Source organism: Streptomyces sp. NPDC088706 (genome assembly GCF_044752765.1).
In the GTDB taxonomy this organism is placed as follows: domain Bacteria; phylum Actinomycetota; class Actinomycetes; order Streptomycetales; family Streptomycetaceae; genus Streptomyces.
On the sequence record NZ_JBIVLW010000009.1, the window covers coordinates 169,782 to 261,625 of the forward strand.

Sequence of the window (91,844 nt, forward strand, 5' to 3'; positions counted from 1 at the left end):
GCGCGTCGTGGGCGGCGGCGATGACCTCGGGGTGGTCGGCGAGGCCCAGGTAGTTGTTGGCGCAGAAGTTGAGGACCTCGCCGGCGCGGCCGCCGGAGGTGACGGCCACCGTCGCGGACTGCGGGGTGCCGATCACCCGCTCGGGCTTGTGCAGCCCGGCGGCGCGGATCTCGTCGAGGGTGGTGCGCAGATCGTCGCGTACGGAGTCGAACATGCTGGATTCCTTAGAGGGATGCGAGAAGAGGTTCGAGAGGAGGTTCGACGGGTCAGACGGTCCAGTCGAGGATGACCTTGCCGCCCTGGCCGCTCGCGGCGTCGTCGAAGGCCGCTTCGAAGTCGCGGAAGCCGTACCGGCCGGTGATCACGGGGGCGAGGTCGAGGCCGCCCTCCAGCAGGACGGACATGGCGTACCAGGTCTCGTACATCTCGCGGCCGTAGATCCCCTTGATGGTGATCATCGATGTGACGATCCGGGACCAGTCGACGGCGAACTCCTCGGCGGGCAGGCCGAGCATGGCGATGCGGCCGCCGTGGGTCATGTTCCCGACCATCTCGCGCATCGCCTCGGGGCGGCCGGACATCTCCAGGCCGATGTCGAAGCCTTCGCGCAGGCCGAGCTCCCGCTGCCCGTCCGCGATGGTGCGGTCCGCGACGTTGAGGGCGAGGCTGACGCCGACCTTGCGGGCGAGGGCGAGGCGGGCCTCGCTGACGTCGGTGATGACGACGTTGCGGGCGCCGGCGTGCTTGGCGACGGCGGCGGCCATGATGCCGATCGGTCCGGCGCCGGTGATCAGGACGTCCTCGCCGACGAGCGGGAAGGAGAGCGCGGTGTGCACGGCGTTGCCGAACGGGTCGAAGATCGCCGCGATGTCGAGGTCGACGGGGACCCGGTGCACCCACACGTTGGAGGCGGGCAGGACCACGTACTCAGCGAACGCCCCGTCCCGGCCGACGCCGAGGCCGACGGTGGAGCGGCAGAGGTGGCGGCGGCCGGCCAGACAGTTGCGGCACTTGCCGCAGACGAGATGGCCCTCGCCGCTGACCAGGTCGCCGACCGCGATGTCGGGGACGTCGGAGCCGAGGGCCGCGACCTCGCCGACGAACTCGTGGCCGAGGATCAGCGGGGTGGTGACCGCCTGCTGGGCCCAGCCGTCCCAGGCGCGGATGTGCAGGTCGGTGCCGCAGATCCCGGTACGCAGGACCTTGATCAGGACGTCCCCGGGGCCGTACTCCGGCTCCGGCACGTCCATCAGCCACAGTCCCGGTTCGGCCTTCTGCTTGACGAGTGCCTTCACGGCTGCGGCTCCCTGCACGTGGTACGCGGGTGGTGGACACCCCGGGCCTTGGGGCCTGTCGGAGGAGCCCTGCGGCCCGGGGTGGTCTTCGGGGGGTCACCCCCAGGGTGGGGGTCCGGCGAGGCGGGACGGAGCACGCCCGTGCGGCTCCACGCACCGTCCCCGGCCGTCACCCAGAAGGCTGCCGTACGACGGGGTGCCGGGTCCATCGAGGATTTCTTAAGCGCGGCCGCAGGAGATCTTCACACCTGGGCAGGGCGTCACCGACCGCTGCCGCCGTCGTCCCCGCGCTCCCTGTCCCCGGGCGCGGCCCGGCCCTCCGCCGGCAAGGCCGTGATGTGCTCGGCGAGAGCATCCGGCCGGTCCTCGGGAAGGTCGGGAAGGAGCGGGTAGCTTTCGGGGACCTCCACCAGCCGGCCCTGCGGGAGCAGTGCGGCGAGCCGTCGTCCGTGGTCGGGCGGCATGACCCGGTCCTCGGTGGCCCGGACGACGAGCGCGGGGTGGTCGAAGGTACGCAACTCCTCCGCCCACCGCAGCAGTTCGGCCCGGTCCGGCATTCCCAGCACATACGTCCGCGGGTCGCGGCGGATCTCCTTCGAGGACCGGACGGGACGGCACCAGCCGTCCATCACGTGGCGGTGGACGGCCCCACGGGCGGCGGGGCGGCCGAGGCCGCGACGGCGGGGCCGTCAGGCTCCAGGACCACGGCGGCAGGATCAGGTACCGGAACGTGTGGGTGGAGCCGCCGGCCCAGGGAGGTCGATCACCTGGGCGGGGCGGCGGCCATCCGGCTGTCGCCCCTTCGCCGTCCCGCTTCCCGTCCGGGATGCGGGAAACGGCATCGCGCGGGCCCCGGATCTGCTGGGATGGTCGGTGGGAGCATCAGGTGAGCACGGGGGCGCACGGTGGGGCTGGAGTTCGGGCACAATCTTGGGCTGCGTCGTGCCCTGCGGGGGATGCCGCTCGCCCCGCTCATCCCGGGGTACGGGCATCTCGTGGACCGGCAACAGGTCCTGGGGTTACGGCACATCGGTGACGCGCTGGTGGAGCGCGGGCGGGTGCTGCGGGTGCTCGACGGCCTCTTCGAGGAGCGCGCCGCGCGCCGCTGGCAGCACATCGGGGCGGACCGGATCCGTGCGGCGGGTGCCGCCCGCGGTGGGGCGTACGGCCCGCTCCTCGCCCAGCTGGAGGCGGTGCAGCTCCAGGACCCCGCCGCCCTGCGCCGCGTCCTGCTGTACCAGCTCACCGAACTCCTCCAGGCCCATCCGCGGGGCTCCGAGCCCCGCACCGCCGTCGCGCTCGGCGTCTGCCCCCAGGAGGCGGGCGCCCTCGCCCGCGCGGCCGCGGGACGTCACCGGCTGGACGGTCTGCAGCGCGGTGCGGCCGAGGGGTTGGAGGACGCCTGGAGCAGCGGCAAGGTACGGCGGGCCGCCCGGCTTGCGGTCCGGCTTCCGGCGGACGGCGGGGGCGACGCGCTGTTGCGCGGGCGACTGGCGGACATCGCGCTGCGGGTGGAGGAGGCCGACCGGGCGCTCGACGCGGCGCGGGAGGCCGAGCGGTCGGGTGACGCCCGCGCGGCCCAGGACGGCTTCCTCCAGGCCGCCCGCCTGGCCTCCGACTGCCCCCGCGCCGTGCTCGCCCTCGTGCGGGTGCGACCGGCGGACGACGGGGAGGCGGGGCCCGGTGAGGTGCTGGCGGTCCGCCCGGACCCCGAGACCGTGTCGCTCTCCCCCGCGCGCCCGGCGCCCGGCGCGGCGCCCGACCAGCGGGTCCTGCGGCTGACCCGGGTGCCCGGCGGCCCGACCGGGATCACCGAGATCGCGGACGTCTCCCCGGCGGGCGGCTGGGTGGACCAGCATCCGCCGTTCGGCCAGGAGGTCCGCTATGCCGCGTTCCCGCTGCGGGACGGCAGGATCGACGGCCCGCCCGCGGTCTCGGACGTGCTGCTCGTCGCCCCGGACGTGTCCGGACTGCGCTCCACCACCGGCCGGGGCCGTATCGACGCCGCGTGGACCGAGCCGTCGGGTGCGCTGGGCGTACGGGTCCGGCTCGACGGCCCCGACGGCCCGGTGGACGGGATCGACGTGCGTACGGGTGCGCTGACCGCGACCGGCCTGGACGTCGGGGCGTACGTGCTGCGCGTCCACTGCCGCTACCGGTCGCCGGACGGGGCCGTCATCGAGTCGGCGGGCGCGGAGCACCCCGTCTCCGTCGACCCCTGGCCCGCCCCCGTGCACCGGCTCGACGCGAGCGCCGGCCGGGGGGCCGTCCGGTTCTCCTGGAGCGGCGGCCAGGACGCGGACGTACGCCTGGTCTCCTGGCCCGCGGACCCGCCGGCGCAGGGGGCCGAGCTGACCTACGATCCGGCGCGGCCCTGGCCCGCCCCGCTGCCCTGGGAGGCCGGGACGGGCGGCCTGGTGCCGCCCCCGGGCTCGGTCACGCGGGTGTCCGCCCTGGCCGTGCTCGGCCTGCGCGCGGTGGCGGGGCCGTGGCTGGTCGTGGAGTGCCCGCCCCCGGTGGCCGGGGCGCGGGTGGAGCGGGAGGCCGGGGGCCGGGCCCGCGTAACGTTCGACTGGCCGGCGGAGACGGGCGAGGTGGTCGTCGCGGTGGACCAGGACGGCGGGAGCACCGTGCACCGGGTGACCCGCAGCACCTACGTACGGGAGGGGCTGTACGTGGACGTGGCGCCGTCAGCGTTCTCCCTGACCCTTTCCGCCGCCCCCCGGACGCCGGACGCGGTGGTCGTCCCTCCGCCGGGCGGCGAGACCCGGGGCCCGGCGGACATCGCCGTCAGCTACCGCATCGTCCCCGGTGCCCGCCGGGCGCTGCGCCGCGGGCCCGCGCTGCTCCGGGTCACCCTGTCCTGCCCGGGTGAGGTCCCCGCGGATCTGCCGGAGTTCGTCCTCGTGGCCCGGGCGGGCAACGGCCGCGACCCGATCCGGCCGCGCACCCACACGGACGGGACGACCCTGGTCCGGCTCGACGGCGGCACGTTGCGTGCCGGCAGTCCCGTCGAGCTGCCCGTGCCGTCCGCGCTCCGGCCCCCCTATGCCCTGCGCGGATTCCTCCTCGGAGGCCGGGCCGCCGACGTGCGCCTGGACGAGCCCTCTCCCACGACCCTGGTGGTGCGCTGACATGACGACCGTCATCTGTCCCTACTGCTTCGACCGCGCACCGGCCGCGCGCCTGCCCTACCGCTGTCTGACGATGGCCACCGGGGTACGCGGCGGGACCCCGTGCGACCCCGAACCCGACGATGTGTGGGCCGACTTCATGGGACCGGGCCTGCCGCCGTCGCGGCGGCTGCGCGGCCCGGTCTTCCCCGCGCCCCGCACCTTCGCGGCCTTGCGGGGCACCTCCGCCCGGCAGCCGTGTCCCCGGTGCGGGGTGGCCACATCGGTACGGGTCTGCCGGGGCTGCCACAACGACTTCCCCAGCGAGTACTGCGACCAGGAGAGCCGCATCATCGCTCTGGTGGGGGCCAAGGCCTCCGGCAAGAGCACCTATGTGTCGGTGCTCGTCAACGAACTGCGGGGCCGGGTGGGCCGGCAGTACAACATCTCGCTGCCCGCGATGGGGGCCGAGACCCAGCGCCGCGACCGGGAGATGGAGGAGGACCTGTACGAGCGGCTACGGCTCCCCGACACGACGCGCCCGGCGGCGATGGGCTTCAACGACCCGCTGCTCTACCGGTTGAGCGTGCCGCGCCGGGGGCGGTACGCCCAGGGCAGCAGGCACACCACGCTGGTGTTCTTCGACGCGGCGGGCGAGGACCTCAAGAGCGCGGAGGCGATGGCCCGTTACACCCAGTACCTGGCGGCCGCCGACGGGATCATCCTGCTCGTCGACCCGCTCCAGATGGGTTCGGTGCGCGACCGCGGCGCCTGTGCCGACGGGCCGCCGCTGCCCGTGGTCGAGACGTCCCCGCAGCAGATCGCCTCCGATCTGGCCGCGCAACTGCGTTCCCACGGACGGAGCGTGTCGCGGGGCCGGGTCACCACGCCGATGGCCGTCGCCGTGACGAAGACGGATGCGCTGAGGGCGCTGCTGGGGTCGCACTCGCCGCTGCTGCGCAACGCCACCCACACCGGCGGCGAACACGACGACGACGACCGGCTCGCCGTGCACGAGGAGCTGCGCTCCCTGCTGGGCGAGTGGGACTCCGGGATGCTCTCCCGCCAGTTGGAGAACGACTTCGCCGAACTGTCGTACTTCGGCCTCTCGGCACTGGGTGCGCCGCCGCCCGCCGACGCACCGGCCGACGCACCGAAATCGGGCCCGCAGCCGGTCCGGGTGGAGGACCCGCTGCTCTGGCTGCTGGGACGACGCGGCCTGATCCCGGTGCGCAAGAGCCAACGGGAGAGCCGGGACCGCACGGGGAAGGCCGACGCATGAGCCTGGGACAGCTGCACTACACCTCGGCGCCGCCCGGCCCGGACGGCTCGGGGTTCCGCTTCACCGCGCTCACCCCGGGGTTGCCGCCGTCGGTGCTCCGGGAGGCCGAGCAGCTCATCGGGTACGAGCCGCCCCGCAACGCGCCCTCCCGCCCCTCCGCGTCCGAACTCGAAGCGTTCCCCAAGGCGTTCAGCTACAGCGAGCTGTCCGACGGCAGCCGCCTGCTGGCCCGAACGGTCTACACGGGCGCCGACTACAGCGGCCGTTGGGGCAACTTCCATGCCCACGCCGTGCATCTGGCCCCGGGCCGGCAGCTGCCGGACGGGGCGTTGCCCGTCAGCGCCTGGGAGTCCCCCGGGTGGGCCACGGCCACCCCTGAGGGAGGCGCCCCGCCACCCCTGGCCGCGCTGCCGCCCTCCGGCGGACTGGACCGGGACGGTCTGATCGCCTTCGCCGCGTCCAGGGCGCCCTGGCTGGCCGCCGTGTTCACCGATCTCCAGCGCCAGGCCGAGGACGAGACGGCGCCGCAGATCGTCCTCGTCGAGCCGGACAGCGCCGATGTGGCCCGCTGGGTGGTCCTGGCCGGCACGGTGCTGCCCCGGGAGGCCGCCCACCGGCTGACGTTCACCACCTACACCCGGCGCCCGCACCTCGCCGGGCAGCGGATCATCGGCGTACTGCCGGACGACGCCCACGGGCTCGCCGGTTCCGGGCGCCGTTACCGGGTCCACGACTGTGCCGTCCCGCCCGCCCAGGACGGGCCGGAGCCGACGCCCTGGGCGGTGGCCGCCGCCCGGGTCTGGTCGGACGGCTCCTTCGAGCTGTTCCGCCGCGCCGCCCGGCTCCCGGGGGACCCGTTCGGCGCCGGGCCCGTCTCGGCGCTCGCCCTGTGCGCCGGGATCGACCTGCCGTCGCCCCACCGCACGGCGGCGGCCCTGTGGGCGTGCGAACACCCGGCCGCGCTCGGCGAGCAGGAGTTGGACGGGCTCGTACGGACGCTGGCGGCGTCCCGGCGGGAGGCGGTACCGGCGGCCGAGACCGCCGCCCTGGCCGAGCTGTCCGCCCGGCTCGGCGGCGACCTGCGGCCGGAGACCGCGGCCCCGCTGGCCGCGCGCCTGCTGGTCGCCGCCGTCCGCTCGGCCGAGCCCGTACGCCTGCCGGCGCGTGGCGTCCTGACCGACGAGGTGGTCCGGCAGCTGGCGGCCGAACTGGGTCCGGAGCTGCGGTCCGGGATCGGGGACGCGTCGGGCGGTCTCGCGCGCGCCCTGCGGCTGCTGCGGGTGGCCGGTCTCCTCGCGGTGGACTGCGGCGACCTGGTACGCCCTCTCGCCCGCCGCTCGGCCTCCGCGCTGCTGGCCGATCCGTCCGCGTACGGAGGTGAGCTCCACGAGACACTGACGGACCGGCCCGACCTGCACACCGCGCTGCTGCGGGAGCTGGACGTGGCGGCGCTGTCCGGTCCCGCCGCCGTCACCGTGCTGCTGGAACGCGCTCCGGTGCCGCTGGAGAGCCTGGAGGCGCTGCCGTATCTGCGGATGTGCGGCGTGACGGCGCGTCGCCCGGCCGGAAGCGGGAGTCGCGACCGGAACGGTGAACTGCGGGCCGTGCTGGAGGCGGCCGGAGTGTCCGTCTTCGCCCATCCGCCGCTCCTGCGCATCGCGTTCCGTCTGGTGTGGGGCTCCACCGCACCGACGCCGGAAGAGGCCCGGTACGTCCTCGCCGAGACCGGGGCCGATGTCCACCGTGCGGCGGAGACCTGGCCCTTCCTCGTCACGGCGGCGCTCAGCGGCCGGCCGGGAGACCCGCAGGCGGACGAGCTCGCGCACGAACTCCTCGCGGCCTTCGCCAAGGAGCTGCAACCCCACGACCGGGCGGCGCTCCTGCTGCTGGAGTTCGCCCGGGACCTGCGGGCGGGCGGCGCGTCACCGGGCTGGGTGGACCGGGTGCTCGGCCTGCGGAGCACGGCCGGACCGGTGAACCCCCCGGTGCTGGAACACGTCTTCGGCGAGCTCGCGCGGCGGCTGCTGACCGACCCCCGCGCGGGCCGCGAGCTGGACGAGCTGATCCGCAGCGGGGACGCCGCCCTCTGCGCGGCCTACGAGCGGGCCGCCCGCGAAGGCGGGGTGCGGAGCCGACTGCTGCGCGACCCGCACTACTTCGCGGACCGTTTCGTGGACTGGAACACCCAGGCCCCTGCGGGCGGAGCCTGGGGCGGGGTGCGGGGCGCCCTGCTGGACGGAGTGCTGCGGCCGGCGGCGCGGGAGCTCACCGCCGAGGATCTGGCCGCCGTCGAAGGAGCTCTCGCCAGGAGGGGTGCACGGCACGCGGAGGAGTTCCGTACCTGGAACCGGCCCGGTGCGCTGGGCAGGCTCGGGCTGCGGTTCGGCGGTCGGGACGGCCGCCAGGGCAAGGCCTCGCCCCGCCGCCGCCGCGGCTCCGGCTCCGGCTCCGGCTCCGGCTCCGGGGAGCGGTACCGGGACGGGGGCGCCTGATGGGCTGGCTGATCACCGCGGTGGTCTGGCTGACGGTGGCGGTCTGGGCGGGGGTGTGCCTGTTCCGCGCGTTCTGGGAGTTCCTCGCCCTGGCGCTCGGCGCCTCCGCGAAGCCGCTCGGCCCCCGGAAGCCCGGCACCCCGGACCGCCGCATCCCGTCCGTCGGGGCCGAGCCCACGCAGCGCGCGTACTGGTCGCAGCTGATGTGGGTGGACACGTACACCTCCACCCGGGCCGCCGCCTCGGCCGTCCGGTACCGGTTGCTGGGCCGCTGGATGGCGGTCACCGCCCGGCGCATGTTCACCGGACGCCAGCCTTCCACCGGCTACCGCTTCGACCACTGGATCGCCAACGTCGTCGTCCGGTTCCTGGCCCCCGGCACCGCGCTCGGCGCGATCACGGGGGCGCTCCTCGCGTCGGCGGTCATGGTGCTGGTCCACCTCGTGATGTGGGTGCTGGTGGCCCTGGTGTGGCTGGCGGTGGTGGCCTGGGTCGCACTCCTGCGCGGTGCGGACCGTGCCGGTGCGCTGGTGCGGCGGGTCCGGATGAAGTGCCCCTACCCGGGCTGCTATCGGGCCTTCCCGCTCGCGGTGCACCGCTGTCCGGGCTGTGGCACGGCACACCGGGAGCTGCGGCCGGGCCGGTTCGGTTCGCTGTGGCACATCTGCTCGTGCGGGCGCCGGCTCACCACCGTCTCGCTTGCCGGGCGCGACCGGCTCGCCGTCGAGTGCCCGCGCTGCGACCGGCCGCTCCCGGCCGGCATCGGGCGGCTGCGCACCGTGCACGTACCGGTGATCGGCGGGACCTCGTCGGGCAAGACGATGCTGATGGCGGCGGCGGTCGCCGGGCTGCACGCGGCGAACGGGCGGAGCGCGCTGAAGGTCACGTTCGCGACGGACGACGACCGGCGGGATGTCGTGGACCTCGAAGGGCAGCTCAAGCAGGACGGTTGGGTGCGCAAGACCCAGGGCGGCCAGCCCCGGGCCCTGATGCTCCGGGTCACCCGAGGCCGCAGGCACCGGCTGCTGTACCTCTACGACCCGATGGGCGAGTCCTTGTACGACGTGGACGTCACACGCCGCCAGGAGTATCTGGCCCACGCCGACGGGGTGGTCCTGGTCGTCGATGTCCTGGCCGAGCCCCCGGTGCGCCGGGCCCTTTCGACCGCCCAGGAGGAGCTGGCGCGCGCGGCCAACCCGTCGGAGCCGGGCCCCTGGCAGACGTATCAGACGTTCACCGGCGAGCTCTCGGCGCTGGCCGGGCGGCGACGGCGGGGCCGTCTGCCGCTGGCCGTGGTGGTCACCAAACGGGATGTGCTCGACCGGATCGAGCACCTGCGGGTCCCCACGACGGGGATCGGCCCGTGGCTGGCCACGATCGGCCTGGACCCGCTGGTACGGGACCTGGGGCACCGCTTCCGGACCCGGCGGTACTGGGCGCTCAGCGCTTACGCGGCCACCGGGACGGGTCCGCTGGTGAGCGAGCAGCAGCGGGCGGCGGAGGCGGTGCTGTGGATTCTGGCCCGCACGGGCCTGCGGGTCGGCAAGCTGCTCCCGAAGGACCCTCCGGCCGCCCCGAAGGCCCCCTCCGTGCCGGCACCGCGCACCGCCCCCGCACAAGATCGTTCAACCCGCTGACGGAGCCTGACGTGGTCGTTAAGGTCATCACGTCCGAGAAGAGAGGGACGGTACACGACTATGGCGGTCGTCACACCGAACATCGCGCGGGGGCGGCGGCTGCTCCTCACCCTGTTCGTCATCGCCGCCGTCCTCGTCCTCGGCGGGATCCTGGCCTGGGGGCTGGCACTCCTCGGTGAGCAGCTGACCGGGTGGCTGAGCGACAACGGCACCCCACCACGTTCCCGATGACACGACACACGACACACCACGACAAGGAGGGCTTCGAGTGAGTGACATTCCCGGCGGCCCCATGGCGAACCGGCCGGTCCACTTCATCTGGCTGCTGGACTGCTCCTACTCCATGCAGGGCGAGAAGATCGGACAGCTCAACTACGCGATCCGGGAAGCGGTTCCGGAGATGCGGTCGGTGGCCCACGACAACCCGGCGGCCCAACTCCTGCTGCGCACGCTGACGTTCTCCACGGAGGCGCGGTGGCACCACAAGGACCCGGTGCCGGTGGACGACTTCACCTGGCAGGACGTCCAGGTCGACGGCATGACCAACCTGGGTGAGGCGCTGGAGGTCGTCTCCCGGGAGCTCCAGACCCCGCCGATGCCGCAGCGGGCCCTGAAGCCGGTGCTGGCCCTGGTCTCCGACGGGGTGCCGACGGACGACTGGAAGTCCGGCCTGCGGGCGCTGGACGCCACTCCCTGGGGCAGGAAGGCCGTGCGGGTGGCCATCGCGATCGGGGCGGACGCCGATCGCGGTGTCCTCCAGGACTTCCTGGGCAACCCCGAGCTCCAGCCGCTGGACGCCAACAGCCCCAAGCAGCTGGCGGCGGCGATCCGCTGGGCGTCGACCGCCGCGGTCAAGGCGGCGTCGCAGCCGGTGGCGGCTCCCTCCGACGCCACGGTCAAGCAACCCCCGTACGCGCCGCCGCAGTTGGACGACGACGATGACGATGTCTGGTGAGCGCCTCCGAGCGGCCGCTGTGGGAGACGCTCGAACACAGCGTGCGGGGCGTCAACAAGCAGGTCAACCAGGACTGGTACGTCGCCGAGGGGTCGGGGGCGGACGGTGATCCGCTGATCCTCGCGGTGGCGGACGGCCATGGCTCGGCGGTACACGCCCGCAGCCATATCGGCGCGCGCTGCGCGATCGACCTGTTCGCGGCCCAGACCCGGACGTTCGCCGAACTGGCGCGCTCCGAGGGGCCGGACGGGGCGCACAGCCTGAGCTGGCTGATGAACTACGCGCGCAACGAGCTGCCCCGGCAGCTGGTGGCCGCCTGGCAGGAGAGCGTACTCGCCCACTGGGACCGCCACCCGGAGACGGTGGACCCGGCGGCCGAGCCGCCCCGCAAGGGCCAGAAGCTGCTGCTGTACGGGGCCACGCTGGTCGGCGCGGTGCTCACCCCGCGGATGTTCGCGGCCTGGCAACTGGGTGATGGCGAGCTGACGGTGATCGACGCCGACGGGGCGATCGCGCTGCCGCTGGCCCCGGTGGAGGCGGATCTCGGCGACGAGACGGAGTCCCTCTGCAGCCGTCAGGCCTGGAAGATGATCCGGGTGCACTGGGCGCCGGTCGTCGCGCGGGACCGCACCCCCCGGCTGATCGCGCTGTCCACCGACGGCCTGTCCAAGAGCTTCGCCTCGGACGAGGGCTTCACCCAGTTCATGACCGGACTGGACCAGCGCCTCTCGAAGGACGGCGGCCCCGACGACGTACGCGGCGCCCTGCCCGGGTGGCTGGCCGAGGCGGCCCGCTACTCCGGTGACGACACGACCCTGGTCGCCGCCCGGCGGCCCGGTCCCGACGCGGCGGACCACAGCCCCGCGGCAGAGAGACGACGGAGTGACGCATGACCGGCATGCTCGACGGAGGAACGCTCCTCACCGCTGACGACGGGGAGTCCGTCCGCGTCATCGACATGCTCGGCGCCGGTGGCCAGGGGGAGGTGTACCGGGTGGCGACCGCGTCCGGCGAGCGCGCCCTGAAGTGGTACTACCCGTCCTGTGCCACGCCCGAGCAGGACGCCATCGTGCGGGAGCTGGTGGCCCGGGACTTCGACGACGACCGCTTCCTGTGGCCGACGGCGTACGTGCCGTCCGGAACGGGGGCGTTCGGCTATCTGATGGATCTGCGGCCGGACCGGTTCAAGGGGCTGCCCGATCTCTTCCGCCGCCGGCTGCGGACCACGCCGCGCGCCCTGCTGGCCGCCGCGCTCTACACGGTGGAGGCGTATCAGGCACTCCACTCGCGGGGGATCGCCTACCGGGACATCTCCTGGGGCAACATCTTCTTCGACCCGGCCAGTGGTGACGTCCTGGTCTGCGACAACGACAACGCGGTGGTCGAGGGTGACAGCAGCGGCATCTCGGGCACCATGGAGTTCATGGCACCCGAGCTGGTGCGCGGCGACGCGGGGGCGAGGCCCGGCACCCAGTCCGATCTGCACTCGCTGTCCGTGCTGCTCTTCATGCTCCTGATGAACCATCACCCGCTGAAGGGCAAGCGGGAGTTGGAGATCCACTGTCTCGACGAGGCGGCGGAGAAGCGGCTGTACGGGAAGCAGCCGCTGTTCGTCTTCGATCCCGACGACCTGACGAACGAACCCGACCCCGTCGAGCAGTCCACCGTCCTGCACACCTGGGCGGCGGCTCCCCCGGCCCTCCAGGACCTCTTCACGCACAACTTCACCGTGGGTCTGCACCATCCCGCCGCCCGGGTGCGCGAGTCGCAGTGGCGTGACGTGCTGCGGGCCGTCCTGGACGCCATCGTGGACTGTGCCGACTGCGGCCGGCAGAACATGACGCAGCCAGCCGCGACCACGGCGGGAACGTGCTGGTCCTGCGGCAGCTCCCTGGTCCTGCCGCCCCGGCTGAGCATCGTCACGCCGCTGCCCCGGTCCGAGCGCCATGTCCGGCTGCGCCGGGACGCCCGGGTGCACGAGCACCACTTGGCGCCGGAGCCCTCGCGGCACGACTACAGCGATGCCACGATGGTGGCGGAGCTGACCGAACATCCCAGCAAACCGGGGAAGTTCGGGCTGGCGAACCGTTCGTCGACGAGTTGGACGGGGAGCCGTTCCGACGGCACATCGCAGGTGATCGCCCCGGGTCAGACCGTCCCGCTCCGGGCGGGCCTGCGGCTGGATCTCGGCGGGGCGCAAGCGGTGGTCCACGCGCGATGACGGGCGGGCGTGGCCGCCGGGCCACGCTCACCTGTCGGCCACCCGCGGGGACGGGCGGGCGTGGCCGCCGGGCCCGCTCCCCGGTCGGCCACGCCCGCAGGGCTCGTGGCGCAGTCCATCCCCCTCCCCGGTCAGAGCCCGACGAGGCGCCCGATCTCCTGCGCCAGGGCGATCCCGCCGCTGCCCGCCGCGAGCCCCACCGTCAGCGTCTCCAGCGCCTGCCGGATCCGCCCCTGGTCGGCGGGGCGCCCCTCCTCCCCCGCCCGGACCAGCTCACCGCGCACGATCTCCGCCTGAGCGGCGAGCTCCGGGCGCGCCGCCTCCCGGCGGACGAGCTGGACGAGGTCGGTGGCCAGTTTCAGTGCCTCGGCCGGGGGCGTGCCGTAGGCGACCTCGATCTTCCCGTGGTCACCGAAGTTGCTCGGGCCGGAGATGTCGCCGTGGAAGTTGTACGTGCTCATGTCTCTCCTGGTGGTCGGTGGGTGCGCGTCGGGCTCAGAGCTCAGGGAGTGCCGCCGGCGGCCGCCGGCGCCTGGGCCCCCTGGCCGTAGGCGGCGGAGATCTGTCCGTTGTTGCCGATGTTGGCCGGGCCGGTGATGTCGCCGGAGATGTTGTACGTCTGGGTGTTGATGACCTGCTGGGCCCGGTCGAAGGAGCTGGTGTCCACGTTGTGGTCCTTCAGGAACCGCTCGGTGGCGATGAGCACGCCCTGCTGGAGCCGGTGCAGGAAGTCCTGCGAATCGGTGCGCTCGGAGTGGCCCAGCTGGTCCCAGGAGGCGACCCGTTCGCGCAGGCTGTCCCTGGTGCCGTAGTCGTACAGCGCGTGCCGTTTGGTGATCTCCTTGCGCCACTTCTCCAGGTCGCGGGCGCGCCGCTTGCGCTCGGAGTTGCGCCGCCCGATCCGCCCGGGGGCGCCGGTCAGCGCGGACCAGGTGTGCGAGGTGGCGAACCGGACCAGGCTCCACCAGCCTTCGAACCCGCCGCGCGGAATGTAGTCCGCACCGTAGTAGCGGGCGTGCAGCGGCGGAATGCAGTAGGCCGCGACCTCCCAGGACAGGCTGGGGTGCTGGAGCCGGGCCCGCAGGTGCATCGATACGATGACCCGGCCGCCCTCGCCGACCCGCTCCAGGCTGAGGTAGGTCCGCGTCCCCGCGCCCGGCTTGAGCAGTCCCGCCTTGACCAACGGCGAGGGGATCTCGCTGTTGGGGGGCCGCAGCCGGTCGGGCAGCACGTCGTCACCGAGGTAGACGACCTGGGAGCCGAGCACGTAGAGCCGGTTCTGCGCCCGCAGCCCTTCGAGTCCGGCCAGGTGGCCCAGCTCCCGTGCCAGGTACGTGTGGAGATCGACGGCGTCGAAGGGGATCAGGGTCGCCTTGCCGCCGCCGGGGGCGTCGGCGGGGCGGCTGATGTCGATGGGCTGCCAGACCGTCTCCTTGATCTTGTCCCCGCTGCCGACGAAGGGGTTCTGCCGCTCCGCGCTCCTGGTGTACGGCACCATGTTCGGCCGCCGCAGCGCGCGCAACCGCCGTTCGGCCTCCTCGGCGACCTCGGGCGCGAGATCCTGGGGGCGCGTGGCGGAGTAGCGCGCTTCGAGGGCGTCGGCGCGGGCCTGCGCCTCGGCCCGGTGGACCAGCCACCAGGCGCAGCCGAGCACGAGCAGCAGAGCGACGACCGCACCGCCCCACACGGCGGACGAGCCGGCGACCAGGCCTCCGAGCACGGTCAGCACGGCGAGCCACCACACCGCGCAGAGCCGGGCCAACACGCGGTCGCGGAGGTCCATCCGCCCGGTCGCGCGGCTCGCGTGGCGCGCCAGGGCCAGCAGGTTCACGCCCAGCGGCAGGCCTATCGCGGTGAGGCGGTCCCCTGAGAGCTCCTGATGCGCGTACCGGGCGAACGCGTCGTCCAGATGCACCGACGAGCACAGCAGTCTGGTGGCCGCGTCCTTGTCGTACGTGGGCAGATCGGGCACATGCCGCATCGCTTCCCCCCTCCGGTGCGCCCGGGCCGGCGCACTCCCCCCAGTCTTCTACACGACGGCCCCCACACGCCGTGGAACACTCCTCGGGCCAGCACCTGACGCAGCGTAGGGACACGCCCGCCGTCCTTGATAACGTCGCCCCCGCGGCCGTGGACTTCTCCCCCGACCCGGTCGCGTATGGGTGGAGCGGGGACCCGGTCGCGGCAGGACGAAGAGGGCCGAGAATTGAGCCTTGCACAGGTGCACCACATATCCGCCGCGCCGGGGGGCGAGGGGGCGGCGGGCCGGTTCACGGCGGTCGGGCGCGGGGTGACGGGGGCGCTGCTCGCGGAGATCGAGCCGCTGGTCGGGTACGCACTCCCGGACGGAGTTCCGCACCGGCCGGCCGACGCCGAACTCCGCTCGCTGCCGCAGGCGTTCACGTACGCGGTCCTGTCCGACGGCAGCCGTCTCGTCGGCCGTACGGCTCCGGCGCGTGGCGCGGGTCCGGCGCCCGTACGGTTCCACACGCACGCGGTGCACCTGCCCCCGGGGGTCCCGTTGCCGGGCGACCGGCTGCCGGTGGAGGCATGGCGGTCGCCGCACTGGGTCTCCGCGACACCCGCCGGAGGCGCAGCGCCCGACCCGCTCGGCACGCTGCCGCCGGGCCCCGCGCCCGTACGGGAGGGGCTCGACGACTTCGCCGTCTCGCGCGGCCCCTGGCTGGCGACGGTCCTGACCGACCTGCGCCGGGCGAGCGAGGAGGAGGCCCCTGCGGACGGGCCGGTGGTGCTGGTGGAGAAGCAGAGTGCGGATGTGGCGCGCTGGCTGGGGCTGGCGGCGGTGACCCTGTCGAGGGAGAGCGTGGAGCGGCTGACGTTCACCACGTACACACGGCGGCCGGGCAGTTCGGCGCTGCGGGTGGTGGGGGCGCTGCCCGAGGACGCGGCGGCGGCGCGGGAGGCGGGGCTGCGGGTCCACGAGTGCGCGGACCGGCCCCCGGTGGACGGCGCGCCGGACGCGTGGGCCCGGACGGCGGCCCGGGTGTGGCGGAGCCGGGCGCCGGAGCTGTTCCAGAAGGCACGGGAGCTCCCCGGGGACCCGTTCGCCGCCGGGCCGCTGGCGGTGATCGCCCTGTGTGCCGGGGTCACGCTCGGGCCCGAGGAGCGTGCGGCGGCGGCCGGGTGGGCGGCGGAGCGGCCGTACGCGCTGGACGCGAAGCGGACCGGCCAGCTGGTGGAGGCGCTGACCTCGCCCGGGATCGATGACCGTACGGGTTCCGAATTCGACGCGGTGGGGCGGCTGTTCGGCGCCCTCGACGGGCGGTGCCCCACCCCGGTCACCGCCCCACTCGCCGCGATGCTGGTGACGGAGGCGGTGCGGGGCGGCAACGGTTCGCTGGAGCTGCCGCGCCGGGACGCGTTCGCGGGCCCGGACGGGGAGGCGATCGCCGGGGTGCTCGGCCCGGAGATCCTGGCCGAGCTGGAGAGCGGTGCGGGCGGGGCGCGCCCGGTGGCACGGACCGTACAACTGCTCCGCGTGGCCCGGCTGTTGGGTGTGAACGGCACAGAGGTGCTGCCGGAGGTCGTCGACCGGCTGGCCCGCACGATCCTGACGGAGGCGGACGGGTCCGAAGGGGCACCTGCCTTCGCCCCGGCGCTCCTGGAGCTGCTGGACGAGCAGTTCGACGTACGCACGGCGTTGCTCGGCGCGCTGGACCGGATCGCGCCGGAGGACCCCGGGGCGGTGGCCCGGTTCCTGGAGCGGGTCGCGCTGCCGTTCACCGGGACGCAGGCCCTGCCGCACCTGCGGATGTGCGCCGAGGCGCCCGGAGCGATGACGACGCTCGGCCGGGACCGGACGGCCATCTGGCACCGGGTCCTGCGGGCGGCCGGCCTCTCCCCCTTCGCCGAGCCCTTGGTCCTGCGGACGGCGGCGGGCCTGGTCTGGGAGGACCGGGCGCCCACGCTGGAGGAGGCCCGGCTGCTCCTGGACGCGGCGACCTCGGACGCGCACCGGGCGGCCGGTACGTGGGCCCGCCTGGTCGACGCGGCGCTCGGCGCCCCGGCGGACGCGGAGGAGGCCACCACGCTGGCCCACGACCTGCTGCGGGCCTTCCCGCAGGAGATCGGCGGTCGGCAGCGGGCCGCGCTCCAGCTCCTCGAACTCTGCCGCGACCTGCGCACGGGGGCACCGGAGCCAGGCTGGACGGAACAGGTCCGCACGCTGCGCGACCGGGCCGCCCCGCTCGAACCGGCGGTTCAGGAGCGGGCGTTCACCGCCTTGGTGGAACGCCTGCTGGCCCCGGACCGGCCGGGCGCGGAGCTGTACGCCTTCGTCCGGAGCGACGACGCGGAGCTCATCGCCGCCTACGACCGCGCGGCCCGCTCGGAGCCGACCCGCGCCCGCCTCCGTACCCACCCCGCCTACGCGGCCGACTGCTTCACCCACTGGACCGCCCACCCGCACGCGGGCACCGCCTGGACGACCACAGCCGCCGCCCTGCTGGACGAGGTGCTGCGCCCGGCGGTGCGCGGGATGACGGCGGAGGCCGTGGCGGAGGTGGAGGAGACGGTAGGCCGCACGGGCAGCAGCGGCCGGGCGAACGCCTTCCGCGACTGGAACCGGTCCCGCGCGCTGGGCCGGCTGGGGCGGCGGATCGCGGGGCGGGTACGGCGGGGCTGAGCGGGTGGCGGGCTGGGTGTCACGGGAGGGACCGCCGTCAGCGCTGTGACTCCTGCGTCCGCGCCGGTGGCGGCCGATTCGGCGAGTTCCGAGGACGCGCCGATCGGCACGGCACGGGACCGCGCAGCCGCGACAGGTGAACGCTACGAGGTCGAAGCCCTCCGGACCGCGAGCTCGACCACCTACGCCAATCTCGGCCTGGACCAGCCCCGTCCCGATCGCGGCGGGTTCCCCTGCCCTGCCGAACCCGGTGGCCCCTGGCTCCTCGGCCACTGTGCCGCTGAGCATCGCAGGGGCCTGCGTCGGGACGACCGGCTGCGTCGGGGTGACCGGCACGCCGCTCAAGGTCGGAAACGTCTCCGGCCGGGACTGGCGCGCGTACCTCAAGGCCGGCCTGTCCGGCGTTCCCGCCGGGACGCGAGTGACCAATTCCGTGCTCAAGCTCGACTCCCGGACCGCCTGCACGTCGCGGACGATCGTCAACGACCCCGTGGTGCCGAAGCTGGCGTCGGTCGACCTACGCTTCGCCGACGGAAGCCGGCAGAGGGTGGACCTCACCCAGGACGAAGGGGTGTGGTGGCTGGCACTGGGTGACGGCGACCCCGTGAAGCCGTAGACCGCCACGCGGACAGTCCGGACAGGGCCGCCGCCCACGGAACACCTTCCGTGGGCGGCGGCCTCGCCCATGACCGGATACCGAACCCTCCGGTCACCGTTCGGAGGACCGGTGACCGGACTCGGCGACTAGAATCGTGTTCATGTCGAAGCCTGATGAGTTGCTCGTCGATGTGGCCGCCCTGGTGGAGTCCGGAAACAGCAACCAGATGTCGCTGACTGTCGTCGCCGGGGGTGCCGTCATCACCGGCCGGCTGGCCCCCGAGGCCGTCTGGAGGCAGCGGGTCTCGGAGGTCCTGGCGGACTCGGCCCAGCTGAGCGAGTTCTCCGCCGCCTTCACCGCTGCGGCGCGCAAGGAGGGACCGCCCACGCATCTGCACTTCCATGTGGCGCGCATCCTCCAGGGCTCGGTGGGGATCCCCGAGACGGGCGGGATGTACCGCGTGGCGATCGAGGACGTCAGCGCCTGGACCATGGGCGACTTCAGCTACTCCGACCACTGACGGCGTCGGGGGCGGTGGTCAGTACAGCAGGTCCAGTTCCGCGCGTACTGTCTTGCCGGGCGGCTCACGGTCGATGACCGCCCAGCGGTCCGCCAGCGCGTCCACGATCAGCATGCCGCGCCCGCTGTCGTCAGCGTCGGCCGGTGCGGCGATCTCGCCGGGGCCGGGCGGTCGGCACTCGCCCCGGGTGTCGGACACCTCGATCCGCAGGACCCCGAGGATCTCCCGGTCGCCGGGCGTGTGCGTCAGGCACAGCTCGAAGTCGCGCCCGGGGACCCGCCCATGGGTCACGGCGTTGGCCGTCAGCTCTCCGATGATCAGGGCCGCCGACTCCGAGGCGTCACTGAGGTACGGGATGCCCCAGGTGTGCAGCTGGTAGAGGCCGACGCGGCGAGCGAGCCGGGCACCGCGTGGGTTCGGACTGAAACGACGCCTGAACACACGTACGGTTACGTCGGGTTGAGTCTGCGTAGGTGCTTCCATGCCCCCAGATTCCCGGGCCGGGGCACCCCTTCACCAGGTCAGCTACCCGTACGCTGAGTCAGCGTACGGGCGCGAAGGGTGGACAGTACGGATCACGTTCCGTGAGCATGGACGGGTTGCGAACCAGGACAGGCGCACGGGGAGGTGGCCGTACATGACGCACGGCACGGATGGCATCGACAGCACGTACGGGACCTTCGGCAACGGCCGCACGAGCCGCCCCGAACCCGAACCGCACTACAACCTTAAGATGTTCGGAGAGGTGGTCAAGACCTTCCGCAAGCGGGCCCGGCTGACCCAGGAGGAGCTCGCTCCGCTCGTCGGCTACTCGCTGGAGACCATCGCCTCCATCGAGCAGGGCCGCCGGCTTCCGCCCCCGGACTTCCCGGAGCGCGCGGACAGCGTGCTCGACGCGTTCGGTGTGATTCTGGCGGCGGCGAAGCACCTGACGCGGCGGAAGGGGCTGGCGAGCTGGTTCCGGCAGTGGGCGAACCTGGAACTCACGGCGCTGAGCCTGTACACGTACGAGTGCCGGTTGATTCCGGGGCTGTTGCAGACGCCTGCGTACGCGCGGACGCTGTTCACGGACCAGTTGCCGCCGCTCGCCGACGAGCAGATCGAGGCACAGCTCGTGGCTCGGTTGGAGCGCCAGGAACTCCTGCGGAACCGGCCGAACACCGCGTTCAGCTTCATCCTCGAAGCGCATCTGTTCCTAAGGCAGTTGGGCGGCGAGGAGGTCACTGTGGAACTGATCGACCACATCCTCGAACTGTCCGAGCTACGTAATGTAGACATCCAGATCATGCCGCTGGTGCGGAATCACCACGCGGGCCTGGGCGGTCCCGTGCAGCTACTGGAGACGCCGGATCACCAGTGGTTCGGCTATCTGGAGGGGCAGGCGCACGGACAGCTCGTCTCCGACCCCAAAGCGATCAGCGTGATCCAGATGCGGTGTGCCAGTATGCGTTCACAGGCTCTCTCGTTGGACGACTCCAAGAGCCTGATGCAGCGTATGCGAGGAGCGAGATGAGCACCACAGACCTGGCCTGGTTCAAGAGCACCTACAGCAGCGGCGACGGCGACTCGTGCGTGGAGGTCGCGCTGGAGTGGCACAAGTCGAGTTACAGCAGCGGCTCCGGGGATTCCTGCGTCGAGGTCGCCACCTGCCCCTCCACCGTCCACGTCCGCGACTCCAAGCTGGACGAGAGCCCGCAGCTCGCCCTCGCCTCGACCGCCTGGACGCACTTCCTGGCGTACGCGGTCCAGGGCTGAGCCCCGGGGCGGCTCGTGCGGCGCGCGGCGGGCACCCGCCGCTCCGACCGCCCGCCGTGTCCCGGCGCGCTGCCCCTCGGCCAGTGTGCCGGTCACGAAGAACGTCGCCCTGACGCGTCCGGCATCCCGCAGCGCCCTCAGATACTCGGCCGTGACGCCATCGCCACGGCCGCGCTGAACCCTATGCGCGTCCTGCCTCGCTTGCTCGTACGGGGGAATCCTCTCAGCGGGATGAACTGGTGAATCATCAAGGCACCGGAGCGGCACGAAGCACACGAAGCAGCGGCTCACTCACCCATATCCGCCCTGGGTATGGCTGAAGCCGGACGTCACACACGTTGCGCCGGACAGTCCTGTCACACAAAACGATTCGGCAAACGCGGGCAGGCGAAATACGGGTTCCCGACGGGGCCGCCCAGCGGGCACGTCAGTCCAGGTCCAGGTCTTCGCCCGGCTCCGCGACCACGCGGGCGTCCGGGTCCGCGACGAGCCGCTCCTGCCGCTACCCCGGCCGAAGTGCCCGCGAGCTCCAGGGGCGAAGGCCGCCCGGTCCGTGCGGCGGTGCCGGGCGGGTAACGTAAAGAGGTACTGATTGACTCATGGGCCTCCTGGCGGGCTGCGTGAACCCCAGGTGGAGGAGCCGACATGACGACCAACCGTGGACGCAAGGACGTCATCCGCGACCGGATGGCCGCCACCGGCGAGTCGTACAACGTCGCCGCCCGCAACCTCAAGGCCATGAAGGACATGGGCGCCACCCGCGAGGCCGTCCTCGTACAGCGCTGGAAGCCCGCCGACAGCTTCGACGTGCCGTGTCCGTGCGGCGGGACCTGTGAGCCGGGTGAGACCTGCGACCACTGTCACGCCCGCCACCGCCATGTGAAGCGCTACCCCGGCTCCACCACCCAGATCGAGACCTGGGCCGACCGCTACGAGTGCACCGGCTGCTCCTCCTCGTACACCCTGACCATCCACCTGGCCGGACGGCCCTGGGGTGTCGCGGAGACCGTCGTGCAGGGCGGCTCGGCCGAGGAGGTCGTGCGGGCCCGGGTCTTCCCCGGGGTCATCCATCCGCTGCTGCGGTCCGAGGCTGCCGAGGATCCCCGCCAGGAGTGAGGCACTCCTCGGTGAACGCGTCGTCACCGTGGCGTGCGGTCGGGCGTTTGCGGGGTAGGCGAGAGACAGGCCCCTCAAGGAGGAACCATGTCCCGCCTGATCGCTCGCATCACCCAGTTCACCCGCAGCCCTCAAGGCCGGCGGACCATCGAGTCGGCCCGGCGCGCCGCGGCCGATCCACGCAAGCGCGCCCAGGCCCGCAGCCTGCTCGGACGGCTGCGCGGACGCCGGTGACACCTGCGCTCCGGCGGACGGCCGGAGCCGTCGGGCGGCGTACGCGAAGATGCCCGCACGGGTCTTCCCGTGCGGGCATCTTCGCGTTCCGTGGGCGCCCGGCTCAGCTCTCGTCCGGTGCCAGGGTCAGCGAGATCGAGTTGATGCAGTAGCGCTGGTCGGTGGGGGTCGGGTAGCCCTCGCCCTCGAAGACGTGGCCCAGATGCGAGCCGCAGCGGGCGCAGCGCACCTCGGTGCGGACCATGCCGTGGGCCCGGTCCTCGATCAGCTCGACCGCGTCGGTGTCCTTCGGATCGTAGAAGGACGGCCAGCCGCAGTGCGACTCGAACTTGGTGTCGGAGCGGAACAGCTTCGCCCCGCAGGCCCGGCAGGAGTAGACGCCCGCCGTCTTGGTGTCGGTGTACTCACCCCGGAAGGCGGGTTCGGTGCCGGCCTGGCGCAGGACCTGGTACTCGGCGGGGGTCAGCTCCGCCCGCCACTGCTCGTCCGGCTTCTCGACGTCGTACGGCACGGCTAGCTCCTCAGCTCGACAGGTGGTCGCTCGCTCCGCTCGCCCCTCGGCTACCGGGCGCCCGACAGGTGGTCCAGGATGCGCGGGCCGAGGTCGGTGACATCGCCCGCTCCCATGGTGAGAACGAGATCACCGGGCTTGGCCATTCCCGCCACTGCGGCGGGGACGTCCGCCTGGTCGTGGACGGCGGTGACCTCGGCGCCCGCCGCCTTCGCCGCGTCGATGATCAGGGCGCTGGTGATGCCCGGGATCGGGTCCTCGCGAGCCGGGTAGATGTCCAGGACCACGGAGGCGTCGGCCAGCGCGAGGGCCTGGCCCATCTCGGTGCCCAGCTCCTGCGTACGGGAGAACAGGTGCGGCTGGAAGACGACCAGGATGCGGGCGTCGGCTGCGGCGCCGCGCATGGCCTCCAGATCGGCGGTCATCTCGGTGGGGTGGTGCGCGTACGAGTCGATGACCTGCACGCCCGCCGCCTCGCCCTTGAGCTGGAGGCGGCGCTTGACCCCGGTGTAGCTGCCGATCGCGGAGGCGAGGTTGTGGGCCGGGATGCCGAGGGCGACCCCGGCGGCGAGGGCGGCGACCGCGTTGTGGGCGTAGTGGCTGCCGGGAACGGAGACGGTGAAGGTGAGGAACCTGCCGTTGAGCAGGACCGTGACCTCGCTGGTCAGGCCGCGCGGGGTGACCTTGTGGACGCGGACGTCGGCGTTCTCGGCGGAGCCGTACGTGACGACCTTGAGGTCGGAGAGGTCGCGGACCCGGCGGGTCAGTTCGACGGCGCCGGGCTGGTCGGCGGAGATGACCAGGGCGCCGCCGGGGACGACCTTGCCGACGAACGTCTCGAAGGAGTCGTAGATCTCGTCCATCGAGGCGTAGTTCGCGTGGTGGTCCAGCTCCACGTTGAGGACGATCGCGACCTCGGGGTCGTACTTCTGGAAGCTGCGGTCGCTCTCGTCCGCCTCCGCGACGAAGATGTCGCCCTCGCCGTGGGTGGCGTTGGTACCGGGGCCCTCCAGGTCGCCGCCGATGGCGTACGAGGGGGCCAGGCTCAGCGAGGAGAGGGCGACGGCCAGCATCGACGTCGTCGTGGTCTTGCCGTGCGTGCCGGCCACCGCGATGGCGCGCAGGCCGTTCATCAGGGAGGCCAGCGCGTCGGAGCGGTGCACCACCGGGATGGCCAGCTCGTTCGCCCGCAGCAGCTCCGGGTTGTCGGCGCGGATGGCGCTGGAGACGACCACGCAGGACGCGTCCTCGGCCAGGTGCCGGGCCTCGTGCCCGATGTGCACGGTCACCCCCAGCGCCCGCAGCGACTCGGCGGTGGCGGACTCTTTGGCGTCGCTGCCCGCCACCTTCGCCCCGCGCTGGGCGAGGATCTTCGCGATGCCCGACATTCCGGCGCCGCCGATGCCGATGAAGTGGGGTCGTTCCATGGCGGCGGGAATGCCGGGTGCCATCTGTGCTCCTGGAGGATCGCTGCGGTTCGGACGGCGGCCGAGGGCCAGCCCGGACCGCGCGGCTTCAGCCTATTCGCTGTGCGCGAAGAGCTTGAGCACCGGGACGCCGACCTTGTGCCGGGCGCGGGAGGCCCAGTCGCGGTGGAAGAACTCCTCGACGTAGTGCGGGGCGGTCAGCACGATGACCTCGTCCGCGCCCGCCTCCTCGACGACGGACGTCAGTTTGTCCAGGGGGTGGTCCTCGATCACCTGTCCGACCGCTTCGGCGCCCGCCTCGCGCAGCGCCCGTAGGGAGTACTCCAGGCCGATCTCGGCGGGTTCGCGGGCTTCCTTGCCCTCCGGTTCCTCGCCCTCGCGGACGGCCTCCCGAAGCTCCCCCATCGCCACGTCGTCGATCGCGCGCAGCAGGACATCGGCCTGGTCGCCGCGCGGCTGCAACAGAACGACGAACGAGATCCGCTCCTCGCCGTGGAGGGTGGTGACGAAGTCCACGTCCTCGGGAGTGAGCGGCTTCTCGATCATCAAAACGCTTGTGAACACGACAGGCGCCCTTCCGCTTCTGCGTCTCGCCGACAGCCGGCTCGGCCGTCGGCGGTCGTTTGCTGAAACCATCCTTCCCCGTGCTTCCACGGGGACTGCAGAGGTAAGTGTGCCCAGCCGGAGCTAACCGGAACGGCAAATTCCGCTAAGTGTCCCTCCCTCGGTCACCGTGAGCCCCTCTACCGGTCACCACGCACCACTTCGCCCGTCAGCGCGCACTCCCCCGCCGGTACCGCCCGAAGAGGAACCCGTCCTCCTCCAGCAGCGACGCCAAGGCGAAACGTTCCGGCACGGTCACTCCGGGGCCTCCGGCGATCCGCTGCGCGTCCCCGGCCGTGAGCATCGGGGAGAGCGTCAGGCACAGCTCGTCCAGCGCCCCCGCCGCCACGAACTGGCCGAGCAGCCGGGGCCCGCCCTCGGTCAGCTGCCGCCGCAGCCCCCGGCCCGCCAGCTCGCGCACCGCACGGGCCGGGTCCACCCGGGTGCCCTCGCCCGCGATCACCACCTCCGCGCCCGCCCTCCGGGCCGCCGCGATCCGGTCGGCGGGAGCCCCGGCACCGGTCACCACGAGGGTCGGGACCAGTGGCTCGGTGAACAGCGGCAGCGAGAAGTCCAGGTCCAGCGAGCCGCTCACCACCGCGACGGCGGGCGCGGGGCCCTGGCCGGCCGCCGCCCGCCGCGCCGCGAAGGCCTCCCGGGCGCGGGCCGGGCGGTACCCCTCCAGGCGTACGGTCTCGGCTCCGGCGATCACCACATCGGCCAGCGCCCGCAGGGTGCCGAAGATCCGCATGTCGGCGGCGCAGGAGATGGGCTGCGAGCGGCCGTCGTGCTGGGCGGCGCCGTCCAGGGTGGAGACCATGTTGGCACGCAGCCAGGCGCTCCCGGGCCCTTCGGTCGGGAGGTCCGCGGGGTAGGCGTACGCGTCGGCCAACTCGTCGAGGCTCCACTCACGGCCTTCACGACCTTCACGGTCTCCGCGGCCTTCACGGCCTTCGCAGCCTTCACGATCTCCGCGGCCTTCGCGGTCTCCACGCCCTTCGTTTCGGCCTTCGCGGTCTCCGCGGGCGGTGAGCGGCCCGGACGGGTCCGGGGCGGTCGGCAGACCTGGGGCGGCGGCTGCCGTTGTCAGGTCCGTCACAGGGAACAGGCTTCGCATGCGTTGCAGTGTGGCACGGGCCTTAGGGTGGAGAGTTGTGTCGTCCTCCACCGCGTTTCCGGGGCAGAGCCCCCCTGCCGCAACGGCCCCGCTGTCCCTGTGCGCCCGCGAGCCGCGCGTCCCCGCCGACCGTCTGGTCGCGGAGATGGTGCCGCCGCCGCGCTTCGATTCGGTGCGCTTCGACACCTACGTACCCGACCCGAACCAGCCCAGCCAGAGCGAGGCCGTGACCGTCCTCGCGGGCTTCGCCGCCGGGCTCGGCGGGTCGCACGCGACGGGTACCGGACGCCGCAAGTGGTTCGGCGGCCGTAAGCCGGCCGCGCCGGCCGGGCCGCGCGGGGTGTATCTCGACGGCGGCTACGGCGTCGGCAAGACCCACCTGCTCGCCTCCCTCTGGCACGCCACGCCCGCCGAGCCCTCGCTGAAGGCGTTCGGCACCTTCGTGGAGCTGACCAACCTGGTCGGCGCGCTGGGCTTCCAGCAGACCGTGCGGACCCTGAGCGGGCACCGGCTGCTGTGCATCGACGAGTTCGAGCTCGACGACCCGGGCGACACCGTGCTGGTCTCCTCGCTGCTGAGCCGGCTGGTGGAGAACGGGGTGGCGCTGGCCGCGACCTCGAACACGCTGCCGGGCAAGCTCGGCGAGGGCCGGTTCGCCGCCGCCGACTTCCTGCGCGAGATCCAGGGCCTGTCCGCGCACTTCCGCCCGCTGCGCATCGACGGCGAGGACTACCGGCACCGGGGACTGCCCGAGGCCCCGCCGCCGTACAGCGACGAGCAGGTCACCCGTGCCGCGTACGCCACGCCGGGCGCGTCGCTGGACGACTTCCCGGGTCTCCTGGAGCACCTGGCTCGGGTGCACCCCAGCCGGTACGGGGCGCTGACCGACGAGCTCGGCGCGGTCTGCCTGACCGGGGTGAGCGCGGTGCCCGACCAGTCGACGGCGCTGCGCCTGGTGGTGCTGGCCGACCGGCTGTACGACCGCGAGGTGCCGGTGCTGGCGTCCGGGCTCCCGTTCGACCAGCTGTTCAGCGACGAGATGCTGAACGGCGGGTACCGGAAGAAATACTTCCGGGCGATCTCGCGGCTGACGGCACTGGCACGTGACGCGAAGGGCTTGGTGGCGCAGTAGGTTCGGGGCGTAACGCAACGGGGCACTGCGCACAGCGACGTGCCCCGAGTCGTCCCGTACAACCGCGCACACCGTTCCGTTCGAAGGGATCCAGTATGGCTACCACGCGTCAGGCGCACACGGTCTGGGAAGGCAACCTGATCGAGGGCAAGGGGGTCGTCACCTTCGACTCCTCCGGCATCGGTGAGTACGAGGTCTCCTGGCCGGCCCGCTCGGAGCAGCCGAACGGCAGGACGAGCCCCGAGGAGCTCATCGCGGCCGCGCACTCCAGCTGCTTCTCGATGGCGCTCTCCAACGGCCTCGCCAAGGCCGGCACCCCGCCGACCAAGCTGAACACCCAGGCCGAGGTGACCTTCCAGCCCGGCACCGGCATCACCGGCATCCACCTCACCGTCCAGGGCGAGGTCCCCGGCCTCGACGAGGACGGCTTCGTGAAGGCGGCCGAGGACGCCAAGGCCAACTGCCCGGTCAGCCAGGCGCTGACGGGTACGACGATCACCCTGTCGGCCTCGCTGGCCTGACCCGGCGGCACGGCCGGTCCACGGCCGTGCGGGACGGCGGCTCCGCCCGGGGCCGCCGAAGCCCGCTCGGCCGTCGCAGCGGCAACGGAGGCGCGAGGGCGCGCATGGTTCCCCCGCGCCTCTGTGCGTGCTACACACATGCGGGTCACGTCACCTGTCCGCCAACAGGGAGTTGCCTCATGTCATCCGCGTCCCGGAACACCGCAACACGACGACAGGTCCTGGCAGGCAGCGGCGCAGCGGCCGCGATCGCCTTCACCGGGGCTTTCTCCGAACTCTTCGCCGGTACGGCCGCCGCCCGCGGCCACGGCGGCTACGGCCCCCTCGTCCCGGACCCGGACGGTCTGCTCGATCTGCCGAAAGGTTTCCGCTACCGGGTGCTGTCCCGGGAGGGCGACCCGCTCCGCTCCGGTGAGGGCAAGGTGCCCGGCAACCACGACGGCATGGTCGCCCTCGCGGGCCGCCACGGCCGCGTCCACCTCATTCGCAACCACGAGAACCGGCACACGGCGAAGCTCGGCGTACCGACCGTCGCGGGCCTGACCTACGACCCGGCGGCCAAGGGCGGCTGCACGTCCCTGGAGCTCGACGGCCGGAACAGGGTCCTGGGCGAGCGGGTCGCCATCGCCGGTACGGCGGTGAACTGCGCGGGCGGACCCACCCCCTGGCGTACCTGGCTGACCTGCGAGGAGACCGAGGACAAGGCCGGCACCAACGGGTACACCAAGGACCACGGCTTCGTCTTCGAGGTGGACGGCGCCGACCCGCGCCGCACCGGCGCGGTCCCGCTGACCGCGATGGGCCGCTTCCAGCACGAGGCGATCGCGGTCGACCCGGGGAACGGGATCGTGTACGAGACGGAGGACGCGTTCGACCAGCCGTTCGGCCTCTTCTACCGCTTCCTCCCCGAGAAACCGCTCGGCGGCACCGGCTCGCTGCGGGCGGGCGGGGCGCTGGAGGCGATGCGGGTGCCGGGGCTGCGGGACCTCTCCGCGGTCCAGGAGACCGGCGCGAGCTTCGACCGGGTCGAGTGGGTGCCAGTACCGGACCCGCTGGCGGCCGGGACCCCGATCCGGCTCCAGGACTTCGGCCCGAAGGGCATCACGCACGCCCAGAAGCTGGAGGGCTGCTACTGGGGCGGCTCGTCCGTCTACTTCGTCTCCAGCTTCGCCCGCAGCGACGAGGGCTCGGCGGCCGACCACTACGGCCAGGTCTGGCGGTACGAGCCGGGGAAGCGCCGCCTCACCCTGGTCGTGGTCTTCGGCCCGGACACCGACATCCAGCTCCCCGGCGAGTCCCCGGACAACATCTGCCTGGCCGCGGACGGCGGGCTGATGGTCTGCGAGGACGGCGGCGGCGCGCAGCACGTGCTGGGGGTGACGCGGCGGGGCGAGGTGTACACCATGGCACGCGGGCGGCAGAACATCGGGACGCCCCAGGAGCCGGAGTGGGGCGAGTTCGCGGGGGTCACCTTCTCGCCGGACGGCTCGACGATGTACGTGAACTGCTACACGCCGGGGACGACGTTCGCGGTGACGGGGCCGTGGTGCTGAGCGGCTGACCCGGGCAACGGGGTGGCGCGGGCCGCCCCTGTGACGGCTGATTTCGGTTTTCGGCTTCGACGGAGAGGACGAACGATGACCATCAGCGCAAGTGGGGCACGCAGCAGTGCCGGCCCCACAAGCATCCAGCTGCCGGGGATCGTGCTGGGCGTGGGGCTGGGCGGGTTCCTGGACGGCATCCTGCTGCACCAGCTCCTCCAGTGGCACCACATGCTGACGAGCACGAACGACGACCGGATCGGGGTGAAGTACTACTCGCCGAACACGGTCTCCGGACTGGAGATGAACACGGTGTGGGACGGCGTCTTCCACACCGTCTGCTGGGTGTCGGTGCTGGTGGGGCTGGGCATCCTCTACTCGCGCGTGACATATGACCGGCGGCGGGTGTGGACCTCCCGCGTGCTGTGGGGCTGGATCCTGGTGGGCTGGGGCCTGTTCAACCTGGTCGAGGGCGTGCTGGACCACCACATCCTGGGCATCCACCACGTCCACGGCGGACCTCATCAGCTCTGGTGGGACCTGGGCTTCCTGCTCCTGGGGCTCCTCCTCGTGATCGGCGGCCACCTGCTGCGGCGCAGCGGCCGTCCCTTCGACCCCGACGCCCCCACGACCGTCGAGCGGCCGTCCTGATGGGCGGCGGCACACACCACCCGCACGGCGGGGGCGCGGAGGGCGGTCCGTGGGAGGTGCTGCTGCCCGCCGCGGCGGTCGCGCTGCTCGCGGGCGGCTACCTCCTGCTCGCCCACCGGGCCCGCGCACGCCGGCCGGCCCCGGGGTGGGGACGGTGGCGGACGGCGAGCTTCCTGGCCGGATGCGCGGTGCTGGCCGTGGCGCTGCTGCCGCCGGTCGCGCCGTTCGCTCATGAGGACTTCCGCGGGCACATGGTCCAGCACATGCTCATCGGCATGTACGCGCCCCTCGCCCTGGTGCTGGGTGCTCCCGTCACCCTTCTGCTGCGTACGCTGCCCGCCGGACGGGCCCGGCGCCTGACCGGCCTGCTCCACAGCCGCCCCCTGCGTGCGGTGGCCCGTCCGGTGCCGGCTCTGCTCCTGAGCACCGGCACGCTCCCGGTCCTGTACTTCACCCCGTTGTTCGACGCGACGATGGACCGGCCGTTCCTGCACTGGCTCATGCACGCTCACTTCCTGCTCTCCGGCTGCCTGTTCGCGTGGGTGATCGCCGGCCCCGACCCGGCACCGGCTCGCCCCGGAGTGCCCGCCCGCCTGGTGGTCCTGGGCGTCGCGGTGGCGGCGCACGCCACGGTCTCCCAGTTGCTGTACGGGGGCTTCCTGGTCGACGTACACGCCCCGATCCCTCAGGTGCGCGGCGGCGCGGAAATCATGTACTACGGCGGGGACATCGCCGAACTCCTGCTGGCGGCGGCCCTCGTCACGACCTGGCGGCCGGTTCGCCGCGGGCGGCGGGCCGCCGTTCGGCCCGCTCCGGCCACTTCGTGAGCAGGGCCGGACCGGGGCCGCCGGGGCGCCCCCGGAGAGCCGCGGCGGGCCTGCGGCCACGGTGTCCGATACTTTCCATAAATGATCAGATCAACAGACAAAATGACTACCGTGGTCGCCACGGGGGTGATGGCGCTCGCCGCCCTGACCGGATGCGATGCCCCCGCGAATGCCCCCTCCGCCGCCCCCGCTGTCGCGCCCTCCGCCGCCTCCACCCCTCCCGCTCCCCCGAAGAAGCCACCCACGATGGCCCCCGGCCCGGCGGGGCGCACCCCGGTCTTCGAGCGGCGGGCGGCGGGCGAGGGCGCGGCAAGCGGGTCGGGCCGGTCCGCGGAGAAGGTCGTGGCGCTCACCTTCGACGCGGACATGACCGCCGATCAGGGCCCTCGGGCCGAGGCGGGTGAGCGCTTCGACAACCCGGAGCTGATCGCGCTGCTGCGACGGCTGGAGGTGCCCTCGACCGTCTTCATGACCGGACGCTGGGCGGAGGAGTACCCGGCGCAGGCGAAGGACATCGGGACCGACGACCTGTTCGAGGTTGCCAACCACTCGTACAGCCACTACGCCTTCACCGACGACTGCTACGGCCTGCCGGTGGTGCCCGAGGACGCCATGGCGCGCGACGTGGAGCGGGCCTTCTCGGCGTTCCGCCAGGCAGGCGTACGGAACGTGGTGCCGTACTTCCGCTTCCCCGGCGGCTGCTACGACGACGCGGCCCTGCGTGCGCTGACCCCGGCGAGCGTGACGGCGGTGCAGTGGGACGTGGTGAGCGGCGACGCGTTCGCCACGGACGCGGGGGCGGTGGCCCAGCAGGTGCTGGAGGGGGTGCGGCCGGGGTCGCTGGTGGTGCTGCACTGCACGCGCAGCGCGGCGCCGGTCACCGGGGAGGCGGTCAGCAGAATCGTTCCGGAACTGCGGAAGCGGGGCTACCGGTTCGTGAAGGTGTCCGAGCTGATGGAGGGTTGAGCCGCTCCCCCGCGCTCCGGGCGGAGGTCTCAGCATCGCTGATGGTGCGCGAGCAGGCGGGTGAGCGGAAGGGTCAGGGTCTCGCGCTCCTCGGCCGAGAGCGGTTCCAGGCGCCCACCGTCTTCACCGACGACGTGACGGCGCATCCGCCGCTCGGCTCCTCGATCCACGGCATCGACCAGCTCACCGCTCTCATGCGCGGGAGGGAGGTGGCGGGGGAGTACACCCAGCACCTGACCACCGACCTGCCGGCGGAGGTCGACGGCGACCGGGCGGCCGTCACCGCCAACTCGCTCGTCCACTTCTTCCGCGACGGCCAGGCGCCCCACCGGACGAGTGGTCTGCGCCTGGTCGGCACCGCGGTGCGGACGCCGGCCGGCTGGCGGCTCCGCGAGTCGCGGACCGTCCTCGCCTGGATGCGGGAGCGGTGACCCCGCACCGGCCGCCCGCCGCCCCCTGGCGAGACGGCCGGGCGGAGGTCAGCCGGTCGCCTTCTCGGGCCTGGCCTCGCTCGGGCGCACGATGACGAACCCCTCGCCCTGGAGCATCAGCTGGACGGCCTCGCCCGAGCCGCCGCGCACCATCGAACCGACGCTCTGGGAGCGGTGCAGGGTGCTCGTGAGCTGCTGGCTCCAGCCGACGACCGCGTCCGTGTCCACGTACACCGGCTGAGCGGCCGTCACCGGGATCACGATGGGGGTGCCCTCACACATCAGGCCGAGCTTGCCGTACCCCGTGAAGACGCTGTTGAAGAGGCCGCCACCGGCCATGCCGGCGCCCTTCACCGTCTTGATCTCGTACGAGAGGGTGGCGTCGAAGCAGAGGACGTTGCGGCCGTTGATGGTGAGCTGGTCACCCTGGTCCATCTCCACGATGAAACAGCTGGCGGCCTCGTGCGCGAACCACGCCTCGCCCTGGCCCCGGACCGCCATGAGCGCGAGGCCCTCGCCGGTGACCGCGCGCTTGAGCATGCCGCCGAGGCCCTGCCCCTTGCGCTCGAACTGGAGATTGCCGCGGAACGCGATCATCGAGCCCTGGCGGGCGTGCATCTCCCCGTTGACCGCGTATTTGATCGACTTGGCGTTCTGCAGGGTCATACCGGGGGCGGTGGCCGGCTGGGCCATGTGCTCGCTGGAAAAGAGATCGCTCTTCATGTGGAGCATCCTCACCCGGACCGCCTCGTTCCGCCAAGCAGGTGACGTCGGCCGCCTGGCAGACTGGGACGGTGAGCAGCGACGACACCTCCCAGAGCCCCTTCCGCAGCGGTCCGACCGACCGGGACGAAGCCCCGCAGTACGTGCTCCCGCTCGTGGTGCACCTGGAGAAGACGGACCCGCCCGCCCGGACGGACGCCCTGCGCACCGCCGCCCGCGCGGTGCTCACGATCCTCTCCGACGAGCGGTCCACCGGCGAGGGCGAATGGGCCCGGGCGATGCGGGACTGGGAGGACGCCCGCATCCGCAAGGTGGTGCGCCGGGCGCGCGGCGCGGAGTGGCGCAAGGCGGCCGCGCTGCCCGGGATCACGGTGACGGGCGGGAGCGCGGAGGTACGGGTGTACCCGCCGATCCCGCTCGACGGCTGGCCCAAGGAGCTGTCCAAGCTCCAGGTGTCGGGCACCGACCTGGACGACCCCGAGCCGCCCGCCGCCCCCGGCCCGGAGGGTCCGGTGCTCTGGCTCAACCCCGAGCTGGAGATGTCGGCGGGCAAGACGATGGCGCAGGTCGGCCATGGCGCCCAGCTCGCCTGGTGGGAGCTGTCCGACACCGAGCGCAAGGCGTGGCGCGAGGCGGGGTTCCCGCTGTCCGTGGCCACCGCGGCCCCGGGGCGCTGGCGGGAGCTGATCACGAGCGGTCTGCCGGTGGTGCGTGACGCCGGGTTCACCGAGATCGCCCCGGGGCCGACGGTCGCGGTGGAGGGCGGCCTGCGCCTCTGCCCGCTCCCGGGCGCACGGACCCGCCTCTGACTCCCGTGATCCGTCAGCGGGTACGGAGCCTCTCACCGCGCCGGACCGGTTCGACCGGTACCGAGCATTCCCGCGCCCGTCACTGAGCATTCCCGCGCCCGTCTGCGTATCTCCCGATACTGCCCCATCGGCATGACCGCCAAGTAGCCTGCACGGCAGGTCGCTTGGCGGTTGATCGACGCCTGATCGACGCTGTCACGCCTCGTCCCGGGAGACACCTTGTTGCGACGCATCAACGGAACGGCCCTCATCATCGCGGCACTGGTCGCCACACTGGGCGCGCTCGCCTTCCCCGTCTGGTCCTACGCGGACCGCTCGGGCACCGGCGAGGCGAATCTGAACGCCTCCAGCGTCGCCACCCAGTGGGGCCCGCTCTCCGCGACCGACCGGGACTTCCTGGTCAAGGTGCGGCTCGCCGGGCTGTGGGAGCTGCCCGCCGGGCAGCAGGCGATCGAGCGGGCGCCCAGCGAGGCGACGAAGGCCGCCGGGGACCACCTGGTCGTCGGGCACACGGACCTGGACCGGCGGGCCCGGGACGTGGCCGCCAAGCTCGGGGTGGAACTGCCCAACCAGCCGACCGAGCAGCAGCAGGCCTGGCTGCGGGAGCTGACGGCGGCGAGCGGCGAGGAGTACGAGCGGAAGTTCGCCAATATCCTGCGGGCCGCCCACGGCAAGGTCTTCGGGCTGATCGGCCAGGTCCGGCACACCACCCGCAACACCCTGATCCGGCAGCTGGCGAGTGACGCGAACCAGACCGTGCTGGACCACATCACCATGCTGGAGGGCACCGGCTTCGTCGACTTCGACGCCCTGGCGCGCGAGGCGGCCGGCGGGTCCACGGCCAGTCCCTCGGGCCCGTCGATGCCGCAGGGCGGGCAGGCGCCGCAGGTCCCGGTGCCGGTGACGCCGACCGGCGACCAGTCCTTCACCTCGCGCCCGGTACCGCCGACGATGCCTCCGATGCCGTGACGAGCCCGGCGGGCCCGGAACCTCAAATCATCCTCTGAACGTCACCCTCTTCAGGTTGGACGCCGCTCGACGGGGCCATCACCCCGGGACGGAGCGGAGGAGGGGGACACCATGAAGCTGGGCATGGGGATCGGTTGGCGGCCGGAGATCGCGGCCGAGGTGGAAGCGCTCACGGGGATCGACTGGGTGGAGGCGGTGGCGGAGAACCTCTGCGCCGACCACCTCCCGGACTCCCTGGTGCGACTGAGGGAGCGGGGCGTGACCGTCGTACCGCATGGCGTCTCGCTCGGGCTGGGCGGTGCGGACCGCCCGGACGCCGAGCGGCTCGCCTCTCTGGCGGCGCGGGCCGAGCTGCTGGGGACGCCGCTGGTGACCGAGCACATCGCGTTCGTACGGGCCGGGGGGCCGCTGACCGCGTCACCCCGGCTGGAGGCGGGCCACCTGCTGCCCGTGCCGCGCACCTGGGACGCGCTGAAGGTGCTCTGCGAGAACGTGGCGATCGCCCAGGACTCGCTGCCGGTGCCGCTGGCCCTGGAGAACATCGCGGCCCTGATCTCCTGGCCGGACGAGGAGCTGACCGAGGGGCAGTTCCTGGCGGAGCTGGTCGAGCGCACGGGGGTGCGGCTGCTGATCGACGTGGCCAACCTGCACACCAACCACGTCAACCGCGGCGAGGACCCGGCGAAGGCGCTGGACGAGCTGCCGGTGGAGGCCATCGCGTACGTCCATGTGGCGGGCGGGATCGAGCAGAACGGCGTCTGGCACGACACGCACGCCCACCCGGTGACCGCCCCGGTCCTGGACGTGCTGGCCGAGCTGCGCTCCCGGGTGGACCCGCCGGGCGTGCTGCTGGAGCGCGACGACGCCTTCCCGCCCGGGGCGGAACTGGCGGCCGAACTGGAGAGGATCCGGGGCACGCTGCGAGCGGCGGCCCGCGCGGACGACCCGCCTGCGGCCCGGCCGCAGGCCCGTACGACTGGAGCCGAGGCCCGTACGACTGAAGCCGAGGCCCGTACGACTGAAGCCGAGGCCCGTACGGCTGGAGCGGGGCAGCGCCGGGGGGCGCACACCGCACCCGCGACCCCCGGAGCCCGCGACCGTACCGCCGTCGCCCAGACGGCGCTGCTCTCCGCGCTCGTCGCCGGCACCCCGGCCCCCGAGAGCTTCGACCGGCGGCGGCTGCGGGTGCAGAGCCGGGCGCTGGCCGCCAAGCGCGCCGATGTCGTCGCCAAGGTGGCGTCCGAGCTGCCGGAGATCCTCGGCGACGGCTACCGCGCCGCGTTCCTGTCCTACGCCACGTCCCGCCCGATGGGCGGCGGCTACCGGCGTGACGCCCTGGACTTCGCGGAGCACATCCTGCTCGCCGGCGGCCTCGCCGACCCCGTGGCGCAGCGCCGGCTGACGCACTGGTGGGAGGACCGTTCCGGCCTCCGGCCGCCGCGCCGGAGGCGCCGTCTCGTCCGGGCGGCCCGTGCCGTCCTCGCAGGGAAGTGACCCGCCGTGAACACACTGTCCCTGCTGCTGACCCTCGCGGTCGCCGTCTCCACCGTGCTCCTCGTCGTGAAGGCGGTCGCCTCCCGGTCCCGCCGCCCGTCGGCCGGCCCCTCCCCCACCGTCCACGACCTCTACGAGGCGGCGTTCCTGAACGGCGGTCCGGCCAGGGTCGCGGACACCGCGTTCACCGCCCTGTACGCGGACGGCCGGGTGCTCATCGGCGGCCCCGGCATCATCTCCGTACAGCGTCCGCAGGCGAACGACCCGGTCGAACGGGCCGTGCTCCAGGAGCTGTCGGCCGCGCCGAGCGGCGCCCTGCACGTGGTGCGGGACGCGGTGATGCGCCACCCGGCGGTGCAGGAGATCGGTGACGGACTGGCCCAGCGCGGGCTGCTCGTCCCGCCCGCCGCGGGACGTCCCGTACGGCGGTGGGCGCTGATCCAGGCGGTGAGCTGCTTCGTCGCGGTCCCGCTCTCCATCGTGCTCACGGCCCTTCAGTACATCTGGCACGACTCCCCGTACGACATGCCGTTCCCGTTCGTCCTGAAGATGCTGCCCGCGATCGTGCTCGGCGGGGTCAGCGGGCTCGTCGTGGCCTCGGCCGCCGCCAACCGGATCACCCGGCCGGGCCGCCGGGCCGCCCGGGCGCACCGCGCCGCCCACGCCTACCCGGTCACCCCGCCCCACCTTGTCGCCACCCAGGGGCTGCGGGCCCTCCCCGACCCCGTGCTCCAGGCCCAACTGACCGCGGCGGCCCGGCTGTACGTACGGACCGGCCGGTCGCGGTCCGGCTTCGCGGGCAGCCGGTCACCCGGGTACGGGGGAAGTACGACAGGGTCGTCGGAGTACGCGGCGACAACGGTGTGGTGCGCCGACGCGGGTCCCGGCCACTCGGGTTGCGGCGGGTCGTCCGGGGGCGGTTCGGGGTCCGGCTGCGCCGGCGCGGGGTCGAGCTGCGGAGGCAGCTCGGGAGGGTCCAGCTGCGGCGGGAGTTCGGGCGGCTCCAGCTGCGGCAGCAGCTCCTGAGACACCTGCGCCGACGGGAACCGGGCATCCGGGTCGATTCCGGCAACACGCCTGCCCGGTGCTGGACTTCGCCCGGCCCGGCTCCCACCATTCCCTCTCCGCATCCGCAGAGAGGGTCCCGCCGTGAGAGCAGTACCGCTGTACGCAACGATCGGCTCCCTGGTCCTGACCGCGCTGACCGCCGCCCCCGCCACCGCCTGGGACGGTTCAGATCCGGCCTCCGCCGAGGCGCGCGGTACGGCGGTGGCGGCGGCCCGCGCCACGGCGGCCGGGATCTCCTTCGGGGCGTGCCCGCAGGAGGAGCAGCTGCCCGACTCCCTGAAGTGCGGCACCGTCAGCGTCCCGCTGGACTACGCGCGGCCGGACGGCCGGACCATCGAACTGGCCGTCAGCCGCGCCCGCGCCACCGGCGAGGCGGCCGGCCGGCAGGGCTCGTTCGTCTACAACCCGGGCGGCCCCGGCGCCTCCGGCATCACCTTCCCGCTGATGGGCGAGATGTCCGGGTGGAAGGAGGTCGCCGCGGCGTACGACATGGTCGGTTACGCCCCACGCGGTGTCGGCGCCTCCGCCCCGCTCTCCTGCCAGCAGCCCGCCGCGTTCGCCAAGAGCCCCACCGACTCCCCCGCCCACCCCTCGGCCGCCTACAAGGAGCAGCGGATCGCGCAGGCGCGGGCGTACGCGCGGGGGTGCGAGAAGAACGCGGGCGAGGCGCTGCGCCACTACACCTCGCTCAACAACGCCCGCGACCTGGAGGTGCTGCGGGCCGCGCTGGGGGACGACCGGCTGACCTTCATGGGTGCCTCGTACGGCACGTACATCGGTTCCCTGTACGCGACCCTCTTTCCCTCACGCGTACGCCGTATGGTCTTCGATTCCGCGGTCGACCCGGACCCGGAGCAGATCTGGTACCGCTCCAACCTCGACCAGTCGCTGGCCTTCGAGTCCCGCTGGGAGGACTTCCGGCGCTGGGTCGCCGAGCACCACGATGTCTACGGGCTCGGCACCACGCCCGAGGCGGTGGGGCGCCACTACGACGACGTCCGGGCCGCGCTGGCCACGGAGCCGGCGGGCGGGAAGGTCGGGCCGGGGCAGTTCCAGGCGGCGTTCTTGGAGGCGGCGTACTACGACGACTACTGGGCGATGCGGGCCACCGCCCTCTCCGAGTACGTCCGGGGGAACCCGGAGCCGCTGATCACCCAGATGTCGCCGCGCGCCGTCACGGCGAAGGACGACGAGAACGCGCGGGCCGTCTACACCGCCGTCGAGTGCAACGACGCCCGCTGGCCCGAGGAGTTCGAGGTCTGGGACCGCGACCACACCGACCTCGCCCGCGTCGCCCCGTTCCAGACCTGGGACAACGCCTTCACCAACCTGCCGTGCGCCTTCTGGCCCGCACCCCGGCAGCGGCCGGTGGACGTCTCCACCGAGTGGGGTGAGCTGCCCCCGGTGCTGATCCTGGCGGCGGAGCGCGACGCGGCGACCCCGTACAAAGGGGCGCTGGAGCTCCGGCGGCGGCTGCGCGGCGCGGTGCTCGTCACCGAGCGGGACGCGGGGACGCACGGCATCGGTGGCACCGGGAACACCTGCGTGGACGGCCATCTTCGGCGCTATCTGCTGACGGGTGCGACGCCGGCCGGGGACGCGCAGTGCGCCCCGCGCGCGGAGCCGAACGCCGTCCCGCTGGACTAGGGCGGGGCGAGAAGGTGCCCTGGAACGCCGAACGGGCCCCGTGGCCGTGCGGTCGAACGCACGGCCACGGGGCCCGAAGCCGAACCCGGTGTCGCTGGAGAGGCGGGCGGCACGGTCGGTGCCCGGTGCCCGTCTTCTGATCTTCCGGGTTGGGGTGGTGCGGGAACTCGCTGGTTATGCGAGCCCGGCCACCAGGTCTTGGACGCTCTTCCTGCGGCCCGTGTAGAACGGGACCTCCTCGCGCACGTGGAGCCGTGCCTCGGAGGCGCGCAGGTGACGCATCAGGTCGACGATGCGGTACAGCTCGTCCGCCTCGAAGGCGAGGACCCACTCGTAGTCGCCCAGCGAGAAGGAGGCGACGGTGTTGGCGCGGACGTCGGGGTAGCCCCGGGCCATCTTGCCGTGGTCCGCGAGCATGCGGCGGCGGTCCTCGTCGGGCAGCAGGTACCAGTCGTAGGACCGTACGAAGGGGTAGACGCTGATGTAGTCGCGGGGCGTCTCGTCGGCGAGGAACGCCGGGACGTGCGACTTGTTGAACTCGGCGGGCCGGTGCAGGGCCATGTTCGACCAGACCGGCTCCAGAGCGCGGCCGAGCTCGGTGCGGCGGAAGAGGTTGTAGGCCTCCTGGAGCTCGTCCGAGGTCTCGGCGTGCCACCAGATCATCAGGTCCGCGTCGGCGCGCAGACCCGAGACGTCGTAGGTGCCGCGCACGGTGATGTCCTTGGCCGCGAGCTGGTCGAACAGCTCCTGGACCTCGTCCGCGTAGCCCGCCCGGTCCAGCGGCAGTACGTCGCGCAGCTTGAAGACCGACCAGAGGGTGTAGCGGATGACCTCGTTGAGGTCCTTGGCCTTCTTTCCGGCGTTCGGACTCTTGCTGGATGTCACAGTCTCAGGAGCACTCATACGGCTATTGTCCCGCCTCGCTCCGGGTGGACCGCACCAGGGTGGGCGTGGCGATGATCTCCTCCGTGATCTTTCCCGTCAGATCCCGCGCGATCTCGTCGGCGGCCCGGCGTGCGCTCGCGATGCAGGCGGGGATGCCGACCCCGTCGTAGACCGCGCCGCAGACCCGCAGGGCGGGCAGTTTCGCGACCTCGCCCCGGATGCGCGCGACCCTGGTGTGGTGGCCGACCGGGTACTGCGGCAGTCCGCCGATCCAGCGGGTGACCTCGCTGTCGACGGGGCGCGCGGCGAGTCCGGTGGCCGCGGCCAGGTCCCGCAGGGATACGGCCACGAGTTCGCCGTCCTCGCGGTGCAGGTGGTCCTCCTCGCCGTACCGGCCGACGGAGGTGCGGAGCACGAAGAGGTCGGGGGCGCTGTCCGCCACCCACTGCCACTTGTTGCTGGAGAAGGTGGACGCCTTGACGGTGTGGCCGTCGACCGGCGGTACGAGAAAGCCGGAGCGGCCGCGCAGGGCCGTCCGCGCCTCGATGTCGGCGCGGCGGAAGGCCAGGGTGACCAGGGCCATCGAGGCGTATTCGACACCGGCCAGCTCGGCGGAGGCGGCCGGGGACTCGGCGGCGAGCAGGGTGGAGGCGGACCAGGCGGGGGCGGCCAGGACGATGCCGTCGGCGGTGGTCACCCCGGTGTCGGTGCGGACCGCCCAGCCCGTGTCCGTACGGGTCAGGCCGAGGACGGGGGTCTGCGTACGGATCTCGCCGCCCCCGGCCCGTACGGCGTCGCCCACCGCGTCCGGCAGGGTGCCGATACCGCCCTCGATGCCCTGGAAGACGGGTCCGGTCACCTGCCGGGCCGCCGCGCGCTCCTGGACGCGGCGGACGGCCTCCAGCAGCGGGCCGCCCTCCTTCACCGCGTCGAAGAGCTGCGGTACGGCGGTACGCATCGAGATCCGGTAGGCGTCGCCGGCGTAGACCCCGCCGAGGAGGGGCTCCACCAGCCGGTCGACGACCTCGCGGCCGAGCCGGTCGGCGACGTACGCGCCGACCGCGACGTCGTCACCGACGGGCGTCGGGGTCAGGTCGCGCTCCGCCGCGATCCGGGCCAGGCCTTCGGGCGACAGCACCCCGGTGAGGGCCGCCGGGTCACCGGGGACCCCCATGACGTGGCCGCCGGGCATCGGGCGCAGCGCGTCACGCGTCCAGAGGGAGGCGGATGCGGTGGCGGGCGGCTGGAGGCGGCCGGCGAGGCCGACCACACCGGCCAGCTCGACCGCCTCGGGGCGGCGGGCCAGCATCGACTCGGCGCCGAGGTCGACCTGGACGCCCGCGACCTCGCCGGTCATGAGCTTGCCGCCGAGCCGGTCGGTCGCCTCCAGGAGCGTGACCCGCAGGCCGGTGGAGACCAGGCGGTGGGCGGCGGCCAGCCCGGCGATGCCGCCGCCGATGACGACGACATGGCGCGCGGGCGGGCCCGCATCCTGATGTGAACGCTGCATGGGTCCACTCTCTCAAATCCCCGCCGCGTCCTGACCGTGACCACTTTGCAACCCCGGGCCGGGATCCGGTCCCCAGGCCGCCGCGTCGAATCGGCACTGTCGACAACCGTCCTGGGGGACCTGTTATGACCAGCCATACCGACGCCCGACTCCCCGCCCGCCCGCCGCGTCCGGCGCCCCGGCGCCGCCCCGCTGTCCGCGCCGCGCTGGCGGCGGGGGCGCTCGGCGCGCTGCTGCTCGTCGGCGGCTGCGGGGCGGGCAGCGGCAGCGAGTCCGACGAGAGCGGGGGGAAGGCGAGCGACCTCAAGGCGAGCGCGCCGCAAGGACTCGTGGACGAGCAGTACGCGGGCCCCGAGAAGGCGGACGGGGCGAAGAACGCCGAGCGGAGGAAGGCGCCGAAGCCGGGGGCCGCGGGCACCCACGTCATCCGGACGACCGAGCTCTCCGTGGAGGTGCGGAGTGCGCCGAAGGCGGCCGCCGCGGCCCGGAGCACGGTGGAGGCGAGCGGGGGCCTGGTGGCGAGCGAGACCACCGAGCGGATCGACGACACCCACGAGACCTCGCACCTCGTGCTGCGGGTGCCGCAGGACAGCTACCGGGCGGTGCTGCGCGAGCTCACCGGCTCCGGGAAGCTGCTCTCCCGCTCCTCGAACGCGAAGGACGTCACCGACGAGGTCGTCGACGTGGAGAGCCGGATCGCCACCCAGCGCGCGAGTGTGAAGCGGGTGCGGGAGCTGATGGACAAGGCGGAGAAGCTCAGCGATGTCGTCACCCTGGAGGGCGAGCTGAGCAGCCGTCAGGCCGACCTGGAGTCGCTGCTGGCCCAGCAGTCGAGCCTGAGGGACCGCACCTCGCTGGCGACGATCACGCTCGACCTGACCGAGCCGGACGCCCCGCGCGAGGACGGCGAGGACGACGGCCCGGGGTTCCGGGACGCGCTGGGCGGTGGCTGGGACGCCTTCGTGGCGATGTTCCGCTGGATCGCGGTGGCGATCGGCGCCGCGGCCCCGTTCCTGGTCACGGCCGCGCTGCTGCTGACGGGGTGGCGGGTGCTGCGCGCCCGGCGGGCGGCCCGCAGGGCCCCTGCGGCACCCCGGCCGGAGGCGGAGGGCACACCGGCTCCCTGAGCGCCGTAGCGTGGGCCTCCGGACACGGCGAAGGGGACCCGGAATGGCAGCGGAGCGACTCGTGGTCATCGGCGGCGACGCGGCGGGCATGTCCGCCGCGTCGCAGGCCCGCAGGCTCAAGGGGCCGGACGAGCTGGAGATCATCGCCTTCGAGCGCTCCCCCTACACCTCGTACTCCGCGTGCGGCATCCCGTACTGGTTGAGCGGCGACGTCGGGCACCGGGACGACCTCATCGCCCGTACCCCCGAGGAGCACCGCGCGCGGGACATCGATCTGCGGATGCGCACCGAGGTCACCGAGATCGACGTGGCCGGGCGGCGGGTGCGGGCGCTGGACCGGGAGGGCGGGGACGCGTACTGGACGGGCTTCGACAAGCTGGTGATCGCCACCGGGGCCCGTCCGGTCCGCCCGGAGCTGCCCGGCATCGACGCGCCGGGCGTGCACGGGGTGCAGACCCTGGGCGACGGGCAGGCGCTGCTGGACACGCTGGACGGGGTCTCCGGTCGGCGGGCGGTCGTGGTGGGCGCCGGGTACATCGGCGTCGAGATGGCCGAGGCGATGCTGAAGCGCGGGTTCGAGGTGACGGTCCTCAACCGGGGTGAGCAGCCGATGGCGACGCTCGACCCGGACATGGGCCGCCTTGTCCACGACGCGATGGACGGGCTCGGCATCACCACGGTCAACGGCGCCTCCGTCACCGGGATCGGCACGGGCCCGGACGGCCGGGTGCGCGAGGTGGTGACCGAGGAGCGGACCTACCCGGCGGACGTGGTGGTCCTCGGCATCGGCGTCGAGCCGGAGACGGAGCTCGCCCGGGAGGCGGGGCTCACGGTGGGGCCGCACGGCGGTCTCCTCACCGACCTGGCGATGCGGGCGATGGGCCACGAGGACATCTGGGCGGGCGGGGACTGCGTGGAGGTCCTGGACCTGGTGGGGGGCCGCACGCGCCACATCGCGCTCGGCACCCACGCCAACAAGCACGGCCAGGTCATCGGGTCGAACGTCGGCGGTGGCTACGGGACGTTCCCGGGCGTCGTCGGTACGGCGGTGAGCAAGGTCTGCGACCTGGAGATCGCCCGGACCGGGCTGCGGGAGAAGGACGCCCGGGCGGTGGGGCTGCGGTACGTCACGGCGACGATCGAGTCGACGCAGCGGGCGGGCTACTACCCGGGGGCGAAGCCGATGACGGTGAAGATGCTGGCCGAGCACCGCACGGGCCGGCTGCTCGGGGTGCAGATCGTCGGCCGTGAGGGGGCGGCCAAGCGCGTGGACGTGGCGGCGGTGGCGCTGACGGCCGGGATGACGGTGGAGCAGATGACGGCGCTGGACCTCGGCTACGCGCCGCCGTTCTCGCCGGTGTGGGACCCGGTCCTGGTGGCGGCCCGCAGGACGGTGGCGGCGGTGCGGGGCGCGGGGAGCTGAGAGCCTTCCGGGGGCGGCCCGCTGTACGGGTCGGCCCCCGGGTCACGTTCAGCGCGCGGTCTGCTCGTGCACGTACTCCACGAGCCGGGTGAGCGCGTCCGGGTCCATCGACGGCATCACGCCATGGCCCAGGTTGAAGATGTGACCTTCCAGCCCGGCGGCGGCGTCCAGCACCTCGCGGGTCTTCGCCTCCACCGCCGGGGTCGGCGCGAAGAGCACGGCCGGGTCCAGGTTGCCCTGGAGCGCCTTGCCGGGGCCGACGCGGCGGGCGGCCTCGTCCATCGGGACCCGCCAGTCGACGCCGACGACGTCCGCCCCGGCCTCACCCATCAGCCCCAGCAGCTCGCCGGTGCCGACGCCGAAGTGGATGCGGGGGACGCCGTACGGGGCGATGGCGTCGAAGACCTTCGCGGAGGCGGGGAGCACGGCGCGGCGGTAGTCGGCGGGGGCGAGCGCGCCGACCCAGGAGTCGAAGAGCTGGACGGCGGAGGCGCCGGCCTCGATCTGCACCTTGAGGAAGGCGCCGGTGATCTCGGCGAGCCGGTCCACCAGGTCGGCCCAGAGCTGCGGGTCGCCGTACATCATGGCCTTGGTGCGCTCGTGGTTGCGCGAGGGGCCGCCCTCGACGAGGTAGCTGGCGAGGGTGAAGGGGGCCCCGGCGAAGCCGATGAGCGGGGTGGCGCCCAGCTCGGCGGTGAGCATCCCGATGGCCTCGGTGACGTACGGGACGTCCTCGGGCGTGAGGTCGCGCAGCCGGGCCAGGTCGGCGCGGGTGCGGATCGGCTCGGCGATGACGGGGCCGACGCCGGGCTTGATGTCGAGGTCGATGCCGATGGCCTTCAGCGGGACGACGATGTCGCTGAAGTAGATCGCGGCGTCGACCTTGTGGCGGCGCACGGGCTGGAGCGTGATCTCGGTGACCAGCTCCGGCATCATGCAGGAGTCGAGCATCGCGATGCCCTCGCGGACCTTCAGGTACTCGGGCAGCGAGCGCCCCGCCTGCCGCATGAACCAGACCGGCGTGTGCGGCACGGGTTCGCGCCGGCAGGCCTTGAGGAACGCCGAGTCATGGGTGGCGTGGTGGCTGGCGGCGGTCGTCGTCTGCTGGCCCGAAGGGCGGTCGTTGGCGCTCACGCACCAAATCTTCGCACGCATGGCGAAGGAGCCCGGCGCCGCACGGGTGTCTCTCCCTGCGCGGGGCCCGCGTTCCGCCTACTCTTCCCGGCATGGCTCCGGCTCAGGGACAATTTTCCGATCATTCCGATGGCGCTGACGGCAAGGACAGTGCGGAGGGTCCTCCCGTCCCGCCCGCGTTCCGGTCGGCGGTCGACGCGTTGCGCTCCGCGCGGCTCCGTCCGGAGCTGGAGGTGGAGGCCACCCGGCCGCCGCAGCGCCTGGCGCCCCACGCGTACGCCCTGGAGGCGGCGGTGGTCGACGGCGAGGACGATCTCGCCGACGGCCGGCTCGTCCTGCTGCACGATCCGGCGGGGCACGACGCCTGGCAGGGCGCCTTCCGGCTGGTGACGCTGGTGCGGGCCGAGCTGGAGCCGGAGATGGCCGCCGATCCGCTGCTGCCCGAGGTGTGCTGGTCCTGGCTGACCGGTGCGCTGGACGCGCGCGGATTGTCGTACGGGGAAGCCGGAGGGACGGTGACACGCGCCGGATCACACTACTTCGGTGCGCTGGCCGCGCGCCGTCCGGCGACGCAGATCGAGATCCGGGCCTCGTGGACACCGCGGGAGGGCCGGGGCGGCGTGCCGGACGTGGCGTCGCACCTGATGGCCTGGGGTGATCTGCTCTGCCAGATCGCGGGGCTGCCGCCGTCGGACCCGACGGACGCGGCGGTGGTGACGCTGCCGCAGCGGCGTGGTCCGCAGGTTTCGTAACACCCCGTCACCCCTTTCGCACACCCACCGGCTCTCTTTTCGTACAATCGATCGCGCGTCCTATTTGCCCGAATTGTTACTCACCAAATCGTGATCTTCCTCTAAAGGAGGACGGGTCTGCTGCCGAAGAGGTCAATGACCCTTCAAGCACGGTTCGCCCCGGCTTCATCCCCCGAGCCGGCCCCCGTCCCGCCACTCCCCCAGGAGGCCTGGTGTCCGTTCTCCTTGAGCAGCCCGCAAGCCTGGTCGCCTACCGCCCGAACAAGCCGACGGCCATGGTCGTCGTGGCCGACCCGCGCGTCCGTTCCACCGTCACCCGCCATCTGTGGGCCCTCGGAGTACGTGACGTCATCGAGGCGTCGTCCATCGCGGAGGCACGTCCCCGCGTCGGCAACCCGCGCGACATCTGCATTGCCGACGTCCACCTGCCCGACGGTTCCGGGCTGACCCTGCTGTCCGAGACCCGCGCCGCAGGCTGGCCGAACGGTCTCGCCCTGTCCGCCGCCGACGACATCGGCGCCGTTCGCAACGCCCTCGCGGGCGGCGTGAAGGGCTACGTCGTCACCGGCACCCGAACCAACATCGGCCACCCCACCCGCCCCGGCGTCGCCCCCATCGGCGCCAACGCCGCCCGTATGCACCGCAGGCCTCCCGGGTCCCCGAGCCACCCGGGCGGCTACCGCGAACTGTCAGGACGTGAGGTGGAGGTGCTCCGCCTGGTCGCCGAAGGCCAGTCCAACAAGGCCATCGGCGTCTCGATGGGCCTCTCCGCCCTGACGGTCAAGTCCCACCTCGCCCGTATCGCCCGCAAGCTCGGCACCGGGGACCGCGCGGGCATGGTCGCCGTCGCCCTGCGGACGGGCATCATCCACTGACCCCCACCCCCGCCGGGACGTGCACCGATGCGTCTCCGGCTGGAATACGCGCATGGCCACCCGTCGACGGAACGTTCCGTCGACGGGTGGCGCGTATACACAGATACCCTTGACGCGTGACCGACGCCCAAGAGACCGCAGCAGACAGTTCACTGCGAACCACCGGGGGCGCTCCCCCGGACGACGTCGCCCCGGCGCCGATCCCCTTGCTCGAACCGCGCGAGGGCATTCCCCCGGTGGTGGCCTCCGACGTCGCCCTCGCCCAGGTGGTCGCGGCCTTCGCCGCGGGCACCGGCCCGGTGGCCGTCGACGCCGAGCGCGCCTCCGGCTACCGCTACGGCCAGCGCGCCTACCTCGTGCAGCTGCGCCGCGAGGGCGCGGGCAGCGCGCTGATCGACCCGGTCGGCTGCCCCGACCTCTCGGACCTGTCCGCCGCCCTGTCGGGCTCCGAGTGGATCCTGCACGCCGCCACGCAGGACCTGCCCTGCCTGCGGGACATAGGCATGGCTCCCACCTCGCTCTTCGACACCGAGCTGGCCGGACGGCTCGCGGGCTTCCCGCGCGTCGGCCTCGGCGCCATGGTCGAGAACGTCCTCGGTTACGCCCTGGAGAAGGGGCACTCCGCGGTCGACTGGTCCACCCGCCCGCTGCCCGAGCCCTGGCTGCGCTACGCCGCGCTCGACGTGGAGCTCCTGATCGACCTGCGCGACGCGCTGGAGGACGAGCTGGAGCGGCAGGGGAAGCTGGAGTGGGCCCGGGAGGAGTTCGACGCCATCGCCTCGGCGCCGCCCGCCCCGCCGCGCACGGACCCCTGGCGCCGCACCTCCGGTATGCACAAGGTCCGCCGCCGCCGTCAGATGGCGGTCGTCCGCGAGCTGTGGAACGTCCGGGACCAGGTGGCCCAGCGCCGCGACATCTCCCCCGGCAAGGTGCTCGGCGACGCCGCGATCGTGGAGGCCGCGCTCGCGCTGCCCGCCAACGTACAGGCGCTCACCGCACTGCCGGGATTCGGCCACCGGATGGGCCGCCGTCAGCTGGAGCAGTGGCAGGCGGCCGTGGAGCGGGCGAAGGCGCTGCCGGAGCCGGAACTGCCGCAGCCCGGTCAGCAGCCGGCCGGGCCGCCACCCCCGCGCTCCTGGGCCGACAAGGACCCGGCGGCCGCGGCCCGGCTCTCGGCGGCCCGCACGGCCGTCTCCGAGCTGGCCGAGCGGCTCCACATGCCCCAGGAGAACCTGATCACCCCGGACACCGTGCGCCGGATTTGCTGGGAGCCGCCGAAGATCGTGACGCCGAGCGCCGTCGAGGACACCCTCGCCGGGTACGGGGCCCGGCACTGGCAGATCGAGCAGGTCGGCCCGCTCCTGGTCCGGGCGCTCGCCGCCACCGCCTGACCCCCGCGCGGAAGACGCCCCCGGTCATCGGCCGGGGGTTCTCCGTTGTGCGGGTCCTGTTCGCGGACCGAACCGATGGTCGAAATCACGCCAGGTTCGGAGCCTGTTCCTCCGCCTGACCGACACCGCGGCGGGCACCGGGGCGATGTGACCTTCGACGCTCCGGCCATGGGGGGTGGGCAGTCTGGTTACCCGCAAGTAGCATGAGGGTCAGGCGGTGCGTCCCACGGGCGTGCCCCGCAGCAGTGCCATCCCGCACCCTGGAGGAGAGCCATCGTGCCTCGTACCATCCGGGACGTCGTCTTCGTCGACGGCGTCCGCACCCCGTTCGGCAAAGCGGGCCCGAAGGGCATCTACCACGAGACCCGCGCCGACGATCTCGTCGTGAAGGCCATCCGGGAGCTGCTGCGCCGCAACCCGGACCTGGACCCCAAGAAGATCGACGAGGTCGCCATCGCCGCGACCACCCAGATCGGCGACCAGGGCCTCACCCTCGGCCGTACCGCCGGAATCCTGGCCGGTCTGCCGCAGTCCGTCCCGGGCTACTCGATCGACCGCATGTGCGCGGGGGCGCTGACCGCCGTCACCTCGACGGCCGGTTCCATCGCCTTCGGCGCGTACGACGTCGTCGTGGCCGGTGGCGTCGAGCACATGGGCCGCCACCCGATGGGCGAGGGCGTCGACCCGAACCCGCGGTTCGTGTCGGAGAAGCTGGTCGACGAGTCCGCCCTGTTCATGGGCATGACGGCGGAGAACCTGCACGACCGCTACCCCACGATCACCAAGCGGCGCGCCGACGAGTACGCGGTGCGTTCGCAGGAGAAGGCCGCCAAGGCGTACGCCAACGGCAAGATCCAACAGGACCTGGTACCGGTCTCGGTGCGCCGCACCAACGCCGAAGCCGGCGAGACGGGCTGGGGCCTGGTCACCGCCGACGAGCCGATGCGCCCGGGCACCACGATGGAGTCGCTGGCGGGTCTGAAGACTCCCTTCCGCGCCCATGGCCGGGTGACGGCCGGTAACGCCGCGGGTCTCAACGACGGCGCCACCGCCTCCCTGCTCGCCGCCGAGGACGTCGCCCGCGAGCTGGGTCTCCCGGTCAAGATGCGCCTGGTCTCCTACGCCTTCGCGGGCGTCGAGCCGGAGGTCATGGGCTACGGTCCGATCCCGGCGACCGAGAAGGCGCTGGCCCAGGCCGGTCTGAGCATCGACGACATCGGTCTCTTCGAGATCAACGAGGCGTTCGCCGTGCAGGTGCTCGCCTTCCTGGAGCACTACGGCATCGCCGACGACGACGCCCGCGTCAACCAGTACGGCGGCGCGATCGCCTACGGCCACCCGCTGGCCTCCTCCGGGGTCCGGCTCATGACGCAGCTGGCCCGGCAGTTCGAGGAGCAGCCCGAGGTCCGCTACGGCCTGACGACGATGTGCGTCGGCTTCGGCATGGGCGCCACGGTCGTCTGGGAGAACCCGCACTTCAACGCTGACGGAGGCAACAAGTGAGCTCCACCACTGAGCTTCTGAAGGGTGCGGCCGAGCTGTTCCCGGGCGAGGTCGTCACCCAGGCGCACGTACGCCATCTGGACCTGCCGTCCGGTGCCGGGCGGTTCGCGCTGATCACGCTGGACAACGGCCTGGACCACACCAAGCCGACCACCTTCGGACCGCAGTCGCTGGCGAACCTGGACGCCGCGATCGACCAGGTCGAGAAGGAGGCCGCCGACGGCACCATCACCGGCGTCGGTATCACCGGCAAGCCGTTCATCTTCGCCGTCGGCGCCGACCTCAAGGGCGTCGAGCTGCTCGGCCGCCACGAGGACGCGCTCGCCATCGGCAAGGGCGGGCACGACGTCTTCCGCCGCCTGTCCGGCCTCGCGGTCCCGACGTTCGCGTACTACAACGGCGCGGCGATGGGCGGCGGTGTCGAGGTCGGTCTGCACTGCCGCTACCGCACCGTCTCCACCGCGATCCCGGCGTTCTCGCTGCCCGAGGTCTTCCTCGGCCTGGTCCCCGGCTGGGGCGGCTGCGCGCTGCTCCCGAACCTGATCGGCGCGGACCGCGCGGTCTCGGTGATCATCGAGAACTCGCTGAACCAGAACCGTCAGCTCAAGGGCAGGCAGGTCTACGAGCTCGGCATCGCGGACGCGATCTTCGAGGGCGCGGACTTCCTGGAGCAGTCGCTGATCTGGACCGCGGCCGTCCTGAAGGGCGAGCTCGCCGTCGAGCGGCCCGAGATCGACCGCGGCGAGGCCTGGGACCAGGCCGTGGCCCGTGGCCGGGCCATCGCGGACTCCAAGGTGCACGGCGCGGCCCCGGCGGCGTACCGCGCGCTGGACATCATCGCGGCGGCCAAGGACGGCGACCTGTCCGCCGGCTTCGACGCCGAGGACCAGGCGCTGGCGGACCTGATCATGGGCGGCGAGCTGCGCAGCGGCATCTACGCCTTCAACCTGGTCCAGAAGCGCGCCAAGCGCCCGGCCGGCGCTCCGGACAAGAACCTGGCCCGCCCGGTCACCAAGGTCGGCGTCGTGGGCGCGGGCCTGATGGCCAGCCAGCTGGCGCTGCTGTTCCTGCGCCGCCTGGAGGTCCCGGTCGTCCTCACGGACATCGACCAGGAGCGCGTGACCAAGGGTGTGGGCTACGTCCACGCCGAGATCGAGAAGCTGCTCGGCAAGGGCCGCATCAACCAGGACAAGGCCAACCGCCTCAAGGGCCTGGTCTCCGGTGTGCTCGACAAGGCCGAGGGCTTCGCGGACGCGGACTTCATCATCGAGGCCGTCTTCGAGGAGATCGGCGTCAAGCAGCGGGTGTTCGCGGAGGTCGAGGCGGTCGCTCCGGCGCACGCGATCCTCGCCACCAACACCTCCTCGCTCTCGGTGACCGAGATGGCGTCGAAGCTGAAGAACCCCGAGCGGGTCGTCGGCTTCCACTTCTTCAACCCGGTGGCGATCCTGCCGCTGCTGGAGATCGTCCGCGGCGAGCAGACCGACGACGCCTCGCTGGCGACCGCGTTCGGGGTGGCCCGCAAGCTGAAGAAGACCGCGGTCCTGGTGAAGGACGCTCCGGCGTTCGTCGTCAACCGCATCCTCACCCGCTTCATGGGCGAGATCCAGAACGTCATCGACGAGGGCACCCCGGTCGAGGTCGCGGAGAGGGCCGTCGAGCCGCTCGGCCTGCCGATGTCGCCGCTGGTGCTCCTGGAGCTGGTCGGCCCGGCCATCGGACTGCACGTCTCCGAGACCCTGAACCGCGCCTTCCCGGAGCGCTTCACCGTCTCCGAGAACCTCGCGGCGGTCGTGAAGGCCGGCAAGCGCGGCTTCTACGTCTACGATTCCGGCGCGCCGGTCCTCGACCCCGAGGTCGCCGCCCTCCTCCAGCAGGGCGACACCGTCCTCACCGAGGAGCAGACCCGCGACCGCGTGCTCGACGCGGTGGCGCAGGAGATCGGCCTGATGCTGGAAGAGGGCGTCGTCGCCGAGGCGCAGGACATCGACCTGTGCCTGATCACCGGCGCGGGCTGGCCCTTCCACCTGGGCGGCATCACGCCGTACCTGGACCGCGAGGGCGTCTCGCAGCGGGTGAACGGCAAGCCGTTCCTGGCGCAGGGCGTGGCGAGCGTGCCGGCCTAACGCTCGTAGCACCTCTGGAGCGCTTCCGCGGAAGGCACGCGGAGCGGGCCGGGGCGGGCCGGAGCAAGCCGGGGCGGGCCGTACGAGACTCTCGTACGGCCCGCCTTTGCGTGCCTAAAGTCCGGAAAGTAGTCACATCGGAACCTTTTAATTGCAGACTCAACCTTAGTTTCTTGTTAATCTTCACCTCTACGACACTTCTGTTTCACTCGGCAGCACTTGCGACGGATTCTTCGTCTCCCCCACTCCGCCGGACCGACTGCACAGACGTGTCGCCGTCACCAGTACTGGTTGCTCGCCGACAGGCCGAGCGGGGGAGCATGAGGTAGTCGCGAGCGATGGGTAATCCTGAGACGTCCACGCTCGTGCGCCTGTACCGGCGTACGTTGCCGCACGCCCTGCGGCAGCGGCTGGTGAAGGTCTTCCCGGCGGACAGCCGGCTCTTCCTGCAACAGTGCCTGGCCGGGCTGGGCTCTGCCTGGCGCGGTCTGCGCAAGCACCTGAGTCTGCGGCTCAGCAAGCGGCTGCGCCGGGATGCCGGCCGGGCCGGGGTGCGCCTGGTCTGGTCCGGCGGCCGGATACGCGCCGCCGAGATCACCGAGGGCCTGGCCCCCTCCGTGGCCCGCGCCACGAACCTGCTGCGCGTCTGCGACATCCTGGAGCGGCACGGCATCCCGCACTTCTGCGTGCGCGGCAACTCCGTCACGATGACCGCCATCGCCGTTCCCGCGGCCCAACGGGCCAGGACCGAGCGAGCCCTGCGGGTGAGTTCCCTCGCCGAGGGCGCTCTCATCTCGGGCGGTGTGAGCGGCGGTCGTCCGCTCCACGCCGACCAGCGCGGCTCCTGGTCGCAGCTGGAAGCAGATACGGTTCTGCGGATGTGGTGGCTGCTCTCCGACCCCACCGGTCGCTGGACGCTGGGCCCCAACCACGCGTGCGTCATCGAGTTCTGGGCCGAGGAGCACGGGCTGCTGGCCGCCCCCGTCCCCAACCTCACCGCCATGGCCGTGGTCGCCGCCGAGCGTCCCGTACAGGTCCCGGTCAGTCACTTCACGGGACCGGTCAGCGGTGCGCTGGGCGCGCCCGCGCAGGTGCACACCCGCTCGGAGTTCACGCTCTCCCTCCCGGACGAGGTCACGTTCCCGGTGGACGCCGTGTACACCTGGGTCGACGGGGCCGATCCCGAGTGGATCCGACGCCGGGCCGGCGCGCTGGGCCGTACCGATTACCACGAGCAGGCGGTGAGCGCCGCCCGCTTCACCAGCCGCGACGAACTGCGCTACTCGTTGCGTTCGCTGTACCAGTTCGCCCCCTGGCTGCGCACCATCTACCTGGTGACGGACGGGCAGGTGCCGGCCTGGCTGGACACCTCGCACCCGGGCATCGAGGTCGTGCACCACCGCGACATCTTCAGCGATCCCACCGCGCTGCCGACCTTCAACTCGCACGCCATCGAGAGCCAGCTGCACCGCATACCCGGGCTCTCCGACCACTTCCTCTACTTCAACGACGACGTGTTCCTTGGCCGTAGCGTCACCTCGGGCGAGTTCTTCCACGCCAACGGCCTCTCGAAGTACTTCCCTTCGAACGCGCTCGTCCCGATGACACCGCCCTCGCCCCAGGACCCGCCGTCCGAGATCGCGGCGAAGAACAACCGGGTCGTCATCGCCGGGACGTTCGACCGGGTGCTGACCCGGAAGATGAAGCACGTGCCGCACTCCCTGCGCCGCGACATCCTCCAGGAGATCGAGGAGCGGTACGCGACCGAGCACCGGCTGACCCAGCACTCGCAGTTCCGCAGCCCCGGCGACCTGTCGATCACGTCCTCGCTGCACCACTACTACGGGCAGCAGACCAGCCGTTCCGTGCCGGGGAAGATCCGCTACACGTATCTGGACCTGGCGGCACCCAACACCGGACGGCATCTGAACCGGCTGCTCGCCCAGCGCGATTACCACACCTTCTGCATCAACGACACCGTCGACGATCCGGAGACGACCGAGGCCCGCACGGCGATGCTGAGGAACTTCCTGGAGAGCTACTTTCCCGTACCCAGTCCCTACGAACACCCCGGACCGGGCTTCACCCGGCCTCCCGCGGACCGGCTGGACGCCGGCCGCGCCGAGTGGCGGACCCGGCACCCCGACCCTTGCGAAGTGGAACGATGACACATGACCAGCGCGTGATCCGCGCAGCAGCTCCGGTGATCGGCGAAGAGGAGATCGAGGCCGCGGTACGCGTACTGCGCGGCGGCATGGTCGCCCAGGGCCCCGAGGTCGCCGCCTTCGAGGAGGAGTTCTCGAAGTTCGTCGACGGACGGCACTGTGTCGCGGTCAACTCCGGCACCAGCGCGCTGCACCTGTCGCTCATGGCGCTCGGCATCGGCCCGGGCGACGAAGTGATCGTCCCTTCCTTCACCTTCGCGGCCACCGCCAACGCGGTCCGTCTGGTCGGCGCGACCCCGGTCTTCGCGGACATCGAGCGCGACAGCTTCTGCCTCTCGCCGGAGGCCGCCGAGGCCGCGGTCACCCCGCGCACCGCGGCGATCATGCCGGTGCACCTCTACGGCCACCCGGCCGCCATGGGTCCGCTCACCGAGCTGGCCGAGCGGCACGGCCTGGCGATCGTGGAGGACGCCGCCCAGGCCCACGCCGCGTCACTGGACGGCACGCCGGTGGGTGCCTTCGGCGCGGCCGCCTGCTTCAGCTTCTACCCGACCAAGAACATGCACAGCCTTGAGGGCGGCATGATCACCACGGGTGACGTCACCACCGCCCGGACCCTGCGGCTGCTGCGCAACCAGGGCATGGAACAGCGGTACGCCAACGAGATCGTCGGCTTCAACGTCCGGATGACCGACGTCGCCGCCGCGATCGGCCGCGTACAGCTGCGCAGCCTCGACACCTGGACCCGGCAGCGCCGGGCTAACGCCGCGGCACTCGACGCCGGGCTGCGCGCGGTCGTCACCCCGCCGGTCGCGCGGGGCGCGAAGCACGTCTACCACCAGTACACGATCCGGGTGACCGCGGAAGGCGGCAAGGACCGGGACACGGTCTCCCGGGAGCTCCAGGAGCGAGGGGTGGGCAACGCGGTGTACTACCCCACCCCGGTGCACCGGCTGGCGCCGTTCCGGACCGGCGAGAAGGTCCTCGGGTACGCGGCCGGTGATCTGCCGGAGACCGAGCGGGCCGCGGCCGAGGCGCTGTCCGTCCCGGTCCACCCGATGCTCACCGCGCAGGAGCTCGAGCAGCTGACCGCCACCGTGAACGAGGTCGTGGGAGGCCGCGCGTGAGCACCCACAAGACCCTGCGGGCCGGGCTGGTCGGCCTCGGTTCGATGGGGCGCAACCACGCCCGTGTCCTCGCCTCCCTGGAGGGCGTCGAGCTCGTCGCCGTGGCGGACCCGGTGGCGGGCGCGGACAGCGCGCCCGCCGGCGTGCCCGTGGTGCGTACGGTCGCCGAACTCGTGGCGAGGGGAATCGACTACGCCGTCGTGGCCTGCCCCACGGCTCTGCACGAGGAGGTCGCGCTCGACCTGGCCGGGCGTGGTGTCCACGCGCTGATCGAGAAGCCGGTCGCCCCCTCGGTGGAGTCGGCCGAGACGATGGGCCGGGCCTTCCGGGAGCGGGGGCTGGTGGCCGGCGTCGGTCACATCGAGCGCTTCAACCCGGCTCTGCGTGAACTGCGCGCCCGGCTGGAGATGGGTGAACTCGGCGACGTCTACCAGGTGGTGACGCGCCGCCAGGGGCCTTTCCCGGCTCGGATCGCGGACGTCGGCGTGGTGTACGACCTGGCCACCCACGACATCGACCTGACCGCATGGCTCACCAGCGGCCGTTACGAGTCGGTGAGTTCGGCCACGGTGTCCCGCAGCGGCCGGCCGCACGAGGACATGGTCGCCTTCGTCGGACACCTCTCGGGTGGTGTGGTCACCAGCCATCTCGTCAACTGGCTGTCCCCGCTCAAGGAGCGGGTCACGATCGTGACGGGCGAGCACGGCTGCTTCGTGGCCGACACCCTCACCGCCGACCTGTGGTTCTACGCGAACGGCTCCCAGCCCACCGAGTGGGAGGGGCTGCGTCAGTTCCGGGGCGTCTCGGAGGGGGACGTCACGCGCTACGCGATCGTCAAGCGCGAACCCCTGCTGCACGAGCACGAGACCTTCCGTGACGCCGTGCTCGGCAAGGACGCCGACATCGTCACGCTGGAGCAGGCGACCGGGACGGTGGCGGTGGCCGAGGCCGTTCTCTCGGCGGCCAGAACCAGGACGGCCGTCGATCTGACGCCCGGCCGCCCCCTGGCCTCCGTCTGACCCGCCCGGCGCCCGGGAAGCCTGCCGAGCAGGTACCCGGGCTCCCACGCGTCGTTCCGGCGTCTTGAGGACGCACTGATGTACTGGAGTATTCGGTGATCCATCCGATCAATGCCACGGTCGGCCGCGCGCGGCGTGCGCTGCCACCGGGCCTGCACGAGGTGCCGGTGGGAATGCACCGCCGCGTCGCGCACGTGCAGCCCGGCCTCACCCCGCTCGCGGTGCGCGCCCAGCACCTGTCGCTGGTCTCCATCGCGCTGACCCAGGCGGGCGTGGAGCACTTCGTGGTGCCCGGCACCGAGGACACCTCGTCGGCCGTCGGCGTCCGGGACGAGCAGCGGGGCCGGGTCGCCCAGGCGCTGCGGTCGCTCTTCTCCCGCAGCCCCGGGTACATCCAGCGCAAGGTACCCGTCCTGCGCACCGGCGAACTGCTGCAGCTCGGCTCGCGCGAGGCGTCCTGGCAGGGGCTGGAGACCGTCGACGTCCTGCGGGCGGTCTGGTTCCAGGCCGACCCGTCGGGCGAGCTGGTCTACGGTACCGAGTACGGCTGCGACATCGAGTTCTGGCGCGAGGAGGACGGGCGGCTGCTGCCGCCCCGGATCAACCGGGGCGCGAGCTATCTTCCGGCGCACGGCGAGATGACGCTCGTCTCGCCGCACCGCTTCACCCGCCTCGCCCCGCCCCAGGCGGAGGCCCCGCCGAAGCAGCGGCGCTGGGGCAGGAAGCCCGAGCGCAGCGGGCTGCCGACCCGCCAGGAGTTCGTCTGCACCGGCGCCGACGAGATCACCTTCCCCATCGACGTCGTCTACACCTGGGTGGACAGCGACGACCCGGCCTGGCAGCGCAGGCGTGCCGAGGCCTCGGGCGACGTCTTCCACGAGGAGTCGGCGAGCGCCGGGCGCTACATCAACCGCGACGAGCTGCTGTACTCGATGCGCTCGTTGCACATGTACGCGCCGTGGGTGCGGCACATCTTCCTGGTCACCGACGACCAGGTGCCGCACTGGCTGAACAGCGCGGCCGAGGGCATCACCGTCGTCTCGCACCGGGAGATCTTCCGGGAGACCGGTCGGCTGCCCGTCTTCAACTCCCACGCCATCAGCGCCCAGCTGCACCGGGTGCCGGGCCTCTCGGAGCACTTCATCCACTTCAACGACGACGTGTTCGTCGGCCGGCCGATCACCCCGCACGAGTTCTTCCTGCCCAACGGCGCCTCGAAGCACTACCCGGACAGCGTCCGCATCCCGATGGGACCGGTCCTGCCGGAGGACCTGCCGCACGAGGTGGCGCGCAAGAACGTCCGTGCCCTGCTGGAGGGCCGGTTCGGCCGCACGATCATCGATGCGATGAAGCACACTCCGGTACCGCTGCGGCGCAGTGTCCTGGAGGAGATGGAGCGGGAGTTCGCGGACGTCTTCCGGGCCACCGCGGCCGCGAGGTTCCGCAGCCGGACCGATATCGACGTCGGCACCTGCATGTACCCGTATTACGCGTACTTCACGGGGCGCGGGGTGCCCGACACCATTCCGTACGCCTACCTCCACCTCTCCATGGTCCAGCTCTCGAAGAAACTCGACCGGTTGCTCAAACGGCGTGATGCGGCGGTCTTCTGCGTGAACGACTCATTCACCACCGAGGACGACGTGGCGGATCAGGAAGCGCTCATTCACCCCTTCTTCGAGGCGTACTTTCCTCTTCCGAGTCCGTACGAGACTTCCGCGGCAACGCGATGAAGATCGAATTCCTTGTCCAGAACGCCTATTCCTCGGACGGCTCCACCCGTGCCGTGCTCAATCTCGCGGCCGCGCTCGCCGACACCCACGAGGTGCGTGTCGTCTCGGTGTTCCGCTGGCTGGACCGGCCCGCGATCGCGCCCGCGCACGGGGTGCGGGTCGTCCCGCTGCTCGACCTGCGCGAAGGCCGCCGTCCGGACAAGCAGGACGTGCGCAGGCTCACGCCGACCCGGGTGATCCCCCGGACGCAGGAAATGTCGTGGCGCTACAGCCAGTTGACGGACGACAAGATCGAGGAGTACCTGCGGGCCAGCCAGGCGCAGGTGGTGGTCGGCACCAGTCTCGAACTGGCCGCCTACGTCTCCCGCTGGGGCCGGCCCCGGGCGCTGCGCGTGGGGCAGTTGCACCAGCTGAGCACGGTGCTCCCGGCGGCGGAGCAGAGCCGTGCCTGGGCGGGGCTCGGGCGGCTCGACGCCGTCGTGGTGCCGAGCGCGGAGGAGGCGAGGGCCGTCACCGCCGCGGGGCTGGCGGGGGACGTCGCGGTATACGCCCATCCGGACTGCGTGCCCGATCCCCGGGTCGCCCCGGCGGACGGGCGCTCGCGCGTGGTGATGGCCGCCGGGCGGCTGGTTCCGGAGAAGCGCTTCGACCTGCTCGTCCAGGCCTTCTCCCAGGTGGTGCGGGCCCGGCCCGACTGGCGGCTGCGGATCTACGGGACCGGGCCGGAGTACGGCCAGCTCCGCGCGCTGGTGGCCGAACTCGACCTGTACAACCACGTGTTCCTCATGATGGAGGAGCCCCGGCTGGAGGCACGTTGGGCGTCGGCCGCCATCGCGGCCGGCACGTCGGACCGGGAGTCCTTCGGTCTGGCGCTGGCCGAAGCCATGCGCTGCGGGCTGCCCGTCGTCGCGACCGCCTGCGCGGGCGGGCCCAAGGAGATCGTCCGCCATGAGGTCAACGGCCTGCTCACGCCGGTGGACGATGCCGACGCGTTCGCTGCCGCGCTGCTGCGGCTGATCGAGGACGAACCGGCGCGGGCGGCCCTGGGTGCCCAGGCCCGCGAGGACGCCCGCGCCTTCGGCCCGGAGCTCTCGGCCGGTCGGTTCGAGCAGGTGATCAGGATGGCCCGCCGGACCCGGCGGGAGAGCCGGCCGACCGCCGAGGTGGCGGTGGGCTGCGCGGTGGCGCCCGACGGGCTGATCACGTTGCGTCTGGACGGCGTGCGCGGGGGCCGCGACGACCTCCAGCTGGTGTTGCGCCGACGCAAGGCTCGGCGTGGCGAACGACCCGTCAGGCTGCCGCTGCTGCCCTCCGACGACGGTGTGCCGCACCGGTACGCCACGGTCGTCCCGCCGGACCCGGGCGTCCTGTCCGAGGGCCGCTGGGACATCCATCTGGACAACGGCGAGGGCAAACCGGTGAAAGTTCGGCCCGGCAGCATCGATCTGCGCGGTTTCGGCCCGGTAGCCACCAGCCCCGCGTACACCGTCGTACAGCTCCCGTACGCGTCCGAGAGCGGCCACCTGGCGCTGCGCACCTGGACCAGGGACCGCCACGCCGAAGCCACCGAGGTCTGGGTCGGCGACGGAGTCATGCATGTGCGGGGGCTGCTGTACGGCTCCGACTTCGGCGCCGCGGAGCCGCTGCTGCTGATGCGCAGGCGCGGGGTGGAGGAGTCGGGTTTCTGGCTGCCCGGAGTCTCCTCGGGCGGTGCCGACTTCTCGTTCTCGCTCCCCGCGTCGGACCTGGCCGAGCAGTTGGTGTCCCGGCACGAGCTGTGGGACCTGTGGGTGGGCAGGCGCCACGACCCGGTCGTCGCGCGGCTGGGCCGCTTCCTGACGGACGTGGTGGATGTGAAGAGCGTGTTCGCCTACCCGACCATGGTGGTGCCCACGGACGACGGTGCGCCGGTCATGGTGAAGCCGTACTACACGGCCGGGACCGAGCTGTCCGTCCGGGTCTCCGAGAAGGCCGAGTGACGATGCGGGGGGAGACGGAGCGCGGAACGGGCGAGCGGGGGGCGGCCGCGCGGGCCGCCCGCGGCTCACAGCCTGCGCCAGCCCTCCAGGGCCATGCCCTGCTGGTCGGCGCGCTGCCGGGTGGTCCGCATCCGGCCGTCCGGCCCGATGACGGCGACGACCAGCCTTCCGTGCCGGTCCAGGGCGAGTGCCGGTGCCCCCTCGCAGGGTTCACGGGTCTCCGCCCACCAGGCTCCGGCCGCCTCCATCTCGGTCGGGTAGGCCGTGAGCGCGAGGGTGCCCGTCCCCTCCTCCTGGGCCAGCACGGTGCAGTCGTAGCCGTCGACGAGGCAGCGGGCGAGGGCGAGCGGGCCTCGCCCGGAGCCTCCGGACAGCGGGGCGGGCGGTACGTCGGTGTCTCCCGGCGGCGGCGGCCGGTAGGCGACCACCTCGCCGGACACCTCCTCACGCCAGAAGTGGGTGATCCTGCCCTCGTAGGTCTCCACACCGGATGCCGTTCCTGGCCGGGCGATGAAGACGAGGTTGGGGGCCCTGTCCAGCGGGCCCCCCGGCTTCTCCTGACGCCAGACGTACACGCCTTTGTCGGCCGGTATGAAGAGTTCGACGCGGCCCGACCGGGTGACCGTCGCGGACATCCCCTCACGAACGCGCTTGCACGGCAGGGCCGTCCACTTGCCCCACACCCCGTCGGGGCCGCGCCTGCGGGTGAACACCCCTCCGGCGGCGCTGCGGACGAAGACATGGAGGGTGTCGCTGCTGTCGACGACGGCGACCGGCGCGCCGACGGCCGCGGCCGACTCCGGGTCCTTGGCGTGCGGGTTGCCCACGGAGTGCCAGCCGGTCATCGGCCGGCCCGGCTGGTACTGCGAGGCGTACACGAGCTCCAGCGGCGAGTGCGGGCCGCCGTCCGTGCGGCGCACACCGAACAGGTCGACGAAACCGCCGGGGCCATGCGCGACGGAGAGATACGGGAGCATCCGGGCATCCCTGAGCAGAAGTTCGGGCGCTGCCCAGCCGTTCGGGGACGCGGGGTCATCGGTCCATCGGACGATCCCGCCGGTCCGGGCCGGGGCGTACGCGCTGAGGCGGCCGTCCGGCGAGGAGACCAGCCAGTCGGCCCGGGACGGTGCGGCCGCCAGGCTCTCGTCGCTCGCCACGGGCTCCTGGACCTGCTCGGCCGGGCCCTTCCGGGAGGGTGCCGCGGCACGTCGACGCCCGGTACGCAAAGCCATCGTTCCCCGCCCCGTTCTCCACTGAATGCCTTCTCCGACGCCGGAACGGCATGGGGCGGAGTCCCATCGTCCCTGCCGAGCTTCACGCTTCACTGCAACAACTAGTGTCACAATAATACTCGACAGGGGTCGATTTACGGGTGATTCCTGTCGCACCATGCGACTTTGGGATGCAAAACCCTTCGGGCAGAAGCGCGGTACCCACGGAGCGACTTCGGCAGAAATGCCCCGCCCCTTACCTATTCCTCTCCTCTCGCACGCCTTCCAGCGTGTCCCGACGGAAGAACCAGACGAACCCATGACAGATCAGACCTCCGCCGCCGGATCGCGCCCGCCCGGTGAGCCCCGGTCCAGGCGCGCCGCCAAACCCCGCAAGCGCCGCCGCGGCCTCAAGATCACGCTCGGCGTCCTCCTCGTCCTGCTGCTCGCGGGCGGCGGCACCGTCTTCTGGCTCTACAGCAGCCTCGACGGCAACATCAAGGGCGTCGACATCGACAAGGCGCTCGGCGAGGACCGCCCGGAGAAGCTCCCCACCAGCGGGCAGAACCTGCTGGTCCTCGGCTCGGACTCGCGCGCCGGGGCGGAGAACGCGGAGCTGGGCGGCGGCGGGAAGGTCAGCGGTGCGCGCTCCGACACCGCGATGGTGGTGCACATACCCGAAGGGCGGGCCAAGGCGGTCGCCGTCTCCATACCGCGCGACACCCTGGTGACCCGGCCCGAGTGCACCAAGGCCGACGGGACGACGGTGCCGGCCAAGGAACGCGAGATGTTCAACGCCGTCTACTCCCTGGTCGGTCCGGCCTGTGTGGTGAAGACGGTGGAGAAGATGTCGGGCGTCCGCATCGACCACTACCTGGAGATCAACTTCGCCGGGTTCAAGGACTTGGTCGACGCCATCGGCGGGGTCACCGTCGACGTGCCGCAGGACATCGACGACAAGGCGAGCGGACTGCACCTGAGCGCCGGCCCGCAGAAGCTGAACGGCACCGAGTCCCTGGCGTACGTCCGGACACGGCACGGCATCGGCGACGGCAGCGACCTCGGCCGCATCGGGCTCCAGCAGCAGTTCCTGATGGCCCTGCTGAGCGAGGTCAAGTCGCAGGACCTGCTGGGCAGTCCGGCCGGTTCGTACAAGATCGCCAACTCCGCCACCAAGTCGCTCACCACCGACTCGGGGCTCGCCTCGCTCGCCTCGCTGGCCGAGTTCGCCCGCTCGATGAACGGCGTCGACCCGGCCTCGATGGAGACGATCATGCTGCCGGTGGCGTACGACAAGATCGACCCGGCCCGGGTGATCGCCTCCGAGCCGCAGGCCGGTCAGCTGTGGAAGGCGATCCGCGAGGACACCACCATCCCGGAGTCGGCGAAGAAGTCCCCCGCCACCGGCGGCTGATCGCACCGCGGGCCGGCCGCCCCGTGACACCCTGCCGGGATGAGCGAGGACGCAGCGGTACTGGTGATCGTGGATGCCGCCAACGTGGTCGGCTCCGTGCCCGACGGCTGGTGGCGGGACCGGCGCGGGGCGGCGGAGCGGCTGAGGGACTCGCTGGTCCCGTACGCGGCGGCCGGGCTGCCGGGGCTGCCCGGCCCGGTCGGGATCGTGCTCGTGGTCGAAGGGGCCGCCCGGGGCGTCGAGTCGGTGGCCGGGGTCGAGGTCGCCCCGGCCCCGGGCAGCGGTGACGACCTGATCGCGGAGCTGGCCGCGGCCGCGGCCCCGGAGCGCCGCTGCGTCGTCGTCACCGCCGACCGCGGACTGCGGCAGCGGGTCGAGGCGTACGGGGCCCGGTGCGTGGGGCCCCGTACGGTACGGCCCTAGCGGCCCCTCTTGCCCAGCAGGCTGTGGGAGCGCCCGTACACGAAGTAGATCACCACGCCGAGCACCATCCAGGCCCCGAACCGCACCCAGGTCTCCACCGGCAGATTCAGCATCAGCCAGACCGAGGCGGCCACCGAGACGATCGGGAGCACCGGCACCCACGGGGCGCGGAAGGCGCGGGGCAGGTCCGGGCGGGTGCGGCGCAGGACCAGGACACCGAGGGCGACGACGACGAACGCGAAGAGCGTGCCGATGTTCACCAGGGTGGCCAGCTCCTCGATGCTCGTGAAGCCGGCGATGATCGCGATCACCACACCGAGCAGGATCGTCGGGCGGTAGGGGGTGTGGAAGCGCGGGTGGGTCTTGGAGAAGAAGCGCGGGAGCAGGCCGTCGCGGCTCATGGCGAAGAAGACCCGGGTCTGGCCGAGCAGCAGGATCATGCAGACCGTGGTGAGGCCGACCGCGGCGCCGAAGCTGATCAGCCCGGCGTAGAAGGGGTGCCCGGTGGCCTTGAAGGCGTCGGCGAGCGGGGCGCTGACGGAGAGTTCGGTGTACTTCTGCATACCGGTGACCACGATGGAGACCGCCACGTAGAGCACCGTGCAGATGATGAGCGAGCCGAGGATGCCGCGCGGCATGTCGCGCTGGGGCAGCTTGGTCTCCTCGGCGGCGGTGGCGACCACGTCGAAGCCGATGAAGGCGAAGAAGACGATGGACGCGGCGGTGAAGATGCCCATCACGCCGAAGTTCGTCGGTTCGTAGCCGAACATCAGCTGTACGAGCGGGGCGTCCCAACCCGAGCCGGCGGGCTGCGTCTCGGCCGGGGGGATGAAGGGCTTGTAGTTGTCGGCCTTGATGAAGAACAGACCCGCGATGATCACCATGAGGACCACGGCGACCTTGATCGCCACCACGACCGAGGTGACCCGGGCGGACAGCTTCATGCCGATGACCAGGATGACGGTCAGCACCAGCACCAGGGCGAAGGCCAGGATGTCGAAGCCGAACCCTTCCGCCACGTCCGGTCCCGACAGTGCCTCGGGCATCGTCCAGTCGGCGTTCTCCATCAGCGAGCGGACGTAGCCGGACCAGCCGACCGCGACCACCGCGGTACCCAGCGCGAACTCCAGCACCAGGTCCCAGCCGATGATCCAGGCCACCAGTTCGCCCAGTGAGGCGTACGCGAAGGTGTACGCGGAGCCGGCCACCGGGACGGTGGAGGCGAACTCGGCGTAGCAGAGCGCGGCCAGCGCGCACACGACACCCGCCGCGACGAACGCGAGCGCCGTGGCAGGACCCGCCGTCTCCTTGGCGACCTGGCCGGTGAGGACGAAGATGCCGGTGCCGATGATGACGCCGACGCCGAAGACCGTCAGGTCCAGGGCGGAGAGGGACTTCTTGAGCGCGTGTTCCGGCTCCTCGGTGTCACGCATCGACTGTTCGACGGATTTGGTGCGGAACATACCGTTTCCGCGGGGTGGTGTGACCTGCGCGCTCACCTGCGTTACCTCCACGCACTCGTTGTGAACGCCATGATGGGGACCGGAGGGCGTGCGATCGCGCCATCCGGCCCGTTTCATGCGAATGGACCGGGAGAACCACCCGGACAGGGGCGGTCTTCCCGGCCCATCGGCCGTGGAAACGGGTCAGTCGCGGGCGGGTTCGACCGCGCGGCTCTCGAATCGGCCGTCCAGCTTGGCGACCAGGCCGGTGACCTGGCGGGCGATGTCCGGTGCGGTCAGTCCGATCTCGGCCATGACCTCGCCGCGGGAGGCGTGGTCGAGGAAGACCGGCGGGATGCCGAAGTCGCGCAGCGGTACGTCGACGCCGGCGTCGCGCAGCGCCTGGGCGACGGCGGAGCCGACGCCTCCGGCGCGGCTGTTGTCCTCGACCGTGACGACGACGCGGTGGCGCTCGGCGAGCGGGGCGAGCGCCTCGTCGACCGGTTTGACCCAGCGCGGGTCGACGACGGTGCTGGAGATGCCCTGGGCGTCCAGCAGGTCGGCGATCTCCAGGCACATCGGGGCGAGCGCGCCGACGGAGACGACCAGGACGTCCGGGCGGGAAGCCTTCGGCTCGCGCAGGATGTCCATACCGCCGGCCTTGCCGACCGCCTTGACCGCCGGGCCGACCGCGCCCTTGGAGAAACGGACCACGGTGGGCGCGTCGTCGACGGCGACCGCCTCGCGCAGCTGGGCGCGGACCTGGTCGGCGTCGCGCGGGGCGGCGATCCGGAGCGTGGGCACGCACTGGAGGATCGACATGTCCCACATGCCGTTGTGCGAGGCGCCGTCCGTACCGGTGACACCGGCCCGGTCCAGGACGAAGGTGACGCCGCACCTGTGCAGGGCGACGTCCATCAGGACCTGGTCGAAGGCCCGGTTGAGGAAGGTGGCGTAGACCGCGAAGACCGGGTGGAGGCCGCCGGTGGCGAGGCCCGCCGCGGAGACCGCGCCGTGCTGCTCGGCGATGCCGACGTCGTAGATCCGGTCCGGGAAGGCCTCCTCGAACTTGCCGAGGCCGACGGGCTGGAGCATGGCCGCGGTGATCGCGACGATGTCCTCGCGCTCCTGGCCGAGCTTGACCATCTCCTCGCCGAAGACCGAGGTCCAGTCGAGGCCGGAGGTGGAGATCGGCAGGCCGGTGTCCGGGTGGATCTTGCCGACGGCGTGGAAGCGGTCGGCCTCGTCCTGGAGGGCCGGGGTGTAGCCGCGGCCCTTCTCGGTGAGGCAGTGCACGATGACCGGGCCGCCGAAGCGCTTGGCGCGCTGGAGCGCGGACTCCAGGGCCTCGATGTCGTGCCCGTCGATGGGGCCGACGTACTTCAGGCCGAGGTCCTCGAACATGCCCTGCGGGGCGATGAAGTCCTTGAGGCCCTTCTTGGCACCGTGCAGGGTCTCGTACAGCGGGCGGCCGACGACGGGCGTGCGCTCCAGGATGTCCTTGCCGCGGGCCAGGAACCGCTCGTAACCGTCGGTCGTACGGAGGGTGGCGAGGTGGTTGGCCAGACCGCCGATGGTCGGGGCGTACGAGCGCTCGTTGTCGTTCACCACGATGACCAGCGGGCGGTCCTTGGCGGCGGCGATGTTGTTCAGCGCCTCCCAGGCCATGCCGCCGGTGAGGGCGCCGTCGCCGATGACCGCGACGACGTGGTCGTCCTTGGCGAGCACCTCGTTCGCCTTGGCCAGGCCGTCGGCCCAGCCGAGGACCGTGGAGGCGTGGCTGTTCTCGATGACGTCGTGCTCGGACTCGGCACGGGAGGGGTAGCCGGAGAGGCCGCCCTTGCTCTTGAGCCGGGAGAAGTCCTGACGGCCGGTGAGCAGCTTGTGGACGTAGCTCTGGTGGCCGGTGTCCCAGAGCACCTTGTCCCGGGGCGACTCGAACACCCGGTGCAGGGCGATCGTGAGCTCCACCACGCCCAGGTTGGGGCCGAGGTGTCCGCCGGTCTTGGACACCGCGTCGACGAGGAAGGTGCGGATCTCCTCCGCGAGCTGCTCCAGCTCGTCGAGGCTGAGCCGGTCCAGGTCGCGCGGTCCCTTGATGCGGGTCAGCAGATCCACCCGTGCCTCCTTGCGTTTGAGCTGATCGAGCGTGCCGATCCGATGAGTCTAATGTTCCGCCCACGGGCGTGGGCAGCGGGCGCCTGTGTTCGAGCGCGGACGGGCGGGGACGTGCAGGTGCCCGGCACCCCCCTGGGGCGCCGGGCACCTGCACGGATCCGCGGTCAGGCGCGGCCCGCGGTCTTCTGGGTCTTACGGGTGACGGAGTCGATGACGACCGTGGCCAGCAGCACACCACCGGTGATCATGTACTGGATCGGGGTGGCGATGCCCTCCAGCGACAGTCCGTACTGGATGGAGACGATCACCATGACACCGAGCAGCGCGTTCCAGGTGCGGCCGCGGCCGCCGAAGAGGCTGGTGCCGCCGATGACGGCGGCCGCGATGACGTTCATCAGCAGGTCGCCGGTGCCGGAGCCCTGGTTGGCCGCCGCGATCTTGGAGGCCCAGAACAGGCCGCCGATCGCCGCGAAGGTCCCCGCGATGGAGAAGACGGAGACGCGGATCGCGGTGACGTTGATACCGGCGCGCCGGGAGGCCTCGACGCTGCCGCCGAGCGCGAAGATCTTCCGTCCGTACGCCGTGCGGCGCAGCACGAAGTCCGTGCCGACCAGGACGATCAGGAAGAGGACCAGGGCGAGCGGCAGGCCGCGGTACTGGTTGAACATGTACGCCGCGGCGAAGGCGAACACCGCGAGGACGGCGGTGCGCACGATGATGTCGACGATCGGCCGGGACGGGATGCCCGCCGCCTCGCGGCGGCGGGTGTCCAGGAAGGCGGCGGCGAAGTAGCCGATGACCGCGACGGCGGCGAGCCCGTAGGCGGCGGCGACATCGGTGAAGTAGTACGTGGTCAGCCGGCCGACCACGCCGTCGCCGTCCAGGTTGATGGTGCCGGAGTCGCCGAGCAGCTGGAGCATGAAGCCGAGCCAGAACAGCAGGCCGGCCAGGGTGACGGCGAAGGCGGGCGCGCCGATCCTGGCGAAGAAGAAGCCGTGGATCGCGCCGATCACCGCGCCGCTGACGACGGCGACGACGATGGCCAGCCACTCGTTCATGCCCTGGGTGACGCTGAGCACCGCGACCAGGGCGCCGGAGACACCGCTGACCGAGCCGACGGAGAGGTCGATCTCGCCGAGCAGCAGGACGAAGATGATGCCCACGGCCATCATGCCGGTGGCGACCATCGTGGTGGCGATGTCGCTGATGTTCTTCGCGGAGAGGAACTCGGAGTTCATGCTCTGGAAGACGATGGCGATGATCGCGAGGCCGACGACGACCGGGATCGAGCCGAGGTCACCGCCGCTGATCTTGCGCTTGAACTCGGTGAGGTAGCCGGCGAAGCCCTGCTCGCGGATGAGCAGGCGGGGGTCGACGACCGTGGCGGCGCCCTCGGCGGCGTCCGGGTTGCCGACCGGCGGCGCGTCCGCCGGGGTGGAGGTCTTGTCCAGCGAGGTCGCGGACTTGTCGGTGGTCACGGGGAAACCTCCGCGTTGCGCGCCGCACGTCGGGTCACGGCGTTGTCCGTGGCGCCGGTGATGGCGGAGATGATCTCTTCCTGGGAGGTGGTCTTCACGTCGAAGACACCGTTGTTCCGGCCCAGCCGGAGCACGGCGACCTTGTCGGCGACGGCCTTCACATCGGCCATGTTGTGGCTGATGAGGATGACCGCGTGACCGCGCTCGCGCAGCCGCTCGACGAGGTCGAGGACCTGGGCGGTCTGCTCGACACCGAGGGCCGCGGTCGGCTCGTCGAGGATGACGAGCTTGGGCTCGCCGAGCATCGACCGGGCGATGGCCACGGTCTGGCGCTGGCCGCCGGAGAGCGAGGCGATCGGGATGCGGACGCTCGGGATGCGGATGGAGAGCGTGGACAGCAGCTCGCGGGAGCGGCGCTCCATCTCCACCTCGTCCAGGATGCCGAACCTGCGCAGCTCCCGGCCCAGGTAGAGGTTGCCGACGACATCGATGTTGTCGCACAGCGCGAGGTCCTGATAGACCGTGGCGACGCCGAGGTGCTGGGCGTCGTTCGGCTTGTCGATCTGCACGGCCCTGCCCTCCCACTCGATGACACCGTCATCGATGGGGTGCACTCCGGCGATCGTCTTGACCAGCGTTGATTTACCGGCGCCGTTGTCGCCCACCAGGGCGACCACCTCACCGGCGTGGACCTCAAGCTCTACATCGGTGAGTACCTGGACGGCACCGAATCGCTTGGAGACCCCTCGCAACGCCAACACGGGCGTAGCGGACACGTGAACCATCTCCTTCGCCGCCTGACCGGCGGGGATGCCGCGCCTGGGGGAAGGCGCGACGGTCGAGCAGAAGAACAGAAAAAGGGGGGAAGCGTTCCGTCCGGCGCCCCGCCCGGTAGCGGGACGGTCGGTGGGCGGGGCACCGGACAGGCTTCGTGGCGCGCGGGGCCGGGGTGCGGCGGGCGCGGGCGCGGCAGGGAGCCCCGGGGGGCTACTTCAGACCGATCTTGTCGCAGGCGGCCTTGTACTTGCCGGTGCAGATCTCGTCCAGCGTGTAGATGCCGTCCTTGATGACGGTGTCCTTGATGTTGTCCTCGGTCAGTGAGACGACCGGGACGAGGACCGTCGGGATGCCCTTCTGGCTGGCGTTGTCGACCTTGGAGGTGGCGATCGAGTCGAGCTTCTCGCCCTTGGCCAGGGCGACGGCCATCTCGGCGGCGACGACGCCCTCGGCCGGGTAGGACTTGTAGACGCTCATGAACTGCTCACCGGTGACGATGCGCTGCACGCCCGCCAGCTCGGCGTCCTGGCCGGTGACCGGGGGGAGCTCCGGCAGGCCGGCGGCCTTGAGGGCGGTGATGATGCCGCCCGCCATGCCGTCGTTGGCGGAGTAGACGCCGTCGATCTTGTCCTTGCCGAGCGCGGTGATCGCCGCTTCCATGTTGGCGTTGGCGTTCTCCGGCTTCCACTCCTTGGTGTCGTACTCCTTGCCGTACTTCACCTTGCCGTCGAGGACGGACTTGGCGCCCTTCTTGAAGAGCGCGGCGTTCGGGTCGGTGATCGCGCCGTTCATCATCACGATCGTGGAGCCGGCGGCCTTGTCGCCCAGGGCCTCCAGCAGCGCGGTGCCCTGCGCGCGGCCGACCTCTTCGTTGTCGAAGGAGGTGTACGCGTCGATGGGGCCCTCGGCGAGACGGTCGAAGGCCACGACCGGGATGCCCGCGTCCTTGGCCCTCTTGATGCTGTTCTCGATCGCCTTGGCGTCCACCGCGCCGACGATGAGCGCGTCGACCTTGTTGGTGATCATCGTGTCGATCTGCTGCGCCTGGGTCGTCGCGTCCTGCTTGGCGTTGTTGTAGGTGACCTTCGCCTTGCCGTCCGTGAGCTCGCTGATCTTCTTCTCGATGATCGGCCGGTCGAACTTCTCGTAACGGGCCGTCTGGTTCTCGGGGAGGAGCAGACCTATCTTCAGGTCGTCGCCCTTCTTCTCCGAGCCCTGTTCGGCCTTGTCGCCGGACTCCTTGGCGCTCCCGCAAGCGGCCAGCGAGACCGCCATCGTGGTGGCGGCAACGGCAACGGCGGCACGACGCATACGCGTGTTCATTCTCGAACCTCCCTGACGAGGCCGCGACGTTGCGGCCGAGGTGGCTGGAAGTCAACTCGGCCGCAGCGTCAGCGTCAAGGAGTAAATCCTTAACGAGATGACAACGGTGCCATTCGTTATCTAAGTGAAGGCAGGAGTCGCGGCCGGGAGAGTGCTCTCCAATAGGGTGGAATCCCCCATCTCGCTCAGCACCAGGGCGAGGGCGCCCAGCACTTCGGCCCGCCCGCCCAGGGCGCCCGGGAGCACCGAGAGCTGCCGGGCGGCGCTGGGGATCGCGTAACGCGACACGGAGTCCCGTATGGGCCCCAGAACCAGCTCCCCGGCCTCCGCCAGCGAGCCGCCGAGCACGACCCGGCTGGGGTTGAGCAGGTTGCACAGGTTGGCGACACCGCTGCCTATGTGGCGGCCGACGTCACCGATCACCCGGCGGCACCCCGGATCGCCCTCCCGGGCCAGCTGGACCACCCGCTCCATGGTGAGGCCGGGCCCGTGGCTGGGCTGGAGCAGCGGCAGGACGTAGCGCGCGGCGGTGAAGGTCTCCAGGCAGCCGCGGTTGCCGCACCGGCAGACCGGGCCCGACTCGTCGAGGGTGATGTGGCCGATCTCGCCGGCCGTGCCGCCGGGACCCCGGTAGATGGTCCCGTCGATCACCAGACCGGCGCCGACACCGCTGGCGACCTTGATGTACGCGAGGTCCCTCACGCCCCGCCCGCTCCCCCAGACCAGCTCGCCCAGGGCCCCGAGGTTGGCGTCGTTGTCGACGTACACCGGGACGCCGAGACGGCCGGAGAGCTCCTCGCTGGGGTTGATGCCCGTCCAGCCCGGCAGGATCGAGGTGGAGCCCAGCGTGCCGGACTCGACGTCGATGGGGCCCGGTACACCGAGGCCGACGCCGACGATCTTGTCCGGGCCGATCCCGGTCGCCTCGATCAACCGGTTGACCAGCACTTCCGCCCGGTCGAACCCCTCCGCGGAGGAGGCGTCGACGTCCAGCGGCTCGGACTCCTCGGCCAGCACCTGGTGGGCCAGGTTGCCGACGGCGACCCGCAGGTGCGTATGGCCGAAGTCGACCCCGATGACGATGCCCGCGTCGCCGCTGAGCGAGACGCTGCGGGCCCGGCGGCCGCCCGCCGAGGTGGGCGTCACCTCGACCGTTCCGCCGTCCTTCAGCTCCCGGACGATATTGGAGACCGTGGCCGCGGAGAGGCCGGTGCTCCGGGCGATCTCCGCCTGGGTGAGCGATCCCGCCATCCGTACGGCGCGTACGACCCGCTCCAGATTGGCCCTGTGCAGCGATGTCTGCGACCCGGGAGTCTCCATCGACTCATCCACTCCTGCCCTTGGCGGGCGGCCCAGCGGGCCACCCCGGCCGGGGCAGCAGCGATGACACCCCGGCTTCCTCCAACATGTGAACTCTAAGATGACCGTTCGGGGGTGCCTCCCGTCAAGACCTGAGCATCCGCGCACCCACGACGGCCCGGTGCCCCGGCGGAATGACTCCGCCGGGGCACCGGGCCGTCGTCGATACGTGACCTACTTCAGCGCCCCCGCCGTCAGACCGGAGACGACCTGGCGCTGGAAGATGATGTACGCCGCCAGCACCGGAAGCATGGCGATGACCAGCCCGGCGAAGAGTCCGGAGTAGTCGCCCTTGTACCCCTGGCTGGAGGCCAGCTCCACCAGGCCCTGGGCGAGTACCCGCTTCTCCGGGTCGGTGTTCAGCACCGTCGGCAGCATGTACTGGTTCCACTGCCCCAGGAAGTTGAAGATGCCGACGCTGATCAGGCCGGGCTTGGCCATCGGCAGCATCACCTGGAAGAACGTCCGGGTGTGCGAGGCCCCGTCGATGATCGACGCCTCCGCCACCGAGGTCGGCAGCGTACGGAAGAACGAGGTCAGGAAGAACACGGTGAACGGCAGCGAGTACGCGATGTACACGAGGATCAGTCCGTGGATCGTGTTCAGCAGGCCCATGTTGTCCATGACGTAGAACAGCGGGACCAGGGCCAGCATGATCGGGAAGCTCATGCCGCCGACGAACAGGAAGTAGATGAAGCGGTTGCCCGGGAACTCGAAGCGCGCGAGCACATAGGCGGCCATCGAGCCGAAGGCCAGGGTGCCGACGAGTGACCCGCCCACCACCAGGATGGTGTTCAGGAAGTACTCGCTCATATGGGCCTGGCTCCAGGCCCGGCCCCAGCTGTCGAAGTTCAGCGAGCTCGGCAGCGACCAGGGGGTGTTGAAGATGTCCGAGTCCGTCTTGAACGAGGACATCACCGCCCAGAACAGCGGCAGCACGACCATCACCGCCCACAGGACGAGCATCCCGTGCGAGAAGACGTTGAGGACGTGGCCCTCGCTGCTCTTCGCGGGGGCCGACGGGCGCTTGGGGGCGGGCCCGGTGCGCTGGGCGGGCACCTGGGAGACGTCGGTGCCGGAGGAGGAGCCGGAGGCGCCGGAGGGAGGGGTGTCAGTGGTCTTCATCAGAACTCCAGCCGCTCGCGCCGGCCCACCCGCATGACGACGGCGGCGAACGCCAGCGTCACGATGAGCAGGGCGACACCGATCGTGGTCGCGTAGCCCGCCTGTCCGTCACGGAACGCCGCCTGGTAGACGTACAGCGGCAGGACGGTGGTCGAGTAGTCGGGCCCGCCGGGGCCGACGCTCATGATGTGCACGATGGCGAAGCCCTCGGCACCGAGCGCCAGGATGCCCATGTAGACCCAGCCGGACTGGACCGTGTCCCACAGCAGGGGCAGCGTGATCCGGAAGAAGGTCGTGAAGCGGCTCGCCCCGTCCAGCAGGGCGGCTTCGTAGAAGTCCTTGGGGATGGAGGCCATGCCCGCGGAGAACAGCACCACGAAGAACCCGGTCGTGCACCAGACGAGGACCGCCATGATGACCCACAGGGCCAGCTGCGGATCGCCCAGCCAGTCCGGTACGTCGTCGAAGCCCACGGCCTTGAGCGTGCCGTTGATCATGCCCTGGGCCGGGTCGAAGGCGAACTGGAACAGGATGGCCACGATCGCGATCGAGAGCACCTGCGGGAAGAAGTAGGCGATCTTGTAGAAGCCCGAGCCCCGTACGCCGGTGACGGCGGCGCCCTTGCGGCGCCTGCCGCCCACGTTGAGCATGAAGGCGAAGAAGAGCGCGAGGCCCAGCGTCACCAGCGGCAGCAGCACGGCCAGCAGCACGCTGTGCTGCAGCGATTTCCAGAAGACGTCGTCGTCGAGCATCTTGGTGTAGTTGTCGAACCCGACCATCTTGAAGTCGGGGCTCAGCCCCGTCCAGTCCGTGAACGAGTAGTAGATGGACTGGATGAAGGGCCAGATGACGAAGATGACGTACAACGCCATCGGGACCACCAAGAACCCGACTATGAACCGGTATTTACCGTGTTGCATCGTTACCGACTCCGACCTTCCCCGAGCTGCCGCCGCTGGTGACGCGTGATCACGCGTGCTTGAAGTGCTTGATGGACTGGTCCTTGGCGGTCGCGTCGGCGAAGGCCTGGATCTTCTTGATGGTCTCGGCCGGGGTGGCGCGGCCGGCCATCATCTCGCCGAGCGCGGCGACACCGATCTGCTCCTTCTGGAGCTTCACGTACCAGTCCTGCAGACGGGGGTTGACCACGTTGGTGCCCGCCTTCTCCAGCGCGGCCACACCGGACTTCAGGCCGTCGGAGAGCTCGATGCCGTCGGTGCCGCCGTTGAAGGCGGAGAGCGACTTGGTGTTGGTGGTGAAGGATGTGGAGGAGGCCTCGCTGAGCATGATGCGCAGCTGCTCCATACCGCCCGCCGGGTTCTTCGCCTTGGTCGGGACGATGAACGGCTCACCGCCGGACGCCCAGATGGTGCCGAAGGGCAGCTTGTCCGAGGAGTCCAGGCTGGAGGGGGCGCCCACGGACAGCTTGAAGTCCTTGGGGATGATCGCCGCTTCCTCGTTCTCCACCCAGGAGCCGTTCGGGATGAACAGCGCCTTGCCGCGGGCCCAGGCGCCCTGCGAACCGCGGTGGTCCAGGCCCGGGGTGCCCTTGAGGATGTAGCCCTTGGCGTAGAGCTCGTAGTACGCCTCGAATGCCGTCTTGACCGCGGGGTGCTCCCAGGCCTTCGGCTCCAGGTTGTCGATGGCGTCGAGGACCTCAACGCCGCCGATCTTGCCGATGAACGGGTAGAGCGAGAAGGGGATGTAGTACGGGTGCTTGCCGGGGTAGGTCCAGCCGGCGATGCCCTGCTTCTTCGCCTTCGCGCAGAGCGCGAGCATGTCGTCCCAGGTCTCCGGGTACGTGGCGTCGAGCTTGTCCAGCGCGGTCTGCGAGTACCACACGCCGTAGACCGTGTACGCGTAGTACATGATCCAGACCGGGTCGCCGTCGAACTGGCCCATCTCGACGATGCCCGGCCGCAGGGTGTCGCGGACCTTCTTGGCGGGGTCGTCGATGGAGGGGGCGTCGAGCAGCGGGGTGAGGTCGGTGAGCTGCTTCTTGCCGACCAGGACGCCCATGTCCATCTGCTGCGCACCGGAGTTGTCGATCAGGTCCGGCGGGGTGCCACCGTTGAAGCGGGGCTGGAGGACCGACTGGATCTTCTGCGTCGCGGAGAACTTGACCTGCGCCTCGGGGTAGGTCTTCTGGTAGACGTCCCGGGCGTCCTCGGCGTACTTGGTGCCGAACCCGCCGTCGAAGATGACGATCTCCAGCGGGGCGCTGCCGTTGACGGCCAGCGGGTTCTTCTCGGTCTTCTCGCCCTTTTCGACCTTGTCGTCGCTGCCGCTGTCGCCGCTCGCGCAGGCGGACAGGAAGCTCATCGTCGGAACAGCGATCAGGCCGAGTGCGGCAGAACGCTTGATCAGATCACGACGGCCGAGGCCCTCATTGTCGTGAGCGGAGGTGGATCCCATGCTCAAGTCCTCGCCTTCTCCAGGACTCAGGCGGTGTACCGGTCACCCGTCGAAAATTCGCCTCAGGCGAAGGGCCCCGCCACCGCGGTCGGTTGCGCTCGGGTCTTGCGGATATGCAGGTGTACCGGAGAAAACCGGCGGAGTGGGGGTGTCGGAGAACCGTACAGTCAGGACGCCCCCGGCGCCCTCGCTGCCATCCCCTCGTTCCCCCCGGTGCGCATCCGTCGGAAACGGCTGCGCAGATGGCGACAGGTATAGTCCACTTGTCGCCAACTGAGCAAGATCGAATGCACGTTGGGGCGACAGTCTTTCCCGAGTTGAGACCTCGCGGACTCCTCGGCACCGTACGCCCTCGCCCAGGGGCGGTTTTCTCCTCTTACGGTGATTCGTGGACCGCACCTGAGGCAACACCCTTGACACGCCCTGTCACTTGGCTCCCTACTGGACCTTGCATCCCGCTATGACAACGTTGTCCAAGCACGCTCCGGGGAGGAATGGCTCGGTATGCAGCCACCACGTGGTCTCCATCATGGCGCCGGGAAGGTCTTCAGCAGCGCCACCCGTACGAGACGGAGCCGCACGGCCGCCGTCCTCGCGGCATCTCTCGCCCTGGCCCTCGCGGCCCCCACGGCCGCCGTCGCCGACCCGTCCGGGGCACCGCGGAAGCCTGCCGGCGAACGGACGTTCCGCTCCTCGTTCGAAGCGGACGAGAGGCAGCCGGACTGGCGCAACACGGTCGAGGAGGGGCCGGACGGCAACGAGCGCTCATCGGGTGTCGACGGCGGGTTCTCCGCCGGAATACCGGGCAACGTCACCGGCCGGGTGACCGACGTCCGCGCCAGCGCCGAGAACACCGCGGGCGGCGAGGTCAAGGAGAACCTGGTCGATGTCGAACCGGGCTCCAAATGGCTGGCGTTCGCAAGGACCGGCTGGGTCGAGTTCGACCTGGACGAGCCGGTGGAGGTGGTGACGTACGCGCTCACCTCGGCCAACGACCACGCCCCGCGCGACCCGAAGGACTGGACGCTCAAGGGCTCGGCCGACGGCAAGGAGTGGACCGACCTCGACAAGCGCACGGGCGAGACCTTCGCCAAGCGGCACGAGACCAAGTCGTACGACTTCGCCTCCGGCACCGCCTACCGGCACTTCCGGCTGGAGATCACCGCCAACAACGGCGCGTCGGACATCCTCCAGCTCGCCGACGTTCAGTTCTCGAACGGGGACAGCTCCGTACCCGTCCCGGAGGAGATGCGCAGCCAGGCCGACCGCGGTCCCTCCGGTTCGCCGACGGCCAAGGCGGGCGCGGGATTCACCGGAAAGAGGGCACTGCGTTACGCCGGTACGCACCAGCCCGACGGCCGGGCCTACTCGTACAACAAGATGTTCGACGAGAACACGGCCGTCACCAAGGACACCGAGCTGTCCTACCTCGTCTACCCGCAGATGGGTGAGACGGACCTGAACTACCCCGCCACCCACATCGCGGTGGATCTCGCCTTCACCGACGGCACGTATCTGAGCGAGCTGAAGGCCACCGACAGCCACGGCGGGCTGCTGACCCCGCGGGGCCAGGCGGACGCCGAGCGCCTCTACGTCAACCAGTGGAACAAGGTCGCCTCCCGCATCGGCACGGTGGCCGCCGGCAAGACTGTGGACCGGATCCTGGTGGCGTACGACTCCCCCAAGGGCCCGGCGAAGTTCCAGGGCTGGGTCGACGACGTCGTGATCGCCCCGAAGGCGCGCGAGAAGCGCAAGGCGCATCTGTCGGACTACGCGCTGACCACCCGCGGCACCAACTCCAGCGGCGGCTTCTCACGGGGCAACAACATTCCGGCCACCGCCGTCCCGCACGGCTTCAACTTCTGGACGCCGGTCACCAACGCCGGTTCGCTGAGCTGGCTGTACGACTACCACCGGGGCAACAACGAGGACAACCTCCCCACGCTCCAGGCCTTCGCCGCCAGCCATGAGCCGAGCCCCTGGATGGGCGACCGGCAGACCTTCCAGGTGATGCCCTCGGCCGCCTCCGGCACCCCGGACGCCGCCCGCACCGCCCGCGCGCTGCCCTTCCGGCACGAGAGGGAGACAGCGAAACCGCACTACTACGGCGTCACGTTCGAGAACGGCCTCAAGGCCGAGATGGCGCCGGCGGACCACGCGGCGCGGATGCGGTTCACCTACCCCGGCAAGGACGCGAGCCTGGTCTTCGACAACGTGTCGAACGCCGGCGGCCTGACCCTGGACCCCGGGACCCGTTCCTTCTCCGGCTACACGGATGTCAGGAGCGGCCTGTCCACCGGGGCGACCCGCATGTTCGTGTACGGCGTCTTCGACGCTCCGGTCACCGACAGCGGGAAGCTGAAGGGCGGCGGGGGCGACGACGTCACCGGCTTCTTCCGCTTCGACGCGGGCAAGGACCGCACGGTCAACCTGCGTCTGGCCACCTCACTGATCGGCGTGGACCAGGCGAAGGAGAACCTGGCCATGGAGATCCCGGAGTCCACCTCCTTCGAGCGGGTGCAGCGCAGGGCGCAGCGGGCCTGGGACGACATCCTGGGGACGATCGAGGTCGAGGGCGCGAACGCGGACCAGCTCACCACCCTCTACTCCAGCCTCTACCGGCTCTATCTCTACCCGAACTCCGGCCACGAGAAGGTCGACGGGAAGAACAAGTACGCCAGCCCCTTCTCCGAGCCGGCCGGCAAGGACACCCCGACGCGGACCGGGGCGAAGATCGTCGACGGCAAGGTGTTCGTCAACAACGGCTTCTGGGACACCTACCGCACGACGTGGCCCGCGTACTCCTTCTTCTCCCCGAAGAAGGCCGGCGAGCTGGTCGACGGCTTCGTGCAGCACTACAAGGACGGCGGCTGGACCTCCCGCTGGTCCTCCCCCGGTTACGCGGACCTGATGACCGGCACCAGCACGGACGTGGCCTTCGCGGACGCGTACGTCAAGGGCGTGAAGTTCGACGCGGAGGCGGCGTACGACGCGGCGGTCAAGAACGCCACGGTGGCCCCGCCGTCCTCGGGGGTGGGCCGCAAGGGCCTGGAGACCTCGGTCTTCACCGGCTACGCGAACACCGCCACCCATGAGGGCCTGTCCTGGTCGCTGGAGGGCTACGTCAACGACTACGGCATCGCCCGGATGGGCCAGGAGCTGTACCGGAAGACGAAGAAGGCGCGGTACAGGGAAGAGTCCGAGTACTTCATGAACCGGGCGCAGAAGTACGTCAAGCTCTTCGACGACAAGGCCGGGTTCTTCCAGGGCAGGAAGCCGAACGGCGACTGGCGCCTGCCCGCCGGCAGTTACGACCCCCGCGTCTGGGGCTACGACTACACCGAGACCAACGGATGGGGTTACGCCTTCACCGCCCCGCAGGACAGCCGGGGCCTGGCCAACCTGTACGGCGGCCGCGCGGGGCTCGGCAGGAAGCTGGACACGTACTTCTCCACGCCGGAGACGGCGGGCCCGGAGTTCGTCGGCAGCTACGGCGGGGTCATCCACGAGATGACCGAGGCGCGTGACGTGCGGATGGGTCAGTACGGGCACAGCAACCAGGTCGCCCACCACGCCACGTACATGTACAACGCGGCCTCCCAGCCGTACAGGACGCAGGAGAAGGTCCGCGAGGTGCTGGGCCGGCTGTACGTCGGCAGCGCGATCGGGCAGGGCATCCACGGCGACGAGGACAACGGCGAGCAGTCGGCCTGGTTCCTGTTCTCCGCGCTCGGCTTCTACCCGCTGGTGATGGGCAGCGGGGAGTACGCGATCGGCTCGCCGCTCTTCAAGAAGGTCACCGTCCGCATGGACAACGGCCGCAAGCTGACCGTCAAGGCCCCGAAGAACAGCGCGAAGAACATCTACGTGCGAGGCGTGAAGGTCAACGGCAAGAGGTGGACCTCCACCGCGCTCCCGCACGACGTGCTGGCCGAGGGCGGCACGCTGGAGTTCGACATGGGCCCCAGGCCGTCCGCCTGGGGCACGGGCAAGGACGCGGCCCCGGTCTCCATCCAGCAGGACGACAGGGCTCCGGCGCCCAGGGGCGATGTGCTGAAGGGTGACGGTGTCCTGTTCGACAACACCTCGGCCACTTCTGGGGAGGCCGCGTCGGTGGAGCTGCCGGTGCCCTCTGCTACGAAGGCGCTCCAGTACACGCTGACGTCGGCGGCGGCGGACAAGGCCCCGGCGGGCTGGACCCTCCAGGGCTCGTCCGACGGGAAGACCTGGAAGGACCTGGACCGCCGCTCCGGCCAGTCCTTCGCCTGGGACAGGCAGACCCGGGCCTTCTCGGTGGACCGGCCCGGGGCGTACGCGAAGTACCGGTTGGTGCTGACGGGTCCGGCGACGCTGGCGGAGGTGGAGCTGATCTCCTGACGCTCCGGTCGTATGCCGGCGGCCGGTACCCCGGGGTGGGGTGCCGGCCGTCGGCGTTCACGCCTCCTGGAGGCTTTCGGGCAGGGCCAGGTTGAGTGCGGTGACGACCGGCCGGCCGTGTTCGGTGCCGAGCCGGGAGACGGCTCCGGTGGCGAGCTGGAAGAGGCGCCCCTCGGCCGGGGTCAGCCCCAGGTAGCGGGCGGTGAGCACGCGCAGGAAGTGCGAGTGGGCGACGAGCGCGATGTCCCCGTCCCCGGCCCGCTCGGCGGCCGAATGGACCCCGGCGAGCACCTGATCGGCCCGCTGCCCGATCTGGGCGGGGCTCTCCCCCGGGTGCTCCGGGGTGCCGGGGTCGACTCCGTCGGTCCAGAGGTTCCAGAAGGGCCGGGTGCGGCGGATCTCCTGGGTGGTGATGCCCTCGTAGCCGCCGTAGTCCCACTCCCGCAGCTCGGGTGTGACCCGGGGAGCGGGGAGCCCGGCCAGCTCGGCGGTGCGGCGGGCCCGGACGGCGGGGCTGACGAGGGTGAGCGCGATGGTGCGGTCGGCGAGCAGCGGGACGAGGGCCCGGGCCTGGCGTTCGCCGGTGGCGGTCAGGGGTAGGTCGGTGTAACTCGTGTGCTGCCCGGAGCGGGACCATTCGGTCTCGCCGTGCCGGATGAGGATCAGCTCGCCCATGGTGGTCCGTTCGGTTTCTGTACGGGTGGTGTGAGTGTGGCTGGTGGGGCCACGTACCGTAAAGCCCTCACCTGATCGACTTCCCGTGGGGGGACCTCATGTCCGACAACTTTCCGCCTCCGCCGCCCGAACAGCCCCAGCCGTCACCGCAGCACCCGACGGGGTTGCCGCAGCCTTCGCCGTGGGTGGCTCCCATAGCGCCGCCGCACAAGCAGCGTACGGGGCTGATCGTCACGCTCGCCGTGGGAGGGGGGCTGGTCGTCGCGGGGGCGGTGGTGGCGCTCGTCTACTCGGTGATGACGTCGGTCTCGGACTCCATCGCCCGGTCCCCCGAGCGGTCGGACGCGCCCTTCTCCGCGCCGTACGACGAGGAGCCGGTGGAGGAGTACGACCCCGAGCCCGTCGAGCCCGAGCCGGCCGCCGAGGAGGACGTCACGATCAGCAAGTGCACGCGCGACGACCTGATCGGCTGGCCGCACGCCGACCTGAAGATCGTCAACGGGTCCGACACCCCGGCGGGTTACGTCGTGTTCGTCACGTTCGTGGACGGCGACGGCGCCAAGGTGACCGACGGCACCGCGACCACCGCGAGCCTCGCCCCCGGTGCGACGGCCAAGGTGAAGGCCCAGGGACTCGGCGAGGTGCCCGCGGGCACGAAGTGCCAGATCGAGCGGGTCCAGCGGGACCCGATGTGACGCTCCGTCGAGCGGGCGGGTCCAGCGGGATCCGATGTGACGCTCCGTCGAGCGGGTGGGTCCAGCGGGACCCGATGTGACGCTCCGTCGAGCGGGCGGGTTCAGCGGGACCCGATGTGACGCTCCGTCGAGCGGGTGGGTCCAGCGGGACCCGATGTGACGCTCCGGTGTTCCGACGGAACGCGGAAGGGCCGCCCCCCGGGGAGATCCGGGGTGCGGCCCTTCCTCGCTCGGTCGCCGACCCGCCTACTTGCGGATCAGGCTGCGGAGCACGTACTGCAGGATGCCGCCGTTGCGGTAGTAGTCCGCCTCGCCGGGCGTGTCGATACGGACGACGCCGTCGAACTCCACACCGGTGTCGGTGGTGACCTTGACCGTGCGCGGGGTGGTGCCGTTGTTCAGTTCGGTGACGCCGGTGAAGGAGAAGGTCTCCTCGCCGGTGAGGCCGAGGGTCTCGGCGGTCTGGCCCTCGGGGAACTGGAGCGGGAGGACGCCCATGCCGATGAGGTTCGAGCGGTGGATGCGCTCGTAGGACTCGGCGATGACAGCCTTGACGCCGAGGAGCGCGGTGCCCTTGGCGGCCCAGTCACGGGACGAGCCGGAGCCGTACTCCTTGCCCGCGAGGATCGCGAGGGGGGTGCCGGCGGCCTGGTAGTTCTGCGAGGCGTCGTAGATGAACGACACCGGGCCGTCGTCCTTGGTGAAGTCGCGGGTGTAGCCGCCCTCGGTGCCCGGCGCGATCTGGTTGCGCAGGCGGATGTTGGCGAACGTGCCGCGGATCATGACCTCGTGGTTGCCTCGGCGCGAGCCGTAGGAGTTGAAGTCGCGGCGCTCGATGCCGTGCTCGTTGAGGTACTTGCCGGCCGGGGTGTCGGCCTTGATGGCGCCGGCCGGGGAAATGTGGTCGGTGGTGACCGAGTCGCCGAGCTTGGCGAGCACCCGGGCACCGGTGATGTCCTCGACCGGGGTCGTCTCCATCGTCATGCCCTCGAAGTACGGGGGCTTGCGCACGTAGGTGGACTCGGAGTCCCATTCGAAGGTGTTGCCGGTCGGGATCGGCAGCGCCTGCCACTGGGCGTCGCCCGCGAAGACGTCCTGGTAGGACTTGTTGAACATGTCCTCGCCGATGGCGTTCGCCACGACGTCGTTGACCTCGGCCTCGGAGGGCCAGATGTCGGCCAGGTGGACCGGCTTGCCGTCCTGGTCGACGCCGAGGGCGTCCTTGGTGATGTCGACCTTCATCGAACCGGCGATGGCGTACGCGACGACCAGCGGCGGGGACGCCAGGTAGTTCATCTTGACGTCGGGGTTGATCCGGCCCTCGAAGTTGCGGTTGCCGGAGAGCACCGAGGTGACCGCGAGGTCGTTGTCGTTGATCGCCTTGGAGACCTCGTCCGGCAGCGGGCCGGAGTTGCCGATGCAGGTGGTGCAGCCGTAGCCGACGAGGTTGAAGCCGACCTTGTCGAGGTACGGGGTCAGGCCCGCCTTGTCGAAGTAGTCGGTGACGACCTTCGAGCCCGGGGCGAGGGTGGTCTTGACCCACGGCTTGCGGGTCAGGCCCTTCTCGACCGCCTTCTTCGCCACGAGCGCGGCGGCGACCATGACGTAGGGGTTGGAGGTGTTGGTGCACGAGGTGATCGCGGCAACGGTGACGGCGCCGTGGTCGATCTCGTACGTCGAGCCGTCGGGGGCCGTGACGGTGACCGGCTTGGACGGGACGCCGTTCGGCGTGTTGGACGGGGCGTCGGAGGCCGGGAAGGACTCCTTGCTCGCCTCCATCTCGTCCGCGACGTAGTTGCGCACGTCCTGGGCGAACTGCTCCTTGGCGTTGGCCAGGATGATGCGGTCCTGCGGGCGCTTCGGGCCGGCGATGGAGGGGACGACCGTGGAGAGGTCGAGCTCCAGCTTCTCGGAGAAGTCCGGCTCGGCGGCCGGGTCGAGCCAGAGGCCCTGCTCCTTGGCGTACGCCTCGACGAGGGCGACCTGCTGCTCGTCGCGGCCGGTCAGGCGCAGGTACTTCAGCGTCTCGTCGTCGATCGGGAAGATCGCCGCGGTGGAGCCGAACTCCGGCGACATGTTGCCGATGGTGGCGCGGTTGGCCAGCGAGGTGGCGGAGACGCCCTCACCGTAGAACTCGACGAACTTGCCGACGACGCCGTGCTTGCGGAGCATCTCGGTGATGGTCAGCACGAGGTCGGTGGCGGTGGTGCCGGCCGGGAGCTCGCCGGTCAGCTTGAAGCCGACGACGCGCGGGATGAGCATGGAGACCGGCTGGCCCAGCATCGCGGCCTCGGCCTCGATGCCGCCGACGCCCCAGCCCAGCACGCCGAGGCCGTTGACCATGGTGGTGTGCGAGTCGGTGCCGACGAGGGTGTCGGGGTAGGCCTGGCCACCCCGGACCATGACCGTGCGGGCCAGGTGCTCGATGTTCACCTGGTGGACGATGCCGGTGCCCGGGGGGACGACCTTGAACTCGTCGAAGGCGGTCTGGCCCCAGCGCAGGAACTGGTAGCGCTCCTTGTTGCGGCCGTACTCCAGCTCGACGTTCTGGGCGAACGCCTCGTTGGTGCCGAACTTGTCGGCGATGACGGAGTGGTCGATGACCAGCTCGGCCGGGGCCAGCGGGTTGATCTTCGCCGGGTCGCCGCCCAGTTCCTTCACGGCCTCACGCATGGTGGCGAGGTCCACGACACACGGCACGCCGGTGAAGTCCTGCATGATCACGCGGGCCGGCGTGAACTGGATCTCCTGGCTGGGCTGCGCCTGGGAGTCCCAGCCGCCGATGGCACGGATGTGGTCGGCGGTGATGTTCGCGCCGTCCTCGGTACGGAGCAGGTTCTCCAGCAGGACCTTCAGGCTGTACGGGAGGCGCGCGGAGCCCTCTACCTTGTCCAGCTTGAAGATCTCGTACGACTCGTCGCCCACGCGCAGCGTGCTGCGGGCGTCGAAGCTGTTCGCCGACACGACAGTCTCCTTCTTCAATGTGCGCGTCTACCGCGCCGCGCCTCATTGGCAGCGGGCGCCGCGTTGTGCCGCCTACGGCCCCGACCATCCGCTAAGGTAAGGCTAAGTTAGGCATGCCTTACCGGGCGGCGGCTGCGGTGCGCCTCGGCAGATATCTCGATGTCGAGATAACTCTAGTACATAGCCGCCGCCCGGTCATGCCCAGGTGTCCTCCCGCACTCCTACCCGCGCCTTCGTGGGCGATGTCGGCGGTAGTAGGAGAGCGTCACGGCAGCCGTTGGACGACGGCGGCCATGGGGCGCACCTGCCGCCCGCCGAGCAGCGGGATCCAGCGCGGTACGACCTCGCCCCAGGGGCGGACCAGGCCGATGGTCAGGAGGGCGACCAGCTCGCAGGCCTGGCTGAGCGCCGGCATCCAGACCTTGGCCCCGGCCGTCGTGAAGGGCTCGAAGCCCGCTCCCATGTAGCCGGCGGGGTGTCCGAGCACCAGGGCGATGCGCCACAGCCCGCTCGGCAGGACCACCGGTGCGGTGAGGCGCGCGGCCGGACCGCCCAGCGCGGCGGCGGGGCCGCGGAGGGGGCAGGGGCTGTGTGTGAGGTCATGCGCCTCATCCTGCTGGCCGCCCGGACCCGTTCCATCGGCCTGTGCGGCGGACCTGATGAGCTCTCGGTACGAGAGGTACGCGTCGGGCTCCGCCCGGCGGCGCAGGCCCGGTCGTGCGGGAGACGCAGACAGCGCAGGCCCGGTCGTGCGGGAGACACAGACAGCGCAGGCCCGGTCGTGCGGGAGACGCAGACAGCGCAGGCCCGGTCGTGCGGGAGACGCAGACAGAGATCCGGCCTCCCCGCCGGATCGCGGGAAGGCCGGACCTGGTGCCAACGGGTGCGCTACGACGCGTCGCGGACCGTGCCCTCGAAGGGCTGGGCCAGCGGTTCTCCCCCGTCGTCCGTGAGCTGGAAGCGGACGTACTCGGCCGACTCCTTCACTTGGTCACGGACGGTCGGAACGGTCAGGTCCAGGGACGTCTTCCCGGCCGGGACCGACATCCACAGCGTCCCGTACTCGACCTTCGAGAGCGGGATCGCCGGGTTCGGGGCCTCCTCCACGAGCTGGTCCAGCCACTCCTGGTCGACATCGGCCGTGGACAGCTCCGGGCGTCCGTCGGGGACGGGGACCAACTGGGCCAGGGTCCAGATCTCGGTGTCCGCCTGCTCCGAGAGGGAGACGCGCCACGTCAGCGGCGCGCCCTCAGAGACATCGGCGGCCACCGGCTCGACGGTCACCTTGGGCATCGGGTCGTCGTTCTCGGCGGTGACACCGCCGGCGTCCGCGCCGACGACCGTTCCCCGGACCGCCTTGACCAGGATGTCGTGGGGCTTGTCCCAGCCGTAGCGCTTGTTGCCCTCGACCTTCACCGTGACCTTGATCCCGGCGGTGCCGGGGCCGACCTTGACCAGCCGGCCGGCCGACTCGCCGGTCTCGGGGTCGACGACGTACAGCCGGACCGCTCCGGCGTTCTTGCCGGTGGTGCGGACGGGCACCTGGTACGTGCGGAAGCCGGAGTCGCCCTCCTTGACCGTGAGGCGGCCGATGTCGACGCGGGCGAGCGGCGCCGCCTTCGCCGCAGGGGTGCCCGGCTTCCAGGACCAGGCGTCCATCAGCCACGCCTTGCCCGAGGAGGACTTCGGGGTCAGCTCCAGGGAGGCGATCGTGCCGAGGTTCAGCTTGGCGCGGGTCGCGGCGGTCAGCGGGACGCGGACCTCCTGCGCCCAGTACGAGGCGGTGCGGTCGGTGCCGGGGAGCCCGTCGATCTTGACGCTGCCCAGCTTGGCGCGCTTGCCCTTGGCGTCCTTGACGTGGACGTCGAAGCGGGTGCCGCTGGTGTTCGGCGGTACGGCGACGCGCAGGGCGAGGCTGTGCGCGCCCTTGAGCGAGACCGGCTTCTTCGGGGTGAGGCGGGCGGCCGTGCCCGGCTTCTTCCAGTCCAGGGCGACCGCCTGGCGGCCGGCCTCGTGCTCGGGGCGCCACCGCGCGAAGTGCGGCGAGGAGCCGGGGTCCTTCTCGCCCAGGCAGGCGGAGCGGCCGGGGGCGACGGCGTCGCACAGCCTGGCGCCGGTGACCTTCAGCGGGCCCTGCGGGTCGTCGGGGAGGAAGCCGGCGCTCCGGTTGCCGCCGACCGCGTGGGTCAGCACCCGGGCGGGGTCGGCGGAGGGGGCGCGGCGGCCGGTGCCGTCGACGAGCTGGCGTACGCGGTCGTCACCGCCGACGAACAGCCGCGCGGCGGCGGCGATGTAGGTCGCGCCCACCTTGTGCTGCTGGTCGGCGGTCAGCCGGCCGGCGGCGCCGGGCGAGCAGAGCGGGTCACGTGCCTCGGGGTCGTGCCAGAAGTCGTCGTCGGCCGGGGCCTGGGCCTGGCCCGGGGTCCACTCGGTGTTGAAGTAGTTGTGGTTGGCGCCGACCATGTAGACCGAGCTGTGCAGGGCCTTGCCCTGGCTGACACCCCGGGTGCCGTCCGTGAACACCTGGCCCTGGAGGTCGGAGACGTCCCCGTCGCAGCCCGGCAGGATGGTGAGCGAGGGGACGTCCGGCACCGGGTTCTGGCCGAAGAGGGTGGGGCCGATGTGGACCGTGCCGCGGATGTTCCAGCGGGCCTTCGACCGGTAGCCGTCCTCGGCGGCCGGTGGCTTGTACAGGCTGTCCATCACCGCGCGGTTGACGCCCTCGCCGCCGCGCGAGTGCCCGACGAGGAGCACCCGGGACAGGTCGGCCTTCGGGCCCTTGCGCACGGTGGCGGGCGCGGAGGCGGGCTTGGCGGCCCAGTCGGCCCAGCGGCCGAGGTGGTTGCGGATCAGCGAGGAGCGGGCCTGCGCGCCGCCGTCCTCGACGTCCCCGTCCTGGCCGTTGATGCCATTGGCGGAGATCGAGACGGTCACGTACCCCTGGGAGGCCAGCAGTTTCTGGTCGCGCAGATAGCCCCGGTGGCTGGGGATCGGCTTGCTGCCCTTGGCGCAGGGCCAGTCGCCGGAGACGTCCTCGGTCCTGCCGGGGACGTAGCAGGTGGAGTGGCGGCCGTGCAGGAACAGGGCGAGGGGACGCTTGCCGGGTGCCTTCTTCGGGGCGACGACGACACCGCGCATCTCGACCGGGGCGGGGAGGCCGGGGAGCTTGACGGAGGCGAGGCTGTACTCGCCGGTGGTGGTGGCGTACGTGCCGGACTTGCCCGGGTCGATGGTCCCCGCGGGCAGCTTGGGCGGCAGCTTCGGAGCGGGCGGCTCGGCCCGGCGGCTCGCGCCGGCGCCCGGGGCCTCGTCGAGCCGGCGCCCGGCGGCCTCGACCTCCAGGTCGCCGAGGTCGGCGGCGCGGACCTCGTCCATGGGGAGCCGGAAGGTCCGGCCGTCGTCCTGCTGTTCGGGTACGCCCACGAGTTCGCCGTTCGCGCGGAACTCCACGCGGGCGTCGCCCACGGGGACCGGCTGGGGCGCGCGCCACTCGAGGTGGTTGCGCCCCTTCTCACCGGCGATGCGCCAGCCGGGCGGCAGCGCGTTCCCGGTGTCCCGCGTCGCGGTGGCGGTGGGTATCTCCGGCGGGGCCGGGGTGGCGTACGCCCCCGTAGGCGCCACCCCTGCCACCGTCAGCACCGCGATCGCGGTGGCCCATGCTCTCCGGCCACGTATCAAAGCCCCTCCTCAACCCTGGTCACACGCGTGTCCGTTCCGGTGGTCTGTTCCGGATCGAACGCGCTCTCGGACATCGAGACGGGGAGGTGATCGCGTGGGTTGCCTCCGCGGGCGGAGTGATCCGCGATCCTCGCGCACCGCCGGTCGGTAGGGTCGTGCGGCGGATACGTGCCGCGTGGCGGAGGGATGGCGGAGTGAGGGTCAGGGAGAGCGATCTGCGGCTGGACGACGGCCGCGGGCTCCATGTGTACGACACCGGCGACGACGACGCCCCGGACGACGGGCTCGTCGTCTTCTGGCACCACGGCACGCCGAACACCGGCTCTCCGCCGGCCCCGCTCTTCCCCGCCGCCGCGGCGCTGGGCATCCGCTGGGTGTCGTACGACCGTCCCGGCTACGGCGGTTCGTCCCCGCTGCCCGGCCGCGACGTGGCGTCGGCCGCAGCCGACGTACGGGCGGTCGCCGACGCTCTCGCCATCGACCGGTTCGCCGTCCTGGGCCATTCCGGCGGCGGTCCGCACGCGCTGGCCTGCGGCGCGCTGCTGCCGGACCGGGTCGTCGGCGTGGTGACGGCCGCGGGCCTCGCCCCGTACGACGCCGGGGGGCTCGACTGGTTCGCCGGCATGGTGCCGTCCTCGGCGGCTTCCCTGCGGGCGGCGGCCGAGGGGCGCGCGGCGAAGGAGGCGTACGAGGCGGGCGCCGGGTACGACCCGGAGATGTTCACCGACGCCGACCACGACGCGCTGGCCGGTACGTGGTCCTGGTTCGACCAGGTGGTGGGGCCGGCCCTGGAGGGCGGGCCGGACGGCCTGATCACCGACGACCTGGCCTACGTCGCTCCGTGGGGTTTCGATCCCGCGCGGATCACCGCCCCCCTGCTCCTGCTCCACGGCGGGCAGGACCGGATCGCGCCCGCCACCCACGGCCGGTGGCTCGCGGAGCGCTGCCCGACGGCCGAACTGCGGCTGCGGCCGACGGACGGGCACATCTCGGTGCTCGACGCGGGGGCGGAGGCCTTGGAGTGGCTGGCGTCCGGGAGCGGCTGACGGCTTGACGCCCTGGAGTGGGCGGCGTCCGGGGCGGGTGATGCGGAGGCCCTGGAGTGGGCGGCGTCCGGGGCGGCCTGACGGCTGACGCCGGACGACCCGTCGGCGCAGCGGCTGAGCCGGGCCGACACCCCGTACGGCCGTAAGTCCCGCGCCGCGTCGCCCCACCCGGGGGACGATGGCGGCGCGGGCCGTTCGCGCGTTCCGCGAGCGGGCGGTACGCCGCCCTCCCGGAAACGATTCGAAACGGTTGCACTCCCGTCACTCGAACGGCACAGCCCCGCAGCGGCCTCATCTCATATCTGAGATAACCTGCCGCCATGTCAGACGACTACCTCGCACGCATCGGCAAGCTCATCCGTGACGCCCGGCAGCATCGGGGCTGGACCCAGACGCAGCTGGCCGAAGCGCTCGGCACGAGCCAGAGCGCTGTCAACCGCATCGAGCGCGGCAACCAGAACATCAGCCTTGAGATGATCGCCCGTATCGGCGAAGCCCTCGACAGCGAGATCGTGTCGCTCGGCTACTCCGGGCCCATGCATCTGCGGGTCGTCGGTGGCCGTCGGCTCTCCGGCGCCATCGACGTCAAGACCAGCAAGAACGCCTGCGTCGCGCTGTTGTGCGCCTCGCTGCTCAACAAGGGCCGCACGGTCCTGCGCCGGGTCGCCAGGATCGAGGAGGTGTTCCGGCTCCTGGAGGTGCTGAACTCCATCGGGGTGCGCACCCGCTGGGTCAACGACGGCGTGGACCTGGAGATCGTGCCGCCCGCGCAGCTGGAGATGGAGGCGATCGACGCCGACGCCGCGCGCCGCACCCGCTCGATCATCATGTTCCTGGGCCCGCTGCTGCACCGGATGGAGCAGTTCACCCTGCCGTACGCGGGCGGCTGCGACCTGGGCACCCGCACGATCGAGCCGCACATGATCGCGCTGCGCCGGTTCGGCCTGGAGATCGCCGCCACGGAAGGGCTCTACCACGCGCAGGTGGACCGCTCGGCCTCCCCCGGCCGGCCCATCGTGCTGACCGAGCGCGGCGACACGGTGACCGAGAACGCCCTGCTGGCCGCCGCCCGCCACGAGGGTACGACGGTCATCCGCAACGCCTCCTCCAACTACATGGTCCAGGACCTCTGCTTCTTCCTGGAGGCGCTGGGTGTACGGGTCGACGGCATCGGCACGACGACGCTCACCGTGCACGGGGTCCCGCAGATCGACGTGGACGTGGACTACTCCCCCTCCGAGGACCCGGTCGAGGCGATGAGCCTGCTGGCCGCCGCGGTGGTGACGGAGTCCGAACTCACCATCCGCCGGGTGCCGATCGAGTTCCTGGAGATCGAGCTGGCGGTCCTGGAGGAGATGGGTGTCGACTGCGACCGCACCCCGGAGTACGCGGCTGACAACGCCCGTACCCGCTTGGTCGACCTGACGGTCCGGCCTTCCAAACTGGAGGCGCCGATCGACAAGATCCATCCGATGCCGTTCCCCGGCCTCAACATCGACAACGTACCCTTCTTCGCGGCCATCGCGGCCTCCGCGCAGGGCCAGACCCTGATCCACGACTGGGTCTATGACAACCGCGCGATCTACCTCACCGACCTCAACCGCCTCGGCGGCCGCCTCCAACTCCTCGACCCGCACCGGGTCCTGGTCGAGGGCCCCACCCGCTGGCGCGCCGCCGAAATGATGTGCCCGCCCGCCCTGCGGCCCGCCGTGGTGGTGCTGCTGGCGATGATGGCGGCCGAGGGCACCTCCGTACTGCGCAACGTCTATGTCATCAACCGGGGTTACGAGGAGCTGGCGGAGCGGCTCAACTCGGTGGGGGCGCAGATCGAGATCTTCCGGGACATTTGACACGACGATGCCGCCGCACCCCATCTGACCTGCCATTTAGCGGGTCAGGGAGGGGTGCGGCGGCATGTCTGGGACTTCTCTGGGACTTTGGGCCTGCGGCGGGCTACGAGCCACGCTCCACGGGCCCAGCGGACCGGCTGGAGGACATCGGCAGGGGGAGGGAAGCGGTGGTCCGTAGCGGCGATGGCGCTGAGGGATCTCTCCGGTCGGCAGCGGCTTCCGGGCATGGCAGGGGAGAGAGGGCGTGCGGCCGGCGGGGTGACCTCGGCGACTGTCACGAGCGGTTACCTCGCAGCACTGCTCGAACGGTCTTTCCGACTTCCCCGTCCTTGCGGGGATGCCAGGACACGACATCTCCGTATTGCGCGACGCGCCAAAGCCCCTTTCCCCAAAGGCCCTCCGCCGCCTGCTCGAAGAACGGGAACTCCGGGTTGCGGTCCGTCACATCGAGCAACAGGTCGTCTGTGCCGGTGCGCGCGATACGAAGCCCGATCTCCTTGTCGCGGCACCGGCCGAACTCGCTGGCATTGCGAACCAGGTGATCGACTGTTGCGACTGCCAGCCCAAGCGGACCGGCCCAGCCGGACGTGGCTTAGGCACGTCAGCGCCTGGATACGTGCGGCCTGGGCGTCCCGGTGCGGCTGGAGCGAACGGATGGCGAGGCGACGTTCCAGGGTGAGCGCTGCCGGAGGCGAGCGGAATGGTGGGGTGGTGAAGGTCATGCTGCACGCTCCGGAAGAGCGAGCGCGCAGTGGACCGTCAACCCGTCATCACTGACGTCCAGACGATCGACGAAGGCGGCGACGAGGTGCAGGCCCCGCCCGTCCTCCGACTGATCGTCCAATGGTCGAGGAACGGGCGTGCGCCCGGGCAAACCGCGACCGACTGCACGCAAGATCGCTCTCGGACAGGAGCTGCGTAAGCTCCGCGCTGCCCGAGGACTCACGATCGAGGAGGCTGCCGCCGGCATGGGCTTCTCGGAGGCCCAGTTGCAACGCGTCGAGACCGGGTTCTCAGCCCTGCGCCGGATCAACCATCTCAGCGCTCTCCTGGAACGCCACGGAGTCGAAGAGACAGACCAGCTTGAGCTGATGACCATCTGGCGTGACGCGGCGAGCGAGGAGTGGGTCAGCGAGTTCAAGGACGGCATGACGCCCACCCAGATGCCGAAGTTCGTGGGCATCGAGGAGGTTGCCCGCACGATCCGGGCGTACCACCCGCTGCTGCCGTGGGGGATGCTCCAGACCGAGGAGTACGCAAGAGCCTTGTTCGCTATGCAACAACCCGTGCTCGAAGCGCCGTCCGAGTCCGTCGAGAAGGCCGTCAGGCTCCGACTCCGCCGCCGGGAGTGCATCACTCGCGAAGACGAGCCGGTGAACTTGGTCGCCATCATTGGCGAGTCGGCGCTGCGGCACATTGTCGGTGGCATAGATGTCATGCAGGGCCAGTGCCAAGAGCTGATCAAGTTGTCCGAGCTGGGCAACGTCACGATTCAGATTCTGCCTACCGAGGGCAAGCGATATCGCTTCGCGGCAGATTTCAGCATCCTGAACATGGGGGACGAACTTCCTTCGCAGGTCCAGGCAGATAACGCGTGGGGCGCTCTTGCTATGTCGAGTCGGCCTCGCGATGTAGGGGTCTTCAGTCGGAGGTTCGAGCGGCTGACGGCAGCCGCTCTCTCTCCGGAAGAGACCGCAGACTATGTTCGGAATCTATCCCGAGAGATCAAATGACCAAATCATCCGTACACCCCAACAACCGCCCCAACTGGTTCAAGTCCTCCTACTCGGAGGGCAGCGGCAACGCCTGCGTTGAGATCGCCATCCAGGCTGCAGAGGTGCCCGTCCGTGACTCCAAGGACCTGACGACGCCGTACTTCGGAGTGTCTACCGCCGCATGGTCCGCCTTCGTGGATCACGCAGCCCGCTAGGACGCCGCGAGAGCATCGGCCCCCTCAGAACTCCTTGAGGGGGGCCGGTTTGCGCTGTGTGCCACCGGCCTACCCTCGCTCGCGGCGGGGCGGCCTGACCAGGCAGCCGAGTTCCAGCTCGTCATCGTTCCGGGGGCAACTGCCTTTCCGGCGCCACCCGGAGCGGTACCTGGAGTCTGCTCCCGTACGGACGAGGGCCACCGAGGACGAGTCCGGGGGCCATCCCGCCTCTGCCGAATGCGCCGAGTACGACCTGCTCGCGCGCCCGTGTGCTCCGGATGATCAGGCGCGCAGTGCAGCACGCCGCCTTCGACCTCAAGAGGCATGCTAAGAGCTCGTAACACGATCATGTGCGTGTCTTCTTGAGGCGTCTCCAGCAGATCAGGCTGCAAGCCAGGGGGACGAAGGCGTCGTGGAGTTCGGTGCGGCGTTCCCAGCGGACGGCGAGACGCTTGAAGTGATGGAGGAGCGCGAAGGTCTGCTCGACGACGTAGC

75 protein-coding genes (1 of these 75 only partly in view) are annotated in these 91,844 nt (G+C 71.6%); 47 read left to right on the forward strand and 28 right to left on the reverse strand.

All coding sequences use genetic code 11. The features are described 5' to 3' along the window. The 3 genes from ACIQAK_RS21635 to ACIQAK_RS21645 all read right to left on the reverse strand — a co-directional run. Positions 1-214: the 5' end (the start) of a glycine C-acetyltransferase gene (locus tag ACIQAK_RS21635; RefSeq protein ID WP_366389970.1), read on the reverse strand. It extends 980 nt beyond the left edge of the window; 214 of the gene's 1,194 nt are visible here — the first part of the coding sequence; it begins with the start codon at positions 212-214; its stop codon lies off the left edge, out of view. 52 nt (positions 215-266) lie between these two features. Further along, complete coding sequence (tdh, locus tag ACIQAK_RS21640) at positions 267-1,295, reverse strand: L-threonine 3-dehydrogenase (RefSeq protein ID WP_366389969.1); 1,029 nt, start codon at positions 1,293-1,295, stop codon at positions 267-269. 260 nt (positions 1,296-1,555) lie between these two features. Beyond that, complete coding sequence (locus ACIQAK_RS21645) at positions 1,556-1,924, reverse strand: alpha/beta fold hydrolase (protein WP_401368911.1); 369 nt, start codon at positions 1,922-1,924, stop codon at positions 1,556-1,558. Between the two features lie 327 nt (positions 1,925-2,251). Here ACIQAK_RS21645 and ACIQAK_RS21650 point away from each other — a divergent pair, with 327 nt between their 5' ends. From ACIQAK_RS21650 to ACIQAK_RS21685, 8 genes are all read left to right on the forward strand, one after another. After that, complete coding sequence (locus ACIQAK_RS21650; protein WP_366389968.1) at positions 2,252-4,429, forward strand: hypothetical protein; 2,178 nt, start codon at positions 2,252-2,254, stop codon at positions 4,427-4,429. Between the two features lies 1 nt (position 4,430). Continuing rightward, complete coding sequence (locus tag ACIQAK_RS21655) at positions 4,431-5,690, forward strand: hypothetical protein (protein WP_366389967.1); 1,260 nt, start codon at positions 4,431-4,433, stop codon at positions 5,688-5,690. Continuing rightward, on the forward strand, positions 5,687-8,182 hold the full coding sequence (locus ACIQAK_RS21660; protein WP_366389966.1) for a GTPase-associated protein 1-related protein: 2,496 nt from the start codon (positions 5,687-5,689) through the stop codon (positions 8,180-8,182). Before ACIQAK_RS21655 ends, ACIQAK_RS21660 begins: the two co-directional genes overlap by 4 nt. Next, positions 8,182-9,819, forward strand: a complete 1,638-nt coding sequence (locus ACIQAK_RS21665; protein WP_366389965.1) for a hypothetical protein — start codon at positions 8,182-8,184, stop codon at positions 9,817-9,819. Before ACIQAK_RS21660 ends, ACIQAK_RS21665 begins: the two co-directional genes overlap by 1 nt. A gap of 60 nt (positions 9,820-9,879) precedes the next feature. Beyond that, the gene (locus tag ACIQAK_RS21670) at positions 9,880-10,050 is read left to right on the forward strand and encodes a hypothetical protein (protein WP_366389964.1); all 171 of its coding nucleotides are present in this window, start codon (positions 9,880-9,882) and stop codon (positions 10,048-10,050) included. A 61-nt stretch (positions 10,051-10,111) separates the two neighbouring features. Beyond that, positions 10,112-10,774 carry a tellurium resistance protein gene (locus ACIQAK_RS21675; protein WP_366390127.1) on the forward strand — a complete coding sequence of 221 codons (663 nt, stop codon included), beginning with the start codon at positions 10,112-10,114 and terminating at the stop codon, positions 10,772-10,774. Further along, a complete protein-coding gene (locus ACIQAK_RS21680; protein ID WP_366389963.1) occupies positions 10,771-11,667 on the forward strand; it encodes a protein phosphatase 2C domain-containing protein in 897 nt (298 codons plus the stop codon). The genes ACIQAK_RS21675 and ACIQAK_RS21680 overlap by 4 nt, the downstream gene beginning before the upstream one ends. Further along, a complete protein-coding gene (locus ACIQAK_RS21685) occupies positions 11,664-12,995 on the forward strand; it encodes a protein kinase domain-containing protein (RefSeq protein WP_366389962.1) in 1,332 nt (443 codons plus the stop codon). Before ACIQAK_RS21680 ends, ACIQAK_RS21685 begins: the two co-directional genes overlap by 4 nt. A 131-nt stretch (positions 12,996-13,126) precedes the next feature. Here the strand turns inward: ACIQAK_RS21685 and ACIQAK_RS21690 are convergent, their stop codons facing one another. Both ACIQAK_RS21690 and ACIQAK_RS21695 read right to left on the reverse strand, forming a co-directional pair. After that, complete coding sequence (locus tag ACIQAK_RS21690; protein ID WP_366389961.1) at positions 13,127-13,456, reverse strand: hypothetical protein; 330 nt, start codon at positions 13,454-13,456, stop codon at positions 13,127-13,129. 41 nt (positions 13,457-13,497) lie between these two features. Beyond that, positions 13,498-14,976, reverse strand: coding sequence for a hypothetical protein (locus ACIQAK_RS21695; RefSeq protein ID WP_366389960.1), 1,479 nt, complete (start codon positions 14,974-14,976; stop codon positions 13,498-13,500). Between the two features lie 240 nt (positions 14,977-15,216). Here ACIQAK_RS21695 and ACIQAK_RS21700 point away from each other — a divergent pair, with 240 nt between their 5' ends. The 3 genes from ACIQAK_RS21700 (at position 15,217) to ACIQAK_RS21710 (ending at position 18,758) form a co-directional block, all read left to right on the forward strand. Next, positions 15,217-17,640, forward strand: a complete 2,424-nt coding sequence (locus ACIQAK_RS21700) for a GTPase-associated protein 1-related protein (protein ID WP_366389959.1) — start codon at positions 15,217-15,219, stop codon at positions 17,638-17,640. Between the two features lie 325 nt (positions 17,641-17,965). After that, complete coding sequence (locus tag ACIQAK_RS21705) at positions 17,966-18,256, forward strand: hypothetical protein (RefSeq protein WP_366389958.1); 291 nt, start codon at positions 17,966-17,968, stop codon at positions 18,254-18,256. A gap of 142 nt (positions 18,257-18,398) precedes the next feature. Beyond that, the gene (locus tag ACIQAK_RS21710) at positions 18,399-18,758 is read left to right on the forward strand and encodes a hypothetical protein (RefSeq protein ID WP_364776476.1); all 360 of its coding nucleotides are present in this window, start codon (positions 18,399-18,401) and stop codon (positions 18,756-18,758) included. Between the two features lie 18 nt (positions 18,759-18,776). Here the strand turns inward: ACIQAK_RS21710 and ACIQAK_RS21715 are convergent, their stop codons facing one another. Next, a complete protein-coding gene (locus ACIQAK_RS21715) occupies positions 18,777-19,241 on the reverse strand; it encodes an ATP-binding protein (RefSeq protein WP_366389957.1) in 465 nt (154 codons plus the stop codon). Between the two features lie 154 nt (positions 19,242-19,395). Between ACIQAK_RS21715 and ACIQAK_RS21720 the strand changes: the two genes are divergently transcribed. The 4 genes from ACIQAK_RS21720 to ACIQAK_RS21735 all read left to right on the forward strand — a co-directional run bounded on the left by ACIQAK_RS21720 (position 19,396) and on the right by ACIQAK_RS21735 (position 21,863). Further along, the gene (locus ACIQAK_RS21720) at positions 19,396-20,271 is read left to right on the forward strand and encodes a helix-turn-helix transcriptional regulator (RefSeq protein ID WP_366389956.1); all 876 of its coding nucleotides are present in this window, start codon (positions 19,396-19,398) and stop codon (positions 20,269-20,271) included. Further along, positions 20,268-20,513, forward strand: a complete 246-nt coding sequence (locus ACIQAK_RS21725) for a DUF397 domain-containing protein (RefSeq protein WP_366389955.1) — start codon at positions 20,268-20,270, stop codon at positions 20,511-20,513. Before ACIQAK_RS21720 ends, ACIQAK_RS21725 begins: the two co-directional genes overlap by 4 nt. Positions 20,514-21,158: 645 nt before the next feature. Beyond that, on the forward strand, positions 21,159-21,629 hold the full coding sequence (locus tag ACIQAK_RS21730; protein WP_366389954.1) for a hypothetical protein: 471 nt from the start codon (positions 21,159-21,161) through the stop codon (positions 21,627-21,629). Between the two features lie 87 nt (positions 21,630-21,716). Continuing rightward, the gene (locus ACIQAK_RS21735) at positions 21,717-21,863 is read left to right on the forward strand and encodes a hypothetical protein (RefSeq protein WP_203610829.1); all 147 of its coding nucleotides are present in this window, start codon (positions 21,717-21,719) and stop codon (positions 21,861-21,863) included. 103 nt (positions 21,864-21,966) lie between these two features. Here ACIQAK_RS21735 and msrB read toward each other — a convergent pair whose 3' ends face one another. From msrB to ACIQAK_RS21755, 4 genes are all read right to left on the reverse strand, one after another. After that, positions 21,967-22,374 (reverse strand): peptide-methionine (R)-S-oxide reductase MsrB, encoded by a 408-nt coding sequence (gene msrB, locus ACIQAK_RS21740; RefSeq protein WP_366389953.1) that lies wholly within the window; start codon positions 22,372-22,374, stop codon positions 21,967-21,969. A 50-nt stretch (positions 22,375-22,424) separates the two neighbouring features. Next, positions 22,425-23,825 (reverse strand): UDP-N-acetylmuramate--L-alanine ligase, encoded by a 1,401-nt coding sequence (murC, locus tag ACIQAK_RS21745; RefSeq protein WP_366389952.1) that lies wholly within the window; start codon positions 23,823-23,825, stop codon positions 22,425-22,427. A 69-nt stretch (positions 23,826-23,894) separates the two neighbouring features. Continuing rightward, a complete protein-coding gene (locus ACIQAK_RS21750) occupies positions 23,895-24,347 on the reverse strand; it encodes an indole-3-glycerol phosphate synthase (RefSeq protein WP_366389951.1) in 453 nt (150 codons plus the stop codon). Between the two features lie 226 nt (positions 24,348-24,573). Further along, positions 24,574-25,521 (reverse strand): pyrimidine reductase family protein, encoded by a 948-nt coding sequence (locus ACIQAK_RS21755; RefSeq protein WP_401848694.1) that lies wholly within the window; start codon positions 25,519-25,521, stop codon positions 24,574-24,576. A 37-nt stretch (positions 25,522-25,558) separates the two neighbouring features. On the opposite strand from ACIQAK_RS21755, the gene zapE reads away from it, so the two are divergent. The 7 genes from zapE (at position 25,559) to ACIQAK_RS21790 (ending at position 31,590) form a co-directional block, all read left to right on the forward strand. Continuing rightward, positions 25,559-26,653 carry a cell division protein ZapE gene (gene zapE / locus ACIQAK_RS21760; RefSeq protein ID WP_366389950.1) on the forward strand — a complete coding sequence of 365 codons (1,095 nt, stop codon included), beginning with the start codon at positions 25,559-25,561 and terminating at the stop codon, positions 26,651-26,653. Positions 26,654-26,748: 95 nt separating this feature from the next. Further along, positions 26,749-27,174, forward strand: a complete 426-nt coding sequence (locus tag ACIQAK_RS21765; RefSeq protein WP_366389949.1) for an OsmC family protein — start codon at positions 26,749-26,751, stop codon at positions 27,172-27,174. A 179-nt stretch (positions 27,175-27,353) separates the two neighbouring features. Beyond that, a complete protein-coding gene (locus tag ACIQAK_RS21770; RefSeq protein ID WP_366389948.1) occupies positions 27,354-28,727 on the forward strand; it encodes an alkaline phosphatase PhoX in 1,374 nt (457 codons plus the stop codon). Positions 28,728-28,811: 84 nt separating this feature from the next. Further along, positions 28,812-29,366 carry a DUF2243 domain-containing protein gene (locus tag ACIQAK_RS21775; RefSeq protein WP_366389947.1) on the forward strand — a complete coding sequence of 185 codons (555 nt, stop codon included), beginning with the start codon at positions 28,812-28,814 and terminating at the stop codon, positions 29,364-29,366. Further along, on the forward strand, positions 29,366-30,193 hold the full coding sequence (locus ACIQAK_RS21780; RefSeq protein WP_366389946.1) for a cytochrome c oxidase assembly protein: 828 nt from the start codon (positions 29,366-29,368) through the stop codon (positions 30,191-30,193). Before ACIQAK_RS21775 ends, ACIQAK_RS21780 begins: the two co-directional genes overlap by 1 nt. A 102-nt stretch (positions 30,194-30,295) precedes the next feature. Next, positions 30,296-31,159, forward strand: a complete 864-nt coding sequence (locus tag ACIQAK_RS21785) for a polysaccharide deacetylase family protein (protein ID WP_366389945.1) — start codon at positions 30,296-30,298, stop codon at positions 31,157-31,159. Then, the gene (locus ACIQAK_RS21790) at positions 31,156-31,590 is read left to right on the forward strand and encodes a nuclear transport factor 2 family protein (protein ID WP_366389944.1); all 435 of its coding nucleotides are present in this window, start codon (positions 31,156-31,158) and stop codon (positions 31,588-31,590) included. Before ACIQAK_RS21785 ends, ACIQAK_RS21790 begins: the two co-directional genes overlap by 4 nt. A 48-nt stretch (positions 31,591-31,638) precedes the next feature. Here ACIQAK_RS21790 and ACIQAK_RS21795 read toward each other — a convergent pair whose 3' ends face one another. Further along, complete coding sequence (locus ACIQAK_RS21795; RefSeq protein WP_366389943.1) at positions 31,639-32,313, reverse strand: AIM24 family protein; 675 nt, start codon at positions 32,311-32,313, stop codon at positions 31,639-31,641. Positions 32,314-32,384: 71 nt separating this feature from the next. Between ACIQAK_RS21795 and ACIQAK_RS21800 the strand changes: the two genes are divergently transcribed. The 5 genes from ACIQAK_RS21800 (at position 32,385) to ACIQAK_RS21820 (ending at position 38,300) form a co-directional block, all read left to right on the forward strand. After that, on the forward strand, positions 32,385-33,122 hold the full coding sequence (locus ACIQAK_RS21800) for a peptidyl-tRNA hydrolase (protein ID WP_366389942.1): 738 nt from the start codon (positions 32,385-32,387) through the stop codon (positions 33,120-33,122). A gap of 222 nt (positions 33,123-33,344) precedes the next feature. After that, complete coding sequence (locus ACIQAK_RS21805) at positions 33,345-34,091, forward strand: DUF4142 domain-containing protein (RefSeq protein WP_366390125.1); 747 nt, start codon at positions 33,345-33,347, stop codon at positions 34,089-34,091. A 111-nt stretch (positions 34,092-34,202) separates the two neighbouring features. Then, positions 34,203-35,585 carry a DUF692 domain-containing protein gene (locus ACIQAK_RS21810; protein ID WP_366389941.1) on the forward strand — a complete coding sequence of 461 codons (1,383 nt, stop codon included), beginning with the start codon at positions 34,203-34,205 and terminating at the stop codon, positions 35,583-35,585. Positions 35,586-35,591: 6 nt separating this feature from the next. Then, a complete protein-coding gene (locus tag ACIQAK_RS21815) occupies positions 35,592-36,611 on the forward strand; it encodes a TIGR04222 domain-containing membrane protein (protein ID WP_366389940.1) in 1,020 nt (339 codons plus the stop codon). Positions 36,612-36,734: 123 nt separating this feature from the next. After that, a complete protein-coding gene (locus tag ACIQAK_RS21820; protein ID WP_366389939.1) occupies positions 36,735-38,300 on the forward strand; it encodes an alpha/beta hydrolase in 1,566 nt (521 codons plus the stop codon). Between the two features lie 174 nt (positions 38,301-38,474). Here the strand turns inward: ACIQAK_RS21820 and hemQ are convergent, their stop codons facing one another. Next, complete coding sequence (hemQ, locus tag ACIQAK_RS21825; protein WP_366389938.1) at positions 38,475-39,203, reverse strand: hydrogen peroxide-dependent heme synthase; 729 nt, start codon at positions 39,201-39,203, stop codon at positions 38,475-38,477. 4 nt (positions 39,204-39,207) lie between these two features. Beyond that, on the reverse strand, positions 39,208-40,695 hold the full coding sequence (gene hemG / locus ACIQAK_RS21830) for a protoporphyrinogen oxidase (RefSeq protein ID WP_366389937.1): 1,488 nt from the start codon (positions 40,693-40,695) through the stop codon (positions 39,208-39,210). A 125-nt stretch (positions 40,696-40,820) separates the two neighbouring features. Between hemG and ACIQAK_RS21835 the strand changes: the two genes are divergently transcribed. After that, positions 40,821-41,822 carry a DUF4349 domain-containing protein gene (locus ACIQAK_RS21835; protein ID WP_366389936.1) on the forward strand — a complete coding sequence of 334 codons (1,002 nt, stop codon included), beginning with the start codon at positions 40,821-40,823 and terminating at the stop codon, positions 41,820-41,822. 43 nt (positions 41,823-41,865) lie between these two features. Further along, complete coding sequence (locus ACIQAK_RS21840) at positions 41,866-43,245, forward strand: FAD-dependent oxidoreductase (protein WP_366389935.1); 1,380 nt, start codon at positions 41,866-41,868, stop codon at positions 43,243-43,245. Positions 43,246-43,293: 48 nt separating this feature from the next. Here ACIQAK_RS21840 and hemE read toward each other — a convergent pair whose 3' ends face one another. Beyond that, the gene (hemE, locus tag ACIQAK_RS21845) at positions 43,294-44,379 is read right to left on the reverse strand and encodes a uroporphyrinogen decarboxylase (RefSeq protein ID WP_366389934.1); all 1,086 of its coding nucleotides are present in this window, start codon (positions 44,377-44,379) and stop codon (positions 43,294-43,296) included. Between the two features lie 92 nt (positions 44,380-44,471). On the opposite strand from hemE, the gene ACIQAK_RS21850 reads away from it, so the two are divergent. From ACIQAK_RS21850 to ACIQAK_RS21895, 10 genes are all read left to right on the forward strand, one after another. Further along, on the forward strand, positions 44,472-45,131 hold the full coding sequence (locus tag ACIQAK_RS21850) for a DUF3000 domain-containing protein (RefSeq protein ID WP_366389933.1): 660 nt from the start codon (positions 44,472-44,474) through the stop codon (positions 45,129-45,131). 212 nt (positions 45,132-45,343) lie between these two features. Then, entirely contained in the window at positions 45,344-46,006 is a 663-nt protein-coding gene (locus tag ACIQAK_RS21855) for a response regulator transcription factor (protein ID WP_003965521.1), read from the forward strand. 116 nt (positions 46,007-46,122) lie between these two features. Further along, positions 46,123-47,397, forward strand: a complete 1,275-nt coding sequence (locus tag ACIQAK_RS21860) for a ribonuclease D (protein WP_366389932.1) — start codon at positions 46,123-46,125, stop codon at positions 47,395-47,397. Positions 47,398-47,673: 276 nt separating this feature from the next. Further along, positions 47,674-48,900 carry an acetyl-CoA C-acyltransferase gene (locus ACIQAK_RS21865; protein ID WP_366389931.1) on the forward strand — a complete coding sequence of 409 codons (1,227 nt, stop codon included), beginning with the start codon at positions 47,674-47,676 and terminating at the stop codon, positions 48,898-48,900. Continuing rightward, positions 48,897-51,026, forward strand: coding sequence for a 3-hydroxyacyl-CoA dehydrogenase NAD-binding domain-containing protein (locus tag ACIQAK_RS21870; RefSeq protein ID WP_366389930.1), 2,130 nt, complete (start codon positions 48,897-48,899; stop codon positions 51,024-51,026). Before ACIQAK_RS21865 ends, ACIQAK_RS21870 begins: the two co-directional genes overlap by 4 nt. A 338-nt stretch (positions 51,027-51,364) precedes the next feature. Further along, the gene (locus ACIQAK_RS21875) at positions 51,365-53,194 is read left to right on the forward strand and encodes a stealth family protein (RefSeq protein WP_366389929.1); all 1,830 of its coding nucleotides are present in this window, start codon (positions 51,365-51,367) and stop codon (positions 53,192-53,194) included. Further along, on the forward strand, positions 53,191-54,318 hold the full coding sequence (locus ACIQAK_RS21880) for a DegT/DnrJ/EryC1/StrS family aminotransferase (RefSeq protein WP_366389928.1): 1,128 nt from the start codon (positions 53,191-53,193) through the stop codon (positions 54,316-54,318). The genes ACIQAK_RS21875 and ACIQAK_RS21880 overlap by 4 nt, the downstream gene beginning before the upstream one ends. Then, positions 54,315-55,337, forward strand: coding sequence for a Gfo/Idh/MocA family oxidoreductase (locus tag ACIQAK_RS21885; RefSeq protein ID WP_366389927.1), 1,023 nt, complete (start codon positions 54,315-54,317; stop codon positions 55,335-55,337). The genes ACIQAK_RS21880 and ACIQAK_RS21885 overlap by 4 nt, the downstream gene beginning before the upstream one ends. 95 nt (positions 55,338-55,432) lie before the next feature. Then, complete coding sequence (locus ACIQAK_RS21890) at positions 55,433-57,070, forward strand: stealth family protein (protein WP_366389926.1); 1,638 nt, start codon at positions 55,433-55,435, stop codon at positions 57,068-57,070. After that, positions 57,067-59,049 (forward strand): glycosyltransferase, encoded by a 1,983-nt coding sequence (locus ACIQAK_RS21895; protein WP_366389925.1) that lies wholly within the window; start codon positions 57,067-57,069, stop codon positions 59,047-59,049. Before ACIQAK_RS21890 ends, ACIQAK_RS21895 begins: the two co-directional genes overlap by 4 nt. Before the next feature lie 65 nt (positions 59,050-59,114). Here the strand turns inward: ACIQAK_RS21895 and ACIQAK_RS21900 are convergent, their stop codons facing one another. Then, complete coding sequence (locus ACIQAK_RS21900) at positions 59,115-60,206, reverse strand: hypothetical protein (RefSeq protein WP_366389924.1); 1,092 nt, start codon at positions 60,204-60,206, stop codon at positions 59,115-59,117. Positions 60,207-60,579: 373 nt separating this feature from the next. Here ACIQAK_RS21900 and ACIQAK_RS21905 point away from each other — a divergent pair, with 373 nt between their 5' ends. Both ACIQAK_RS21905 and ACIQAK_RS21910 read left to right on the forward strand, forming a co-directional pair. Then, a complete protein-coding gene (locus ACIQAK_RS21905) occupies positions 60,580-61,674 on the forward strand; it encodes an LCP family protein (RefSeq protein WP_366389923.1) in 1,095 nt (364 codons plus the stop codon). Positions 61,675-61,713: 39 nt separating this feature from the next. Beyond that, on the forward strand, positions 61,714-62,097 hold the full coding sequence (locus ACIQAK_RS21910; protein ID WP_366389922.1) for an NTP pyrophosphohydrolase: 384 nt from the start codon (positions 61,714-61,716) through the stop codon (positions 62,095-62,097). Here the strand turns inward: ACIQAK_RS21910 and ACIQAK_RS21915 are convergent. The 9 genes from ACIQAK_RS21915 to ngcE form a co-directional block, all read right to left on the reverse strand. Further along, positions 62,094-63,560, reverse strand: coding sequence for an amino acid permease (locus tag ACIQAK_RS21915; RefSeq protein ID WP_366389921.1), 1,467 nt, complete (start codon positions 63,558-63,560; stop codon positions 62,094-62,096). The genes ACIQAK_RS21910 and ACIQAK_RS21915 overlap by 4 nt on opposite strands. 183 nt (positions 63,561-63,743) lie before the next feature. Continuing rightward, positions 63,744-65,657 carry a 1-deoxy-D-xylulose-5-phosphate synthase gene (gene dxs, locus ACIQAK_RS21920; protein ID WP_366389920.1) on the reverse strand — a complete coding sequence of 638 codons (1,914 nt, stop codon included), beginning with the start codon at positions 65,655-65,657 and terminating at the stop codon, positions 63,744-63,746. Positions 65,658-65,821: 164 nt separating this feature from the next. Further along, positions 65,822-67,135, reverse strand: a complete 1,314-nt coding sequence (locus tag ACIQAK_RS21925; protein ID WP_366389919.1) for an ABC transporter permease subunit — start codon at positions 67,133-67,135, stop codon at positions 65,822-65,824. Then, a complete protein-coding gene (locus tag ACIQAK_RS21930) occupies positions 67,132-67,920 on the reverse strand; it encodes an ATP-binding cassette domain-containing protein (RefSeq protein ID WP_366389918.1) in 789 nt (262 codons plus the stop codon). The genes ACIQAK_RS21925 and ACIQAK_RS21930 overlap by 4 nt, the downstream gene beginning before the upstream one ends. A gap of 202 nt (positions 67,921-68,122) precedes the next feature. Further along, complete coding sequence (locus ACIQAK_RS21935; RefSeq protein ID WP_366389917.1) at positions 68,123-69,235, reverse strand: substrate-binding domain-containing protein; 1,113 nt, start codon at positions 69,233-69,235, stop codon at positions 68,123-68,125. Positions 69,236-69,355: 120 nt separating this feature from the next. Next, complete coding sequence (locus ACIQAK_RS21940) at positions 69,356-70,555, reverse strand: ROK family transcriptional regulator (protein ID WP_366389916.1); 1,200 nt, start codon at positions 70,553-70,555, stop codon at positions 69,356-69,358. 213 nt (positions 70,556-70,768) lie between these two features. Continuing rightward, a complete protein-coding gene (locus ACIQAK_RS21945; protein WP_366389915.1) occupies positions 70,769-71,719 on the reverse strand; it encodes a carbohydrate ABC transporter permease in 951 nt (316 codons plus the stop codon). Further along, positions 71,719-72,639 (reverse strand): sugar ABC transporter permease, encoded by a 921-nt coding sequence (locus ACIQAK_RS21950; RefSeq protein ID WP_366389914.1) that lies wholly within the window; start codon positions 72,637-72,639, stop codon positions 71,719-71,721. Before ACIQAK_RS21950 ends, ACIQAK_RS21945 begins: the two co-directional genes overlap by 1 nt. Before the next feature lie 49 nt (positions 72,640-72,688). Beyond that, positions 72,689-74,134: an N-acetylglucosamine/diacetylchitobiose ABC transporter substrate-binding protein gene (gene ngcE, locus ACIQAK_RS21955; RefSeq protein WP_366389913.1), complete on the reverse strand. Its 1,446-nt coding sequence runs from the start codon at positions 74,132-74,134 to the stop codon at positions 72,689-72,691. Positions 74,135-74,638: 504 nt separating this feature from the next. Here ngcE and ACIQAK_RS21960 point away from each other — a divergent pair. Beyond that, positions 74,639-78,511 carry a GH92 family glycosyl hydrolase gene (locus ACIQAK_RS21960; RefSeq protein ID WP_366389912.1) on the forward strand — a complete coding sequence of 1,291 codons (3,873 nt, stop codon included), beginning with the start codon at positions 74,639-74,641 and terminating at the stop codon, positions 78,509-78,511. 57 nt (positions 78,512-78,568) lie between these two features. Here ACIQAK_RS21960 and ACIQAK_RS21965 read toward each other — a convergent pair whose 3' ends face one another. After that, positions 78,569-79,186 (reverse strand): histidine phosphatase family protein, encoded by a 618-nt coding sequence (locus tag ACIQAK_RS21965; RefSeq protein WP_366389911.1) that lies wholly within the window; start codon positions 79,184-79,186, stop codon positions 78,569-78,571. Positions 79,187-79,284: 98 nt separating this feature from the next. Between ACIQAK_RS21965 and ACIQAK_RS21970 the strand changes: the two genes are divergently transcribed. Next, positions 79,285-79,881: an FxLYD domain-containing protein gene (locus ACIQAK_RS21970; protein ID WP_366389910.1), complete on the forward strand. Its 597-nt coding sequence runs from the start codon at positions 79,285-79,287 to the stop codon at positions 79,879-79,881. Positions 79,882-80,127: 246 nt separating this feature from the next. Here the strand turns inward: ACIQAK_RS21970 and acnA are convergent, their stop codons facing one another. The 3 genes from acnA to ACIQAK_RS21985 form a co-directional block, all read right to left on the reverse strand. Continuing rightward, the gene (acnA, locus tag ACIQAK_RS21975) at positions 80,128-82,845 is read right to left on the reverse strand and encodes an aconitate hydratase AcnA (RefSeq protein ID WP_366389909.1); all 2,718 of its coding nucleotides are present in this window, start codon (positions 82,843-82,845) and stop codon (positions 80,128-80,130) included. Between the two features lie 265 nt (positions 82,846-83,110). Then, positions 83,111-83,368, reverse strand: coding sequence for a hypothetical protein (locus ACIQAK_RS21980; protein ID WP_366389908.1), 258 nt, complete (start codon positions 83,366-83,368; stop codon positions 83,111-83,113). Positions 83,369-83,733: 365 nt separating this feature from the next. After that, the gene (locus ACIQAK_RS21985) at positions 83,734-86,523 is read right to left on the reverse strand and encodes a hypothetical protein (protein WP_366389907.1); all 2,790 of its coding nucleotides are present in this window, start codon (positions 86,521-86,523) and stop codon (positions 83,734-83,736) included. Positions 86,524-86,717: 194 nt separating this feature from the next. Here ACIQAK_RS21985 and ACIQAK_RS21990 point away from each other — a divergent pair, with 194 nt between their 5' ends. The 4 genes from ACIQAK_RS21990 (at position 86,718) to ACIQAK_RS22005 (ending at position 91,349) form a co-directional block, all read left to right on the forward strand. Beyond that, positions 86,718-87,569: an alpha/beta hydrolase gene (locus ACIQAK_RS21990; protein WP_366389906.1), complete on the forward strand. Its 852-nt coding sequence runs from the start codon at positions 86,718-86,720 to the stop codon at positions 87,567-87,569. 320 nt (positions 87,570-87,889) lie between these two features. Beyond that, complete coding sequence (locus tag ACIQAK_RS21995) at positions 87,890-89,419, forward strand: UDP-N-acetylglucosamine 1-carboxyvinyltransferase (protein ID WP_366389905.1); 1,530 nt, start codon at positions 87,890-87,892, stop codon at positions 89,417-89,419. An 860-nt stretch (positions 89,420-90,279) separates the two neighbouring features. Continuing rightward, positions 90,280-91,152, forward strand: coding sequence for a helix-turn-helix transcriptional regulator (locus ACIQAK_RS22000; RefSeq protein ID WP_366389904.1), 873 nt, complete (start codon positions 90,280-90,282; stop codon positions 91,150-91,152). Further along, a complete protein-coding gene (locus ACIQAK_RS22005) occupies positions 91,149-91,349 on the forward strand; it encodes a DUF397 domain-containing protein (RefSeq protein WP_366389903.1) in 201 nt (66 codons plus the stop codon). The genes ACIQAK_RS22000 and ACIQAK_RS22005 overlap by 4 nt, the downstream gene beginning before the upstream one ends. The last annotated feature ends 495 nt before the right edge of the window (positions 91,350-91,844 follow it).

Bases quoted from the DNA above. Each gene is read 5' to 3' on its own strand.
- ACIQAK_RS21785 (WP_366389945.1), top strand. From the start codon at position 30,296: ATGACTACCGTGGTCGCCACGGGGGTGATGGCGCTCGCCGCCCTGACC.
- ACIQAK_RS21765 (WP_366389949.1), top strand. From the start codon at position 26,749: ATGGCTACCACGCGTCAGGCGCACACGGTCTGGGAAGGCAACCTGATC.
- ACIQAK_RS21840 (WP_366389935.1), top strand. From the start codon at position 41,866: ATGGCAGCGGAGCGACTCGTGGTCATCGGCGGCGACGCGGCGGGCATG.
- ACIQAK_RS21735 (WP_203610829.1), top strand. From the start codon at position 21,717: ATGTCCCGCCTGATCGCTCGCATCACCCAGTTCACCCGCAGCCCTCAA.
- ACIQAK_RS21930 (WP_366389918.1), bottom strand. From the start codon at position 67,920: ATGGTTCACGTGTCCGCTACGCCCGTGTTGGCGTTGCGAGGGGTCTCC.
- ACIQAK_RS21685 (WP_366389962.1), top strand. From the start codon at position 11,664: ATGACCGGCATGCTCGACGGAGGAACGCTCCTCACCGCTGACGACGGG.
- ACIQAK_RS21940 (WP_366389916.1), bottom strand. From the start codon at position 70,555: ATGGAGACTCCCGGGTCGCAGACATCGCTGCACAGGGCCAATCTGGAG.
- ACIQAK_RS21810 (WP_366389941.1), top strand. From the start codon at position 34,203: ATGAAGCTGGGCATGGGGATCGGTTGGCGGCCGGAGATCGCGGCCGAG.
- ACIQAK_RS21895 (WP_366389925.1), top strand. From the start codon at position 57,067: ATGAAGATCGAATTCCTTGTCCAGAACGCCTATTCCTCGGACGGCTCC.
- ACIQAK_RS21850 (WP_366389933.1), top strand. From the start codon at position 44,472: ATGGCTCCGGCTCAGGGACAATTTTCCGATCATTCCGATGGCGCTGAC.
- ACIQAK_RS21945 (WP_366389915.1), bottom strand. From the start codon at position 71,719: ATGAAGACCACTGACACCCCTCCCTCCGGCGCCTCCGGCTCCTCCTCC.
- ACIQAK_RS21645 (WP_401368911.1), bottom strand. From the start codon at position 1,924: ATGGACGGCTGGTGCCGTCCCGTCCGGTCCTCGAAGGAGATCCGCCGC.
- ACIQAK_RS21965 (WP_366389911.1), bottom strand. From the start codon at position 79,186: ATGGGCGAGCTGATCCTCATCCGGCACGGCGAGACCGAATGGTCCCGC.
- ACIQAK_RS21650 (WP_366389968.1), top strand. From the start codon at position 2,252: ATGCCGCTCGCCCCGCTCATCCCGGGGTACGGGCATCTCGTGGACCGG.
- ACIQAK_RS21720 (WP_366389956.1), top strand. From the start codon at position 19,396: ATGACGCACGGCACGGATGGCATCGACAGCACGTACGGGACCTTCGGC.
- ACIQAK_RS21950 (WP_366389914.1), bottom strand. From the start codon at position 72,639: ATGCAACACGGTAAATACCGGTTCATAGTCGGGTTCTTGGTGGTCCCG.
- ACIQAK_RS21960 (WP_366389912.1), top strand. From the start codon at position 74,639: ATGCAGCCACCACGTGGTCTCCATCATGGCGCCGGGAAGGTCTTCAGC.
- ACIQAK_RS21880 (WP_366389928.1), top strand. From the start codon at position 53,191: ATGACACATGACCAGCGCGTGATCCGCGCAGCAGCTCCGGTGATCGGC.
- ACIQAK_RS21995 (WP_366389905.1), top strand. From the start codon at position 87,890: ATGTCAGACGACTACCTCGCACGCATCGGCAAGCTCATCCGTGACGCC.
- ACIQAK_RS21730 (WP_366389954.1), top strand. From the start codon at position 21,159: ATGACGACCAACCGTGGACGCAAGGACGTCATCCGCGACCGGATGGCC.
- ngcE (WP_366389913.1), bottom strand. From the start codon at position 74,134: ATGGGATCCACCTCCGCTCACGACAATGAGGGCCTCGGCCGTCGTGAT.
- ACIQAK_RS21970 (WP_366389910.1), top strand. From the start codon at position 79,285: ATGTCCGACAACTTTCCGCCTCCGCCGCCCGAACAGCCCCAGCCGTCA.
- ACIQAK_RS21780 (WP_366389946.1), top strand. From the start codon at position 29,366: ATGGGCGGCGGCACACACCACCCGCACGGCGGGGGCGCGGAGGGCGGT.
- ACIQAK_RS21660 (WP_366389966.1), top strand. From the start codon at position 5,687: ATGAGCCTGGGACAGCTGCACTACACCTCGGCGCCGCCCGGCCCGGAC.
- ACIQAK_RS21905 (WP_366389923.1), top strand. From the start codon at position 60,580: ATGACAGATCAGACCTCCGCCGCCGGATCGCGCCCGCCCGGTGAGCCC.
- ACIQAK_RS21670 (WP_366389964.1), top strand. From the start codon at position 9,880: ATGGCGGTCGTCACACCGAACATCGCGCGGGGGCGGCGGCTGCTCCTC.
- ACIQAK_RS22005 (WP_366389903.1), top strand. From the start codon at position 91,149: ATGACCAAATCATCCGTACACCCCAACAACCGCCCCAACTGGTTCAAG.
- ACIQAK_RS21795 (WP_366389943.1), bottom strand. From the start codon at position 32,313: ATGAAGAGCGATCTCTTTTCCAGCGAGCACATGGCCCAGCCGGCCACC.
- ACIQAK_RS21715 (WP_366389957.1), bottom strand. From the start codon at position 19,241: ATGGAAGCACCTACGCAGACTCAACCCGACGTAACCGTACGTGTGTTC.
- ACIQAK_RS21755 (WP_401848694.1), bottom strand. From the start codon at position 25,521: ATGCGAAGCCTGTTCCCTGTGACGGACCTGACAACGGCAGCCGCCGCC.
- ACIQAK_RS21770 (WP_366389948.1), top strand. From the start codon at position 27,354: ATGTCATCCGCGTCCCGGAACACCGCAACACGACGACAGGTCCTGGCA.
- ACIQAK_RS21875 (WP_366389929.1), top strand. From the start codon at position 51,365: ATGGGTAATCCTGAGACGTCCACGCTCGTGCGCCTGTACCGGCGTACG.
- ACIQAK_RS21775 (WP_366389947.1), top strand. From the start codon at position 28,812: ATGACCATCAGCGCAAGTGGGGCACGCAGCAGTGCCGGCCCCACAAGC.
- ACIQAK_RS21675 (WP_366390127.1), top strand. From the start codon at position 10,112: ATGGCGAACCGGCCGGTCCACTTCATCTGGCTGCTGGACTGCTCCTAC.
- ACIQAK_RS21695 (WP_366389960.1), bottom strand. From the start codon at position 14,976: ATGCGGCATGTGCCCGATCTGCCCACGTACGACAAGGACGCGGCCACC.
- ACIQAK_RS21750 (WP_366389951.1), bottom strand. From the start codon at position 24,347: ATGATCGAGAAGCCGCTCACTCCCGAGGACGTGGACTTCGTCACCACC.
- ACIQAK_RS21710 (WP_364776476.1), top strand. From the start codon at position 18,399: ATGTCGAAGCCTGATGAGTTGCTCGTCGATGTGGCCGCCCTGGTGGAG.
- ACIQAK_RS21835 (WP_366389936.1), top strand. From the start codon at position 40,821: ATGACCAGCCATACCGACGCCCGACTCCCCGCCCGCCCGCCGCGTCCG.
- murC (WP_366389952.1), bottom strand. From the start codon at position 23,825: ATGGCACCCGGCATTCCCGCCGCCATGGAACGACCCCACTTCATCGGC.
- hemG (WP_366389937.1), bottom strand. From the start codon at position 40,695: ATGCAGCGTTCACATCAGGATGCGGGCCCGCCCGCGCGCCATGTCGTC.
- ACIQAK_RS21935 (WP_366389917.1), bottom strand. From the start codon at position 69,235: ATGAACACGCGTATGCGTCGTGCCGCCGTTGCCGTTGCCGCCACCACG.
- ACIQAK_RS21665 (WP_366389965.1), top strand. From the start codon at position 8,182: ATGGGCTGGCTGATCACCGCGGTGGTCTGGCTGACGGTGGCGGTCTGG.
- ACIQAK_RS21655 (WP_366389967.1), top strand. From the start codon at position 4,431: ATGACGACCGTCATCTGTCCCTACTGCTTCGACCGCGCACCGGCCGCG.
- ACIQAK_RS21725 (WP_366389955.1), top strand. From the start codon at position 20,268: ATGAGCACCACAGACCTGGCCTGGTTCAAGAGCACCTACAGCAGCGGC.
- ACIQAK_RS21690 (WP_366389961.1), bottom strand. From the start codon at position 13,456: ATGAGCACGTACAACTTCCACGGCGACATCTCCGGCCCGAGCAACTTC.
- ACIQAK_RS21910 (WP_366389922.1), top strand. From the start codon at position 61,714: ATGAGCGAGGACGCAGCGGTACTGGTGATCGTGGATGCCGCCAACGTG.
- hemQ (WP_366389938.1), bottom strand. From the start codon at position 39,203: ATGAGTGCTCCTGAGACTGTGACATCCAGCAAGAGTCCGAACGCCGGA.
- ACIQAK_RS21915 (WP_366389921.1), bottom strand. From the start codon at position 63,560: ATGTTCCGCACCAAATCCGTCGAACAGTCGATGCGTGACACCGAGGAG.